The 114,995-nt window shown below is 65.5% G+C and carries 102 protein-coding genes, 3 tRNA genes and 3 rRNA genes (2 of these 108 only partly in view); 46 read left to right on the top strand and 62 right to left on the bottom strand.

Annotated features, from left to right (window positions below; translation table 11 throughout):
- Both AB3K92_RS21925 and AB3K92_RS21930 read left to right on the top strand, forming a co-directional pair.
- Positions 1-1,082, top strand: partial view of an AmpG family muropeptide MFS transporter gene (locus AB3K92_RS21925; protein WP_021156286.1) — the 3' portion only. The gene continues 340 nt to the left of window position 1, outside the view; 1,082 of the gene's 1,422 nt are visible here — the last part of the coding sequence; its start codon lies beyond the left edge, outside the window; the stop codon is at positions 1,080-1,082.
- Complete coding sequence (locus AB3K92_RS21930) at positions 1,072-2,148, top strand: M48 family metallopeptidase (protein WP_369465830.1); 1,077 nt, start codon at positions 1,072-1,074, stop codon at positions 2,146-2,148. The genes AB3K92_RS21925 and AB3K92_RS21930 overlap by 11 nt, the downstream gene beginning before the upstream one ends.
- 9 nt (positions 2,149-2,157) lie before the next feature.
- Here the strand turns inward: AB3K92_RS21930 and AB3K92_RS21935 are convergent, their stop codons facing one another.
- Positions 2,158-3,102, bottom strand: a complete 945-nt coding sequence (locus AB3K92_RS21935; RefSeq protein WP_042974133.1) for an AraC family transcriptional regulator — start codon at positions 3,100-3,102, stop codon at positions 2,158-2,160.
- A gap of 228 nt (positions 3,103-3,330) precedes the next feature.
- On the opposite strand from AB3K92_RS21935, the gene AB3K92_RS21940 reads away from it, so the two are divergent.
- A complete protein-coding gene (locus AB3K92_RS21940; RefSeq protein WP_021158563.1) occupies positions 3,331-4,383 on the top strand; it encodes an NAD(P)-dependent alcohol dehydrogenase in 1,053 nt (350 codons plus the stop codon).
- A gap of 128 nt (positions 4,384-4,511) precedes the next feature.
- Here the strand turns inward: AB3K92_RS21940 and AB3K92_RS21945 are convergent, their stop codons facing one another.
- From AB3K92_RS21945 to gatC, 5 genes are all read right to left on the bottom strand, one after another.
- A complete protein-coding gene (locus tag AB3K92_RS21945) occupies positions 4,512-5,285 on the bottom strand; it encodes an exodeoxyribonuclease III (RefSeq protein WP_021158564.1) in 774 nt (257 codons plus the stop codon).
- 39 nt (positions 5,286-5,324) lie between these two features.
- Positions 5,325-6,164, bottom strand: a complete 840-nt coding sequence (locus AB3K92_RS21950) for a polyphosphate kinase 2 family protein (protein WP_021158565.1) — start codon at positions 6,162-6,164, stop codon at positions 5,325-5,327.
- Positions 6,165-6,282: 118 nt separating this feature from the next.
- On the bottom strand, positions 6,283-7,758 hold the full coding sequence (gene gatB / locus AB3K92_RS21955) for an Asp-tRNA(Asn)/Glu-tRNA(Gln) amidotransferase subunit GatB (RefSeq protein ID WP_021158566.1): 1,476 nt from the start codon (positions 7,756-7,758) through the stop codon (positions 6,283-6,285).
- Positions 7,759-7,762: 4 nt separating this feature from the next.
- The gene (gene gatA, locus AB3K92_RS21960; RefSeq protein WP_048025627.1) at positions 7,763-9,253 is read right to left on the bottom strand and encodes an Asp-tRNA(Asn)/Glu-tRNA(Gln) amidotransferase subunit GatA; all 1,491 of its coding nucleotides are present in this window, start codon (positions 9,251-9,253) and stop codon (positions 7,763-7,765) included.
- A gap of 65 nt (positions 9,254-9,318) precedes the next feature.
- Positions 9,319-9,618, bottom strand: a complete 300-nt coding sequence (gatC, locus tag AB3K92_RS21965; protein ID WP_021158568.1) for an Asp-tRNA(Asn)/Glu-tRNA(Gln) amidotransferase subunit GatC — start codon at positions 9,616-9,618, stop codon at positions 9,319-9,321.
- Between the two features lie 367 nt (positions 9,619-9,985).
- Between gatC and AB3K92_RS21970 the strand changes: the two genes are divergently transcribed.
- The 5 genes from AB3K92_RS21970 to rodA all read left to right on the top strand — a co-directional run bounded on the left by AB3K92_RS21970 (position 9,986) and on the right by rodA (position 16,292).
- Positions 9,986-11,029, top strand: coding sequence for a rod shape-determining protein (locus AB3K92_RS21970; RefSeq protein ID WP_004189550.1), 1,044 nt, complete (start codon positions 9,986-9,988; stop codon positions 11,027-11,029).
- A gap of 126 nt (positions 11,030-11,155) precedes the next feature.
- Entirely contained in the window at positions 11,156-12,232 is a 1,077-nt protein-coding gene (gene mreC / locus AB3K92_RS21975) for a rod shape-determining protein MreC (protein ID WP_369465831.1), read from the top strand.
- Entirely contained in the window at positions 12,229-12,741 is a 513-nt protein-coding gene (gene mreD, locus AB3K92_RS21980) for a rod shape-determining protein MreD (protein WP_009687274.1), read from the top strand. The genes mreC and mreD overlap by 4 nt, the downstream gene beginning before the upstream one ends.
- A 108-nt stretch (positions 12,742-12,849) precedes the next feature.
- Positions 12,850-15,132, top strand: coding sequence for a penicillin-binding protein 2 (gene mrdA, locus AB3K92_RS21985; protein WP_124475697.1), 2,283 nt, complete (start codon positions 12,850-12,852; stop codon positions 15,130-15,132).
- A gap of 11 nt (positions 15,133-15,143) precedes the next feature.
- Positions 15,144-16,292: a rod shape-determining protein RodA gene (rodA, locus tag AB3K92_RS21990; RefSeq protein ID WP_021163972.1), complete on the top strand. Its 1,149-nt coding sequence runs from the start codon at positions 15,144-15,146 to the stop codon at positions 16,290-16,292.
- Positions 16,293-16,397: 105 nt separating this feature from the next.
- Here rodA and AB3K92_RS21995 read toward each other — a convergent pair whose 3' ends face one another.
- The 14 genes from AB3K92_RS21995 to def all read right to left on the bottom strand — a co-directional run bounded on the left by AB3K92_RS21995 (position 16,398) and on the right by def (position 29,209).
- Positions 16,398-17,201 (bottom strand): tetratricopeptide repeat protein, encoded by an 804-nt coding sequence (locus tag AB3K92_RS21995; protein WP_059710717.1) that lies wholly within the window; start codon positions 17,199-17,201, stop codon positions 16,398-16,400.
- Positions 17,198-17,983 (bottom strand): HpcH/HpaI aldolase/citrate lyase family protein, encoded by a 786-nt coding sequence (locus AB3K92_RS22000; protein ID WP_059675214.1) that lies wholly within the window; start codon positions 17,981-17,983, stop codon positions 17,198-17,200. The genes AB3K92_RS21995 and AB3K92_RS22000 overlap by 4 nt, the downstream gene beginning before the upstream one ends.
- Positions 17,984-18,268: 285 nt before the next feature.
- Positions 18,269-18,721, bottom strand: coding sequence for a 6-carboxytetrahydropterin synthase QueD (gene queD, locus AB3K92_RS22005; protein WP_021163975.1), 453 nt, complete (start codon positions 18,719-18,721; stop codon positions 18,269-18,271).
- Positions 18,722-18,739: 18 nt separating this feature from the next.
- Positions 18,740-19,372: a 7-carboxy-7-deazaguanine synthase gene (gene queE / locus AB3K92_RS22010; RefSeq protein ID WP_021163976.1), complete on the bottom strand. Its 633-nt coding sequence runs from the start codon at positions 19,370-19,372 to the stop codon at positions 18,740-18,742.
- 75 nt (positions 19,373-19,447) lie between these two features.
- The gene (queC, locus tag AB3K92_RS22015) at positions 19,448-20,182 is read right to left on the bottom strand and encodes a 7-cyano-7-deazaguanine synthase QueC (RefSeq protein WP_021163977.1); all 735 of its coding nucleotides are present in this window, start codon (positions 20,180-20,182) and stop codon (positions 19,448-19,450) included.
- A 350-nt stretch (positions 20,183-20,532) separates the two neighbouring features.
- Positions 20,533-20,608 (bottom strand) — tRNA-Phe (locus AB3K92_RS22020).
- 60 nt (positions 20,609-20,668) lie between these two features.
- Positions 20,669-21,370, bottom strand: coding sequence for a response regulator transcription factor EsaR (gene esaR / locus AB3K92_RS22025; protein WP_021163978.1), 702 nt, complete (start codon positions 21,368-21,370; stop codon positions 20,669-20,671).
- Entirely contained in the window at positions 21,371-23,785 is a 2,415-nt protein-coding gene (gene esaS, locus AB3K92_RS22030) for a sensor histidine kinase EsaS (protein ID WP_042978240.1), read from the bottom strand. It abuts the gene before it with no gap.
- Positions 23,775-24,365: a DUF4390 domain-containing protein gene (locus tag AB3K92_RS22035; protein ID WP_021163980.1), complete on the bottom strand. Its 591-nt coding sequence runs from the start codon at positions 24,363-24,365 to the stop codon at positions 23,775-23,777. Before AB3K92_RS22035 ends, esaS begins: the two co-directional genes overlap by 11 nt.
- Positions 24,362-25,753 (bottom strand): 16S rRNA (cytosine(967)-C(5))-methyltransferase RsmB, encoded by a 1,392-nt coding sequence (gene rsmB, locus AB3K92_RS22040; protein WP_369465832.1) that lies wholly within the window; start codon positions 25,751-25,753, stop codon positions 24,362-24,364. The genes AB3K92_RS22035 and rsmB overlap by 4 nt, the downstream gene beginning before the upstream one ends.
- A 220-nt stretch (positions 25,754-25,973) precedes the next feature.
- A complete protein-coding gene (gene htpX / locus AB3K92_RS22045) occupies positions 25,974-26,831 on the bottom strand; it encodes a zinc metalloprotease HtpX (protein ID WP_006485774.1) in 858 nt (285 codons plus the stop codon).
- A gap of 100 nt (positions 26,832-26,931) precedes the next feature.
- Entirely contained in the window at positions 26,932-27,567 is a 636-nt protein-coding gene (locus AB3K92_RS22050; RefSeq protein WP_021163983.1) for a LysE family translocator, read from the bottom strand.
- 120 nt (positions 27,568-27,687) lie between these two features.
- On the bottom strand, positions 27,688-28,671 hold the full coding sequence (gene fmt, locus AB3K92_RS22055) for a methionyl-tRNA formyltransferase (protein ID WP_369465833.1): 984 nt from the start codon (positions 28,669-28,671) through the stop codon (positions 27,688-27,690).
- A gap of 34 nt (positions 28,672-28,705) precedes the next feature.
- Positions 28,706-29,209: a peptide deformylase gene (gene def / locus AB3K92_RS22060; protein ID WP_011353573.1), complete on the bottom strand. Its 504-nt coding sequence runs from the start codon at positions 29,207-29,209 to the stop codon at positions 28,706-28,708.
- A gap of 185 nt (positions 29,210-29,394) precedes the next feature.
- On the opposite strand from def, the gene dprA reads away from it, so the two are divergent.
- The 3 genes from dprA (at position 29,395) to AB3K92_RS22075 (ending at position 33,958) form a co-directional block, all read left to right on the top strand.
- Positions 29,395-30,723, top strand: coding sequence for a DNA-processing protein DprA (gene dprA, locus AB3K92_RS22065; protein ID WP_369465834.1), 1,329 nt, complete (start codon positions 29,395-29,397; stop codon positions 30,721-30,723).
- Positions 30,724-30,759: 36 nt separating this feature from the next.
- Positions 30,760-31,140, top strand: coding sequence for a thioredoxin family protein (locus tag AB3K92_RS22070; RefSeq protein WP_369465835.1), 381 nt, complete (start codon positions 30,760-30,762; stop codon positions 31,138-31,140).
- 193 nt (positions 31,141-31,333) lie between these two features.
- Positions 31,334-33,958 carry a DNA topoisomerase III gene (locus AB3K92_RS22075; RefSeq protein ID WP_021159862.1) on the top strand — a complete coding sequence of 875 codons (2,625 nt, stop codon included), beginning with the start codon at positions 31,334-31,336 and terminating at the stop codon, positions 33,956-33,958.
- 160 nt (positions 33,959-34,118) lie between these two features.
- On the opposite strand, the gene AB3K92_RS22080 is transcribed toward AB3K92_RS22075, so the two are convergent.
- Positions 34,119-35,168 carry a LysR family transcriptional regulator gene (locus AB3K92_RS22080; protein ID WP_021159861.1) on the bottom strand — a complete coding sequence of 350 codons (1,050 nt, stop codon included), beginning with the start codon at positions 35,166-35,168 and terminating at the stop codon, positions 34,119-34,121.
- Positions 35,169-35,594: 426 nt separating this feature from the next.
- Here AB3K92_RS22080 and AB3K92_RS22085 point away from each other — a divergent pair, with 426 nt between their 5' ends.
- Entirely contained in the window at positions 35,595-36,608 is a 1,014-nt protein-coding gene (locus AB3K92_RS22085) for a D-2-hydroxyacid dehydrogenase family protein (RefSeq protein WP_021159860.1), read from the top strand.
- A gap of 47 nt (positions 36,609-36,655) precedes the next feature.
- Here the strand turns inward: AB3K92_RS22085 and AB3K92_RS22090 are convergent, their stop codons facing one another.
- Together AB3K92_RS22090 and AB3K92_RS22095 are read right to left on the bottom strand one after the other, a co-directional pair.
- Positions 36,656-37,522, bottom strand: coding sequence for a patatin-like phospholipase family protein (locus tag AB3K92_RS22090; RefSeq protein WP_369465836.1), 867 nt, complete (start codon positions 37,520-37,522; stop codon positions 36,656-36,658).
- 8 nt (positions 37,523-37,530) lie between these two features.
- Positions 37,531-37,935, bottom strand: a complete 405-nt coding sequence (locus tag AB3K92_RS22095; RefSeq protein ID WP_369465837.1) for a PaaI family thioesterase — start codon at positions 37,933-37,935, stop codon at positions 37,531-37,533.
- Positions 37,936-38,125: 190 nt separating this feature from the next.
- Here AB3K92_RS22095 and AB3K92_RS22100 point away from each other — a divergent pair.
- Positions 38,126-38,201 (top strand) — tRNA-Lys (locus tag AB3K92_RS22100).
- A 364-nt stretch (positions 38,202-38,565) separates the two neighbouring features.
- Positions 38,566-39,471: a DUF3592 domain-containing protein gene (locus AB3K92_RS22105; RefSeq protein ID WP_369465838.1), complete on the top strand. Its 906-nt coding sequence runs from the start codon at positions 38,566-38,568 to the stop codon at positions 39,469-39,471.
- A gap of 54 nt (positions 39,472-39,525) precedes the next feature.
- Here AB3K92_RS22105 and AB3K92_RS22110 read toward each other — a convergent pair whose 3' ends face one another.
- Entirely contained in the window at positions 39,526-40,140 is a 615-nt protein-coding gene (locus tag AB3K92_RS22110) for a CGNR zinc finger domain-containing protein (RefSeq protein ID WP_369465839.1), read from the bottom strand.
- 81 nt (positions 40,141-40,221) lie between these two features.
- Between AB3K92_RS22110 and AB3K92_RS22115 the strand changes: the two genes are divergently transcribed.
- The gene (locus AB3K92_RS22115) at positions 40,222-41,037 is read left to right on the top strand and encodes an alpha/beta fold hydrolase (protein ID WP_219707209.1); all 816 of its coding nucleotides are present in this window, start codon (positions 40,222-40,224) and stop codon (positions 41,035-41,037) included.
- A 37-nt stretch (positions 41,038-41,074) separates the two neighbouring features.
- Here AB3K92_RS22115 and AB3K92_RS22120 read toward each other — a convergent pair whose 3' ends face one another.
- The 5 genes from AB3K92_RS22120 to phnA form a co-directional block, all read right to left on the bottom strand.
- Positions 41,075-41,833 (bottom strand): amino acid ABC transporter ATP-binding protein, encoded by a 759-nt coding sequence (locus tag AB3K92_RS22120; protein ID WP_369465840.1) that lies wholly within the window; start codon positions 41,831-41,833, stop codon positions 41,075-41,077.
- Positions 41,830-42,510, bottom strand: a complete 681-nt coding sequence (locus tag AB3K92_RS22125) for an amino acid ABC transporter permease (RefSeq protein ID WP_059496608.1) — start codon at positions 42,508-42,510, stop codon at positions 41,830-41,832. The genes AB3K92_RS22120 and AB3K92_RS22125 overlap by 4 nt, the downstream gene beginning before the upstream one ends.
- Before the next feature lie 14 nt (positions 42,511-42,524).
- On the bottom strand, positions 42,525-43,307 hold the full coding sequence (locus tag AB3K92_RS22130; RefSeq protein WP_369465841.1) for an amino acid ABC transporter substrate-binding protein: 783 nt from the start codon (positions 43,305-43,307) through the stop codon (positions 42,525-42,527).
- Positions 43,308-43,510: 203 nt separating this feature from the next.
- A complete protein-coding gene (phnY, locus tag AB3K92_RS22135) occupies positions 43,511-44,965 on the bottom strand; it encodes a phosphonoacetaldehyde dehydrogenase (protein ID WP_060229586.1) in 1,455 nt (484 codons plus the stop codon).
- A 29-nt stretch (positions 44,966-44,994) separates the two neighbouring features.
- Positions 44,995-46,233 (bottom strand): phosphonoacetate hydrolase, encoded by a 1,239-nt coding sequence (phnA, locus tag AB3K92_RS22140; RefSeq protein WP_369465842.1) that lies wholly within the window; start codon positions 46,231-46,233, stop codon positions 44,995-44,997.
- 208 nt (positions 46,234-46,441) lie between these two features.
- Between phnA and AB3K92_RS22145 the strand changes: the two genes are divergently transcribed.
- From AB3K92_RS22145 to AB3K92_RS22175, 7 genes are all read left to right on the top strand, one after another.
- Positions 46,442-47,497: a putative 2-aminoethylphosphonate ABC transporter substrate-binding protein gene (locus tag AB3K92_RS22145; protein WP_021157963.1), complete on the top strand. Its 1,056-nt coding sequence runs from the start codon at positions 46,442-46,444 to the stop codon at positions 47,495-47,497.
- Positions 47,498-47,594: 97 nt separating this feature from the next.
- The gene (locus tag AB3K92_RS22150) at positions 47,595-48,686 is read left to right on the top strand and encodes a putative 2-aminoethylphosphonate ABC transporter ATP-binding protein (protein ID WP_048025652.1); all 1,092 of its coding nucleotides are present in this window, start codon (positions 47,595-47,597) and stop codon (positions 48,684-48,686) included.
- A complete protein-coding gene (locus tag AB3K92_RS22155) occupies positions 48,683-50,410 on the top strand; it encodes a putative 2-aminoethylphosphonate ABC transporter permease subunit (protein ID WP_318826315.1) in 1,728 nt (575 codons plus the stop codon). Before AB3K92_RS22150 ends, AB3K92_RS22155 begins: the two co-directional genes overlap by 4 nt.
- Positions 50,411-50,458: 48 nt before the next feature.
- Positions 50,459-51,589, top strand: coding sequence for a 2-aminoethylphosphonate--pyruvate transaminase (locus tag AB3K92_RS22160; protein ID WP_153488962.1), 1,131 nt, complete (start codon positions 50,459-50,461; stop codon positions 51,587-51,589).
- Between the two features lie 115 nt (positions 51,590-51,704).
- The gene (locus AB3K92_RS22165; RefSeq protein ID WP_124844359.1) at positions 51,705-53,093 is read left to right on the top strand and encodes an FAD-dependent oxidoreductase; all 1,389 of its coding nucleotides are present in this window, start codon (positions 51,705-51,707) and stop codon (positions 53,091-53,093) included.
- A gap of 305 nt (positions 53,094-53,398) precedes the next feature.
- Complete coding sequence (locus AB3K92_RS22170; RefSeq protein ID WP_369465843.1) at positions 53,399-53,881, top strand: DUF4105 domain-containing protein; 483 nt, start codon at positions 53,399-53,401, stop codon at positions 53,879-53,881.
- Positions 53,878-54,150, top strand: coding sequence for a hypothetical protein (locus tag AB3K92_RS22175; RefSeq protein WP_048025647.1), 273 nt, complete (start codon positions 53,878-53,880; stop codon positions 54,148-54,150). Before AB3K92_RS22170 ends, AB3K92_RS22175 begins: the two co-directional genes overlap by 4 nt.
- A gap of 174 nt (positions 54,151-54,324) precedes the next feature.
- Here AB3K92_RS22175 and AB3K92_RS22180 read toward each other — a convergent pair whose 3' ends face one another.
- Together AB3K92_RS22180 and AB3K92_RS22185 are read right to left on the bottom strand one after the other, a co-directional pair.
- Positions 54,325-55,050 (bottom strand): phosphonate utilization associated transcriptional regulator, encoded by a 726-nt coding sequence (locus tag AB3K92_RS22180; RefSeq protein WP_048025648.1) that lies wholly within the window; start codon positions 55,048-55,050, stop codon positions 54,325-54,327.
- Between the two features lie 195 nt (positions 55,051-55,245).
- Positions 55,246-57,420 carry a phosphocholine-specific phospholipase C gene (locus AB3K92_RS22185; protein ID WP_369465844.1) on the bottom strand — a complete coding sequence of 725 codons (2,175 nt, stop codon included), beginning with the start codon at positions 57,418-57,420 and terminating at the stop codon, positions 55,246-55,248.
- 229 nt (positions 57,421-57,649) lie between these two features.
- Between AB3K92_RS22185 and AB3K92_RS22190 the strand changes: the two genes are divergently transcribed.
- On the top strand, positions 57,650-58,585 hold the full coding sequence (locus AB3K92_RS22190) for a LysR family transcriptional regulator (protein ID WP_369465845.1): 936 nt from the start codon (positions 57,650-57,652) through the stop codon (positions 58,583-58,585).
- 95 nt (positions 58,586-58,680) lie between these two features.
- Here the strand turns inward: AB3K92_RS22190 and AB3K92_RS22195 are convergent, their stop codons facing one another.
- On the bottom strand, positions 58,681-60,321 hold the full coding sequence (locus tag AB3K92_RS22195; protein WP_021157971.1) for an L-lactate permease: 1,641 nt from the start codon (positions 60,319-60,321) through the stop codon (positions 58,681-58,683).
- 418 nt (positions 60,322-60,739) lie between these two features.
- Here AB3K92_RS22195 and AB3K92_RS22200 point away from each other — a divergent pair, with 418 nt between their 5' ends.
- Complete coding sequence (locus AB3K92_RS22200) at positions 60,740-61,051, top strand: DUF4148 domain-containing protein (protein WP_369465846.1); 312 nt, start codon at positions 60,740-60,742, stop codon at positions 61,049-61,051.
- 102 nt (positions 61,052-61,153) lie between these two features.
- Here the strand turns inward: AB3K92_RS22200 and gshA are convergent, their stop codons facing one another.
- Positions 61,154-62,767 carry a glutamate--cysteine ligase gene (gene gshA / locus AB3K92_RS22205; protein ID WP_060072376.1) on the bottom strand — a complete coding sequence of 538 codons (1,614 nt, stop codon included), beginning with the start codon at positions 62,765-62,767 and terminating at the stop codon, positions 61,154-61,156.
- Positions 62,768-62,781: 14 nt separating this feature from the next.
- Here gshA and AB3K92_RS22210 point away from each other — a divergent pair, with 14 nt between their 5' ends.
- On the top strand, positions 62,782-63,021 hold the full coding sequence (locus AB3K92_RS22210; RefSeq protein WP_155639778.1) for a hypothetical protein: 240 nt from the start codon (positions 62,782-62,784) through the stop codon (positions 63,019-63,021).
- Between the two features lie 222 nt (positions 63,022-63,243).
- Here the strand turns inward: AB3K92_RS22210 and AB3K92_RS22215 are convergent, their stop codons facing one another.
- Positions 63,244-64,203 (bottom strand): DNA-3-methyladenine glycosylase, encoded by a 960-nt coding sequence (locus AB3K92_RS22215; protein ID WP_175851917.1) that lies wholly within the window; start codon positions 64,201-64,203, stop codon positions 63,244-63,246.
- A complete protein-coding gene (gene ada, locus AB3K92_RS22220; protein ID WP_369465847.1) occupies positions 64,200-65,291 on the bottom strand; it encodes a bifunctional DNA-binding transcriptional regulator/O6-methylguanine-DNA methyltransferase Ada in 1,092 nt (363 codons plus the stop codon). Before ada ends, AB3K92_RS22215 begins: the two co-directional genes overlap by 4 nt.
- 431 nt (positions 65,292-65,722) lie before the next feature.
- Between ada and AB3K92_RS22225 the strand changes: the two genes are divergently transcribed.
- On the top strand, positions 65,723-66,136 hold the full coding sequence (locus AB3K92_RS22225; RefSeq protein ID WP_059487915.1) for a VOC family protein: 414 nt from the start codon (positions 65,723-65,725) through the stop codon (positions 66,134-66,136).
- A gap of 21 nt (positions 66,137-66,157) precedes the next feature.
- Here AB3K92_RS22225 and AB3K92_RS22230 read toward each other — a convergent pair whose 3' ends face one another.
- From AB3K92_RS22230 to speG, 3 genes are all read right to left on the bottom strand, one after another.
- The gene (locus AB3K92_RS22230; protein ID WP_021157976.1) at positions 66,158-66,712 is read right to left on the bottom strand and encodes a YaeQ family protein; all 555 of its coding nucleotides are present in this window, start codon (positions 66,710-66,712) and stop codon (positions 66,158-66,160) included.
- Between the two features lie 199 nt (positions 66,713-66,911).
- Positions 66,912-67,259 carry a surface attachment protein Sap1 gene (gene sap1 / locus AB3K92_RS22235; RefSeq protein WP_021157977.1) on the bottom strand — a complete coding sequence of 116 codons (348 nt, stop codon included), beginning with the start codon at positions 67,257-67,259 and terminating at the stop codon, positions 66,912-66,914.
- 487 nt (positions 67,260-67,746) lie between these two features.
- Positions 67,747-68,304, bottom strand: coding sequence for a spermidine N1-acetyltransferase (gene speG, locus AB3K92_RS22240; RefSeq protein ID WP_042973815.1), 558 nt, complete (start codon positions 68,302-68,304; stop codon positions 67,747-67,749).
- A 138-nt stretch (positions 68,305-68,442) separates the two neighbouring features.
- Between speG and AB3K92_RS22245 the strand changes: the two genes are divergently transcribed.
- The 4 genes from AB3K92_RS22245 (at position 68,443) to AB3K92_RS22260 (ending at position 70,751) form a co-directional block, all read left to right on the top strand.
- Positions 68,443-68,613: a hypothetical protein gene (locus AB3K92_RS22245; RefSeq protein ID WP_039364617.1), complete on the top strand. Its 171-nt coding sequence runs from the start codon at positions 68,443-68,445 to the stop codon at positions 68,611-68,613.
- Positions 68,614-68,760: 147 nt separating this feature from the next.
- Positions 68,761-69,009 (top strand): DUF2795 domain-containing protein, encoded by a 249-nt coding sequence (locus tag AB3K92_RS22250; RefSeq protein WP_060072382.1) that lies wholly within the window; start codon positions 68,761-68,763, stop codon positions 69,007-69,009.
- A 110-nt stretch (positions 69,010-69,119) separates the two neighbouring features.
- The gene (locus AB3K92_RS22255) at positions 69,120-70,478 is read left to right on the top strand and encodes a diguanylate cyclase (RefSeq protein WP_059675677.1); all 1,359 of its coding nucleotides are present in this window, start codon (positions 69,120-69,122) and stop codon (positions 70,476-70,478) included.
- Positions 70,479-70,628: 150 nt separating this feature from the next.
- Positions 70,629-70,751 carry a hypothetical protein gene (locus AB3K92_RS22260; RefSeq protein WP_021157980.1) on the top strand — a complete coding sequence of 41 codons (123 nt, stop codon included), beginning with the start codon at positions 70,629-70,631 and terminating at the stop codon, positions 70,749-70,751.
- A 43-nt stretch (positions 70,752-70,794) separates the two neighbouring features.
- Here the strand turns inward: AB3K92_RS22260 and AB3K92_RS22265 are convergent, their stop codons facing one another.
- The 3 genes from AB3K92_RS22265 to mnmE form a co-directional block, all read right to left on the bottom strand.
- Complete coding sequence (locus AB3K92_RS22265) at positions 70,795-71,490, bottom strand: hypothetical protein (RefSeq protein ID WP_060217980.1); 696 nt, start codon at positions 71,488-71,490, stop codon at positions 70,795-70,797.
- Positions 71,491-71,589: 99 nt separating this feature from the next.
- The gene (locus AB3K92_RS22270; RefSeq protein WP_369465848.1) at positions 71,590-72,303 is read right to left on the bottom strand and encodes a hypothetical protein; all 714 of its coding nucleotides are present in this window, start codon (positions 72,301-72,303) and stop codon (positions 71,590-71,592) included.
- A 171-nt stretch (positions 72,304-72,474) separates the two neighbouring features.
- On the bottom strand, positions 72,475-73,869 hold the full coding sequence (gene mnmE, locus AB3K92_RS22275; RefSeq protein ID WP_369465849.1) for a tRNA uridine-5-carboxymethylaminomethyl(34) synthesis GTPase MnmE: 1,395 nt from the start codon (positions 73,867-73,869) through the stop codon (positions 72,475-72,477).
- A 336-nt stretch (positions 73,870-74,205) separates the two neighbouring features.
- Between mnmE and AB3K92_RS22280 the strand changes: the two genes are divergently transcribed.
- On the top strand, positions 74,206-74,637 hold the full coding sequence (locus AB3K92_RS22280) for a helix-turn-helix domain-containing protein (protein WP_021157984.1): 432 nt from the start codon (positions 74,206-74,208) through the stop codon (positions 74,635-74,637).
- Positions 74,638-74,739: 102 nt separating this feature from the next.
- On the opposite strand, the gene yidC is transcribed toward AB3K92_RS22280, so the two are convergent.
- The 4 genes from yidC to rpmH form a co-directional block, all read right to left on the bottom strand.
- Positions 74,740-76,404, bottom strand: a complete 1,665-nt coding sequence (gene yidC / locus AB3K92_RS22285; RefSeq protein ID WP_027788804.1) for a membrane protein insertase YidC — start codon at positions 76,402-76,404, stop codon at positions 74,740-74,742.
- Between the two features lie 8 nt (positions 76,405-76,412).
- Entirely contained in the window at positions 76,413-76,679 is a 267-nt protein-coding gene (gene yidD / locus AB3K92_RS22290) for a membrane protein insertion efficiency factor YidD (RefSeq protein WP_006750110.1), read from the bottom strand.
- A 75-nt stretch (positions 76,680-76,754) separates the two neighbouring features.
- Positions 76,755-77,216: a ribonuclease P protein component gene (rnpA, locus tag AB3K92_RS22295; protein WP_021157986.1), complete on the bottom strand. Its 462-nt coding sequence runs from the start codon at positions 77,214-77,216 to the stop codon at positions 76,755-76,757.
- 15 nt (positions 77,217-77,231) lie between these two features.
- Positions 77,232-77,366 (bottom strand): 50S ribosomal protein L34, encoded by a 135-nt coding sequence (gene rpmH / locus AB3K92_RS22300; protein WP_004198824.1) that lies wholly within the window; start codon positions 77,364-77,366, stop codon positions 77,232-77,234.
- A gap of 421 nt (positions 77,367-77,787) precedes the next feature.
- Here rpmH and dnaA point away from each other — a divergent pair, with 421 nt between their 5' ends.
- From dnaA to istB, 6 genes are all read left to right on the top strand, one after another.
- The gene (dnaA, locus tag AB3K92_RS22305) at positions 77,788-79,371 is read left to right on the top strand and encodes a chromosomal replication initiator protein DnaA (protein ID WP_059487903.1); all 1,584 of its coding nucleotides are present in this window, start codon (positions 77,788-77,790) and stop codon (positions 79,369-79,371) included.
- Between the two features lie 170 nt (positions 79,372-79,541).
- On the top strand, positions 79,542-80,648 hold the full coding sequence (gene dnaN, locus AB3K92_RS22310) for a DNA polymerase III subunit beta (RefSeq protein ID WP_006756934.1): 1,107 nt from the start codon (positions 79,542-79,544) through the stop codon (positions 80,646-80,648).
- A 192-nt stretch (positions 80,649-80,840) separates the two neighbouring features.
- Positions 80,841-83,315, top strand: a complete 2,475-nt coding sequence (gyrB, locus tag AB3K92_RS22315; protein WP_059619520.1) for a DNA topoisomerase (ATP-hydrolyzing) subunit B — start codon at positions 80,841-80,843, stop codon at positions 83,313-83,315.
- A 153-nt stretch (positions 83,316-83,468) separates the two neighbouring features.
- The gene (locus AB3K92_RS22320) at positions 83,469-84,113 is read left to right on the top strand and encodes a hypothetical protein (RefSeq protein WP_124844374.1); all 645 of its coding nucleotides are present in this window, start codon (positions 83,469-83,471) and stop codon (positions 84,111-84,113) included.
- A 459-nt stretch (positions 84,114-84,572) separates the two neighbouring features.
- Positions 84,573-86,078 carry an IS21 family transposase gene (istA, locus tag AB3K92_RS22325; RefSeq protein ID WP_213309336.1) on the top strand — a complete coding sequence of 502 codons (1,506 nt, stop codon included), beginning with the start codon at positions 84,573-84,575 and terminating at the stop codon, positions 86,076-86,078.
- Positions 86,071-86,868: an IS21-like element helper ATPase IstB gene (gene istB, locus AB3K92_RS22330; RefSeq protein ID WP_175223704.1), complete on the top strand. Its 798-nt coding sequence runs from the start codon at positions 86,071-86,073 to the stop codon at positions 86,866-86,868. The genes istA and istB overlap by 8 nt, the downstream gene beginning before the upstream one ends.
- A gap of 274 nt (positions 86,869-87,142) precedes the next feature.
- On the opposite strand, the gene rrf is transcribed toward istB, so the two are convergent.
- The 5 genes from rrf to AB3K92_RS22355 all read right to left on the bottom strand — a co-directional run bounded on the left by rrf (position 87,143) and on the right by AB3K92_RS22355 (position 94,454).
- Positions 87,143-87,255, bottom strand: a 5S ribosomal RNA gene (gene rrf, locus AB3K92_RS22335).
- A 154-nt stretch (positions 87,256-87,409) separates the two neighbouring features.
- Positions 87,410-90,291: ribosomal RNA gene (locus AB3K92_RS22340) — 23S ribosomal RNA — on the bottom strand.
- Between the two features lie 430 nt (positions 90,292-90,721).
- A 16S ribosomal RNA gene (locus AB3K92_RS22345) occupies positions 90,722-92,254 on the bottom strand.
- The 16S, 23S and 5S rRNA genes sit together here, the layout of an rRNA operon.
- A gap of 575 nt (positions 92,255-92,829) precedes the next feature.
- Entirely contained in the window at positions 92,830-93,360 is a 531-nt protein-coding gene (locus AB3K92_RS22350) for a cytochrome b (RefSeq protein WP_175851508.1), read from the bottom strand.
- Positions 93,360-94,454, bottom strand: coding sequence for a catalase family peroxidase (locus tag AB3K92_RS22355; protein ID WP_369465850.1), 1,095 nt, complete (start codon positions 94,452-94,454; stop codon positions 93,360-93,362). The genes AB3K92_RS22350 and AB3K92_RS22355 overlap by 1 nt, the downstream gene beginning before the upstream one ends.
- A gap of 156 nt (positions 94,455-94,610) precedes the next feature.
- On the opposite strand from AB3K92_RS22355, the gene AB3K92_RS22360 reads away from it, so the two are divergent.
- Together AB3K92_RS22360 and AB3K92_RS22365 are read left to right on the top strand one after the other, a co-directional pair.
- Positions 94,611-95,132 carry a sigma-70 family RNA polymerase sigma factor gene (locus AB3K92_RS22360; RefSeq protein ID WP_021162275.1) on the top strand — a complete coding sequence of 174 codons (522 nt, stop codon included), beginning with the start codon at positions 94,611-94,613 and terminating at the stop codon, positions 95,130-95,132.
- Positions 95,129-95,887, top strand: a complete 759-nt coding sequence (locus AB3K92_RS22365; protein ID WP_048024041.1) for an anti-sigma factor — start codon at positions 95,129-95,131, stop codon at positions 95,885-95,887. The genes AB3K92_RS22360 and AB3K92_RS22365 overlap by 4 nt, the downstream gene beginning before the upstream one ends.
- Before the next feature lie 490 nt (positions 95,888-96,377).
- On the opposite strand, the gene AB3K92_RS22370 is transcribed toward AB3K92_RS22365, so the two are convergent.
- The 6 genes from AB3K92_RS22370 to AB3K92_RS22395 form a co-directional block, all read right to left on the bottom strand.
- A complete protein-coding gene (locus tag AB3K92_RS22370; protein WP_369465851.1) occupies positions 96,378-97,541 on the bottom strand; it encodes a hypothetical protein in 1,164 nt (387 codons plus the stop codon).
- Positions 97,542-98,031: 490 nt separating this feature from the next.
- The gene (locus tag AB3K92_RS22375; protein WP_369465852.1) at positions 98,032-98,985 is read right to left on the bottom strand and encodes an Imm72 family immunity protein; all 954 of its coding nucleotides are present in this window, start codon (positions 98,983-98,985) and stop codon (positions 98,032-98,034) included.
- The gene (locus AB3K92_RS22380; RefSeq protein ID WP_369465853.1) at positions 98,966-99,697 is read right to left on the bottom strand and encodes a hypothetical protein; all 732 of its coding nucleotides are present in this window, start codon (positions 99,695-99,697) and stop codon (positions 98,966-98,968) included. Before AB3K92_RS22380 ends, AB3K92_RS22375 begins: the two co-directional genes overlap by 20 nt.
- 3 nt (positions 99,698-99,700) lie before the next feature.
- On the bottom strand, positions 99,701-99,916 hold the full coding sequence (locus AB3K92_RS22385) for a hypothetical protein (protein ID WP_081070447.1): 216 nt from the start codon (positions 99,914-99,916) through the stop codon (positions 99,701-99,703).
- Entirely contained in the window at positions 99,913-100,224 is a 312-nt protein-coding gene (locus tag AB3K92_RS22390) for an Imm53 family immunity protein (RefSeq protein WP_034195831.1), read from the bottom strand. The genes AB3K92_RS22385 and AB3K92_RS22390 overlap by 4 nt, the downstream gene beginning before the upstream one ends.
- A 25-nt stretch (positions 100,225-100,249) precedes the next feature.
- Positions 100,250-100,504: a hypothetical protein gene (locus AB3K92_RS22395; RefSeq protein ID WP_059816927.1), complete on the bottom strand. Its 255-nt coding sequence runs from the start codon at positions 100,502-100,504 to the stop codon at positions 100,250-100,252.
- A gap of 587 nt (positions 100,505-101,091) precedes the next feature.
- Here AB3K92_RS22395 and AB3K92_RS22400 point away from each other — a divergent pair.
- Together AB3K92_RS22400 and AB3K92_RS22405 are read left to right on the top strand one after the other, a co-directional pair.
- Positions 101,092-101,168, top strand: a tRNA-Val gene (locus tag AB3K92_RS22400).
- A 322-nt stretch (positions 101,169-101,490) separates the two neighbouring features.
- Entirely contained in the window at positions 101,491-102,006 is a 516-nt protein-coding gene (locus AB3K92_RS22405) for a DUF2628 domain-containing protein (RefSeq protein WP_369465854.1), read from the top strand.
- 119 nt (positions 102,007-102,125) lie between these two features.
- Here AB3K92_RS22405 and AB3K92_RS22410 read toward each other — a convergent pair whose 3' ends face one another.
- On the bottom strand, positions 102,126-103,007 hold the full coding sequence (locus AB3K92_RS22410) for a sigma-70 family RNA polymerase sigma factor (RefSeq protein ID WP_059620903.1): 882 nt from the start codon (positions 103,005-103,007) through the stop codon (positions 102,126-102,128).
- Positions 103,007-103,483, bottom strand: a complete 477-nt coding sequence (locus AB3K92_RS22415) for a carboxymuconolactone decarboxylase family protein (protein ID WP_060307773.1) — start codon at positions 103,481-103,483, stop codon at positions 103,007-103,009. The genes AB3K92_RS22410 and AB3K92_RS22415 overlap by 1 nt, the downstream gene beginning before the upstream one ends.
- 558 nt (positions 103,484-104,041) lie before the next feature.
- Here AB3K92_RS22415 and egtB point away from each other — a divergent pair.
- The 5 genes from egtB to AB3K92_RS22440 all read left to right on the top strand — a co-directional run bounded on the left by egtB (position 104,042) and on the right by AB3K92_RS22440 (position 107,711).
- The gene (egtB, locus tag AB3K92_RS22420) at positions 104,042-105,265 is read left to right on the top strand and encodes an ergothioneine biosynthesis protein EgtB (protein WP_369465855.1); all 1,224 of its coding nucleotides are present in this window, start codon (positions 104,042-104,044) and stop codon (positions 105,263-105,265) included.
- A complete protein-coding gene (gene egtD / locus AB3K92_RS22425) occupies positions 105,249-106,262 on the top strand; it encodes an L-histidine N(alpha)-methyltransferase (RefSeq protein ID WP_021162264.1) in 1,014 nt (337 codons plus the stop codon). Before egtB ends, egtD begins: the two co-directional genes overlap by 17 nt.
- Positions 106,263-106,551: 289 nt before the next feature.
- Complete coding sequence (locus AB3K92_RS22430; RefSeq protein WP_021162263.1) at positions 106,552-106,857, top strand: hypothetical protein; 306 nt, start codon at positions 106,552-106,554, stop codon at positions 106,855-106,857.
- Between the two features lie 37 nt (positions 106,858-106,894).
- The gene (locus tag AB3K92_RS22435; protein WP_021162262.1) at positions 106,895-107,149 is read left to right on the top strand and encodes a hypothetical protein; all 255 of its coding nucleotides are present in this window, start codon (positions 106,895-106,897) and stop codon (positions 107,147-107,149) included.
- Positions 107,150-107,336: 187 nt separating this feature from the next.
- A complete protein-coding gene (locus AB3K92_RS22440) occupies positions 107,337-107,711 on the top strand; it encodes a hypothetical protein (protein ID WP_369465856.1) in 375 nt (124 codons plus the stop codon).
- Positions 107,712-107,966: 255 nt separating this feature from the next.
- On the opposite strand, the gene AB3K92_RS22445 is transcribed toward AB3K92_RS22440, so the two are convergent.
- The 4 genes from AB3K92_RS22445 to AB3K92_RS22460 all read right to left on the bottom strand — a co-directional run.
- Entirely contained in the window at positions 107,967-110,993 is a 3,027-nt protein-coding gene (locus AB3K92_RS22445) for a type III restriction-modification system endonuclease (protein ID WP_369465857.1), read from the bottom strand.
- Positions 110,993-113,011 (bottom strand): site-specific DNA-methyltransferase, encoded by a 2,019-nt coding sequence (locus AB3K92_RS22450; RefSeq protein ID WP_059490348.1) that lies wholly within the window; start codon positions 113,009-113,011, stop codon positions 110,993-110,995. Before AB3K92_RS22450 ends, AB3K92_RS22445 begins: the two co-directional genes overlap by 1 nt.
- 349 nt (positions 113,012-113,360) lie before the next feature.
- Complete coding sequence (locus AB3K92_RS22455; protein ID WP_059493831.1) at positions 113,361-114,491, bottom strand: porin; 1,131 nt, start codon at positions 114,489-114,491, stop codon at positions 113,361-113,363.
- Positions 114,492-114,772: 281 nt separating this feature from the next.
- Positions 114,773-114,995: the 3' end of a response regulator gene (locus tag AB3K92_RS22460; RefSeq protein WP_021162256.1), read on the bottom strand. It continues 455 nt past the right edge of the window; 223 of the gene's 678 nt are visible here — the last part of the coding sequence; its start codon lies beyond the right edge, outside the window — the gene reads right to left on this strand; it ends in the stop codon at positions 114,773-114,775.

Below are 114,995 nucleotides of genomic sequence, written 5' to 3' on the forward strand. Positions count from 1 at the left end.
CCGCGCTCGGCTTCGTGTCGCCGCGCGATTCGATCTGGACGGTCGCCGCGCTCACCACGCTCGTCGCGTTTTTCGGCGCGAGTTCCGACATCGTGATCGACGCATACCGCCGCGAGCTGCTGCGCGATACCGAGCAGGGCCTCGGCAACGCGGTGCACGTGAACGCGTACAAGCTCGCCGCGCTGATCCCCGGTTCGCTCGCGCTGATCCTGTCCGATCACATGCCGTGGGACGCCGTGTTCGCGCTCACCGGCGCGTTCATGCTGCCGGGCATCCTGATGACGCTGCTGGTTCGCGAGCCCGAAGTGGTCGGCGCGCCGCCGCGCAACCTGCGCGACGCGATCGTGCTGCCGTTCCGCGAATTCATCCAGCGCGACGGCTGGGCCGGCGCGCTGCTCGTCATCGCGTTCATCTTCCTGTTCAAGATCGGCGACACGATGGCCACCACGCTGTCGACGTCGTTCTTCCTCGACATCGGCTTCTCGCGCACCGAGATCGGCATCGTCGCGAAAACCACCGCGCTCGTCGCGAGCGTCGCCGGCGGCATCATCGGCGGCGTCTGGCTCGTGAAGATCGGCATCGGCCGCGGGCTGTGGGTCTTCGGCGCGCTGCAGATGGTGTCGACGCTCGGCTTCGCGTGGCTTGCGCAGGTCGGCCCCGGCTCGCCGGTGCTGGCGGCGCTCTACGACTTCACGGTCGCGGCCAGCCATGCGCTCGCGTCGTTCCTGTCGATCTTCGGCTTCGAGGTCACGCCGCATCTGAGCCCGATGACCGTCGCGCTCGCGCTCGTCTACGGCTTCGAAACCTTCACGACCGGCCTGACGATGGCCGCGTTCGTCGCGTACATCGCGAGCACGACCGACCCGCGCTATACGGCCACGCAGTTCGCGCTGTTCACGAGCCTCGCGTCGGTACCGCGCACGCTCGCGTCGGCCGCGAGCGGCTTCATCGTCGCGAAGATCGGCTGGTTCGACTACTTCATCGTGTGCACCGCGCTCGCGATTCCCGGCATGCTGCTGCTGTTCAGGATCGCGCCGTGGAACGGCGCCGCACGCAACGGCGAGGCCAGCCGTGCGCAGTAACCGCCTGCACCGCCTCGCGCGCGTTGCGGCTTCGTGGAGCGTCGGTGCCGCGGCGCTCGCCGCCGGGCTCGCCGCCCATGCGTCCGACACCGGCGCGCCCGCTGCAACCGCCGCGGGCTCCGCGCCGGCCGCCGCACCGGCTTCACCGCCGGCAACGTCGACTTCCGCCGCCCCCGCCCAGCCGGCCACCGCCGAACCCGCGCAGCCGACCGGCGGCGCCGCGTCGACGAAGGCTTATACGCCGACACCGCAGCAGGTCCGCTACGGCAATGCGATCGCATTCCGCACGTTGATCCCGTCGCCGCTGCTCGAGCAGCTCACCGCGAGCGAATACGCGCAGATCGTGCAGGCGGCCGCCGACAGCAACCGCCTGCTGCCGGCAAACCAGCCGCGCGTGAAACGCCTGCGCGCGATCGTCACGAAACTCGCGCCGTATTCGGTGAAGTGGAACGATCGCGTGAAGAACTGGGCGTGGGACGTGAACGTGATCCGCTCGCGCGACATCCGCCTGACCTGCCTGCCGGGCGGCAAGGTGCTCGTGTACGGCGGCCTGCTCGAGCGCATCCGGCTGAACGACGATGAACTCGGCGTGCTGGCCGCGCACGGCATCGCGCACGCGCTGCGCGAGCATGCGCGCAGCAACTTCAGCGCGGCATCGCAAACTTCGCTGCGCGCCGCCGCGCTGCCGCCGCTGTTCGGCGTCGGCGATCCGCTGCCGCAGGCGCTGAACCTCGGCGAGCGCCTGCAGTCGCTCCATTACGACCCGACCGACGAGACCGAAGCCGACGTGATCGGCGGCGACATCGCCGCCCGCGCGGGCTTCGATCCGCGCGCGGCGATCACGCTGTGGGACAAGCTCGCGGCCGCGACGCGCGCGAACAAGGCCACGGGTTTCATCTACACGCACCCGTACAGCACCGCGCGGCGCCAGGATCTGCTGAACCGGCTGCCGGACCTGATGCCGCTGTACGCGAAGGCGATCGGGAAGCGGGTCGACTCACTGCCCGACTACGCGGGCATCAGCGCGCAGCGGCGCAAGGTCGTGCGGCGCGGCGCCACCGGATGACGCCGGCCGTTACGCGTCCGTATCGGCCACGGCCGGGCGAATCCCGATTTCACGCATCCAGCGCACTTCGTCACCGGGGCTGCGGCCGAACAGCCGCTTGAACTCGCGGCTGAACTGCGACGCGCTCGCATAACCGACACGCGCGGCCGCCGTACCGGCACCGACGCCGTCCTGCACCATCATCAGCCGCGCCTGATGCAGGCGCGCGGCCTTCACGTACTGCATCGGCGACGTCGCCGTCACGTGCTTGAAGTGCGCGTGGAACACCGCGAGGCTCATCCCGGCCTCGCGCGCCAGGGTTTCGACATCGAGGTCGGCCTTCAGCTCAGCATGGATGCGCCGCAACGCCTTTGCGATGCGGCCGAAGTGATGCTGCTGCACGAGCGCCGCGCGGATCGCGTCGCCCTGCGCGCCCGTCAGCACGCGATACGCGATCTCGCGCATGATCGCGGGCCCCAGCACGCGCGTGTCGTGCGGCGAAGCCAGCACTTCGAGCAGCCGTACGACCGCATCGGCCAGCGGCGCGTCGAGCGGCGTCGAATAGACGCCGAGCGGCTCGCTCGCGGCCGCGCCGAGCGTCTCGTCGAGCAGGAGCGCGAGCTCGGCGATCACCGCGAGATCGACGCGGATCGAGATCGCGAGAAACGGCTCGTCCATGCTCGCGAAAGTCTCGCATTCGAACGGCAGCGGCACCGACAGCACGAGATACTGCTGCGCGTCGTAGACGAACGAGCGATCGCCGAGATAACCGAGCTTGCGCCCCTGGCACACGACGATGATGTTCGGTTCGTACAGCACGGGCATGCGCGGCGCGGGACGGCTCACGCGAATCAAACGCACGCCGTCGAGCGCCGCCAGCGTGTCGCCCTCGTTCGGCGCGAGGCGCGTGTGCAGCTCGATCATGCGGCGCTGCACGCGGTCGCCCGTGTCGGCGAAAAGGGGCTCGAAGCTCATCTGCGTCATCCTGTCCGGCAAGAGAATCTGGCTCGCAATGTAGCATCTTGAATGCGTTTTGGCGGCCGTTTGCCCGCAGTTCGAGAGGAATAGGCAAATCTTCCAGACCTTCGTGTATTTCATCGCGGCGCCGTGCTCCTTACGATGACGTCCTGCCTCGCCGCATCGCCACAGGGTGCGACGGCAGTTCGTTTCGCCGGATGTTTTCCCGGCCAAGGAGCCCCCTGCATGAGCACCACCTACGCTTACGCGGCAACCGATTCGCAGTCGCCGCTCGCCCCGTTCGAATTCCAGCGTCGCGCGCTGCGCGACCTCGACGTCCAGATCGACGTCCTCTACTGCGGCGTCTGCCACTCGGACCTGCACCAGGCGCGCAACGAATGGCGCAACACGATCTACCCGGTCGTGCCGGGCCATGAAATCGTCGGCCGCGTGACCGCGACCGGCCCGCAGGTATCGCGCTTCAAGGTCGGCGAGCTGGTCGGCGTCGGCTGTCTCGTCGATTCGTGCCGCACCTGCCCGAGCTGCGCCGAAGGGCTCGAGCAGTATTGCGAGAACGGCTTCGTCGGTACCTACAACGGCCAGGATCGCGTGACGGGCGACGTCACGTACGGCGGCTACTCGACGCAGCTCGTCGTCGACGAGGCGTTCGTGCTGCGCGTGCCCGAGACGCTCGACCCGGCCGGCGCCGCGCCGCTGCTGTGCGCGGGGATCACGACGTACTCGCCGCTGCGGCAGTGGAACGTCGGCCCCGGCAAGAAGGTCGGCATCGTCGGGCTCGGCGGCCTCGGCCACATGGGCGTGAAGCTGGCGCGTGCGATGGGCGCGCACGTCGTGCTGTTCACGACGTCGCCGTCGAAGATCGAGGACGGCAAGCGCGTCGGCGCGCACGAAGTCGTGATCTCGAAGGACGAAGCGCAGATGAACGCGCACCTGAACAGCTTCGACTTCATCCTGAACACGGTCGCCGCGCAGCACGACCTGAACCCGTTCCTGCACCTGCTGAAGCGCGACGGCACGATGACGCTCGTCGGCGCGCCGGAGCATGACCATCCGTCGCCGCAGGTATTCAACCTGATCTTCAAGCGCCGCCGCCTCGCGGGCTCGCTGATCGGCGGGATCGCGGAAACGCAGGAAATGCTCGACTTCTGCGCGGAGCACGGGATCACGTCGGATATCGAGACGATTCCGATGCAGCAGATCAACGCCGCTTACGAGCGGATGCTGAAGAGCGACGTGAAGTACCGGTTCGTGATCGACATGGCATCGATTAAGCAGTAAATGCCGCCGCCGGGCAGCCCGCACGATCGCCGCCCCAAATGAAACGGGCCGCATGTTCGACATGCGGCCCGTTCTGCATCCGGCGACCGGTGGGTTCGGGCGCTACGCGCGCGGCGCAGCGCCGGCAATCACTTCTTGTAGTCGTAGTCCACCGTCAGCGGCGCGTGGTCGCTGAACTTGATGTCCTTGAAGATCGACGTGCTTTTCGCGGTGCCGGCGACGCCCGGCGTCGCGATCTGGTAATCGATCCGCCACCCGACGTTCTTCGCATACGCCTGGCCGCGGTTGCTCCACCACGTGTACTGCTCGGCGCGCGGGTCGAGCGTGCGGAACACGTCGACGTAGCCGACATCGTCGAACAGCTTCGTGAGCCACTCGCGCTCTTCCGGCAGGCAGCCCGAGTTCTTCTGGTTGCTCTTCCAGTTCTTGATGTCGATTTCCTTGTGGACGATGTTCACGTCGCCGCACAGGATCACCTCGCGCTTCTTCTTGAGCTGGGCAAGGTGCGGCATGAACTCGTCCATGAAGCGGTACTTCGCCTGCTGGCGCTCCTCGCCGCTCGAGCCGGACGGCACGTACACCGACACGACCGACAGCTTGCCGTAGCGCGCCTCGACATAACGACCCTCGGCATCGAATTCGCTGCTGCCGAAGCCGATGATCACGTCGTCGGGCTCGCGGCGGCTGTACACGCCCGCGCCGCTGTAGCCCTTCTTCTCGGCGTGGTGGAAATAGCTCTTGAAGCCGTGCGGCTCGACGAATTCGGCCGGCAGGTCGTCGGCCGAGACCTTGATTTCCTGCACGCACACGCAATCGGCGTTCTGTTCGCCGAGCCACTCGAAGAAGCCCTTCTTCGCGGCGGAGCGGATGCCGTTCAGGTTGGCGGTAATCACTCGCATCATGTCGGATTCCGTTCAGTTCGATGTTTTACAGGGGGCAGCTTAACGGATCTTCACGCCTTCGAGCTCGGGCTTCGGCGGCGGGAATTCCAGCTTCATGTCGGTCATCGTGCGCAGCAGCAGCTCGGCGATCATCACGTTGCGGTGCGTCTTCGAGTTGGCCGGGATCACGTACCACGGCGCATGCTCGGCGGACGTCGCGGCAAGCGCGTCGCGGTACGCGGACTGGTACGCGTCCCAGTGCTTGCGCGCGTCGAGATCCGAGATGTCGAACTTCCAGTGCTTGGTCGGATCGTCGATGCGCGCCTGCAGCCGCGCGCGCTGCTCGTCCTTCGAGATATGCAGGAAGCACTTGATGATCGTCGTGCCGTTCTCGACCAGCATCGTCTCGAAATCGCGGATCTGCCGGTAGCGGCGCTCGCATTCCTTCGCGTCGATCAGGTCGAGTACGCGCGGCACGAGCACGTCTTCGTAGTGGCTGCGGTTGAAGATCGCGAGCTCGCCCGCGGCCGGCACCTGCGCATGCACGCGCCACAGGAAGTCGTGCGCGGCCTCGATCGGCGTCGGCGCCTTGAACGGCACGACGCGCAGGCCGAGCGGATCGACCTCGCGGAACACCGCGCGCACGGTGCCGTCCTTGCCGCTGGTGTCCATCCCCTGCAGCACGAGCAGCACGCGCTTCTTCTGCTGCGTGTGCAGGCGCTCCTGCTGCACGTCGAGTTCGGTCGACACGGCCGACAGCCGTTCGCGGTCGTCGTCCTTCGAGCCGGACGAAAACGGCTTCGCGGCCGGGTCGAACGCATCGAGCTTGAATGCGGCGGCTTCCTTCTCGCGCGTGAAATAAGGCACGCGGAAATCGTCGAGCGCGGGTTGTTTCGCCATTCGTTCCTCCGTTGGACGGTGTGACGCATACGATAACGCATCCGCCAAACGCAACGGGCCGCCCCGAACTGGTTCGAGGCGGCCCGTCGTCAAGCGCGGTTCAGGCGCGCGGTCATGCTCAGCCGAGCTTCTTCTTCAGCAGTTCGTTGACCTGCTGCGGGTTGGCCTTGCCCTTGGTCGCCTTCATCGCCTGGCCGATCAGCGCGTTGAACGCCTTTTCCTTGCCCGCGCGGAATTCCTCGACCGACTTCGCGTTCGCCGCGAGCACTTCATCGATGATCGCTTCCAGCGCGCCGGTGTCGGAGATCTGCTTCAGGCCCTTCGCGTCGATGATGCGGTCGGCCGCGCCTTCGTCGTCCGGCTTCTCGTCCCAGATCGTCGCGAAGATCTCCTTCGCGATCTTGTTCGAGATCGTGCCGTCGGCGATGCGCTGCAGCAGCAGCGCGAGCTGCGCGGCCGACACGGGGATCGCGTCGATCTCGATGCCGTCGCGGTTCAGTTGCGACGATACGTCGCCCATCAGCCAGTTCGCGGCGATCTTCGCGTTCGCGGCGCCGGCCTTCGCGACCACCGACTCGAAATACGCGGCCATCGCCTTGCTCGACGTCAGCACGCCCGCGTCGTACGCGGACACACCATACTGCTCGGCGAAACGCTGCTGCATCGCGGCCGGCAGCTCGGGCATCCCGGACTGCACGCGCTCGATCCAGTCCTGGCCGATCACGAGCGGCATCAGGTCGGGGTCGGGGAAGTAACGGTAGTCGTGCGCGTCTTCCTTGCTGCGCATCGAGCGCGTCTCGCGCTTGTCCGGATCGTAGAGGCGCGTTTCCTGCACGACTTCGCCGCCGTCCTCGATCAGTTCGATCTGGCGACGCACTTCATAGTTGATCGCTTCCTCGAGGAACCGGAACGAGTTCAGGTTCTTGATTTCCGCGCGCGTGCCGAACTTCTCCTGGCCGACCGGTCGCACCGACACGTTCGCGTCGCAGCGGAACGAGCCTTCCTGCATGTTGCCGTCGCAGATGCCGAGCCACACGACGAGCCCGTGCAGCGCCTTCGCATAGGCCACGGCCTCGGCCGCGCTGCGCATTTCCGGCTCGGTGACGATCTCGAGCAGCGGCGTGCCTGCGCGGTTCAGGTCGATCCCGGTCATCCCGGCGAAGTCTTCATGCAGCGACTTGCCCGCGTCTTCCTCGAGGTGCGCGCGGGTCAGGTTGACCGTCTTCTCGTACGCTTCCTTGCCGGCCTTTTCGTTGGCGGGCACCTGGATCGTGATCTGGCCGCCCTGCACGACCGGAATCTCGTACTGGCTGATCTGATAGCCCTTCGGCAGATCGGGGTAGAAATAATTCTTGCGCGCGAAGATGCTGCGCGGCGCGATGGTCGAGCCGATCGCGAGGCCGAAGCGGATTGCCCGCTCGACCGCACCGCGGTTCAACACCGGCAGCACGCCCGGCAGCGCCAGGTCGACCGGGCACGCCTGCGTGTTCGGCTCGGCGCCGAACTGCGTCGACGCGCCCGAGAAAATCTTCGAGACGGTCGACAGTTGCGCGTGCGTCTCGAGACCGATAACGACTTCCCATTGAGTAGCCATGTGCTTACACCCCTGCCGGAACTTGCTTGTGCCAGTCGGTCGCGCGCTGGAACGCGTCGGCGACCTGCAGCATCCGGGCTTCGTTGAAATAGTTGCCGATGATCTGCAGGCCGACCGGGCGCTTCGCGTTCGCGCCGGCGCCGAAGCCGCACGGCACGCTCATGCCGGGCAGGCCCGCGAGGCTCACCGACAGCGTGTAGATATCCGCGAGATACATCTGCACCGGATCGTCGCCCTTCGAACCGAGATCCCATGCGACCGTCGGCGAGGCCGGGCCCATGATCACGTCGCAGGTCCTGAACGCTTCCTGGAAATCGTTCGCGATGATGCGGCGGATCTTCTGCGCCTGCAGGTAGTACGCGTCGTAGTAGCCGTGCGACAGCACGTACGTGCCGACCAGGATCCGGCGCTTCACCTCGGGGCCGAAGCCTTCCGCGCGCGACTTCTTGTACATGTCGAGCAGGTCGCCGTATTGCGCGGCGCGGTGGCCGAAACGCACGCCGTCGAACCGCGACAGGTTCGACGACGCCTCGGCCGGCGCGATCACGTAATACACGGGGATCGACAGCTCCGTCTTCGGCAGCGACACGGGCACGAGCGTCGCGCCGAGCGCTTCATACTGCTTCAGTGCCGCGTCGATCGTCGCGCGTACGTCGTCGGCCAGGCCGTCGCCGAAATACTCGTTCGGCAGGCCGATGCGCAGGCCCGCGAGCGGCTTGCCCGCATCGTTGCCGGCCGCCCACGGCTGGCCGAGGTGGCGCGTGAAGTCTTCGTCGTCGCGGTCGAGGCTCGTCGAGTCGCGCTCGTCGAAGCCGGCCATCGCATTCAGCAGCAGCGCGCAGTCGGACGCGCTCTGCGCCATCGGGCCGCCCTGGTCGAGCGACGACGCGAACGCGATCATCCCGTAGCGCGACACGCGGCCGTAGGTCGGCTTGATGCCCGTCACGCCCGCGAACGACGCGGGCTGGCGGATCGAGCCGCCGGTGTCGGTGCCGGTTGCCGCCGGCGCGAGGCGCGCGGCGACGGCGGCCGAGCTGCCGCCCGAGCTGCCGCCCGGCACGGCGTTCGTGTCCCATGGGTTCTTCACCGCGCCGAACGCCGAGTTCTCGTTGGACGAGCCCATCGCGAACTCGTCCATGTTGGTCTTGCCGAGCGTGACCATGCCGGCCGCCTGCAGGCGGGCGACGACGGTCGCGTCGAACGGGCTCGCGTAGTTCGCGAGCATCTTCGAGCCGGCGGTCGAGTGCCAGCCGCGCGTGACGAACACATCCTTGTGCGCGATCGGCAGGCCGGTGAGCGCGCCGCCCGCGCCGCGCGCGAGTTCCGCGTCGGCAGCTTTCGCCTGCGCGAGGGTCAGGTCGGCATCGACGTGGACGAACGCGTTCAGGTCGCGCGCGGCGTCGATCCGTTTCAGGTAGAGCTGCGCGAGCTCGACGGCCGAGCATTCCTTGGCGGCGAGCGCGGCGCGCAGTTCGGTCAGGCTTTTTGCGTGCATTGAGTGGTTTTCCTGGGAATTCTGGGTGGCGCGCGGCGCTGGCCGGCGCGCTTGTCGTCGAATGCTTACTCGATCACCTTCGGCACGAGATAGAGGCCGTCCTGGACGGCCGGCGCCGGACGCTGGTTGTCGTCGCGATTGACGACTTCCGTCACGACGTCGTCGCGCAGGCGCTGCGCGACTTCCTGGATCTGTTCGATCGGGTGGGCGAGCGGCGCGATGCCGGCGGTGTCGACCGCCTGCATCTGCTCGACGAGGCCGAAGAGATCATTGAGCTGGCCGAGCATGTGCTCGGCGTCGGCGTCGGCCATTTCGAGTCGCGCCAGGTGCGCGATGCGTTTCACATCGGTCAGGGTCAGGGCCATGCGATCACCGGAAAAACAAGACTGCGCAATGCATCGAAAGCAGCACTGCGGCGGGGGGTTGGAGGGTGCGATCCCACCCTCAAAAATCGGGGCCGAAGCGGCAAAAATACCGCCCGTTTCGATTCAAATACCGTGAAATTATAAGGTATCATTACGCGTTCGACCCAAACCCGGCAGCCTTTTCCCGCACCGTTTCGCCCCGCTTCGGCAAGCCGTGCGTGCTTCGTGCGATCCCCGGTAGACATCACTCGCAGCTTCGTGCGCCGCGGCGGCCGCTTCCGCCACGCTTCCCGAGGCTGTTATTTTTTCCGCTGCCGCCCTCAGCGCTCGCTATGCAGGGCCGGCCCAGAGCGAAACAGGATTCTGAATGTTCGGTTTTTTGCGCAGCTACTTCTCCAACGATCTCGCGATCGACCTCGGCACCGCAAACACCCTGATCTACATGCGCGGCAAGGGCATCGTGCTCGATGAGCCGTCCGTCGTGTCGATCCGCCAGGAAGGCGGCCCCAACGGCAAGAAGACGATCCAGGCAGTCGGCAAGGAAGCCAAGCAGATGCTCGGCAAGGTACCGGGCAACATCGAGGCGATCCGCCCGATGAAGGACGGCGTGATCGCCGACTTCACCGTCACCGAGCAGATGATCAAGCAGTTCATCAAGACGGCCCACGAGTCGCGCATGTTCTCGCCGTCGCCGCGCATCATCATCTGCGTGCCGTGCGGCTCGACCCAGGTCGAGCGCCGCGCGATCAAGGAAGCCGCGCACGGCGCCGGCGCATCGCAGGTCTACCTGATCGAGGAGCCGATGGCGGCCGCGATCGGCGCGGGCCTGCCGGTGTCGGAAGCCACCGGCTCGATGGTCGTCGACATCGGCGGCGGCACGACGGAAGTCGGCGTGATCTCGCTCGGCGGCATCGTCTATAAAGGCTCGGTGCGCGTCGGCGGCGACAAGTTCGACGAGGCGATCGTCAACTACATCCGCCGCAACTACGGGATGCTGATCGGCGAGCAGACCGCCGAGGCGATCAAGAAGGAAATCGGCTCCGCGTTCCCGGGTTCCGAAGTCAAGGAAATGGAAGTGAAGGGCCGCAACCTGTCGGAAGGCATTCCGCGCAGCTTCACGATCTCCAGCAACGAAATCCTCGAAGCGCTGACCGATCCGCTGAACCAGATCGTGTCGTCAGTGAAGATCGCGCTCGAACAGACGCCGCCGGAACTCGGCGCCGACATCGCCGAACGCGGGATGATGCTGACGGGCGGCGGCGCGCTGCTGCGCGACCTCGATCGCCTGCTCGCGGAAGAAACCGGCCTGCCGGTGCTCGTCGCGGAAGATCCGCTCACCTGCGTCGTGCGCGGTTCGGGCATGGCGCTCGAACGCATGGACAAGCTGGGCAGCATCTTCTCGTACGAGTGATCGTCTAGGCAGTTTTCCTGACATGACGCACCCGCGGCGTGGCCGGCTCGCTCATTCAGAACGAACCGCCGCGCCGTTTGCGCGTCTGAGCTTCATTTAACCGATCGTTCGCGCCCGGCGCCGACCATGGAATACAGTCCGCCGCCCCTCTTCAAGCAAGGCCCGCCCGCGCTCGCGCGGCTCATCTTCTTCGTCGCCGTCGCGATCGCACTGCTGGTGTCGGACGCGCGCTTCAACACGCTCGAAATCGTCCGCGGCGTGCTCGGCACCGTGCTCTATCCGCTGCAGCGCGCCGCGCTCGTGCCGCGCGACCTGTTCATGGGCGCGGCCGACATCGCCGTCACCGGCGCGTCGCTGCGCCACGACAACGACGATCTCCGCAAGCGCAACCTGCAGCTGTCCACGCAGGCCAACCAGGCCGCCGTGCTCGCGCAGGAGAACGCGCACCTGCGCGCCGTGCTCGAGCTGCGCCAGCACATCGCGACGCAATCGACGCCGGCCGAGATCCAGTACGACACGAGCGATCCGTTCACGCAGAAGATCGTGATCGGCCAGGGTTCGCAGCAGGGCATCCAGAACGGCGCGCCCGTCGTCAGCGAGAACGGCGTGGTCGGCCAGGTCACGCGCGTGTTCCCGCTGCAGTCCGAAGTCACGCTGGTCACCGACCGCGATCTCGCGATTCCCGTGCAGGTGCTGCGCACCGGCCTGCGCAGCGTGATCTACGGCACGCCGAAGGGCGATTCGCTCGACCTGCGCTTCGTGCCGACGAGCGCGGATCTCGTCGTCGGCGACGAGCTCGTCACGAGCGGCCTCGACGGGGTCTATCCGCCCGGCCTGCCGGTCGCGAAGGTCGTACGCGTCGACAAGCTCGCCGATACCGCATTCGCGCGCGTGACCTGCGCGCCGATCGCCGCCGTGCGCGGCGCGCGCCAGATGCTCGTGCTGCATTACCAGAACGACATCCCGCCGCGCCCGGCCGAGCCCGATCCGGCCGCCGACAAGAACGCGAAGGGCAAGAAAGGCGCGAAAGCCGCCGCGAAAGGCGAGAAGGGCGAGAAGGCCGACAAGGCCGACGCCGGCGCGAAGCTGGCCGCCGCGGCCCAGCCCGGCGCCAGGCCGGCGCCTGCCGCGCCGGCGCCTGCGGCCAAGCCCGCCGCCGCGCCCGCGAAGCCCGCGGCCGGGCAACCAGGAGCCCAGCGATGAATCGCCCGCAATACATCCTGCAGCCGGTCAATCCGTACTTCATCGTCTTCAGCCTCGCCGCCGCGTTCCTGCTGAACCTGATGCCGTGGGGCCGCCTGCCCGGCGTGCCCGACTTCGTCGCGCTCGTGCTGCTGTTCTGGAACATCCACCAGCCGCGCAAGGTCGGGATGGGCGTCGCGTTCGCGCTCGGCATCCTGATGGACGTGCATGACGCGGGGCTGCTCGGCGAGCATGCGCTCGCCTATACGCTGCTGTCGTACGGCGCGATCACGATCCACCGTCGCGTGCTGTGGATGCCGATCGGCGTGCAGGTGCTGTACGTCACGCCGCTGCTGGTCGTCGCACAGCTCGTCCCGTTCGTGATCCGCCTCGTGATGGGCGCCGCGTTCCCGGGCTGGCGCTACCTGGTCGACGGCTTCGTCGAGGCCGCGCTGTGGCCGATCGCGAGCCACCTGCTGCTGATGCCGCAACGCCGCCCGGTCGATCCGGACGATACGCGCCCCATCTGAACCCGGGGCCTGCCTTGACTACCCGCCGCCTCCACGCCCGCCGCGCTCCGGGGCGGCCCCTCGCCCGCAGCCGCACACCGTGCTGCGGGCCAGATCGATCGTAACCGCATGACCGAATTCAACGACACCCAACAGCAGCTCTCGAAGTTCCGCCTGCGCGTCGCGGCGGCGGGCGTGTTCGTGTTCGTCTGCTTCGGGCTGCTCGCGAGCCGCTTTTTCTACCTGCAGTTGATGCAGCACGGCAAATACGCGCTGCAGGCCGAGGAAAACCGCATCTCGGTCGCGCCGATCGTGCCGAACCGCGGGATCATCACCGACCGCAACGGCGTGATCCTCGCGAAGAACTATTCGGCCTATACGCTCGAGATCACGCCGTCGAAGCTCGACGACACGCTCGAGAACACGATCGACAAGCTGTCCGAGATCATCCCGATCGACGCGCGCGACCGCCGCCGCTTCAAGAAGCTGCAGGAAGACTCGAAGAACTTCGAGAGCCTGCCGATCCGCACCCGGCTCACCGACGAGGAAGTCGCGCGCTTCACCGCGCAGCGCTTCCGCTTCCCCGGCGTCGACGTGCGCGCGCGGCTGTTCCGCCAATATCCGCTCGGCACGACGGCCGCGCACGTGATCGGCTACATCGGCCGGATCTCGAAGCGCGACCAGGATCGTATCGACGCGATGAGCGACGACAACGACAGCGACCAGGAAAACTACGATCCGCGCCGCGACGCGAACAACTACAAGGGCACCGACTACATCGGCAAGATCGGCGTCGAGCAGAGCTACGAAACCGAGCTGCACGGGCTGACGGGCTTCGAGGAAGTCGAGGTGACGGCCGGCGGCCGGCCGGTGCGCACGCTGTCGCGCACGCAGGCGACGCCCGGCAACAACCTCGTGCTGTCGCTCGACATCGGGCTGCAGCAGGTCGCCGAGCAGGCGTTCGCCGGCAAGCGCGGCGCGCTGGTCGCGATCGAGCCGAAGACGGGCGACGTGCTCGCATTCGTGTCGTCGCCGAGTTTCGACCCGAACTCGTTCGTCGACGGCATCGACCAGCAGACCTGGGACGAGCTGAACAACTCGACCGACAAGCCGCTGCTGAACCGCCCGCTGCACGGCACCTACCCGCCCGGCTCGACGTACAAGCCGTTCATGGCGCTCGCCGGCCTGACGCTCGGCAAGCGCACGCCGGGCTGGGGCTTCCAGGATCCCGGCTACTTCACGTTCGGCGGCCACACGTTCCGCAACGACGTGCGCTCGGGCCAGGGCTGGGTCGACATGAACAAGGCGATCATGGTGTCGAACGACACCTACTTCTACATGCTCGCACGCGACCTCGGCGTGAACGCGATCGCGAACTTCATGAAGCCGTTCGGCTTCGGCCAGATCACCGGGATCGACATCCAGGGCGAGGCGCGCGGGATCCTGCCGTCGACCGACTGGAAGAAGAAGGCGTTCAAGAAGGCCGCGCAGCAGAAGTGGTTCGACGGCGAGACGATCAGCCTCGGGATCGGCCAGGGCTACAACTCGTTCACGATCCTGCAGCTCGCGCACGCGACCGCGACGCTCGCGAACAACGGCGTCGTGATGAAGCCTCACCTGGTGAAGGAAATCGAGGATCCGATCACGCGCGGGCGCCGCCTGACCGTGCCGAAGGAAAGCGAAGTGATCCCGCTCAAGCAGGCCGACATCGACGTCGTGAAGCGCGGGATGGAGAACGTGATCGAGAACCCTTCCGGCACCGCGTACAAGGTGTTCCGCGGCGCGCCGTACCTCGCCGCCGGCAAGACCGGCACCGCGCAGGTGTTCTCGCTGCAAGGCTCCAACTACAAGGGCCACCTGCTCGCCGAGCACCTGCGCGACCACGCGCTGTTCATCGCGTACGCACCGGTCGACCATCCGCAGATCGCCGTCGCGCTGGTCGTCGAGAACGGCGGCTGGGGGGCGCAGGCCGCGGGCCCGATCGCGCGCCGCGTGCTCGACTTCTATCTCGTCGACCGCCAGAACCCGCAGAACGAGGCCGCGGCCGTGGCTGCCGCGGCGTCGGCGACCGAACCCGTCAACGCGCCGGTGATCGGCGACGCGAACCGACCCGCCGCCGTCGCGGCCGGCTTCACGGCGCTGCCGCAGCCGGTCGTGCCGAGCGCGGCCAGTGCGGCGGAAGCGGCATCGGCCGCCGCGGCCTCCGAAGCGTCGGCCGCCGGTGCAAGCGCCGCCTCGCCGGCGAGCGCCGGTGCCGATGCGCCGAGGGCCGCGAGCCTGCCGCCGATCCGGCGCCCGCACCGGCCGCGCCGGCCCGCCAGCGACGCGCAGCCGGTCGTCGCCACGCCGCGCGACGACAACCACCGTGCGACGGCCCCCGCGAAGGCGGCGGACGCCGGCACCGCTCATTAACGGAGAAAGGCATGCAATTCGACAAGCGCGCCTGGCTCGACAAGATCAAGCAGATGTTCGCGGGTTTCGACCGCCCGCTCGCCCTCATCGTGTTCCTGCTGCTGTGCGTCGGCATCGTCACGCTGTACAGCGCGGCGATCGACATGCCGGGCCGCGTCGAGGACCAGTTGCGCAACATCCTGCTGACGTTCGTGCTGATGTGGGTGATCGCCAACATCCCGCCCACGACGCTGATGCGCTTCGCGGTCCCGCTCTACACGTTCGGGGTCGCGCTACTGGTCGCGGTCGCGCTGTTCGGGATGACCAAGAAAGGCGCGAAGCGCTGGCTGAACGTCGGCGTCGTGATCCAGCCGTCGGAGATCCTCAAGATCGCGACACCGCTGATGCTCGCGTGGTACTACCAGCGCCGCGAAGGCGGGCTGCGCTGGTATGACTTCATCGCCGCGTTCGGGATCCTGATGGTGCCGGTCGGGCTGATCGCCAAGCAGCCCGACCTCGGCACGGGCCTGCTCGTGTTCGCGGCCGGCTTCTTCGTGATCTACCTCGCCGGCCTGTCGTTCAAGCTGATCGTGCCGGTGCTCGTCGCGGGCGTGATCGCGGTCGGCTCGATCGCCGTGTTCGAGGAGCGCATCTGCCAGCCCGAAGTGCAGTGGCCGCTGATGCACGACTACCAGAAGCACCGCGTGTGCACGCTGCTCGACCCGACTTCCGACCCGCTCGGCAAGGGCTTCCACACGATCCAGGCCGTGATCGCGATCGGCTCGGGCGGCGTGCTCGGCAAGGGCTACCTCAAAGGCACGCAGGCGCACCTCGAGTTCATTCCGGAGAAGCACACCGACTTCATCTTCGCGGTGTTCTCCGAGGAATGGGGGCTCGTCGGCGGGCTCGTGCTGCTGACGCTTTACATGGCGCTGATCGCACGCGGGCTCTATATCGCCGCGCAGGGCGCGACGCTGTTCGGCCGCCTGCTCGCGGGCTCGCTCACGCTCGCGTTCTTCGTCTATGCGTTCGTCAACATCGGGATGGTGAGCGGCGTGCTGCCGGTCGTCGGCGTGCCGCTGCCGTTCATGAGTTATGGCGGCACGGCGCTCACGACGCTCGGCATCGCGATCGGGATGATCATGAGCGTCGGGCGGCAGCGGCGGTTGATGAAGAGCTGACCGCGTAGTACGCATCGCGGAAAGAAAAACGGCGCCCCGGCGCCGTTTTTTTTCGACCGTCCTTGCCGAACGCGGCCGCGCAGCGCGGTGCGGCGCGACCTCCGTTCACGGCGCCGGCGCGCGCGGGCTGCCCGGCTCCGCGCCGGCACCCGACGCCGGCCCCTGCACCTTCAGCCGCGCACTCAGCTCCTTGAATTTCAGCCCGGCCGTCTCGTCGCCCTGCGCGGCCGCCGCCGCGTAATAGGCCCGCGCGATGTTCAGGTTCTGCGCGACACCGTCGCCACCGCGCTCGTAGAACGACGCGGTCACGTACTGCGCGGTCGGCTCGCCCGCGTCGGCGGCCTGCTTGTACCACGTGAACGCCTGCCGGTTGTCGCGCGGCGTGCCGCGCCCGTCGAGGAACTGGTTCGCGAGCGACAGCGCGGCCTGCACGTGCCCCTGCTTCGCCGCCCGCAGGAACCAGCGATGCGCTTCGGCCGGATTGCGCGCGACGAACTCGCCGTCGTCGAGCATCCGCCCGTACACGTACTGCGCATGCGACATGTTCGCGTCGGCCGCGCGCTTCAGCCAGCGCAGCCCTTCGTCGACGTTCGCCGTCACGCCTTCGCCCGTCAGCAGCATCATCGCGTAGTTGAATTGCGCGAGACGGTCGCCGCGCTCGGCCGCGTCGTGGAACTGCACCAGCGCCGCGCGATAGTCGCCGGCGTTGTAGTCGGCGACCGCCGATTGCGTCTCGCGCGACGGATCGGACTTCGCTTGCGGCGCGCCCGGTGTGCCGGCTGCCATACATACGCCATACACGCCATAGACGCCACACACGCACCACCGGCCGAGCATCGCGCCGATCCGCCTGCGCGCCCCGGCCCCACCCTGCACGCGCCCACGGCGCGCGCCGTCGCCATCGTTCATGACCGTACCTCCTGCAGCGCCTGCCGCGTGGCGCGCAACAGCCAGCTGACGTCGGCCGACAGCGTGATCATCCGGTAGCCGGCCTCGCGATACTGGCGCGCGGCCGCCGTATCGCCCGCGAAGATGCCGACCGCGACGCCGGCCTGCCGGCCGGCCGCGAGCACGCGCGCCATCGCGGTTTCGACGTCCGGGTGGCGGATGTCGCCGAGATGCCCGAGGCTCGCCGCGAGATCGGCCGGGCCGACGAACAGGCAGTCGACGCCGGGCAGCGCCGCAATCCGCTCGACTTCGTCGACGCCGCGCGCCGATTCGATCTGCACGATCACCGCGACCTGCGCGTTCGCCGTCTGCACGTAATCGCGGCGCATCCCGAACGCCGCCGCGCGCACCATGCCCGCGACACCGCGCAGCCCGTCCGGCGACTCGGGCGACGGATAGCGCGTCAGCCGCACCGCGTGCGCGGCGTCGTCGACCGTCTCGATGCATGGAAACATCAGCGTGCGCGCGCCGGCATCGAGCGCGCGCTTCACGAGCCACGGCTCGCGCGCCGGCACGCGCACGACGGGTTCGCTCGGCAGATGGGCGGCCGCGATCGCGCGCAACTGCGATGCAACATCGCGGCTGTCGTTCGGCGCGTGCTCCATGTCGATGCAGAGCCAGTCGTAGCCGGCATGCGCGAGCGCTTCCGCGGCCGAGTCGCTGCCGAGCGACAGCCACAGGCCGTACAACGGGTCGTCGCCGTCGCGCAGGCGTTGTTTGAGGGAATTGGTGAGCGTGCTCATCGATACGGCCTCCTGGACGGAACGGCAATCGAACGGGACAAGCAACGGGCAAAGCGGAGCGCGACACGCCGGGCAGCGAAGCACGGCGGCGCCAGGACCGGGCCCTGGATCGTTGGTCGGCCGTGGACGGCCGATCTGACAGCGCCGGCCGCGCGATCGCGCACGGCCGCGTTTTCCGGCGCCACGCAACGATCATAGCGCGGCGTTACGCGGAATGTGGGACGAAGCCGCGGGGTGCGGCGTCAGGCAGCCCGCGCCGGCTGGCGGGGCTGCCGGAAGGCGGGATCAGCGGCCGGGCTGGCGTTCGACGTCGGCCCAGCAGTTCGGCGTTTCGTACAGGCGCACGCGCTCGAGCCGCAGGTTCACGCCGTAGTGCGCGTCGTACACGTTCGCGAGGATGTCGAACGCGATCGCCGCGAGATTCTCGACGGTCGGGATCCGGTCGATCACGACCGTCTTGTGGTCGGCCATCTGCTCGAGGAACGAGCGCACGACCTCGTCGCGGGCGTAGACAAGGAACGCGTGGTCCCACTTGCCGACCAGGTGCTCCATCGCGAGCGCCTTCACGTCGGCGAAATCCATCACCATGCCGCGGTCGGGTGCCCCCTCGGTATCGACGAGATCGCCGCGCAGCGTGACTTCGAGCACGTAACGATGACCATGCAGGTTCCGGCACTGGCTGCGGTGATCGGGAATGCGGTGGCCCGCGTCGAATTCGAGTTTTCGGGTAATCAGCACGATGTCAAAAGCCGTGGCTCAGGGAATGTTCAGATATTTGTGAGTCTGCATCGACAGCCGCCACTGCGGATGACGCTTGCACCAGTCGATCGCGAGCTTCGTATTGAGGTCGCGCGACGGGCCGTCCATCGGCTGGACGAGGAAATACTCGAAGTCGAGCTTCGCGTAGTCGGCCAGCCGCTGGTTGTCCTGCGGGATCACGACCTTCAGTTCGTTGCCCTTCGTGACGACGAGTGGCGCGTCGGCCTTCGGGCTCACGCAGATCCAGTCGATCGATTCGAGCACCGGCAGCGAACCGTTGGTCTCGATCGCGATCTCGAAGCCGGCCGCGTGCAACGCGTCGACGAGCGGCTGGTCGAGTTGCAGCATCGGCTCGCCGCCCGTGCAGACGACGAAGCGGTGCGCCTCGCCCTCCGGCCACAGGCCGGCGATCGTCGCGACGAGTGCCTCGGCGTCCTTGAACTTGCCGCCGTTCTCGCCGTCGGTGCCGACGAAGTCGGTATCGCAGAAGCGGCACACGGCCTCCGCACGATCCTCTTCGCGGCCCGACCACAGGTTGCAGCCGGCGAACCGGCAGAACACGGCCGGCCGGCCCGCGTTCGCGCCCTCGCCCTGCAACGTGTAGAAAATTTCCTTGACCGCGTAAGTCATCGTGCTTCGTCCGGCTCGCGCCGCTCGTTGTCGATCAAAATCCGTTATTCATCCAGCGCTGCCGGCGCACCCGCGTCACAGCGGCGCTTCGGTCACCCGCTCGCCCTTCAGGTAAGCCTCGTAGCCGCGCTTGCGCAGCTTGCAGGCGGGGCATTCGCCGCAGCCGAAGCCCCATTCGTGCAATTCCGCGCGCTCGCCCACGTAGCACGTGTGCGTCTCGACGCGGATCAGTTCGACGAGCGCTTCGCCGCCGAGCTGCTCGGCGAGCTGCCACGTCTGCGCCTTGTCGAGCCACATCAGCGGCGTCTCGAGCACGATGCGCGTGTCCATCCCGAGGTTCAGCGCGACCTGCAGCGCCTTCATCGTGTCGTCGCGGCAATCGGGGTAGCCCGAGAAATCGGTCTCGCACATTCCGCCGACCAGCACACGCAACCCGCGGCGATAGGCGATCGCCGCGGCGATCGTCATGAACATCAGGTTGCGGCCCGGCACGAACGTGTTCGGCAAGCCGTTCGCCGCCGTCTCGATCTCGATCGTGCGCGTCATCGCGGTATCGCTGATCGCGCCGAGCACCGACAGGTCGATCATGTGATCGTCGCCGAGCCGGTCCGACCATGCGGGAAAATCGCGCTTCAGTGCTTCGCGCACGCCTTCGCGACATTCGAGCTCGACGCGGTGGCGCTGGCCGTAATCGAAGCCGAGCGTCTCGACCGTCTGGTAGCGTTCGAGGGCCCATGCCACGCACGTGGCCGAGTCCTGCCCGCCGGAAAACAACACGAGCGCGCCGTCTTTAGCGTCTGTCCGAATCACCGTGATACTCCGTGAATGTGTAGGCTCGCGTCGCGCTGCGCCCCGGGGCCGGCTGCCGCCGGGCGGCCCGACGCGTGCCGGCCTGGGCCGGCTCGACCAGTATAGGCAGCGCAATCGGCCGCGAACGCGGCGGAGCGCTTATACCGCCCATCGCGCGGCATCGTTGCCGCGCGCCACGGCGGCGCCACGCTGGCAGCCTGCCGTGCGCATGAAGCGATGCGCTAAGTTATTGAGCGGACACGGATTTTATCATGCCCTCACGAATACTGCCGGGCACGCGGGCCCCATCACGCCAACCCCACCACAAACGAAAAACCCCAAGAACCTTCCGATTCTTGGGGTTTTAATTCTGGTGGCCTGGGACGGAATCGAACCATCGACACGCGGATTTTCAATCCGCTGCTCTACCAACTGAGCTACCGGGCCAACGAAGAATGAAAGTATATCGAGCTATTCGTACCTGAGCAAGTGTTTTCGCAAAATATTTTATACGGCGCCTTCGGACGGTTTCTTGCCGAGCTCGACACCGAGCTGCTTGAGCTTGCGATACAGGTGCGTGCGCTCGAGGCCCGTCTTCTCCGCGACGCGCGTCATGCTGCCGTTTTCGCGCGCGAGGTGATATTCGAAGTACGCGCGCTCGAACGCATCGCGCGCCTCACGCAACGGGATGTCGAACGGGATCGCGGCCGTCTGGCCCGCGAGGCCGAGTGCCGAAGCCATGTCGTCGCCGAGCGTCGGCAGCGCGGCCGCGGATGCGACCGCCGCGGGGCCCGCCGCCTGCCCCGCACCGGCCTTCGCCGCCGCGTTCGCGGACACCGGCGCCGCACCGCGTGCGAGGCCGTGCTCGACGGACTTCAGCAGCTTCTGCAGCGCGATGGGCTTCTCGAGGAAATCGAGCGCGCCGATCTTCGTCGCCTCGACGGCCGTATCGATCGTCGCGTGCCCGGACATCATGATCACGGGCATCGTCAGCAGCCCTTGCGCCGCCCACTCCTTGAGCAACGTCACGCCGTCGGTATCGGGCATCCAGATATCGAGCAGCACGAGATCGGGCGCCTGATTCAACCGGTATTCCCGCGCGGCCTGCGCGTTCTCCGCTGCCTCGACGACATGTCCTTCATCGCTGAGGATCTCCGAGAGCAATTCCCGGATGCCCATTTCATCATCTACCACCAGGATGGTTGCCATTTACGCTGCCTTTGTCTGCTCACTTGCTTTTGTCTTGGCGGGAGCCGTCCCGTCCTGCACGCCCGATTCGGCGCCTGGCGCATCGCTCGCCATCTGCAGGAACAGAATCGACACCTGCGCACCCTCGACGGTCTCGCCGTGCATGCGATTGCGCAGATCGATCCGCGCACCGTGCTCATCGACGATTTTCTTGACCGTGGCCAACCCCAGCCCCGTGCCCTTCGCCTTCGTCGTCACATAAGGCTCGAACGCACGGGTCAGGATGCGCGCCGGAAAACCGGGCCCGTTGTCGGACACGGTAAGACGTACCGCGACGCGTGTTTTGCCCTCGGCGTCGGGATCGCCATATTCTACTGTCTTGGTTTCGATCAACACACGCGGATGCGCCGACTCCGCGACCGAATCCTGCGCATTCTGCAGCAGGTTGTGAATCACCTGGCGCAATTGCGTCGCGTCGCCGCGAATCACCGGCAGCGACGGCGCGAGCTCGGCGACGATCGCGCTCTTGCCTTCGCCCACCCCGTACAGCCCGAGCACCTCGCTCGCCAGTTCGTTCAACTGCAGGTTCGCGAGCACCGCCGGCGGCGTGCGCGCGTATTCGCGGAAATCGTCGACCATCCGCTTCATCGCGGCCACCTGGTTGACGATCATCGTCGCGCCGCGCTTGAGCACATCCGCGTCGGACGGCGAGAGCTTGTCGGACAGCTTCATCTGCAACCGCTCCGCCGACAGCTGGATCGGCGTCAGCGGATTCTTGATCTCGTGCGCGAGCCGCCGCGCGACCTCGCCCCACGCGACCGAACGCTGCGCGGAAATCACGTCGGAGATGTCGTCGAACACGACAACGTAGCCGGACGTCTGCGGATCGTCGGCCTGCCCCTCGACCGTCGACACGAGGCGCGCGCCGCGCACGAGCAGCGTCAGCGGTTCGGTTTCGCCCGGCATCTCGATCGCGAACTGCTGCTGCCAGTGGCCGCGATCGCCGCTGCCGCCGTCGGATGCCGCCTCGCGATCGGCGAACGCCTTGCGCACCATCGCGCCGAACCCGGCGGCCACGCCGATCCGGTCGAGCGTCGTGCCGATCAGCGCATTGAACGGCTGCCGGAAGATCCGCTCGGCGCCGCGATTGGCCGTCGTCAGCCGGAACTGGCGGTCGAGCACGAACACGCCGGCCGTCAGGTTCGCGAGGATGCTCTCGAGATACGTCTTCGAATGCTCGAGCGCGATGCGGTTCTTCTCGACCGCGAGCCGCGCCTCGGACAACTGGCGCGTCATCGCGTTGAACGACTGCGTGAGGAAGCCGAGCTCGTCGCGCGTCTTGATCTCGCGCTTCGGCGTGTAGTCGCCTTCCGTGATCTCCTTCGTGCCCTGTGCGAGCAGGAACAGCGGCCGCGCGAGCTGCTGGCCGAGCGCGAGCGCGAGCATCATCGCGATAAAGGTCGCGAGGAACAGCGCGAGCGTCAGCGTGCCGATGTACATCTTGCGCAGCCCCGTGCGGCCGAGCGCCTTTTCCTGGTACTCGCGATACGCGCGCTGCACGGCATCCGCGTTGTGCGCGAGCGTTGGCGGCACCGGCTGCGTGAGTTGCAGGAAACGCTCCGCCGGCTGCAGCAGCGATGTCGTCGCATCGGGAATCGGCCGCACGACGCGCAGCCGCAGCGCGCCCTTCGCGCCGTGCGCACGCGGATCGCCGTCGACTTCGCCTTCGATGGCCGCGTACGCGCCGTGTTCGCGCGCCTGGCTCAGCATCAGCGGCGTCGGCAGGTCGTCCGGAATCAGCGCCGCGAAATTGCCCGACGCCTGCGCGACGATGTGCAGGTCGGGCGCCGCACCCGAGCCGCCGCGGCTCGGCTCGACGATCGTCGCGTCCTGCACGCCGAACTGGTCGCGCAGCCGCAGCAGCGTGAGCGTCGTGCCGTTCGTGTTCGCGTCGGCGCTCGCGAGCTGGTCGGACATCAGCCGCGCCTTCGTCTGCAGATCCGACAGCGACGCATCGAGCATCCCGCGGCCGAGATTCAGGCCGGCCGTCAGCGCCGTCTCGACGTTCACGTCGAACCACGACTCGATGCTGCGCGACACGAACTGGTACGACACGATGTAGATGATCCCGCCCGGCACCACACCGACGAGCGCGAAGAACACCGCGAGCTTCGCGAGCAGCCGCGTGCCGAACTTGCCCTTCCTCAGGCGCACGACGATCATCCCGATCAGCCCGAGCACCACGAGCAGGAACACGAGCGCGACGACGATGTTCGTCGCGTACAGCCACGAGTAGTAGCGATCGAAGAATTCGGTGTTCGCGCTCGCGGCCGCGAGCAGCACGAGCAGCAGCAGCGCGGTGAGCGCGACGGTCGAGACGATCACGCGAACGAGGAGGCTCTTCCCGCTGGCCGCGCGGCGCACTTTATTTAGCACGTTCGGTCACCGTGAAGTTGAAGCGCTTCCAGTCCGACCCGAGCGTCCAGTCGCGGTTGTTCACCGCATCGACCTGGAACGGCTTCGGCATCAGCGCCGTATCGAGCTGCATCCGCACCGATGCCGTGTAGGTTTCGCCCGAGCGCACCTGGCTGCGGTCGATCACGTGCCACGACGTGATGTGCCTGACGACCGCGAGCGCATCCTTCAGCGACGGGAAACCGAGCTGCAGGCCGCCCGTCGACACGCGGTACTCGCGCGTGAGCGGCTGGAACGACAGGCGGATCGTCTGCGACACCGATACCGGCTGTTCGTCAAGCCAGTACCAGCGCGCGCGGCTCAACTCGAAATCCGTCGTGAAATACACCGGAATGCCTTTGTTGACGGCATCCTCGAGGCTCGGGTTCAGTTCGAAATCGAAGCGGGCGTCGAGGCTCCAGCCGCTTCCGTCGGCCTGGAGCGACGCGCGCTGCACGGCGATCGACTCGGCATGCGCCGGCCGCACGACAGCCAGGCACAGCGTCAACGCGACCATCAGGACGGCCGCGAGCCGAAGTGGAAAAAGGTGTTTGATCGTCACCGTTTCTGAAACCGCGCGTAGAAAAATCCGTCGTGATCGGTGTTCTGGTCGAGTGGGCCGGCGGCCGCCCCTCCCTGCACTCCGCCCGGCAGCAGTTGGCCGGGGGCGTCCAATCGTACCGCATCTTCACAGGCCGCTTCAAACCAGCGGGCCTGCAATTCGCCTTCTTCGGGGAAGACCGAACAGGTCACGTAAAGCAGTTCGCCGCCCGGCTTCACGAGCGGCCACAACGCCGACAGGATGCGACGCTGTTCCGCGACGAGCGCCGGGATGTCGGCCTCGCGGCGCAGCCAGCGGATGTCCGGGTGACGACGCACGATACCGGACGCCGAGCACGGCACGTCGGACAGGATACGATCGAACGGGCGCCCGTCGTACCACGCGCCGGGCGCACCCGCATCGCCGACGCGCACGTCCGCCGCGAGCGACAGCCGCACGAGGTTCTCGCCGATCCGCGCCGCGCGCGCGGCGTCGCTTTCCAGCGCAACGACTTCCGCATCGGCGAGTTCGAGGATATGACCGGTCTTGCCGCCGGGTGCCGCGCATGCGTCGAGCACGCGCATGCCGTCACGCGCGCCAAGCCATTCGGCTGCGAGCTGCGCACCGGCATCCTGCACCGACACGACGCCGTCGGCAAACCCCGGAATGCGATCGACCGGCAGCGCCGACGCGAGCCGCACGGCATGCTTGCCGATCGCGGTCGCTTCGATTCCGCTCGCCCGCAGCGTATCGAGATACGCGTCGACGCTCGCGCGGCGCGCATTCACGCGCAGCGTGAGCGGCCCCTGGCGCTCGCCGGCCGCGAGGACCGCCTGCCATGCGTCGGGCCACGCGCGCTTCACCGAATCGACCCACCACGCGCGGTAATTCCAGCGCGCGACGACATCGTCCTGCAGCGCCGCGACGAGCGCGTCGCGCTCGCGCAGGAAACGGCGCAACACCGCATTGACCATCCCCTTCGCGAACGCGCATTCGCGGCGGGCGCCGATCACGGTCACGGCCTGGTCGACCACCGTGAACGGCGGATACGCGGCCTCGTCCGCCGGATCGAGCAACAGCGCGAGCGCGCCGGCAAGGACTGCGTGCACGTGCGCGGGCGGCGCCTTGCTGACGAGCCGGCCGATCAGCCACTCCGCACTGCCGAGACGGCGCATCGTCCGGTAGGCCACATCCTGCGTCGCACCGCGCGCAAGGGCCTGCGTACCGGACGCCATCTGCGCGAAAACCGCCGAGAGTGCCGCCGGCAGCGCGGTGCCGCGTCGTACCGCATCGACCGCCTGCGCGGCCGCGTCGAGCGCGAAGCCGAGCGAATCGGGCGCGAGATGCAGCGCGGACAGGCGCGCCGGGCGGCCGGAAGAAGACGGAGCGGTAGAACGGGTTCGTGTCATCGGAGCAAATTCGGCAAACAAGCGCGGCAAGCCAATACGGCAAACGGCGGGATCGCGGCACTCGCGTGGCCCCGCGATCCCAAACCGGGCATTGTAGCGTGCGACGTTGCCGCCCCTTTGGCCCCTTTACGGCACGCACAAATGAAAACCCCGCAGCGCGAAGCGTGCGGGGTGGCGTAGCGGCCCCCGAGCGGCAACTGCCGCACGGGATTGCCGTGGCTCAATCGAAGCGGCCGGTACGCGCCATCTCCATCAGGCGCGCGATGCGTTCCTCGGTGGCCGGGTGCGTCGAGAACAGGTTCTGCAATCCGCCACCATGCAGCGGATTCATGATCATCATCTGCGCCGTGGCCGGATGCGCTTCCGCCGCCTGGAACGGAATGCCAGCCGCATAGCGATGGATCTTGTCGAGCGCGGTCGCGAGCGACTGCGGATCGCCGGAAATCTGCGCGCCGCCGCGGTCGGCCTCGAACTCGCGTGCCCGCGAGATCGCCATCTGGATCAGCGCGCCGGCGATCGGCGCGAGCAGCGCGACCGCGATACCCGCGATCGGATTGGCCGGCCGGCCGTTCTCGTCGCGCCCGCCGAAGAACATCGCGAAGTTCGCGAGCGCCGAAATCGCGCCCGCCATCGTCGCGGTGATCGTCGAGATCAGGATGTCGCGATGCTTCACGTGTGCAAGCTCGTGCGCCATCACGCCGCGCATCTCGCGCTCCGACAGTACGCGCAGGATGCCCGTCGTCGCGGCGACCGCCGCGTGCTCGGGGTTGCGGCCCGTCGCGAACGCGTTCGGTGCATCCTCGTTGATCAGGTAGACGCGCGGCATCGGCAGGTTCGCGCGCGTGGCCAGCTCACGCACCATCCGGTAGAACTGCGGCGCCGTGTTCTCGTCGACTTCCTGCGCGTTGTACATGCGCAGCACCATCTTGTCGGAGAACCAGTACGAGAAGAAATTCATGCCGAGCGCGAACAGCAGCGCGATCGTCATGCCGCGCGAGCCGCCGATCATCCCGCCGATCACGATGAACAGGGCCGTGATCGCGGCCATCAGCATCGCCGTTTTGACCCAATTGAACATACCCACTCCTTATCCGTCAGGGGACCCGCCGCACGTCACAAGGCACGGCGGAAAATTGTAAGCGATTTGTTAGATAAGGTCTTGCCGGAAAAATTCAATCTCAGCGTTGCGATGCCGCAAGACGAAGGCCGAGGCCGACGAAAGCGCTGCCGACCGTGCGGTCGAGCCACTTCCTGACACCCGGCTTGCCGGAAAAGCGCGCCGTGACACTGCCCGCGACCCAGGCGACGAAGCTGGTCCACACCGTGCTCATCGCGACGAACACGCCGCCGAGGGTCAGGAACGCCAATGCCTTGTGCGGGCTGTCGGCCGACACGAATTGCGGGAAGAACGACACGAAGAACAGCACCACCTTCGGGTTCAGCACGTTGGTCCAGAAACCCTGCATGAACAGCTGGCGCAGCGGCTTCGCGGCTTGCGCGGCCGCCTTGCCCGACGGCTCGGCCGCCTGCTTCGCGATGATCATCCGCACGCCGAGGTAGATCAGGTAGGCGGCACCCACCAGCTTGATCACCGTGAACGCGGCAGCCGATGCCGCGAGCAGCGCGGTCAGGCCGAATGCGCAGGCGAGCGCGTGCACGCAGCAGCCGGCCGAAATGCCCAACGCCGACATCAGCCCCGCGCCGCGGCCCTGCGCGACACTGCGGCCGACGATATAGGCTGTATCGGGGCCGGGCGTGACGTTCAGCAGGAAGACTGCCAGCACGAAGAAGCCGAAATGGGTGATGCCGAACATGAAAACCTCGAAACCGGAGAGCGCAGGGAAATTCTACGCGCGCCTGCCGTACCGTGCGACTCGGCCGTCCGGCCGATTGCGCATGCCCGGCAGGCCGTGTCGAATAGCGGTCAGGCCGCCTCAGGCAACGTCGGTCGGCGCAAAACGCTGGCCCGCGGCGAGCGGCGAACCGGCCAGGAACTCGCGGGCGGGCAGCCGCTTGCCGCCCGGCTTCTGCAACTGCGTGATGCGCAGCGCACCGCTGCCGCACGCGACGACCACGCCTTCCGGCGCGGCTTCGACGATCGTGCCGGGCAGCGCGTCGCCGCGCGCCGCCACGGGCTCGGCCGCCCACAGCTTGATCGCCGCGCCATCGAGCGTCGCGACGCCGCCCGGGAACGGATCGAACGCACGCACCTGGCGCGCGAGCACGTCGGCCGGCTTGCGCCAGTCGAGCGCCGCTTCGTGCTTGCCGATCTTTTCCGCGTAAGTCACGCCGTCGGCCGGTTGCGGCGTGGCCGGCAGCACACCGTCGCGCTCGAGCTGCACGAGCGCGTCGACGATCAGTCGCGCACCTTCGGCAGCGAGCCGGTCGTGCAGGGTCGCGGTCGTCTCGTCCGGCGCGATCGCGATGCGCGCCTCCTCGATCATCGCGCCGGTGTCGAGGCCGATGTCCATCTGCATCAGCGTGACGCCCGTCTCGGCGTCGCCGGCCTCGATCGCGCGGTGGATCGGCGCGGCGCCGCGCCAGCGCGGCAGCAGCGATGCATGAATGTTGATGCAGCCGCCACGCGGAATGTCGAGCACCTCCTGCGGCAGCAGCAGGCCATATGCGGCGACCACCATCACGTCATGCGGAGTCGAGCGCAGCAGCTCGATCGCGTCGGCCGCCTCCGCCGAGTACTTGCCCGTGCGCCGCAGCGACGGCGGCTGCGCGACGGGCATCCCGTGCTCGACGGCGTAGCGCTTCACCGCGCTTGCCTGCAGCTTCATCCCGCGCCCGGCAGGGCGATCGGGCTGGGTCAGCACGAGCGGCACCGGAAAACCGGCCTCGTGGATCGCGGCCAGGGCAGCCGCGGCAAATTCCGGCGTGCCGGCAAAAATCACGCGCAACGTATGGGTCATGACAGCTTTCGGGGTCGGGCAGGGCGAACGCGCGTCACATCGCGCGTTCGAGTTTCTTCATCTTCGTCTTGATGCGCGTCTGCTTGAGCGGCGACAGGTATTCGACGAACACGCGCCCCATCAGGTGATCCATCTCGTGCTGGACGCACACGGCCAGCAGGCCCTCGCAGTCGAGCTCGAAGGTCTCGCCCTGCTCGTTGAGCGCACGCACGCGCACATGATCGGGACGCTCGACTTCGTCGTAGATGCCGGGCACCGACAGGCAACCCTCTTCGTAGATCTGCTTCTCATCGCTCGACCACACGATCTCGGGGTTGATGAACGCGCGCAGCTCGTTCTTCTCCTCGGAGACGTCGATCACGATCACGCGCTCGTGCACGTCGACCTGCGTGGCCGCCAGGCCGATGCCGGGCGCCGCGTACATGGTTTCGGCCATGTCGGCGACGAGCTTGCGGATCCGGTCGTCGACCTTGTCGACGGGCTTTGCGACCTTGTGCAGCCGCTTGTCGGGGTAATGAAGAATATTGAGTAAAGCCATGGCGTTCGGTATTCGGTGGGGCGGCATGCCGCATCGGCCATCCGGCCAGCTGGCGGTGCCGCCGGGATGCAATGAAGATGAGGCGGACGCGCGGCGAATCAATGCCGCGGATCACGCCTCCTGCAATTGGCCGGGCGCCTGCGCGCGCGGCCCTGTCGAGTATTTCGGATGATGAAAATTTTATCATGGCGCCACGCGGTCCGCTGGCCGCCGCATTCGAGGAGCGCCTCATGTCGCCGCAAGTGCTGACCGCCTCCGCGCTGCGCGCGTGGCTGCAGCTCGCGCATGCGCCCGGCCTCGCACCCGCCGTGCTGCAGGCCCTGCTCGACGCGTTCGGCTCGCCGGATGCGCTGCTGCGCGCGTCCGGCGACGCGATCGCCGCCGCAACCAGCCCCGCCGCGGCCCAGGCCGTGCATGCGAGCGAGCGCGGCGACCTCGACGCGCGCACCGACGCCGTGCTCGCCTGGCTCGACGCGCCGGGCAACGCGCTCGTCACGCTCAACGATCCGGCCTACCCGCCGCGGCTGCGCGACCTGCACGATCCGCCGCCGCTGCTATATGTAAAGGGCCGTCTCGACCTGCTGCACGCGCGCGGCCTTGCCGTGGTCGGCAGCCGCCACGCGACGCCGCAGGGTCTCGCCGACGCGACGCGCTTCGCCCGGGAGCTGTCCGACGCCGGGCTACCGATCGTGTCGGGCCTTGCACTCGGGATCGACAGCGCCGCGCATCGCGGCGGGCTCGACGGCCGGTCAGGCACGGTCGCGGTGATCGCGACCGGCGCCGATCTCGTCTATCCGGCGCGACACCGTGCGCTCGCCCACGAAATCGCCGCTCACGGTGCGATCGTGTCGGAGTGGCCGCTCGGCACACCGGCCCGCGCCGCACACTTCCCGCAACGCAACCGGCTGATCGCCGCGCTCGCGATCGGCGTGCTCGTCGTCGAGGCCGCCCCGCGCTCCGGCTCGCTGATCACCGCGCGGCTCGCGAACGAACTGGGGCGCGATGTGTTCGCGATGCCGGGCTCGATCCACGCGCCGCTCGCGCAGGGCTGCCACGCACTGATCCACGACGGCGCGAAGCTGACGGCGGCGCCGCTCGACGTGCTCGAGGAGTACGGGCTGGGCGAACCGGCGGTTCGCGCGGCGGGCGATGCATCGTGCACCGGAAATCAGCTCGCCAGCGCCGCCAGCCTCCGCGGAACCGGGGCCGCCGGCTTCACACTGGCCGATCCGGCCGATCCGCTCGTTGCAGCCGGCCCGCCGGCGCGAGTCGAGGCATCGCCGGCGCTACCCTGCAGCCCGTCCGAACAGGCCGTACTCGCCGCGCTGGGATACGGCCCCGTCACCTACGAATGGCTCGCCGAACACAGCGGCCTGGCCGACGACGTGCTGCACGGCGCGCTGCTCGCGCTCGAGCTGGCCGGTCGCGTCGCGAGCGTCCCCGGCGGACGGTTCGCGCGCCTTGACGCAGCGCCCACCCCGGCCGCGCACGGCGTGCTACATTCCCCCGCATAGGGGCGGCCAAGCCGCCGACGATATCCAAGGAAATCCATGCCCGCGCTGAACCTCGACACCGATGCGGATCGGATCGCCGAGCGCCTCGCCGATGCCGGCACGTTGCTCGTCGCCTGCCTGTGCGCCGAGTGGTGCGGCACGTGCCGCGACTACCGGACGGCCTTCGACCAGCTCGCCGACGCGCATCCGGACGCCTGCTTCGCCTGGATCGACATCGAAACGCATGCCGACCAGCTCGACGATCTCGACGTCGAGAATTTCCCGACGATCCTGATCGAAGATACCCATACCGCACGTTTCTTCGGCACGGTGCTGCCGCATGCGGCAATCGTCGAGCGGATGCTGTCCGACCTGAGTGCGGTACCCGGTGCGCCGCACGCACCGAAATTGCGCAACGTCCTGACCGTCGAAGCCTGAATTTGCGAGCCGGCCCGGCGCTTTTGCGCCCGTTTGCGCGCGCCGCCGCGCCGGGCGCTTGCCGCCGTTGCAGGCCCCCTCTATGATGAGCCGCTTTTTGCACGCCGAGCCGCCGTCGCGTCGGCGTGTGCTATAAAGCGGTCGTTAAAGGGCCCCACAACCGGCGAACCCGGTCTACCAACACACACCTGTCATGTCCAAAGCACTGATCATTGCGGAAAAGCCTTCTGTCGCGAACGACATCGCACGCGCTTTGGGCGGCTTTACCAAGCATGACGAGTATTACGAGAGCGACGATTTCGTCCTTTCGTCCGCTGTCGGCCACTTGCTGGAAATCGCCGCCCCGGAAGAGTACGAGGTCAAGCGCGGGAAATGGAGCTTCGCGCATCTGCCCGTCATCCCCCCGCATTTCGACCTGAACCCGATCGCAAAAAGCGAGTCGCGCCTCAAGGTGCTCACGAAGCTGATGAAGCGCAAGGACGTCGACCGCCTGATCAACGCATGTGACGCGGGGCGCGAGGGCGAGCTGATTTTCCGCCTGATCGCGCAGCACGCGAAGGCGAAGCAGCCGGTTCAGCGCCTGTGGCTGCAGTCGATGACCCCGCAGGCGATCCGCGACGGCTTCGCGAACCTGCGCAGCGACACCGACATGCAACCGCTCGCCGACGCCGCACGCTGCCGCTCGGAAGCCGACTGGCTCGTCGGGATCAACGGCACCCGCGCGATGACTGCGTTCAACAGCAAGGGCGGCGGCTTCTTCCTGACGACAGTTGGCCGCGTTCAGACGCCAACGTTGTCGATCGTCGTCGAACGCGAAGAGAAAATCCGCCGCTTCATTCCGCGCGACTACTGGGAAGTGAAGGCGGAATTCGCGTGCGCGGGCGGCTTCTACGAAGGCAAGTGGTTCGACCCGAAATTCAAGCGCGACGAATTCGATCCGGAAAAGCGCGACTCCCGCCTGTGGAGCCTGCCGGCTGCCGAAACGATCGTCGCCGCGTGCCGCGACCAAGTCGGCACGGTCTCGGAGGAATCGAAGCCGTCGACACAACTGTCGCCGCTGCTGTTCGACCTGACGAGCCTGCAGCGCGAAGCGAACAGCCGCTTCGGATTCTCCGCGAAGAACACGCTCGGTCTCGCGCAGGCGCTGTATGAAAAGCACAAGGTGCTGACCTACCCGCGTACCGACGCGCGCGCGCTGCCGGAAGACTATCTGTCGACGGTCCAGTCCACGCTCGAGATGCTCAAGGAGAGCAACAACTACCTGCCGCATGCGAAGCAGGTGCTCGACAAGGGCTGGGTGAAGCCGAACAAGCGCATCTTCGACAACTCGAAGATCAGCGACCACTTCGCAATCATCCCGACGCTGCAGGCGCCGAAGTCGCTGTCCGAGCCGGAGCAGAAGTTGTACGACATGGTCGTGAAGCGCTTCCTCGCCGTGTTCTTCCCGGCCGCCGAATTCCGTGTCACGACGCGGATCACCGAAGTCGCCGGCCATCACTTCAAGACCGAGGGCAAGGTGCTCGTCGAGCCGGGCTGGCTGCAGGTGTACGGCCGCGACGCCGAAGGCGCGGACGCGAACCTCGTGCCGGTGCAGAAGGACGAGAAGGTGAAGACGGACGAAATCGCCGCCGTCGCGCTCGTCACGAAGCCACCCGCACGCTATTCGGAAGCGACGCTGCTGTCCGCGATGGAAGGCGCGGGCAAGCTCGTCGAGGACGACGAACTGCGCGAAGCCATGGCCGCGAAGGGCCTCGGCACGCCGGCCACGCGTGCGGCGATCATCGAAGGCCTGCTCGGCGAAAAGTACCTCGTGCGCGAAGGCCGCGAACTGATCCCGACCGCGAAGGCGTTCCAGCTGATGACGCTGCTGCGCGGGCTCGGCGTGAAGGAACTGACCGCGCCGGAGCTCACCGGCGAATGGGAATACAAGCTGTCGCAGATGGAGCGCGGCAACCTCGGGCGCGACGCCTTCATGCAGGAAATCGCCCGCATGACGCAGCAGATCGTCAAGCGCGCGAAGGAATACGATTCCGACACGATCCCCGGCGATTACGCGACGCTCGAGACGCCGTGCCCGAACTGCGGCGGCCAGGTGAAGGAAAACTACCGCCGCTTCGCGTGCACGAAGTGCGAGTTCTCGATCTCGAAGATCCCGGGCAGCCGGCAGTTCGAGATCGCGGAAGTCGAGGAACTGCTGCGGGAAAAGACGATCGGCCCGCTTTCCGGATTCCGCAGCAAGATGGGTCGCCCGTTCTCGGCGATCCTGAAGCTCTCGTTCGACGACGAGACGAAGAACTACAAGCTCGAGTTCGATTTCGGACAGGATACGGGCGGCGAGGAAGGCGAGGCGCCCGACTTCTCCACACAGGAACCGGTCGGCGCGTGCCCGAAGTGCAAGGGCCGCGTATTCGAGCACGGGATGAGCTACGTGTGCGAGCACTCGGTGGCCAACCCGAAGACGTGCGACTTCCGCTCGGGCAAGGTGATCCTGCAGCAGGAAATCTCGCGCGAGCAGATGGGCAAGCTGTTGGCCGACGGCCGCACGGATCTGCTGCCGAATTTCAAGTCTTCGCGCACCGGCCGCAACTTCAAGGCGTTCCTCGTGAAGCAGCCGGACGGCAAGATCGGCTTCGAGTTCGAGAAGAAGGAACCGAAAGCCGCCGCTGCGAAGAAGACTGCGAAATCGGCGACGAAGGATGCCGAAACCGTGACGGAAGGTGCAGACGAGAAACCGGCACCGGCTCGCAAGACCGCCGCGAAGACTGCCGCCACCAAGACGGCGGCTCGCAAGACGACGACCCGCAAGACGGGCTCGTAACAGCCTGGACTGGACGCCGGGCGGGCTTTCTCCCGGCGCGTCCTGCTTCGGCAGGCAGCCATAAGAAAAACGCGGATCGACTGCTCGATCCGCGTTTTTTCTTTGTGCCGGCGGTAACCGACGCGGTAACCGACGCCCGGCCGCCCGGGCTATCGCGCCGTTACAGCGGCGACGGCGCCGCGACGCGCGTGCGCGGCGAACGCGGCAGGCGCGGCGACAGGTTCGGGTCGGCCGATTCCGGTTGCTCGGCACGCGTCTCGACACCGATCGGCGCGAGCGCGGAGCTCTGCGCGGCCCATTGCTCACCCATCGTTGCGTCGGTCGAGTGGCTGAAGTGCTCGACGAGGTGGTCGATGAACGTGCGCACCTTCGCGGGCAGATGGCGCCGGCTCGGGTAAGCGATGTTGATCTCGACCTGCGGCAGCCGGAAATCCGGCAGCAACCGCACGAGCGCACCGCGCGCGATGTCGCTGCCGATCAGGTAGCTCGGCAGGATCGCGACACCCATCCCGAGCAGCGCGAACTGGCGCAGCATCGCGGTGTTGTTCGCGACGATCACGTTGGTCGGGCGCACACGCACTTCGCCGTCCGGCCCCGTGAACACACGCTCGTCGCCCCAGTATTCGGTCGGCAGGCTCAGGCTCGGATGCTCGGCGAGATGCTCCGGATGGGTCGGCACGCCGTGCTTCTCGAGATAGCTCGGCGTCGCGCACACGGTCATGCAGCCGGTGGTCAGGCGCCGCGTGACGATGCTCGCGCTGCGCATCTGGCGCGTGACGACGATGCCGACATCGAAACCTTCCTCGACCAGATCGACCTGCCGGTCGACCAGCGTGAGATCCGGCACCACTTTCGGGAAATTCTCCGTGTACGACTGCAACACGGGCGCGAGGTTATGCAGGCCGAACACGACGGGCGCGACGATGCGCAGCGTGCCGACCGGCTCGTGATTGCGCGCGACGACCATCTGCTCGACGTCTTCCAGCTCATCGAGGATCTGGCGGGCACGCTCCAGATAGACCTGGCCTGACTCGGTCAGGGAAAGGCTGCGCGTGGTGCGGTTCAGCAAACGCGTGCCGAGCCTGCCCTCCAGATCGGCGACGTGACGCGTCGCGACCGCGTTGGAGATATCCATTGCACTCGCGGCCCGCGCGAAACTGCCGAGATCTGCAACCTTGACGAACACGCGCATCGACTGCAAATGATCCATAAACGACTCCTGCCGCTGTTACAACTTCAAAAAGATGAAGCAAATGCGTAATTCTCCTACGACAGCGGAAATGATGCAGAGTTGCTCAACAAGGCCCCGGTTGACGATAAAAATAGTCAAAAATCCTCGCCCTCTGCGGATAGTTGATCCAATTATTCCGATTGGGACAACAATTGGGTGAACCTCGTCGTGTAAGCGGCCGAATCAGGAAGGACGTATTTGATGCGACACAACAGCGCACCCTTCTGCCCTGGCCGCGAGCGGCGCCGGGTCAGGCCGCCGCCAATTGCGGCGGAGCGTAACAACCTGTTAAAAAGACACCACGAAGGCGGCTGACATAGCATCATGTCGGCCCCGGCCGGGCGGGACGGGTGCGCGAGGTGCGCCGCCGCCACCGCCGCTTTCAACGCGCGACACCCGCTCATCATGAAAATTGCCATCCTCGACGACTACCAGGACGCCGTCCGCAAGCTGAACTGCTTCGAGATGCTTGCCGGCCACGACGTGAAGGTCTTCAACAATACGGTGCGCGGATTGGGACAACTCGCCAGCCGTCTGGCGGAAGTCGAGGCGCTCGTGCTGATTCGCGAACGGACCCCGATTTCGTCGCAACTGCTCGCAAAGCTGCCGAACCTGCGCATGATCAGCCAGACCGGCCGCGTGTCGAGCCACATCGATCTCGAAGCCTGTACCGACCGCGGCATCGCGGTGCTCGAAGGCACGGGCTCGCCGGTCGCTCCCGCCGAGCTGACCTGGGCGCTCGTGATGGCCGCCCAGCGCCGCATTCCTCAGTACGTCGCGAACCTGAAGCAGGGCGCCTGGCAGCAGTCGGGCCTGAAGACGTCGGCCATGCCGCCGAACTTCGGCCTCGGCCAGGTACTGCGCGGCCAGACGCTCGGCATCTGGGGCTACGGCAAGATCGGCCGGCTCGTCGCCGGCTACGGCAAGGCGTTCGGGATGAACGTGCTGATCTGGGGCCGCGAGCATTCGCTCGAGGCCGCGCGCGCCGACGGCTATACGGCCGCCGAAAGCCGCGAAGCGCTGTTCGAGCAGAGCGACGTGCTGTCGCTGCACCTGCGCATGCATGACGACACGCGCGGGATCGTGAAGCAGGAAGACCTGATGCGGATGAAGCCGACGTCGCTGCTCGTCAACACGAGCCGCGCCGAACTGCTCGAGGACAACGCACTGGTCAACGCGCTGTCGCACAACCGTCCGGGGATGGTCGCAATCGACGTGTTCGAGAGCGAGCCGATCCTGCAGGGCTACAGCCTGCTGCGAATGGAAAACGTGATCTGCACGCCGCACATCGGCTATGTCGAGCGCGAAAGCTACGAGCTCTACTTCAGCGCGGCGTTCCGCAACATCCTCGCGTTCGACGACGGCGACATGTCGAGCGTTGCCAACCCGGAAGCGCTGACGCCGATCCGCAAGCGCTGACCGCGCGGGCTGCGCACGCCGCAGCCCCGCTCCTCCATTCCCGATCGTCAGGCGGCCACGCGGCCGCCCGTCATCGCATCCACGCGCGCGAGGAAATGCTCGCCGTCGCGCCGACCGAGATCGTACGCATGCCGCATCTGCGACGGGCTCGTGTAATCCCAACTCGAAATCGGCACCTTGCTCGAAGGCTGGACGTACAGCCGACGCTGCTCGCCATGCGCGACCGTGAACATCTGCGGGCGCGGATACAGCCGCGTGACGAGCACCAGCACGTCGCCCGGCGCCGGGTCGAGCGCGTCGACCGGCACGTTGTCGACCATCCCGCCGTCGAGCACCGGCCGGCCGCCGCGGCGCAGCACCGGCGTGAACGGCGGCGTGCAGGACGACTGCAGGATCAGGTCGGCGAGTTCCTCGACTTGCGTGCAGGCCTGCGCACGCACGAATTCGGGCCGAAAGCCGAGCGTGCGCCCGAGCGTCGGGTGCAGCGTCTTGCGCACGTACTTCTCGATGTTGTACGCGACAAGACCGGCGGCGACTGCGCTGCGCGCACCGAGCCAGCGCGGCACATGCGACACGCCGATGCGGATCTCCGGCGCCGCGGCAAGCTTCGCGAACGGTTCGCCGTAGATGTCGAGCAGCGCCTGACGGTAAATCCGGTAATGCGGAAACACGGGCTCGCGCCCGAACAGGTTGCCCCAGTACGCGTTCTTCCGGTTGTGGCGCAGCGCCTCTTCGTAATAGCACATCACCCAGGCGGCGTCGCGTGTATACAGCATGCAGGCGGTTGCCGCGCCGGCCGAGATACCGGTGATCACGCGCGGGCGCAGGCCGAGCGCCGGCTGTGCGACGTCCCAGAAGCCGGCCTGCCACCAGCAGCGATTGCCGCCACCCGCAAAGACGATCTGGTCGAACATCGCGCCGCTCAGCTGACGAGCGCGTAGGTCGACGTCGCGTGAACGGCCATCTTGCCGTCTTCGTCGAACAGCTCGACTTCGCCGAATACGAGATTGCGGCCCATCCGCAGCACGCGCGCGGCGACGAGCACGTCGCCCTTGCGCACGGGACGCATGAAGTTCGTGTTCAACGACACGGTCGTCATCGGCCGGAACTCGCCGAGCGCGGCCGAGATCGCGACCACCATCGCGGTATCGGCGGCCGCCGTGAACACCTGGCCGCAGATCACACCGCCCGAATGGCGGAATTCGCCGGAAAACGGCAGGCGCAGCGTGACGCTGTCGTCGCCGATCGACACGGGGACCAGACCGAGCGAGCGGACCCAGGGGGCCAGCAGGCGATCCAGCAATTCGCGGACTGCGTTTTCGTCCATCTTCGAAAGCCCAGAAAGCGTTGCGCGACCGCCGCGCAACACGTGTGGCGTCATCATACCGGGAGCACGAAAACTGCGATCGCTCGTTATCGGGCCGGCAGCCACCGTTGTCGTGACGAAATATTCTCAGGAAATTTGCAGAAAGGACTTGCCAAGCCTGAAATGCTCGTGCATAATCTTTCTTCTGTTGGGGGCGTTAGCTCAGTTGGTAGAGCAGCGGACTCTTAATCCGTAGGTCGAGTGTTCGAGTCACTCACGCCCCACCAGGAATTTCAAAGGCCGGTCAGCGCAAGCTGACCGGCCTTTTCCGTTTACGCCTGCCGCTTTCCTGCCGTTTTTCATTCACGCCGCGTCGCTTCGCGTTGCGCGCCCCTCGCGGTACGCGAGCGCACCCATCTTCCGCATCGTTTCCGCTAGAATCGTCCGACAAATATCACACGACCGGCGCAGGCACTGTCGTTCGCCCGCCGGCACTGAGAGAGCATGGGACGTCAGACATGGAAGCATGTGAACGGGACGCGACCATTCAGAGGGCCTGGTTGCGCCGATATCGGCCGGTTCGGCGGGTCGCGCCATCCCCCCGATCAAGCCGGAATCCGCGGTGCGAAGCACGACGAAACGGATCCGGTCATGCCGGGTAGGGACGCACTCGTCGCGATGGCGCTCGGTGTCGTGCTACTCGTACTGGCCGGCATGCTCGCCGTAACGGCCGGGCAGGCGACCGGCCAGCTGGTCCGTGCACCGGGCACGGTCGTGCGCATCGTGCAGGACAGCGACGCGATGCGCGCGTACCGGCCGATCGTCGCGTACCTCGCGAACGACGGCCAGCGCCGCGAAGTCGCCGGCAATACCGCATCGACCGTCCCCGCCTACGACATCGGCGAGAACGTCGAGGTATGGCTCGACCCCGGCCACCCCGAACGCCCCGCGCTGATCGACGATTTCGCGCAACGCTGGTTTCCGGCGATCGTGCCGGCGCTGCTCGCCATCGCATCGTTCGCGATCGGCGGCCTGCTGATCGCCGGCGAGCGCCGCCGCCGGTCGTCCGCCCCGCCGCCGGTCCGCCGCGCCCGCAAGCACGTGCGCAGCCGCTGGGATATCGCGATCGTGCTGATTCCGATCGCGATCGGCACGGGCTTCATCGCCGGCGCCGGTGCGGCCGGCCTGCGCCAGTGGCAGGTCATCCACCACTATGCGCGTTCCACCGGCCATGTCGTCGAGATCGCGAAAAACACGCACTCGCCTCGCGCGCGCACGTCGCTGTATTCGGCGATCGTCGCGTTCACGACCGACAGCGGACGCCAGATCAGGTTCGCGCAGGGTTCGGCGTCGTCGCATCCGGGCCTGCACGAAGGCGAAGCGGTCAACGTGCTGTACGACCCCGTCACACCCGAGCGCGCGGTGGTCGACCGCTTCTGGGATCACTGGGGCCTCACGGCCATCCTGTTCGCGATCGGCGCGCCGTTCCTTGCGGCCGGGCTGTTCATCGCCGCGACGCTGTGGCCGGAACACCCGCCGCACGAAACCGCGCCATGACGTTCGCGTGCCGGCCGTGCACCGCGCGGCACGACGACCGGCTCGGCGCGCACGTCACCGCTCCCTGAACGCCTCCACTTTCGCGCGGTTCCCGCAGGTGCGCATGTCGCACCAGCGCCGCCCGACGCCGCGCCCGCGATCGACGAAGAACCACGTGCAACGGCCGCACTGGCGCACGCGCGCAAAATCGTCGCTGCGCAGCAGATGCTCGAACCCGAGTGCGGCCGCGTCGACCCAGCGCGACGCGACGCGCGCGTCGGGCCGCCACGCGAACCGGCCGTCGACCGCATCGAACGCGCTGCGCCCGATCGCCTCGCGGATCGCAACGGCGAGCCGGCCCGCCGCGCGCGCGCCGGCGGTGCCGCCGCCGCCGGCCGTCAGGTGCGCGATCGCGCTGTAAGCCTCCTCGCGAAAACGATGCAGCGCGATCAGCGCGTCGGCGTCGTCCTGCCGCGCATGACGCAGAAACCGCGCCAGATCGGCCGGCGCCAGCAACCCCGAGCGCTCCGCCCACGCATGCACGGCCGGCCAGTCGACGAACTTGTCCGCGTCGCGCGTCTTGCCCGTGTCGGCTACCGTGTTGAGGAAATCGAGCGCCGGATGGCCGCCGACGAAATCAGCTGCCCCCCATTCATGCGAATGTCGCACGGGTTCGTGTCGAGTAACCATTTATTTTCACCTATCGGTTTCACACCCGGACGATCCGGAGTAACCTGTTAACAACCAAAACAGGTTAGCACGGAGATGCCGATGCTCGAACTCGCCAACCGCTTCACCTTCGAAGGCCACCGGATTGCCTGGGGAACGTTCGGCGAAGGGCCGCCGCTCGTGCTCGTGCACGGCACGCCGTTTTCGTCGCAGGTGTGGCGGCGGATTGCACCGTGGCTCGCGCGCCGTCATCGCGTGTTCTTCTACGACCTGCTCGGCTACGGTCAATCCGACATGCCGGATGCGGACGTGTCGCTCGGCCGCCAGAACGCGCTGTTCGGCGCGATGCTCGACGAGTGGAACATTTCGCGACCGCGCGTGCTCGCGCACGACTACGGCGGCGCCACCGTGCTGCGCGCGCACTTCCTCGACGGCGTCGCCTATGCGGATCTCACGCTCGTGAACCCGGTCGCGATCGCGCCGCAGGGTTCGCCGTTCGTGCGCCACGTCGCGCAGCACGAAGCCGCCTTCACCGGATTGCCCGCGTATGCGCATCACGCACTCGTGTCGGCCTATCTCGGCAACGCCGTCGCCCGGCCGCTGAGCGACGACGCGCTGTCGATCTACCGCGCGCCGTGGCTCACGCCAGCCGGCCAGGCCGCGTTCTATCGCCAGATCGCGCAGATGCGCCAGCACTACATCGAGGAAGCCGAGGCCCGTTACGCGCCGCCGGACTTTCCGGTGCGCATCGTGTGGGGCGAGGACGACGCGTGGATTCCGCTCGAACAGGGGCAGGCGCTGGCCGATCGCATCGCCGGCGGCCAGCTGATCACGGTGCCGCGCGCGGGCCACCTGGTGCAGGAAGATGCGCCGGAAGCGATCGTCGCGGCGGTGCTCGACCGGCCCGGGAAAGGTTGACGCCGCCTGTACCGGGTGCCGCTTGTCGCGTGCCGCGTCAGAACACCGGCACGCCCTGCGCGAGCGTCGAGATGAACTTCGCGGTGCGCGGATCGCGCGGGCCGCCGAACAGGTCGCGCGATGCGCCGGCCTCGACCACGCGCCCTTCCGCGAGAAACACCGCGTCGTGCGCGATCGACGCGGCCAGGCGCAGGTCGTGCGTCGCCATCAGCATCGTCGTGCCTTCGCGCGCGAGCTGGCGCAGCACCTCGACGACTTCGACGGACAGCTCCGGATCGAGTGCCGACGTCGGCTCGTCGCACAGCAGCACCTGCGGCGACGGTGCAAGCGCACGTGCGATCGCGACGCGTTGCTGCTGGCCGCCCGACAGCGTGCCGGGCCACGCGTCGGCCTTGTTCGCGATACCGACCTTCTCGAGCAGCGCGAGCGCGCGTTCGCGGGCCCGTTCGCGCGACCAGCGCTGCACGGTGACGAGCCCTTCCATCACGTTCTGCACGACGCTCAGGTGCGGAAACAGCTGAAAGTTCTGGAACACCATGCCGGTCTGGCGGCGCACCTCGAACACGGCGTCACGCGCCGGCCGGTGCGCCGGCGAGAAGTCGATGCGGGCGTCGCCGACCGTCAGCGCACCTGCCTCGGGTACTTCGAGCAGGTTCACGCAACGCAGCAGCGTGCTCTTGCCGCTGCCGGACGGCCCGATCAGCGCCGTCACGCTGCCGGGCTGCAAGGCGAGGTCGATCCCGTGCAACACGCGCTGCGTGCCGAACGACTTGTCGATGCGTTCGAGCCGGATCATCGCAACTCCGCCTGGAACAGTGCGTGACGGCCGAAGCGGGTTTCGAGGCGACGCTGCAGCGTGGACAGCACCGAACTGAGCAGCAGATAGATCAGCGCGGCTTCCGTATAGAGGATCATCGGTTCGTAGGTCACGGCCGCGATCCGCTGCGCGGCCTGGAAGATCTCCGGCACGGTCAGCACGGCCGCGAGCGACGTGTCCTTCACCAGCGAAATGAACGAATTCGACAAAGCCGGCAGCGCGACGCGTGCGGCCTGCGGCAGGATCGCGCGGCGCAGCGCCTGCGGGCGCGTCATCGCCATCGAGTACGCGGCCTCCCACTGCCCCTTCGGAATCGATTCGATCACGCCACGGATCACCTCCGCGTTGTACGCGCCGACGTTCAGCGAGAAGCCGATCACGGCGGCCGTCAGCGGATCGAGCACGATGCCGACGCTCGGCAGGCCGTAGAAGATCACGAACAGTTGCACGAGCAGCGGCGAGCCGCGAAACAGCCAGATATAGAACCGCACGACGGCCTGCGCCCAGCGCGGCCCGAACAGCCGCACGAGCGCCGCGCCGAACGCGAGCAGTAGACCGATCGCGAACGACGCGAGCGTGAGCGGAACCGTGAACACGAGCCCCGCGACGAGCAGGGGCTTCAGCGATTCCGCCATCAGGTGAAGCCAGGCCGGCATCGTTCAGCCTCGCGTCACGGCTGCGACACGTCGCGGCCGAAATACTTCTGCGAGATCTTCGCGTAGGTGCCGTCGGCCTTGATGTCCGCGAGCGCCTTGTCGATCGCGGCCACCAGCGCGGGGCTGCCCTTGCGCAGCAGCACGCCCGATGCATCGCTGGCGCCGCTCGCGTCGGTCGCCGCGATCTTCAGTTTCGCGTCCGGCTTGTGCTTGCGGAAATCGAGGTACGACAGCGAATCGTTGATCGTCGCGTCGACGCGCCCGGACGTCAGCAGGTCGATCGATTCGTTGAAACCCTGCACCGGCACCACGTCCGCGCCATGCGCGGCCGCGAGCTTGCCGAAATTGCTGGTGAGCGTGTTCGCGGACTTCTTGCCCTTCAGGTCGTCGAACGAGCGGATCGTCGTGTTGTCCGCGCGCACGATCAGCACCGCGCGCGACGTGATGTACGGCGTGGAGAAATCGTATTTCGCCTTGCGCGCGTCGGTGATCGACACTTCGTTGACGACCGCGTCGTAGCGGTTCACGTCGAGGCCGGCGATCAACCCGTCCCACTTGCCTTCGACGAACTGCGGCTTCACGCCGAGACGCTGCGCGATCGCGGTCGCGATGTCGACGTCGAAGCCCGTCAGCTTGCCGCTCTCGTCGTGGTACGTGAACGGCGCGTACGTCCCTTCGGTGCCGACCCGGAACACGCCGGACGACTTGATCTGCGACAGGTCGTCGGCAGCCAGTGCGCTCGTGACCGAAACGGCCTGCAGCATGGCGACGACCAGGATGGAGCGAAGGATTTTCATGGTGCGGACCCCGAATGATTGGAGGGAATGATCCCGCGGCACGCGCGTGCCGTTCGAGAAGTCCGCGAATTCTACCGATGCGTCGAGGCACGGCAAAAACGCAAATCGGCTATCGATATGAGCCGATCGAATAACGCGTCGATCAACGCTCGGACCGACGCGCGCACCGGCCGCGAAACCGGTGCGCGCGGCTTACACACCGCTTACCACGGCAGCGAATACGTCTTCGTATTCGTGAAACTCTTCATCGCTTCCTGCACGCCTTCCTTGTACCCCAGCCCCGAATCCTTCACGCCGCCGAACGGCGTCAGTTCGAGCCGGTAGCCCGGCACTTCACGCACGTTCACGCTGCCGACTTCCAGCTCGGTGATGAAGCGCGTGATGTGGTCGAAGCGGTTCGTGCACACCGACGACGACAGCGCATAGTCGGTGCTGTTCGACATCCTGATCGCTTCGTCGATGTCGCGGAAACGCATGATCGGCGACACGGGCCCGAACGTCTCGTATTTGACGAGCGGCATGTCGGGCGTCACGCGATCGATCACCGTCGGCGAATACAGCGCGCCGTCGCGCACGTTGCCGACCAGCAGCCGCGCCCCGCGCGCGATCGCGTCGTTCACCTGTTGCTCGCAGAACTTCGCGGCCGCTTCGTCGATCACCGTGCCCATGTCCACCGACGGATCGGCCGGATTGCCGTACGACCACGCGCGCGTTTTTTCGACGACCAGCTCGGTGAAGCGATCGGCCACCGACTCGTGCACGAGCATCCGCTTGATCGCGGTGCAGCGCTGCCCCGAGTTCTTGTACGAACCCGACACCGCGAGCGTGCTCGCTTCGTCGAGATCGGCGTCTTCCATCACGATGATCGGATCGTTGCCGCCGAGTTCGAGCACCGCGCGCCGGTAGCCCATCCGCGCCGCGATCGACTTGCCGATCGATACGCCGCCCGTGAACGTGATGAGGTCGATCGCCGGGTTCGTGATCAGCTCGTCGGCGATCTCCTTCGGGTCGCCGGTGAGCACCTGCAGCATCTGCGGCGGCAGGCCCGCCTCGTACAGGATGTCCGCGAACAGGTAGCACGACAGCGGCACCTTCTCGGACGGCTTCACGACGATCCGGTTGTTGGTCGCGATCGACGGCACGATCTTGTGCGCGACCTGGTTCATCGGGTGGTTGAACGGCGTGATCGCCGAAATCACGCCGAGCAGCGGATCGCGCTGCGTGTACACGCGGCGCTTCTTGCCGTGCGGGGTCAGGTCGCACGAGAAGATCTGCCCGTCATCCTTCAGCACTTCGCCGGCACCGAACGTCAGCACGTCGGCCACGCGGCCCGCCTCGTACGTCGAATCCTTGATGCACAGCCCGGCCTCGGCCGTGATCAGCGCCGCGATCTCCGCCGTGCGCGCACGCACGATGTCGGCCGCGCGCCGCAGGATCGCCGCGCGATCGTGGCGCGTGAGCGCCGGCCGGTAGGCACGCGCGGCCGCGAACGCGCGCCGCACGTCGTCGAGTGTCGCCTTCGGCACGGTGCCGACCAGCGCGCCGTCGTACGGGTTGCGCACTTCGATCACCGCGTCGCGATGAATCCGTTCGCCGTCGATTCGCAGTGCTTCGCGACGAATCTCGCGGACGTCCGTCGATGCTGCAATGGCGTTCATGAGTGTGTCCCCTTGCGGATGCGTACGCATCACTGCAGATGGTTGAGCGCGATGTCGATGATGTCGAAGTTGCGCAGCCGCGCGCGGCCCGTGACGTCGCTGGCGACCGGTTGGCTGAAGATCAACGGCACGATCTGCTCGGAGATCCCGCCGTGCGAACGCAGCGGCACGTCGAGGCCCGACAAGTCGTGCTTGATGCGGCGCGTGCCGAGCACGACGTCCTGCTTAGAGATCACGATCAGGTCGCCCATGCGCGCGGGCGGCAGCTCGAAGCGCGCGCAGCCCTCGGCGCCCGTCAGCACGACCTCGATGCCGTCGACCGCGGCGAGCCGCGCGCGCAGCGCCTCGGCATCGGCCGACGCCGGCACGTAGACGGTCGCGAACGAGCCGAGCGCGCCGTGGTGCACGACGTACGGATCGGTGATCGGCAGGATCACGCGCGCCGCGTCGTGACCGAGCCACGCGTCGAACAGCTCCTGCAGGTAGATCACGTTCGGTTCGCCGGTTTCATCGTCGTGCTTCGCGTTCATCCCGTGGTCGGCCGTGATCGCGACGATCGCGCCGAGTTCGTCGAGGCGCTGCAGGTACGTGTCCATCATCGCGTAGAACGCGTTTGCGCCTTCCGTGCCGGGCGCGCACTTGTGCTGCACGTAGTCGGTGGTCGACAGGTACATCAGGTCGATCGGGCGCGTCTCGAGCAGGCGCACGCCGGCCGCGAACACGAATTCCGACAGGTCCGCGCTGTACACGCTCGGCACGGGCTTGCCGACCAGCTCGAGCACGTTGTCGATGCCGTTTTCCTCGACGGTCGCCTCGTCGGCCTTTTCCGACGAGAAACAGATGCCCTTCAGCCCCTTGCCGAGGAGGCGGCGCAGCTTGTCCTTCGCGGTGACGACCGCGACGCGCGCCCCCTGCTCGGCGAAGGTCGCGAGCACGGTGGGGGCGACCAGGTACTTCGGATCGTTCATCAGCACCTCGGCGCCGGTGTCGCGATCGTAGAAATAGTTGCCGCTTATCCCATGCACCGCCGGCGGCACGCCCGTCACGATCGACAGGTTGTTCGGGTTCGTGAAGCTCGGCACCACGCACTCGCCCTTGAGCGCCGTGCCCGGTTTCAGCAGCGTGCGCAGGAACGGCGCGACGCCGGCCCCGGCGGCTTCCTCCAGGTATTCGTATGCGCAACCGTCGACGCACACGACCACCACCGACCGGCGCATCCAGTTGTAGCGGCGGCCGTTCACTTCCACGGATACAGGCGTTTCAGTCATGACGTTCATTCCTTTCAGTTCGAAGGGTAGAGCCGTCGGCGCCCGCGCCGCGCCGAAGGGAGGTGTTTTCCATGCTTGACATTAAAATTGATGATTTGTAGATTGTCAACAACATGCAGAGAACAGAAAGCAAAACAACGCAGCAGCAAGAGGGCTGGTCTCCACTCATCCGCCGTGTGCCGCGGCGCCACAGTCAAGGGGTCTGAAGATGAACGAAGTGCCGGTAAACAAGCGTTTGAATGCATGGGCGGCGGGCGCGGCCCGTCTCGCGCTGGCCGCGGCGGTCGCGCTCGGCGCCGCGCAGGCGGCGCACGCAAAGACGTCGCTGCTCGTCTACACCGCGCTGGAAGACGAGGCGATGAAGCCGTACAAGGACGCGTTCGAGAAAGCGAACCCCGACATCGAGATCCGCTGGGTGCGCGACTCGACCGGCTCGGTCACCGCGAAGCTGCTCGCGGAGAAGAACAATCCGCGCGCGGACGTCGTACTCGGCCTCGCCGCGTCGAGCCTCACGCTGCTCGACCTGCAGGGCATGCTGATGCCGTACACGCCGAAGGGCTTCGACCAGCTCACGCGCAAGTACAGCGACGCGAACACGCCGCCGCACTGGGTCGGCATGGACGTGTGGGGCGCGACGATCTGCTACAACCGCGTCGCCGCGCAGGCGAAGAACATCCCGAAGCCGACGTCGTGGGAAGACCTGACGAAGCCCGTCTACAAAGGCGCGATCGTGATGCCGAGCCCGGTTTCCTCCGGCACCGGCTACCTCGACGTGACCGCGTGGCTGCAGACCTTCGGCGACGACAAAGGCTGGAAATTCATGGACGCGCTCGACAGGAACGTCGCGCAATACGTGCACTCGGGCTCGAAGCCGTGCACGCTCGCCGGCACCGGCGAATTCCCGATCGGCATCTCGTTCGAGTTCCGCGGCCACGAACTGCAGTCGCAGGGCGCACCGATCGATCTCGTGTTCCCGAAGGAAGGGCTCGGCTGGGACATGGAAGGCACGGCGATCATGAAGACGACGAAGCAGCCCGACGCCGCGAAGAAGCTGGCCGACTTCATGGCGAGCAAGGACGCGAATCAGATCACCGCGCGCTGGTGGGCGATCGTCGCGTACCCGGGTGTCGCGCGCAAGCTCGCCGGCATCCCCGACAACTACTCGGACCTGCTCGTGAAGAACGACTTCGTGTGGTCGGCGAAGAACCGCCAGTCGATCCTCGATACGTGGCAGAAGCGCTACGGGGCGAAAACGCAGCAGTAACGCCGCGACCGGCAGCGGGGCCGCGCCGCGCGCCGCCCCGCGTCACCCTTTCCATCGTCGAATCCGGCCCCCGGGCCGCCCCAGCATGGAGGCGCGCATGGCACCTTATCTGAGCGTAGAACGCATCGAGAAGCGGTACAACGACACGCAGGTCCTGACCGACATCAACCTGAGCGTGATGAAGGGCGAAATGATCTGCTTCCTGGGGCCGTCCGGCTGCGGGAAAACCACGCTGCTGCGGATCATCGCGGGGCTCGAAACGCAGAACGCCGGCCACATCATGCAGGACGGCCGCGACATCTCGCGGCTGCCGCCGCAACTGCGCGACTACGGCATCGTGTTCCAGTCGTATGCGCTGTTCCCGAACCTCACCGTGTACGACAACGTCGCGTACGGGCTCGTGAACCGGAAGATGAAGCGCGACGCGATCCACGAGCGCGTGCACACGCTGCTCGCGCTGGTGGGCCTGCCCGACAGCCATCGCAAGCACCCGGGCCAGTTGTCCGGCGGCCAGCAGCAGCGCATCGCGCTGGCGCGCGCGCTCGCGACTTCCCCTGGCCTGCTGCTACTCGACGAACCGCTGTCGGCGCTCGACGCGCGCGTGCGCGTGCGGCTGCGCCAGGAAATCCGCGCGCTGCAGCAGCGGCTCGGCGTGACGACGATCATGGTCACGCACGACCAGGAAGAAGCGCTGTCGATGGCCGACCGCATCGTCGTGATGAACCACGGCGTGATCGAGCAGATCGGCACGCCGCTCGAAATCTACCGGCAGCCGGCGTCGCCGTTCGTCGCGGATTTCATCGGCCGCGTCAACACGATTCCCGCCGAAGTCGCGCAGGACGGCACGCTGCGCGCGGGCGCGGTCGGCCTCGACTGCCGCCATGGCACGGCCCGCCCCGCGCAGGGCGCGGCGGTGTCGGTCTACGTGCGGCCGGAAGACCTGCGCATCCGCGTGCCCGGCGAAACGGCCGACAACGTGCTCGCGGGCCGCGTCGAGAAGCTCGAATTCCTCGGCGCGTTCTGCCGCGTGAGCTTCCGCATCGACGGGCTCGACGGCCAGGAAATCGTCGCCGACCTGTCGTATCACGACGTCGACCGCACCGGCGTGGCGGCCGGCGCGCGCATCGACCTCGCGCTCGATCGCGAGCATGTCCGCGTGTTCCCGTGCGCGAAGGAGCGACTGCAATGAGCACCGTCCTGACCGAGCGCCGCCGTGGCGCCTCCGCCCCCGCCGACGTGCGGCAGATCACGCACTGGCACGACCGCATCGCGCAGCTCGCGCTCGTCGCAATGGCCGCGCTGATGTCGCTGTTCCTGCTGCTGCCGCTCGCGCTCGTCGTGCAGAAATGCTTCGTCGATGCCGACGGGCGCTTCGTCGGCGCGCACAACTTCGTCGACTACCTCGAGGACAGCGGCGTGCTGCGTTCGTTGCTGCATTCGCTGACGGTCGGCGCGCTCGTCACGGCGATCGTCGTGCCGATGGGGTTCACGTTCGCGTATGCGCTGACGCGCTCGTGCATGCCGCTGAAGAACGCGGCGCGCACGATCGCGCTGTTGCCGCTGCTCGCGCCGACGCTGTTGTCCGCGGTGTCGTTCATCTACTGGTTCGGCAACGCGGGGCTGCTGAAGCCGCTGCTGCACGGCCATTCGATCTACGGGCTGCCGGGCATCGTGCTGAGCATGGTGTACGCGTCGTTCCCGCACGTGCTGATGATCCTCGTCACCGCGCTGTCGCTGGCCGACGGCCGGCTCTACGAGGCCGCCGACGCGATGGGCACGCGCCGCCTGCGCAAGTTCTTCACGATCACGCTGCCGGGCGCGAAGTACGGGCTGATCAGCGCGACGATGGTGGCGTTCACGATGTGCATCAACGACTTCGGCGTGCCGGTCGTGATCGGCGGCTCGTACAACGTGCTGTCGACCGACATCTACAAGCTGATCATCGGCCTGCAGGACTTCAACCGCAGCGCGGTCGTGAGCCTGATGCTGCTGTGCCCCGCCCTCGTCGCGTTCGGCGTCGACTTCTTCATCCGCCGCCGCCAGCAGTCGCAGCTCGGCGCACGCTCGACGCCGTACCAGCCGAAACCGTCGCGCGGCTTCGACGCGGCGATGCTCACGTACTGCACGCTCGTGTGTGCATTCTTCATCGCGGTGGTCGGCATCTCGGTGTTCGCGTCGTTCGTGAAATTCTGGCCGTACCAGATGACCCTCGGGCTGCAGCACTACGAGATGGGGCTGATCGGCGCCGGCATCTTCGACGCGTACAGGAACAGCCTGAGGATGGCCGCGACGGTGGCGATCGGCGGCACGATCGTCGTGTTCGGCGGGGCCTACCTGATCGAGAAGACGCGCGGCGCGCGCTGGCTGCGCGGCTTCATCGCGCTGTGCGCGATCCTGCCGATGGGCGTGCCGGGGCTCGTGCTCGGCATCAGCTACATCTTCCTGTTCAACGCGCCCGGCAATCCGCTGAACGGGCTGTACGGCTCGCTGTGGCTGCTCGCGATCGTCACGGTGGTGCACTACTACGCGTCGAGCCACCTGACGGCCGTCACCGCGCTCAGGCAGATCGACAGCGAGTTCGAGGCCGTGTCCGCGTCGCTGAAGGTGCCGTTCTACAAGACCTTCCTGCGCGTGACCGTGCCCGTGTGCCTGCCCGCGATCCTGCTGATCGCGCGCTACCTGTTCGTCAACGGGATGACGACCGTGTCGGCCGTCGCGTTCCTCTACTCGCCCGACACACAGCCCGCGTCGGTCGCGATCCTGAACCTCGACGACGCGGGCCAGATGGGCCCGGCCGCCGCGATGGCCACGCTCGTGCTCGCGACGTCGTCGTTCGCGTGCGTGCTGTTCGCGTGCATCTCGCATCGACTGCTGCGCCGTACGCAGGCCTGGCGCAACCCGCATCGCCACTGATTCTTTCGTCGCATTCACGTGACGTCCCGACTTCATCGAGGAGACACCATGACGCTCGCCGCCCAGCCCATCCTGCTCACCCCCGGCCCCCTGACCACCTCCGACCGCACGCGCGACGCGATGCTGCGCGACTGGGGATCGTGGGACAGCGACTTCAACACGATCACCGCGCGGCTGCGCGAACGCCTGCTGCAGATCGTGCACGGCGAAGGCACGCACGAATGCGTGCCGCTGCAAGGCAGCGGCACGTTCTCCGTCGAGGCGGCCATCGGCACGCTCGTGCCGCGCGACGGCCACGTGCTCGTGCCGAACAACGGCGCGTACTGTCAGCGCATCGCGAAGATCTGCCGCGTGCTCGGCCGCAAGCTCACGACGATCGACTACAGCGAGGATCGCCGCGTCGATCCGGCCGACGTCGAGCGCGCGCTCGCCGCCGATCCGTCCATCACGCACGTCGCGCTCGTGCATTGCGAAACGGGTGCCGGCGTGCTGAACCCGCTGCACGACATCGCGCAGGTCGTCGCGAAGCACGGCCGCGCGTTGATCGTCGATGCGATGAGCTCGTTCGGCGCGATCGACATCGACGCGCGCACGACGCCGTTCGATGCGGTGATCGCGGCGTCCGGCAAATGCCTCGAAGGCGTGCCGGGGCTCGGCTTCGTGATCGCGAAGCGCAGCACGCTCGAACGCTGCGAAGGCAACAGCCATTCGCTCGCGATGGACCTGTACGACCAGTGGGTCTACATGCAGCGCACGACGCAATGGCGCTTCACGCCGCCGACCCACGTGGTCGCGGCGCTCGACGCGGCTGTCGCGCAATACGTCGACGAAGGCGGGCTCGCCGCGCGCGGCGGCCGCTACCAGCGCAACACGCGCGCGCTGATCGACGGGATGCTCGCGCTCGGCTTCCGGCCGTTCCTCGATCCGGCGATCCAGGCGCCGATCATCGTCACGTTCCACGCGCCGGACGATCCGAACTACGACTTCAAGCGGTTCTACCAGGAGGTCAAGAAACGCGGCTACATCCTGTATCCGGGCAAGCTCACCGAGGTCGAGACGTTCCGGGTCGGCTGCATCGGCCACTTCGGCGAAGCCGGCATCCCGGGCGCCGTCGCCGCGATCGCCGACACGCTGAAAGCGATGGGCGTTCGCCGCGTATCGGCCGAAGCGGCGGCCTGACGTGACGCAATACGACGGGATGTGATGTGACGTACCCCGCCGCGTGCACGTTCGCATGCGGCGGCCGCTTTTCCCGTGCCGTGCATGGCACGGCCCCTTTTCGGCGAACCCTCCCATGCGACCCTTCTGGATCGAACAAGCGCTGTTCAACGACGGCGATCTCGCCCCCGCGCTGCAAGGTGCGACGCAGGCCGACGTCTGCATCGTCGGCGGCGGCTTCACCGGGCTCTGGACCGCGATCCAGGCGAAGCAGCAGAACCCGGCGCTCGACATCGCGATCGTCGAAGCCGACCTGTGCGGCGCCGGCGCGAGCGGCCGCAACGGCGGCTGCCTGCTCACGTGGTCCGCGAAATTCCTGACGCTGCGGCGGCTGTTCGGCGAAGCCGAGGCGATCCGGCTCGTGAAGGCCTCCGAAGCAGCCGTGCAGCACATCGCCGATTTCTGCCGCGCGCACGGCATCGATGCCGAACTGCGGCTCGACGGCACGCTGTACACCGCGACGTCGCGCGCGCAGGTCGGCACGCTCGCGCCGGTACTCGATGCGCTCGCCGCGTGCGGCATCCACAGCTACGAGCCGCTGCCGCCCGCCGAAGTCGCGCGCCGCTCGGGTTCCGCACGCAACCTCGACGGCGTCTACTCGCCGATCGCCGCGACCGTGCATCCCGGCAAGCTCGTGCGCGGGCTGCGCCGCGTCGCGCTCGCGATGGGCATCCGGATCTACGAGCGCACGCCGATGCTCGACTTCACGCCCGGCCAGCCGGCCGTCGTGCGCACGCCGTCGGGCAGCGTGAGCGCGGGCAAGCTCGTGTTCGCGATCAACGCATGGATGGCGAGCCGCTTCCCGCAGTTCGAACGCACGATCGCGGTCGTGTCGAGCGACATGGTCATCACCGAGAAATGCCCGGAACTGCTCGAGAAGACCGGGCTCGTGGACGGCGTGTCGGTGCTCGATTCGCGGATCTTCGTCTACTACTACCGCACCACCGCCGACGGGCGGCTGATGCTCGGCAAGGGTGGCAACACGTTCTCGTGGCGCAGCCGCATCGCGCCCGTGTTCGACCGGCGCTCGCCGTACGAGGCGCAGCTCACGCACAGCCTGCGCGAGTTCTTTCCGTCGCTCGCGGGCGTGCCGGTCACGGCGAGCTGGAACGGGCCGTCGGATCGATCGGTCTCCGGCTTCCCGTTCTTCGGCCGCCTGGACGATGCGCCGAACGTGTTCTACGGCTTCGGCTATTCGGGCAACGGCGTGGGGCCGACCTACATGGGTGGGCAGATTTTGTCGTCGCTGGTGCTCGGCCTCGACAACGCATGGACGCGCAGTCCGATCGTGCGCGGCCCGCTCGGCCATTTCCCGCCGGAGCCGATCCGCTATGTCGGCGCGCATGTCGTGCGCAATGCGATCCGCCGCAAGGAGCGCGCGGAGGACGAGAGCCGGCAGCCGGCGGCCGTCGATACCTGGCTCGCGAAGTTTGCGAGCGCGGCGGGGAAGGCGGACAAGGCGTGACGGGAGGGCACCATGCGCGGGGGATCAGGAAAACCCGGGCGGCACGCCAAGCGCTATCCCGCCGCCGGCTTTTTGAGCCCTCGCCTCGCCCGATTGGCGAGCTAGGAAATCCCGTCCATGGAGCAAGTCCAATCCCCAACATCGTGATTCCCGCAAAACAGGCAACCCGTCATTCAATTTACTGCGCGTCGATGAGACATGTCCCAATACAGACATAATTATCAAATGGATTTACCACCTATCGAATATTTATTTTTCGATTAAATGTCTCGATTTTACAATCAAGATCATCATGATAGGATTTCGTGAATTCGATAGATAATCAATTCACTTCATCCTTCATGCATTCGTCAGCAACCGTCGAAATCCTGATTAGCGACTCTCGATCCATCTCGAGAGGATCCCAGTTCGGACATGCCGCGATCGCAATCGACGGAATCGTATATGGCAGGGCGCATCCGGGGTGGGACATCGATAACATCCGGAGCTATCTGAATCGCCAGCAAACCAAGATGCAACGCGATACGATCGGCTATCTCCTCAACAGCTCCGAGGACGAGAAGAAGATCATTGTTTCCGAGATTAAACGCCGTCGACATGAAAACAAGCCATACTCGCTCGTCGACAACAATTGCTCGTCGAACATAGCCGAATTACTGGGCAAGGCGGGAATTCTGGCTTATGACCCAAGATGGCAACTGCCGGGTATCATAGCCCCTGCGGATTTGATGACCGGTCTGCGCCACTCGAAACGCCTGATTGGAATCCGACGATATCCCAAAAAATGATGCGCCTTCTGCTATTCGCCGCACTCACCATGACGATCGGTGCGTGCTCGAAATATAAAGACGAGAAGTGGACAGCGCTTCAGAACATGCCTGCGTTTGCCGAGCCCAACGACGATAGGACCCAGCCGATCTTTACGGTCAGGAAAGGTGAATCCTGTGTTCCATTGACGGATCGTGTTGCCAAAATTTACGCATACACAGAAGTGCACTGCGAATCCGGTACGGGCTGGGTTCTGGACGATGCCTTTGATAAACGACGCGGCAAATGATCGCCTGCCGGCGATCCTTGCATTCAGCCCGGGCGCCCTCGATTTCGACCGGGGCTACGCCTGTCCGATGCGACCAGCAAGCCAGCCGAAACTCGCAATGCAAGAACGGAAGGCGGTGAGCGCCCGGTCAACGCCCTTTCGTCATCAATGTGCGATGACGCCCGCCGCCCCCACTCACGCGCCAGCCTTCTCCCGCGCCGCCTTGCCCGTCGCGGGCAGCCCCTGCTCGTGCGTACGGCGCATCCGCGCAAGGCCATGCGAAACGTGCTCGCGCACCAGCGCGACCGCCTGCTCCTCGTCGCCCCGTGCGAGCGCCTGCACGATCTTGTCGTGCTCGGCGGCGGACACCGCGATCGCGTCTTCCTCGGCCTCGATCGCGGCCTGGCGCAGCAGCCCGAGCTGGCGCACCAGCCGGCGGTAGGTATCGGTGAGGTGCGTATTGCCGACGCCGACGACCATCGCGTCGTGGAACTGCACGTTCAGCTCCGTGTAGCGCGTGACGTCGTGGGTCTTCGCGGCGTCCTTCATCGACTGGATGATGCCCTTCAGCACCTTCAGCGTGTCGGGCGAGATGCGCTTCGCGAGCGCGCGCGCGACCGACTCGTCGAGCATCGCGCGCACTTCGTAGATCTCCTCGGCCTCGCGCAGCGGCACGACGCGCACCGTCACGCCGCGGTTCTTCTCGTTACGCAGCAGGCCGGCCTGCTCGAGCGCCCGGAACGCTTCGCGCACGGGGCCGCGCGACACGTTCAGCCGGGTCGCGATCTCGACTTCGTTGAGCTTCTCGCCGGGTGCGTATTCGCCGGAGACGATCGCGCGCTCGAGCATGTCCTGGACGATCATCGCGAGCGACTGGCTTTGCAGGAGTTCGATGGCGCTGAGCGCGTTCGGGGCTGTCATGGTCGGGCAGGCAGCAAGGCTGCGGTAGGGAACGAGGGCGCCATATCGGCGAATGATCCTTGTATACCCTCGGCCCGGCATATTGTCAACAGTTTTCAGTTTCCAAAAGCCAATCCCACGTACCGGGATGCAGCCGGCAGGCGGTGCTCGCGCGGCGGGCCGACCTCGCCCGCATCGCGCGACGCGTGACAGCCGTCAGGCCGTCGTGTGCTTCACCGGCCCCGGATCGCTGTGGCTCGGCCGGCCCGTCTCGACGTGGCCCGCGAAGCGGCGCACGACCTTGTCGTCGCCGCCGCGCAGCGTCGTCGCGGTAATCGTCAGATCGTACCAGCCGTGGCTCGACGACAGCGCGAAGTGATCCTCGACGCGTTCGCCCGGCTCCAGCGTGTAGGTGCGCGCATGCGCATGGCTGTACGCGTTGTCGACCGTCACGCGGCAGGTCGCGCGCCCGCTGTTGCGCAGTTGCAGGTACACGTGACGGTTGCGCACGTCGTAGCCGATCCGCGCTTCGGGGTTCGCGTGCCGCCCGTCGGCCGCGAGCCGCGTGTTGCCCTGGAACTCGCACAGATAGCCGTTCGGGCCGTATGCCGCGAGATGGTAATCGCCGCGCGCGGCCGACGTGTTCCACGTGTCGACGAAGCGATCGTGCGCGGACACCGCATAACGACGCGGCGGCGTTGTCGGATTGCGGCGGTCGTACACGTAGAACGCCGCACCCGCGTCGCCGGTGTTCGCGAAGTCGAGCGACACGCTGTCGTCATGGCCGCTCACGCGGCTGTGCACGAACAGCTCGTACGGCAGCGCCCGCGCCGGCCGCGTGCCGGGTTCCTGCGCCGGCATCGCCTGCTGCGCGGGCACCTGGTACGCCTGACCGGCCGTCGCGATGTGCTGCGGCACCGTGAAGCTCACCGTGCGCGTGTCGGGGCGCGCGGAGAAGTCGAACGCCGACGTGAGGTCGCCGCAGATCGAGCGGCGCCATGCGCTGATGTTCGGCTCCTTCACGCCGAAGCGCGCTTCGAGGAAACGCAGCACCGACGTATGGTCGAAGGTCTCCGAGCAGACCCAGCCGCCCTTCGTCCACGGCGAGATGATGATCAGCGGCACGCGCGGCCCGAGGCCGATCGGCTGGATGCCGCCCGGGTCCGCGCCCGGCACGAGCGGGCTCATTTCGCCCGGGTACTTGTTCAGGTCGAGCAGCTCGTCGCCGAGGTTCGACAGCAGGTTCGACGACACGATGCCCTGGCCGCCCACGCCGCTCGTGACCGGCGGCACCGGCGGCACGACGTGATCGAACAGCCCGTCGTTCTCGTCGTAGTTGAGGATGAACACCGTCTTCGCCCACACCTCCGGGTTCGACGTCAGCGCCTCGAGCGCCATGTTGATGTAGAACGCACCGTCGGTCGGCGATGCCTGCGGGTGCTCGCTGTACTTGTACGGTGCGACGATCCACGACACCTGCGGCAGCCGGTTCGCCTGCACGTCGGCCTTCAGCTCGGCGAGCGTGTGGTCCGACGCGCCCTTGTCGACCAGCGGGCCGCTCGCGCCTTCCTTCACCTGGAACTTCTTGAAGAACATCAGCGAGTTGTCGGTGTAGTTGTCGGTCGGGTCGCCCGGGATGCCCGTGCCGCCCTGGTACACCTTCCAGCTGATCTTCGCGTTCTCGAGGCGCTCGGCGTAGGTCGTCCACGTGTAGCCATTCACGTCGTCGCGCTCGCCGATGCCCGGGCCGTTCGGCGGGGTGCCGTAGATGTTGCGCGGGTCGACCGTGCCGGTCCACAGGTAGATGCGGTTCGGCGCGGTGTCGGCGTGCGCGGAGCAGAAGTACGAATCGCAGATCGTGAACGCGTCGGCCAGTGCGTAGTGGTACGTGAGGTCCTGGCGCTTCAGGTAGCCCATCGTCAGCACGTCCTGCTTCTGGTTCACCCACTGGTCCCACTGGCCGTTGTTCCAGGACAGGTGGCCGCTGCTCCAGCCGTGGTTGGTGCCCGGCTGGAATTCGGTCGTCTGCTTCGGATCGAGGTAGAACGGCAGCACGTACGGTGCCGACGGATCGAGGCCGCGCGAATGGTAGTTCTTCGTGAACACCGATGCCGGCGGCTGCTGCCACACCGGCGCGCCGCTCGGCAGCAGGTGCGGGCGCGGGTCGTTGAAGCCGCGCACGCCGCGCAGCCCGCCGAAGTAATGGTCGAACGAACGGTTTTCCTGCATGAAGATCACGACGTGCTCGACGTCGCGGATCGTGCCCGTGCGGTAGGCGGCCGGCATCGCCAGCGCATTGCGGATCGCGGGCGGGAAGCCCGCATAGGCGGCCATCGCACCGGCCGACTGCGTGGCGAGGCGCAGGAAATCGCGTCGATTGTTCGAAGACATGAAGGGAACCCTGTTGTCGGTAGGAGTGGGGCGCCGGTCGAGCGGGGCCGGCGGTCGGTGTGTTACGCGCTATTACCCCGCACCGGCATGTCCCGGCCGTGACCGGTTCCAGCAGGTTTCTTGCGCTCACCCCCAGCTTTTTTTCGAAGCGGCGCACGACGCGCCTTTCATGCGGCCGACACACGCATGCGCTACGCTGACGCGCGATGAAGAGGGGAGAAGCCGAGTCGTGTTCGATCAGCTGAAGGCGTTCCACGCGACCGTCCGGCAGGGCAGCATCACGCGCGCCGCGCGCCACCTGGGCGTGAGCCAGCCGACGATTGCCGCGCAGATCCGGCAGGTCGAGCAGCTGTACGGCGTCGAGCTGTTCTACCGCAGCGGCCGCAAGCTCGAGGTCACCGAGACGGGTATCGAGCTGCTGCCGCTCGTCGAGAAGATGATCGCGCTCGAGGCGCAGGCCGACATCATGCTGCGCAACGTCGGCGGCCTGTTCGAAGGGCACCTGCGGATCGGTGCGACGGGGCCGTACTACATCATGGACGCGGTCGGCCGCTTCTCGAACGCGCATCCGTCGATCGCGCTCACGTGCCGGATCGGCAACTCCGAGGAAATCCTGCAGGCGCTGCAGGAATTCCGCATCGATCTCGCGGTATCGTCGCAGCGCAACGACGCCGAAGGCCTCGAACGCAAGGTGATCTCGACCGACCCGCTCGTGCTCGTCGTGCATCGCACGCATCCGCTCGCGCGTTTCGACGCGATCGATCCGGCGCAGCTCGCCGACGTGCGGCTGCTGATTCGCGAGGAAGGGTCGGTGACGCGCCGCTGCACGGAGACGATCCTCGCGACGGCCGGCGTCGCGGCCGTATCGATGGCCGAGATCGGCAGCCGCGAAGCGATCCGCGAGGCGATCCTGCACGGCGTGGGCGGCAGCCTGTTTCCGCTCGGCGAGGCGGAGCGCCATCCCGACCTGCGCGTGATCGCGCTGCGCGGCGTCGACACGACGATCGACGAATACGTGTACTACCTGAAGGCGCGCCGCCAGAGCCCCGCGATCGACGCGTTTCTCGCGTGCATCCTGCCGGCCGACGGCAACACGGCTGCGGCGGCCTCGGCAGCCGGGGCGGATGAAGCAGGACGAACGGCGCGGCGGGCGAACGCGCGCTGAAGTGCCGCGCGTTCGCCGGTTCCGCACTTTGCCGGCGCTTTTCCCGCGCCTTCCCTCGTTTTTCCTCGTGCCTTCCTTCTGTCGTTGCGCTCACCTCATTTCGGCAGTGCCGGAATCATCCACGTCAGCACGTGCTGCTGCAGGAACACCAGCACGCCGAGCAGCAGCGTGAGGATCACGCTGTGCCAGAAGGTGCGCGCAAACACGACACCTTCCTGCCCTTTCAGGTCCGTCGTCGACACGCCCGTCGCGATGTTTTGCGGCGAGATCATCTTGCCCATCACGCCGCCCGACGAGTTGGTCGCGGCCATCAGCACCGGATCGAGGCCAAGCTGCCGCGCGGCCACGACCTGCAGGTTGCCGAACAGCGCGTTGCCCGACGTGTCGCTGCCGGACAGGAACACGGCGATCCAGCCGAGCGACGCGGACACCAGCGGGAACAGCGCCCCCGTCGACGCGACGCCGGTGCCGAGCGTATAGCTGATGCCCGAGTAGTTCAGCAGGTACGCGAGCCCGACGATCATCATCACCGTGACGATCGCGATCCACGTCTGCCGCCAGGTCTTGACCACGCATTCGAGGAACGCGCCGATACCGGTGCGCGTCAGCGCGGCCGTGATGATCGCCGAGAGCAGGATCGCGGTGCCCGTGCCGAGCGGCTGGAAGTCCCAGATCGCCGCATACGGCTTGTGGTACAGCGACACGAACACCGCGTTGTGCAGGCCCGGCCACTTGATCTTCACGTCGCCGATCGCCGCGACGTTCGCGTGCACCCACACGATCACGACCACCGACACGACGAGCCACGGCAGCCAGCCGCCGAAACCCGCGCGGGCGGCACCGGCCGTTGCAGGCACGCTGCGCGCGAGCGCGTATTGCGGATCGGGTTGCGGCTTCCACACCTGGAGGAAACCGATCGTGACGATCAGCGACGTGAGCGACGACAGCACGTCGGTGAGCTGGTAGCCGAGGAAGTTCGACGTGACGAACTGCGCGATCGCGAAACTGCCGCCGGACACGAGCAGCGCGGGCCACAGCTTCGAGATCGAGCGCAGCCCGCCGTACGCGCCGACCACGTAGAACGGCAACAGCAGCGCAAAAAACGGCAACTGGCGGCCGACCATCTGCGCGAGTGTCGCGGGCGGCAGCGACGTTACCGCGCCGAGCACGGTGATCGGCACGCCGAGCGCGCCGAACGCGACCGGCGCCGTGTTGAACAGCAGCGTATAGGTGAGCGCTTCGAGCGCGGGGAAGCCGAGCGCGATCAGGAGTGCGCTCGTGATCGCGACCGGCGTGCCGAATCCCGAGATTCCTTCGAGCAGGCAGCCGAACGAGAACGCGACGACGAGCAGCACGAGACGCCGATCGTCAGGCAGGTTGTCGAGCATCCACTGCCGGAACTGGTCGAAACGGCCCGACTTCACCGCGATGTTGTACAGCAGCAGCGCGTTGAAGACGATCCACATCACCGGCACGACCGCGAGCGCCATGCCCGCGCCGACCGCGTTGAACGCAAGCCCGGCCGGCATCCCCCACGCGCCGATCGCGACCGCGAGGCCGGCGACCAGGCCGGCGAGCGACGCCTGCCACGCGGGGCGGCGCAGCACGCCCAGCGCGATCAGCGCGACGGCGATCGGGATCGCGGCGACGAGGAAGGACAGCAGCAGCGAGTTGGCGACCGGCGTCAACGGCTGCGCGAAGACAATGCCGGGCGGCAGGGCGTCGGTGGGATTCATCGCGTCTCCAAAGTCGACCCGGGGCTGGCGCGGCGGCGCCCCGGATTCGGTGCAAAGCGGTCCTTCCGCAATCGCGACGACGCTCAGGCGCTTGTGCACGCAACGACGTCGCACGGCCAACCGATCGGTCGCTTAAAAGAGGTTAGGAGGCGCGGGGCGCTTCTACAAGGAGGACAAGCCCGATGCGTGCCGCCCCGGTACGGGCCCGCCGCCGCAGGCTGACAGGCAGCGGGCGGGCCGCTGTCGCGTTCGACAGGATGCCCGTCACGCGCGGCTCACCCGCGCAATGTTGCACATGCGGCAAAGGTGCCTGACGGCGGCCGGGATGTTTCGTTTGGCATCCGAAGCCTAGACTGGCTGCATCGATTCCGCCCGCGCCTGCCACGGCACGGCACCGGAACCTCACGGAGTGAATACGATGAAGACGATGAAACAAGCCGTATGCGCATGCGTGCTGATCGGCGCGGCCTTCGCCGCGCACGCGCAGGCCGCATCGACGCTGACGCGCGCCGAGGTCCGCCAGGAACTCGTGGAGCTGCAGGCCGCCGGCTACCGGACGAGCCTGGCAAGCAGTCCCGACTTTCCGGAAAAGATGCAGGAGATCATGCACCGTGCCGCGCAGGCACGCGGCGGGGACGCCGGCTACGGCCGCGACGGCGGCGCAAACGTGGAATCGGGCAAGCCGGCGCTGCCGCACGCGATCGATCGCGGCACATACGCACACCACTAACGGTGGATCGGCCCGGATCGGGGGCGCCACGGCGCACACCGACCGGCGACGGAGGACGCAGCGCGCACCGCGCCGACCGACGCGGTGCGCGTGCGCCAGGCATCACACGCTGAAGCGGTTCAGCGTATACGCGCGATAGGCCGCGACGAATGCGTCGAACGATCCGGCCTCCTTCGCTTCGAGCTCGGCCTGCTCGGCGAGCGACTTCGCGGCGAGCGCCTGCTCGGTGCGCAGCGTCTCCGCCGACGGCGGGTGCGCGCGGAAATGCGCGGCATGCGCTTCGCTTTGCGCCAGCGCGAACCCGAGGAACGACTGCCCGTGCTCGCGCATCGTGCGCAGCACGCGCGCGGACGGCGTGCGCTCCGGATCGGCGAGCTTCTCGCGCTGCGCGGCGATCGCGCGCGCATGTTCGTCGCCGCCGCGGATTTCGTCGAGACGGCGGCCGACGGTTTCGATATCGGCCATCAGCTCGTCCGCCCACGCCTGCAGCGTGATCGGTGCGCCGTCGCGCTGCAGCGTGAGCCCGGGCTTGCGCCCTTCCATCGTCACGCTGCCGAAGTTCGCGTTCGCCTCCTGGTACGCGGGGCAGTCGAGCACCGGGCTCTCGTCGAGCGCGCACGCGAGCAGGAAGGCGTCGATGAAGCGCGCGGTTTCCAGTGCGATGCCGGTCGGCTCGAACGGATCGATGTCGAGACAGCGCACCTCGATGTACTGCACACCGCGCGACGCGAGCGCATGCAACGGCCGCTCGCCCGAATACGTGACGCGCTTCGGCCGGATCGTCGAGTAGAACTCGTTTTCGATCTGCAGCACGTTCGTGTTGATCTGGATCCACTCGCCGTCGCGATGCGTGCCGATGGCTTCGTACGCCGGATACGGCTCGCTCACGGCCTTCGACAGCGCGTCGAGATAACCGGGCAGCGTGTTGTAGTCGACGTGCAGCGCGGCCTGAGCGGTCGTGTTCGAGTAGCCGAGATCGCTCATCCGCAGGCTCGTCGCATACGGCAGGTACAGCGTATCGGCGTCGAACGTGTCGAGCTTGTGCGGCTTGCCGCGCAGGAACTTCGTGTCGAGCGCGGGCGATGCGCCGAACAGGTACATCAGCAGCCAGCTGCGGCGGCGGAAGTTGCGGATCTGCGCGAGATAGCGCTCCGACTGGTAATCGACGAGCGTGGCCGTCGACCCTTCTTCCGCATGCAGGCGCCGCCACACTTCCTCGTGCAGCGAGTAGTTGTAGTGGATACCGGCGATGCACTGCATCGTGCGGCCGTAGCGATACGCGAGGCCGCGCCGGTACACCGTCTTCAGGCGGCCGATGTTCGACGTGCCGTAGTCGGCGATCGGGATCTGGTCGTCGGCCGGCAGCAGGCCCGGCATCGAGTCGTTCCACAGCATCTCGTCGCCGAGCGATGCATAGACGTAACGATGCAGATCGTCGAGGCGTTCGAGCGTGATCGCGGCGTCGCGTTCCGCGGGCGTGATCAGCTCGATCAGCGCTTCGGAATAGTCGGTCGTCAGCGCCGGATGCGTGAGCGCCGAACCGAGCGCGCGCGGATGCGGCGTGAACGCGATCATCCCGTCGCGCGTCACGCGCAGGCTTTCCTTTTCGATGCCGCGCAGGCCGTCGGGCAGATGCTGCCGCGTCGGGCCCGAGCTCAGTGCTTCGAGGCGATTCAGCAGCAGTTCGGACTGGCGGTGAGTCATGGTGTTCGACATGGAGACGCAAGTGCGTGACGGCCGCGCGCAGAACGCCGCGCGCGGCCGGCTGGATTGTTGGTCGCTTCGTTGGTAGCGGGCACTTTAACATCTCGCCGAAACCCGCGCTTGAGGTGGCGCCGGGCAGCGTGCACGGGCCGGAGCGGGCCGCCGGACGGGCCGGTCGCGGCGATCGCCGCATCTTCCACCGGTTCCGGGCGGCGGTGACGGGCACGCCGGTTGAGCGCATTCGTCCGACGGAACGTGACGCGTGAACGGGGGACGGCAGGTGCAACCGTGCCGCCGAATCGACCACGGAGAGAGGCGAATGTGTGCGTCGTGCGCCCGGCATCGGGCGGACGACGGATTCGAGAAATAGCCTTGATGGTCGAAGTCCGGCGATAGCCAACGAACACCGGCACGGCTTGCGCGACGGGTTGCATCGCGGCTTCGCCGGGTCGCACCCGGCCGCGCAACTCAGTGATCGGCAGTTGCCCTCACCCGCCGCGCGCGCCGCCCGCCCGGTCGGCCACTTCGTTCCATAAATGCAGCGCCGCGTACGCGCGCCACGGCCGCCAGCCTTCGGTGCGACGCTTCTGGGTCGCGAGCCGGTCGAGCGCCGGATCGCGCGCGGCGATCGATTGCATCAGCACGAGATCGGAGGCCGGCCACGCATCCGGATCGCGCCACGCGCGCATCGCGATGTATTCGACGGTCCACGGGCCGATGCCGGGCAGATCGAGCCACGCACCGCGCAGCGTCGCGAGATCGGCGTGCTCGCGATCGACCGGCACGTCGCCGGCTGCCACCGCGCGCGCCGTACCCGTCAGTGCCGCCACCCGCTTGCCGGGCATCCCGATCTTGTCGAGATCGCAGGCGGCCAGCGCCTCCGGTGTCGGAAAACGCCAAGCGGGCGCACCGTCGTCTTCATGAACCACGCGCTCGCCGGCCCGCTCGACGAGCCGGCCGACGATCGTCGTCGCGGCCTTCACGCTCACCTGCTGGCCGACGATCGCGCGCACGGCCAGCTCGAACCCCGACCACGCACCCGGCACGCGCAGCCCCGGTGCGGCCTCGACGAGCGGCGCGAACCACGGGTCGCGTGCCAGCCCGCTGCCGATGACGGCCGGATCGGCGCCGAGGTCGAACATCGTCGCGACGCGCGCGGCGAACGCCTCATCGACATGACGCGCGACCGCGCCTTCGACCGTCGCGACCAGGCAATGCTTGCGCGGATGTTTCGCGACCGTGAGCCGGCCGGCGTCGCCGTGCAGGTCGACGATGCGGCGATACACGCCGTCCGCCACCTGCTCGACGCCCGGAATCGCGCGCCCGCTGAAGAAGCGCAGGACGCGCGCCCAGTCGTAAGGCGCATTGAAGCGCAGTTCCATTTGCGCGGACGGCGGCACGCGGCCGCCGTTCACGATGGACGTAATCGTCGTTCTTGCGATGCTCAAGCTGCGCTGCCCTCCGCGACGGATTCGGTTTCATCGTCGTGCACGTGACGCGCCTCGGCGGCAAGCAGCGTCGCCTTGCGGCGCACGCCCCAACGATACCCGGACAGCGCGCCGCCCTTTTGTACGACGCGGTGGCACGGGATCGCGAGCGCGACCGGGTTCGACGCGCACGCGGACGCGACGGCGCGCACCGCGCGCGGCGCGCCCAGCGCCTCGGCGATCTCCGAGTAGCTGCGTGTTTCGCCGTACGGAATATGCGTCAGCGCTTCCCACACGCGCTGCTGAAAGGCGGTCGGCGCGATGTCGAGCGGCAGGTCGAACGCGTGCCGCGTGCCGTCCAGGTACGCGCGGATCTGCGCGACGAACGGCGCGAGCCGTGCCGACGCTTCGACCAGCTCGGCGCGCGCGAACGCGTCTTTCAGCTCGCCGACGAGCGCGGCCGGTTCGTCGCCGAACGCGATCCGGCAGATGCCCTGCCCGGTCGCCGCGACGAGCACCGTCCCGAGCGACGTCGAGGCGGTCGCAAAGTCGATCCGCAGGCCGGCGCCCTGGCGGCGGAACGCCGACGGTGCCATCCCGAGCTCGCGCGGCACCGACGCATAGAGTCGCGACGGCGAGTTGAAACCCGCGTCGACGGCCGCCTGCGTGACCGGCTGCCCGCTTTGCAACGCCTGCCGCAGCGCGGCGCCGCGCTGCGCGGCCTGGTACTGCCGTGGCGACACGCCGACCACGCGCTTGAAAAGCCGCTGCAGATGAAACGGGCTCACGTACACGGCATCGCTCAGTTGCTGCAGCGTGAGCCGCTCGGCATGCGCGTCGAGCACCGCGCACGCGCGGTTGACGATCTCGAGCTCGCGCGGCAGCCCTTCCGGCTGGCAGCGCTTGCAGGGCCGGAAGCCGGCCGCGCGCGCGGCGGCCGGATCGGCGAAGAAGGACACATTTTCGCGGCGCGGCAGCCGCGACGCACAGGTCGGACGGCAGAACACGCCGGTCGTGCGCACGGCGTAGAAGAACGCGCCGTCCGCATGCGGATCGCGCTCGGTCACGGCGCCCCAGCGGGCATCATCGGTCGGATAGGCGGTTTTCATCTGAACCTCGCACTCTCTAGTGTAGATGGTGCCTACTCTAGACATCGGCACGTGCCGTCGCGCCCTGAATCTTGCTCTGTGATTCGCCCCGGATAATCAGGGGCGCGTCACCCGGAAATAAGTCCGGCGCAACGCGCGCGCCGGCTGCTGCAGCGCGGTTTTCGTCATCGTCCCGTCACCATTTTGCTGCACTGCGGATGCGACAAATCGCCGTCCTGACGTTTTTTTGCATTCGGAATATTGCGTCGCACCATCACCGTGTGTATAGTTGGAACTGTCTCCTCCATGTCTCCTCCTGATATGGATTAAGCCCGTTCCGCTTTGCGTGAACGGGCTTTTTTTCGTCCGTCGATTGTGCCGCGTTCCGGCGGGCGGCGCAGGCGCGATGCGTCTACACTCGATGCTCGTCGACTGCGAAGGAGCGCCTGCCCATGAAACCCACCATCCGCGCGATCGATCACATCGTGCTGCGCGTGACCGACATGGCCACGATGACGCGCTTTTACTGCGACGCCGTCGGCTGCCATGTGGAAAAGGAACAGCCCGACCTGGGCCTCGTGCAGCTACGCGCCGGTGATGCACTGATCGACCTGCTGTCGGTCGGCGGCCCGATCGACCGCCCTGACAGCGGCCCGCCCGGCACGGGGCGCAATCTCGATCACCTGTGCCTGCGCGTCGAGCCGTTCGATCCCGACGCATTGACCGCCCATTTCGCCGCACACGGCGCACGGCCGGGCGCGCCGGCGGAACGCTACGGCGCCGGCGGCTACGGGCCGTCGATCTACCTGTTCGACCCGGAAGGCAACATGCTCGAATTCAAGGGGCCGCCGGCCGCGATCGGCTGAACGCGGCCGGCGCGCGGGCCGTCATGCGTCCGCGCGCGCCTTCAGCACCGTCCATTCGACCGCGACCGGATCGTGGTCGGCGCTCGAGATCCACGCGGTGCCGTCCTGCACCGTGCACTGCAGGCGCATCGAGCGCTCCGCGAGCCGCCCGAGCGCGGCCGCGACGCCGTCGGCCAGCGACAGCACCTGCACGTTGCGCAGCCGCTCGACCTTGCTGCGCACGCCCTGCCACCAGATATCCGACGTCTTGCCGCCGTACGCGATCACGGTGACCTGCCCGGCGCGGCCGGCCGCCTTCGAGATGCGCCGCTCGTCGGGCTGGCCGGCTTCGATCCAGACGTCGATCGCGCCCGTCAGGTCCTTCTGCCACAGATCGGGCTCGTCGACGTCCGACAGCCCCTTGCAGAATTCGAGCCGCTCGTGCGCGAACAGCGCGAACGCGACGATGCGCACCATCATCCGGTCGTCGGTTTCCGACGGATGGCGCGCCACCGTCAGCGCGTGATCGGCGTAGTAATGCCGATCCATGTCGGCGATTTGCAGTTCGGCTTTGTAGATCGTGGATTTCAGCGCCATGCGGATACGGCCCGGGCGGGCATTCGGTTCGGTCGGGCCGTGATGATACCGAATGCGCGCCGGCCGGCGCGTGTCATGCGCCACCCACAGCGCAACGGCCCGGCATGTGCCGGGCCGTGTTCGGTTCGCGCCGCCCGCTCATCGGGCCGGCGCGCTCGCGCGTCGTGCGACTGCGCGGTGGATGGGCGGTTACTGGCGGTTACTGCTTGACGAAGCGCGAATCGGTCCAGAGACCCTGCTGGTCGCTGTTGTCGGCGCTGACGAACTGCACGTCGCCCTGGTCGACCGACACGACGCGGAAACGCTGGCCTTCCGGTACCGACAGGCAGCGGTAGTCGTCGAAGTATTGCTGCTTCGCCTGCGACTTGCCGTCACGTTCGTGACTCAGTACGGAGTCCAGATTGTCTTTCGACAGGCAGCCCCATGCATTCTTCGTCAACTGGATTTCCTGCGCCGGCTTGACGGCCGAATCGCCGCCCGCCTGGGCAATCGACACCGCGCAAAATGCGCCGACGAGGGCAAAAAGGATACCGGTACGCTTCATCATGTTCTGTCTCCAGGCTTGCGGACACCAGGCTTGGGTTAGCTATGTGTTTAAAGGTGATCGTGAACCGCGTTTTTCACTTTAGAAGACCGGCAAGCGATAGCAAGCACATTTGTTGTGCGACCGCAATAGCGGCGGATTGTCGCACCCCGTGCGCAGCCTGTTTTTCGCGCGGCACGCGCGGCGGGCAACCCCCGTTGCGCGGCGGACAGGCCCGTCACGCCGGGCGGAAAGCGTTATCCGACAGGGCTTTCATCCAAGTTACATTGCAGCGATTGAACGGTTTGGATAATCCATTTTGTCATCCGGATCATTTTGATGCGCCGCACATAAAGTCATTCGAAACGAATCGACTTTACCGCAGCGCGGAATCGCAAATACCTGATACAAGAAAAATGCCAGGCATAAGCGAATCCGTATTTATCCGTAGTTCCCCGAATGTATTCGGCGCCCGCGAAAACCCTGCTGCAAGCGCCTTTCGCCAGCGCGTTTACCCTGCCTTGTTCGGACTGGATTGCTGGCGGTCGAAATAATCGCGTTGAAAGATGCACATGCGATAAGCGTTGTGATACGCGCCGTTTCCGAAAAATTCCTCCTTCAACTCGGCCTCGTGCTGGAATCCGCATTTTTCGTACACATGAATCGCCGCCGCATTCGACGTATCGACGATCAGGTACAGCTTGCGCATGTTCAGCACCTTGAACGCGTACTCGATCGCGAGGCGCGTCGCCTGGCCCGCGTAACCGCGCCCCTGGCATTGCGGCGCGATGATGATCTGGAATTCGCCGCGGCGATGGATGTAGTCGAGCTCGATCAGTTCGACGAGGCCGACCAGTTCGCCTTGCGCGTCGACCGCGACGAAACGGCGCTCGCGCTGGTCGTGCACGTGGCGGTCGTACAGTTGTGACAGTTCCGAGAAGGTTTCGTACGGCTCCTCGAACCAGTAGCGCATGATCTTTGCGTCGTTGTTCAGTTCGTGGACGAAGCGCAGGTCCTGGCGCTCCAGCGGCCGCAGCGCGAGCGTGTTGGTATCGTTCTGGAGTTGCATGTTCATGTCCTGTTTGATGCCGGCGCATGTGCGGCAAGGCCGCTTCCGGACCTGTTTCGCACTGTAAGAAGTTGAACGCGGGCGAAGTTCAGAGCCTAGAATGGGAGCAAGGGTTCCTGCCACCGCAAGGAGGCTATCGTGTTCGAGCAAGTGATACTCGGAATTTTCCTCGTGCTGCCGCTCGTGATCGTGGCGGCGCTGTTTTCCGACGAACTGTGGCAGGAACATCGGCGCCAGCATCCGCGCGACGAAAACGCACCGCACATCGACTGGAAGCATCCGTGGCGCCGCGTGCGACGCGGGCATTGAGTCGACTGGCGTTGATCCGCGGGGCGCGCCGGCCTGGCCGCCCTGGCGGGTGAACGCATGACGCACCGCGGTACGCACCCGATTACACGCCCGAATTCCGCTTCGATCCGATTCCCGCTCAACCCGCTCACTCCGCGAGACGCCGCCGTGAACGACCAGCCCGCCCAGCCTCCGCACGACATTCCCAACGAAACGATCGACCTGCAGATCGCCGACGTGCTGGCGGCCGTCCGCTACCCGGCCAACAAGGATACGATCGTCGATGCCGCGCGCGACGCGGGCGCCAGCAACGAAGTGCTGTCGATGCTCGACGGCCTGCCCGAACAGGACTACGCGGACGTCGACGCCGTCACGCACTGGGTTGCCGGCAACTTCGGTCCCGGCCTCGGGGTTTGAGCGCGCAACCATAACGCGATAGGATCAGGCCGCACCGGTCGCGCAGCGGCCGGCTTGCTGTCGCCCGGCGCAAGACCGGGCGTTTCCGCGTACGTGCCCCGGGGAACTCCATGGAAGGCATCCTGATCCAGCACACGACACGCCGTCAGCTCTGGTTCGGCGCACTGACGGCGCTCGTCATCGTGCTCGCGCTCGGGATCGCCGCGCCGCACGCGAACGTCGCGCTGCCGGCCGTCGAGCCGTTCATGCCGATGTGCGCGCTCACCGTGTTCACCACCGCGAGCATCGCGGCGTTCTTTCTCGGCGCGCAGTTCACCGTGACCCGCCAGCCGGTGCTCGGCGCGCTCGGCGGCGCCTATGCGTTCACCGCGCTCGCCGTCGCGCTGCAGCTGCTCACCTTTCCCGGCGTATTCGCGCCGCACGGGCTGTTCGGTGCGCAGCCGCAAAGCGCCGCGTGGATGTGGATCTTCTGGCATGCCGGCTTCCCGAGTTTCGTGATGGTCGCGCTGCTCGCGCGCGCGCGGCTGGCGCGCGCACCGGTCGGCGTGCGGCAGACACGGTGGTGGACGCTCGCACTGGTCGGCGGGCCGGCTGTCGTCGCGGGATTGCTGAGCCTGTTCGCGCTGAACGTGTCGCTGCCGCCCGCGTTTCATCCGCCGGGCGACGCGTCCGTGCTGCCCGTCAACGCCGTCGCGCTGGTCGTGTGGCTGCTCAATGCGCTGGCGCTCGTTGCCGTGCTGGCCACCGGCCGGCTGCGCACGACCCTCGACCTGTGGCTCGCGATCGCGGTGCTCGCGTGCGTCACCGACACGACGCTGAACCTGATGAGCACCAATCGCTTCACGGTCGGCTGGTATCTCGCGCGCGTGTTCAGCATGTTCACGCCGGGCGTGCTCGTATGCGTGCTCGCATGGGAAGTGACGATGCTCTACCAGCGGCTGTTCGAGGCACACGCGACGCTGATCCGTTCGTCCGCGCGCGACGGCCTGACGGGCGCGTTCAACCGCATGCACTTCAACGATCACTTCCACACGCTGTTCCTGCAGTCGCGACGGCAAGGCGAACCGCTGTCGCTGCTGATGGTCGACGTCGACCACTTCAAGGCGTACAACGACGCGTTCGGTCACGTGAAGGGCGACGCGTGCCTGATTGCCGTCGCGAATGCGTTGGCCGGCGCGGTGAGGCGGCCCGCGGACATGGTCGCGCGTTACGGCGGCGAGGAGTTCGCGATCGTGCTGCCGAACACGGGCGCGCGCGGCGCGCGGGTCGTCGCCGAGGAAGCGCGCGAGGCGGTATTGCGGCTCGATCTCGCGATGCCGACATCACCCGCCGGACGCGTGAGCGTGAGCGTCGGCTGCGCGACCGTGGCGGCCGACGATCTCTCCACACCCGACGCGTTGATCGAAGCCGCCGATGCCGCGCTGTATCGTGCGAAGGATACGGGGCGAAACCGGGTCGTCACTGCCTGAAAACGTCTGCTGTTTGGGGATTTGTTACGGTCATTGTGACCGGAATAATCCGCCGTTACGGATTGCGGAGCAGGGAAACGATCGCTTACAGCCGGTGTTGCGGGCGCTCGCTATGCTGGGTTTCATATTGAACCCGAGCAGGTGAACCCGATGAAGAAGACCCTTTTGCTGATTGCCGGCGTCGCCGTGCTGTTGAGCGGCTGTATCGTGGTGCCTGACGGTGGTGGGTATTACGGTGGTGGCGGGTATTACCATCACCGGCATTGGGATTGACGTGGATGACGGTCCGGCTGCTTCGATCCGGGCCTTCGCGCCATCAAGCCGGCGCAGTCAGCTCGGCATGCATCAGAAATACCTGTAGCGCAGCGAGCGTTTCGTAGTGAAGACGCTCGAGGCGCGCATCCTTCTCCGCGTCTTCGATCAGATTGCGTTCGGCATCGAACTGATAAGGCTCCCCCAGCAGTTCGGCCATGTCGATCTGGAAGTACGTGCACTCCCCATAGGGCCGCTTGCCGTCGATGTAGGACAGCGGCCAGAAGTCATCGCGCTTCAGCACCGCATCGATCGAGTAATCGTCGAGCGTTCTCCAGACGGTCCCTTGCAGTATCGCGAGATGCTCTGCGCGAAATTCGAAACGCCCCGATGCGTCAACGCCGCTTTCCGGAAAATCGAACGCCTCGCGCAGTTCCGCCGGGATCACGTATTGCCCCGGTGACAACGTGCCCGCGACCGTGACGAATTCGGGCACGACGTGGCCGAGTTCTGCCAGCGTGCGAATGGCCAGCACGTCGTCGCCCGTTTCGAGGATCGCCTTGGCGAGATCGATCGTCGTGCCGGTTCCCGTCAGTGGCGGCTCGGGAACAATGCCCGGCGCACCGGATTCGATCGGAAGCCACATGACCTGAAGCCGCCTCATCAGCGCGACATGACGCGGCGTCAGGTCGGGAGATGGCGCATCGTCGGCAAAGACGGCGCGAAGAATGGCGCGACGTTCGATCGAATGGCCAGGCATCGGAGCACTCGGTGTGACGCGCGGCAAACACCAGCAGCGTGGCGGGATTCAACTTCGGCAGAGGTTTGCGACTGGCGTCGCCGTATCCGAAACGCGAACTCAGGTCGTGCCCGTAGCCGTCATCGACGGCGGATACGCGGAAGGCGACAGGTTTCGAATGACCATGCGGTCGAGTTCGGCTTGCGCCTGCGCAATTTTCTCGTCGGCCGCGACGATTTTCCGCCGATGGCGATAACGCGCTACGAGTACCGAACCGATTATCACGAGACCGAAGACGACGTTCCCGACGGCCGGCGTATGGTCGGCAAGCTCGCCGGCCAGGGTACCCAGGATCGCACCGCCTATCACGCCGAATATGGCCGCGAATATGCCATCGACGATCCAGCTCTTCGAAGGGTATTTGAGCCGCGCAACGTTGATTGCGACAACGGCATCGACCATGCCGTCCACCTTGCCCTGTACGGCATCGAGTTGTGCCTCGATGTCATCCGTCAGGTTTCGGGCGCGCGCCTTGTCCGGTTCGGCGAGCACCCCGGCATTGGCGTAGGTCAGCAGGATGCCGTCCAGCTCTTTCCACGCGGCTTCCAGATCGGACGACACCCGGCCTTCGTCCCGCAGATGGCGCCAGCCGGTATCCACATCGTTGAGGTCGACGTATGTGCCGTGCGATGCACAGCATTCAAATACCGCAAATGCCCGACGCAGCTCGAGCTCCGTGGTGAAGTTGTCGTTCGTTCGCGACCGTTGGCTTTTCGCCATGTCGGTCGTCGAGTTGCCGGTTGATTCGCCGCGTTTTCCGAATCCGAATCCCATGCGTGCCCTCTCTTTGTTTTTTGGACCGGGGGTCGTTGTGTCGAAATGTCCCGGCCGGCCGATTTTACGGCAGGCCGCGTGACGTGCACGGGGGATCGATCGTGATCGGGGTGGCCGATCAACAGCGAATGACGAGCCGTAAAGCGCTTTCGAACGTCGAATCCGCGGGCATCACTTCCCGATACAAAACCTGCTGAAAATCACCCCCAGCAGATCATCCGAAGTGAACTCCCCGGTAATCGAATTGAGTTGCTCCTGCGCGAGCCGCAGTTCCTCGGCAAACAGATCGAGCGACTGAGCGCGTTGCTCCGCATGATCCGCCGCCTGCGCGAGATGCTCCTGCGCGGCCCGCAGCGCGATCAGATGCCGCTCCCGCGCGAGATACACGCCCTCCGCCCCGGCCTGCCACCCGGCGATCCGCAGCAGCTCCGCGCGTAGCATGTCGATCCCGTCGCCGCGCTTCGCCGACAGATGCACCTCGGTCAGGTCGCCTTCCGCCGCCGGATGCTCGACACACGCCGCCACGCCGGTCAGGTCCGTCTTGTTCAGCACGCGTACCACCGGCACGCCGCCCGGAAACCGCGCGGCAATCGTCTCGTCATCCGCCGTCATCCCGGTGCGCGAATCCAGCAGGTGCAGCACGACGTCCGCCCGCTCGATCTCGCTCCACGTGCGCGCAATGCCGATCCGCTCGACCTCGTCCTCCGTCTCGCGCAACCCGGCCGTATCGATGATGTGCAGCGGAATCCCTTCGACCTGGATCGTCTGCGCGACCTTGTCGCGCGTCGTGCCCGCGATCGGCGTGACGATCGCCAGCTCCGCGCCGGCCAGCGCGTTCAGCAGCGACGACTTGCCGACGTTCGGCTGCCCCGCGAGCACGACCGACAATCCTTCGCGCAACAACGCGCCTTGCCGCGCATCACCCAGCACGTGCGCGAGCTGCGCGCGAATCTTCGCGAGCTTGCCGCGCGCGTCGGCCGCCTCCAGGAAATCGATCTCCTCTTCCGGAAAATCGAGCGTCGCCTCGACCAGCATCCGCAGCGTGATCACGTCGTCGACGAGCGCGTGGATCTGCCGCGAGAACGCGCCGTCGAGCGAGCGCCCGGCCGAACGCGCGGCCGCCTCGGTGCTCGCCTCGATCAAGTCGGCGACGGCCTCGGCCTGCGCGAGATCGAGCTTGTCGTTCAGAAACGCGCGTCGCGTGAATTCGCCGGGCTCCGCGAGCCGCAACCCGAAACCGCGCCCCGCATCCAGGCAGCGCTGCAGCAGCAGCTGCATCACGATCGGCCCGCCGTGCCCCTGCAGCTCGAGCACGTGCTCGCCGGTGTACGAATGCGGCGCCGGGAAGTACAGCGCGATCCCGCGGTCGAGCGGCGCGCCGTGCTCGTCGAGGAACGGCACGTAACTCGCATGGCGCAGCGCGAGCTTCTGCCCGCACAACGCGTCGATCAGCGGCAACGCGGCCGCCTCGCCGGCGCGCCCGAACGATACACGGACGACCCCGATGCCACCCCGGCCGGCAGCAGTGGCAATGGCGACGATCGGATCGGAATCGGTAGCGAGCATGGGAATCGGTTGAATCGGGTGATCTGTGAATATGGTGCGCCCGCGCAACAGTTCGGGCATCGGAACGCCGGCATTGTAGCGTGCCGGCTCACACGCCATCGGTCGCCACGCTGGATTCGGACGCGCCCGAATTTATCCCGCCGGGGATAAGCCAAGTATCAGTCCGGCGCCATGTCACAACGACGGTTTCGGACGAGTATGCCTGCTGGAGCGGCCCAACACTGTGGCCCTCAATTTTTCCTCCCACTCCGATCGAGATCGGGATTCGTCTGAACGAGATATGTTTAGCCCGAATGGTTGTCTGAAACGTGGTGGTGGAATTGCACAATCTCCCCCATGCCGACATCCGAAGAAAAAGCCGCGTTCTCGGAACGCCTGAAATTCGCCCTGCGGCGCAGCCCGGAGAAGATCACCGGTGCGACCGAACTGGCGAACCGATTCAATCTGCGCCACCGCGGAGCGCAACCCGTTTCGCCGCAAACCGCGCATAAGTGGCTGACGGGTCGCACGATTCCAACGTCGGACAAACTCGCCACGCTCGCCGAATGGCTGCGCGTCGAACTCCACTGGTTGCATTACGGCCCGTCGCCGAGCGTGATCGAACATCCGACGCCGCAACCGCTGCCGCGCGACGAGCGCTATCCGCCGACGCCCGAGACGATCGAACTCGCGTCGAAGATCGAAGCGCTGTCGCCGCATCATCGCTACCTCGTGCAGGAACTGGTCGAGCAGTTCTACGGCGACTCGGGCGAATCGAAGAAAGGCTGAACCCGCACCGGCACCGCAAAAGCAAAAAGCCGCATGGCGCGAACCATGCGGCTTTTTTTGCGTGCATCGCGGGCGGCTCGCCGCCCGCGTATGCAACGGGCGTCAGGCCGGCTTCTTCTTGGCCCCGCCGAGCTTGCGCGTGATGTAGTACTGCTGCGCGATCGACAGCACGTTGTTCACGACGTAGTACAGCACGAGGCCGGCCGGGAAGAAGAAGAACATCACCGAGAACGCGATCGGCATGAACTTCATCATCTTCGCCTGGACCGGGTCCGGCGGGGTCGGGTTCAGGCTCGTCTGCACGTACATCGACACGGCCATCAGCACCGGCAGGATGAAGAACGGATCGCGCTGCGACAGGTCGTGAATCCACAGAACCCACGGCGCGCCGCGCATTTCGACCGAGGCGAGCAGCACCCAGTACAGCGAGATGAACACCGGGATCTGGATCACGACCGGCAGACAGCCGCCGAACGGATTGACCTTCTCGGTCTTGTACAGCTCCATCAGCGCGGCGTTCATCTTCTGCGGATCGCTCTTGAAGCGTTCGCGCAGCGCCTGCATGCGCGGCGTGATTTCCTTCATGCGCGCCATCGACTTGTAGCTCGCAGCCGACAGCGGGAAGAACACCGCCTTGATCAGGATCGTGAGCAGCACGATCGACCAGCCCCAGTTGCCGATGTAGCCGTGGATCTTCTCGAGCAGCCAGAACAGCGGCTTCGCGATGATCGTCACCCAGCCGTAGTCCTTCACGAGTTCCAGGCCCGGCGCGATGCCTTCGAGCATGCGCTCTTCTTCCGGACCGGCGAACAGGCGTGCCTGCACGTCGGCCGACTGGCCCGGCGCGATCGCGGCGACCGGCTGCTTCACGCCGACGCGGTACAGCGTCGGATCGATCTTTTCAGCGTAGATGTCGCGCTTCACGCCCTGCTGCGGAATCCAGGCCGACGCGAAGTAGTGCTGCACCATCGCGACCCAGCCGTTGTCGGCGGAGGTCACGTAGTCGGCCTTGTTCTTGTCGAGGTCGCTGAAGTTGATCTTCTGGAAGTGCTTCGCGTCCGTGTAGACCGCCGGCCCGAGGAACGTATGCGAGAACATCGGCGTTTCGACGGCCGTGTTGTCGCGCACCAGTTCCATGTAGACCGTCGGCGTGACAGGTGCCGTGCCGACGTTGTCGATCTTGGTGTCGACGCCGATCACGTAGCTGCCGCGCGTGAACGTGTAGGTCTTCACGACCTTCACGCCGCCCTTCACGGGCGATTCGAACGACAGCTTCAGCGCGTTCTGGTCGCCCGTCAGCGACGTCGAGCCGGGGTTCAGCTGCGTGTAGACGTCGTTGTGGTTCGGGAAATCGCCGCCGAGCAGGCCCGAACGTGCGAGATACGTATGGCCGGCCGTGTGGTCGAACAGCGTGATGTACAGGTCGGGCTGCTTGCCGTCGCCCTGCTTCTTCAGCGTCAGCTTGGCGAGCGTGCCGCCGCGCGTGTCGATTTCGCCGTCATAGACGTCGGTCGAGAACTTCACGAGCTGCGCCTGCGCGGCCGGAGCAGTGGTCGACGGGGCGGCGCCTGCTGCTGCGGCAGGCACTTCACCTGCGGTCGTCGTCGCGCCCGTGCCCGATGCACCGCCGGCAGCGGCCGCGGGGGCCGTCTGCGTGGCGCTCGGGAAGAACATCGACGGGCGTCCATGGGACCGCTGCCAGTTGTCGTACAGCATGACAGCTGACATGAAGAAGATCACCCATAGGACGGTGCGTTTGATATCCATGCGTTGTCTCAGAGTCGATGGGACCGCGCGTCGGCTTCGCCGCGAGCGCGAGTGTCGGAGTTGGGCGGCGGGACGAGGTCGATGCCGCCCGCGGAAAACGGATGGCATCGGCACACGCGCCTGACGGCGAGATACGTGCCGCGCGCGGCGCCATGATACTGGATTGCCTCGCGCGCGTAATCCGAACAGGAAGGATAAAAACGGCAACGGTTGCCGAGCATCGGGCTCACGGCAACCTTGTAGAAGCGCAGCAAGGCGATCAATACCGTTTCCATACCTTGGGCGGCGCCGTACGACGCCGCGTCAAAACCGGCCGGGCAGGCGCGAACGCCGCACCGGGCACGGATGCGTCACTCGGACGCGGGCTTCGACGCACGGCGGGCGATTTCCCGGACTGCCCTGTCGAGCAGCTCGCGGATCTCGGCCGCGCACATCGCCGCGAGCGGGGCGGAAGCCGCGCTCGGCAGCGCTTTCTTGTCGAAGCGCGTGTGCTGCCGCAGCAGCAGGTCGTAACCGGCGAACTCGGCCCGGCGCAAGCGAAACGCATCGCGCGCCAGCCGCTTCACGAGGTTACGTGTTACCGCACGCGGCGCATACTTCTTGCCGACGACGAGCCCCAGACGCGCGGGCTGACCGGTCGGCTTGCCGTAAATCACGAAGTGCGCGGAGCGCCGCCAAGGGCGCAAACGAAAAACGGATGAAAATTCATCCGTTTTCAGAAGTCGCGCAGCTTTCGGGAAGGCGGCTTTCGTCTGCGACGGATTCGCACCCGGCTCGACGGCACCTTCCGCAGGACTGCGGACGGCGGACACAGCGCGCAACCTGCCTTAGATGGCGAGGCGCTTGCGGCCCTTCGCGCGGCGAGCGTTGATGACCTTGCGGCCACCTGCCGTCTTCATGCGGACACGGAAGCCATGGGTGCGCTTGCGGCGCGTCACGGACGGTTGGTAAGTACGTTTCATGATGTTCTCACTTGTTCGAGAATGTCGAAATTCAGGGGACCGCGTGCCCTTAACCGGAGGCATTCGGGCGAACGCAATCGCCGGGAATACAGGATTGGTTTTCGCGGAACCCGCTATTTAAACCGTTTTTCTCTTGACGGTCAATACTTTAGGAGTCGCTCGCCTGTGCCGGCCCACGCCGATCCGGCCCCGCGACCCACCATTCCGGCCTGTGGATAACTCGCGCTGTGGTCGCGTTTGGCGGTAGAATCTCGCCTTATCTCCAAGAATCCCGCACGCCGCCTCGGCCCGCGCCTGCCCCTCCAGCACTGTGACGCAGGCGTCCGAGGCACGCTCGCACGACCGCTTCGGGCCTTGTTGCGCAACCGCGACAAGGGCGCCGGCGAGCCGCGCTGTGCACGCAAAAAACGACAGTTACTTGATGAACGATTTCTGGCAACACTGTTCCGCACTGCTGGAGCGCGAGCTGACGCCCCAGCAGTACGTGACGTGGATCAAACCCTTGGCCCCGGTGGCCTTCGATGCGTCGGCGAACACGCTGTCCATCGCCGCGCCGAACCGCTTCAAGTTGGACTGGGTCAAGAGCCAGTTTTCGGGACGGATCTCCGATCTGGCCCGCGAATTCTGGAACACGCCGATCGAAGTCCAGTTCGTCCTCGATCCCAAGGCAGGCATGCGCAGTGCCGCGGCCGGCGCCGCATCGGGCGCAGCCGCCCCGCGCGCGCCGCTCGCACCGAGCGGCCCGGCCGCCACGGTGGCCGCGATCGCCGCCAACCTGGCCGCGAACGCCGGCGCTGCGCCCACAGCGCCGGCCGACGTGCCGATGACGCCGTCGGCAGCCGCCGCGCACCACCTGAACGCCGACGACGCCGACATCGACCTGCCGAGCCTGCCCGCGCACGAAGCCGCCGCCGGCCGCCGCACGTGGCGGCCGGGCCCGGGTGCCGCACCCGCGAACGGCGGCGAAGCCGATTCGATGTACGAGCGTTCGAAGCTGAACCCCGTGCTCACGTTCGACAACTTCGTGACCGGCAAGGCGAACCAGCTCGCGCGCGCCGCCGCGATCCAGGTCGCGGACAACCCAGGCATCTCGTACAACCCGCTGTTCCTGTACGGCGGCGTCGGCCTCGGCAAGACCCACCTGATCCACGCGATCGGCAACCAGCTGCTGCTCGACAAGGCCGGCGCGCGGATCCGCTACATCCACGCGGAACAGTACGTGTCCGACGTGGTGAAGGCGTACCAGCGCAAGGCGTTCGACGACTTCAAGCGCTACTACCACTCGCTCGACCTGCTGCTGATCGACGATATTCAATTCTTCTCGGGCAAGTCGCGCACGCAAGAGGAATTCTTCTACGCGTTCGAGGCGCTGGTCGCGAACAAGGCGCAGGTGATCATCACCAGCGACACGTATCCGAAGGAGATCTCGGGCATCGACGATCGCCTGATCTCGCGCTTCGACTCGGGCCTCACCGTCGCGATCGAGCCGCCCGAGCTGGAAATGCGCGTCGCGATCCTGATGCGCAAGGCGCAGTCGGAAGGCGTGAATCTCTCGGAAGACGTCGCGTTCTTCGTCGCGAAGCATCTACGCTCGAACGTGCGCGAACTCGAAGGCGCGCTGCGCAAGATCCTCGCGTATTCGAAGTTCCACGGCCGCGAGATCTCGATCGAGCTGACCAAGGAAGCGCTGAAGGACCTGCTGACCGTGCAGAACCGGCAGATTTCGGTCGAGAACATCCAGAAGACCGTCGCCGACTTCTACAACATCAAGGTCGCCGACATGTATTCGAAGAAGCGCCCCGCGAACATCGCGCGGCCGCGACAGATTGCGATGTATCTCGCGAAGGAACTCACGCAGAAGAGCCTGCCGGAAATCGGCGAGCTGTTCGGCGGGCGCGATCACACCACCGTGCTGCACGCGGTGCGCAAGATCGCCGACGAGCGCAGCAAGGACGCGCAGCTCAACCACGAGCTGCACGTGCTGGAACAGACGCTGAAGGGTTGAGCGCGCGCACCGCGCTTGATAATTCGGCCTCCGCCCCAATTTAAGGGGGGCGGTTCGGTTTTGAGGCACAATACTGGTTTGACCGCCCCGGTGGTGGCGGGCCAAGAGCCCGGCCGGCGGGGCGCTGCGAGGCTGCTGCGCTGCAGGCCGTTACTCAACGAAGGAACTCTATGCAACTGGTCAAGACCGAACGAGACACCCTCCTCAGGCCGCTGCAAACGGTCAGCGGCATCGTCGAACGCCGCCATACGTTGCCGATCCTCGCCAACCTGCTGATCACCAAGAACGGCCCGGACGTTTCATTCCTGTCGACCGACCTGGAGCTGCAGATCACCACGCGCGCCGATTTCGGCGTCGGCGGCGACCAGGTCGCGACCACCGTCGCGGCCCGCAAGCTGCTCGACATCCTGCGCGCGATGCCTGACGGCCAGGTCACGCTGTCGCTCGCCGACAAGCGCCTCACCGTTCAATCGGGCAAGAGCCGCTTCGCACTGCAGACGCTGGCGGCCGACGAGTTCCCGACCGTCGCGCAGGCGAAGGATTTCGGCGCCACGCTCACCGTCCCGCAGAAGTCGTTCCGCCAGCTGCTCGGCATGGTCCACTTCGCGATGGCGCAGCAGGACATCCGCTACTACCTGAACGGCATGCTGCTCGTCGTCGACGGCGACCAGCTGATGGCCGTGGCCACCGACGGCCACCGCCTCGCGTTCTCGTCGATGAAGCTCGAAGGCGGCACGTTCGGCCGCCAGGAAGTCATCGTGCCGCGCAAGACGATTCTCGAGCTGCAACGCCTGCTCGAAGACATCGACGACACCGTCACCATCGACATCGCGCAAACCCAGGCCAAGTTCACGTTCGGCCAGGTCGAGCTCGTGTCGAAACTCGTCGAGGGCAAGTTCCCCGACTTCCAGCGCGTGATCCCGAAGGCGCACAAGAACACGTTCGAGATCGGCCGTGAAGAACTGCAGCGTTCGCTGCAGCGCGCGGCGATCCTGACCTCGGACAAGTTCAAGGGCGTGCGCTGCATCATCGCGCCGGGCCAGCTGAAGATCATGTCGACCAACGCCGATCAGGAAGAGGCGCAGGAAGAACTCGAAATCGCCTACCAGGGCGATACCGTCGACATCGGCTTCAACGTCACGTATCTGCTCGACGTGCTCGCGAACCTGAAGGTCGACACCGTGCAGGTGAGCCTCGGCGACGCCAGCTCGAGCGCGCTGATTACCGTGCCCGAGAACGACGAGTTCAAGTATGTCGTGATGCCGATGCGCATCTGACGCGCACGACATCAAGACACACACCAGGGGGCGGCAAGCCCCTTTGGCGTTTTTATGGCGAACCGACAACCCGCCCTTTTAGTGCCTTTTCGGCACTTGGGCGGGCCAGGAAACTGGAGCGGCCCGGCGATTTCCTTCGCTGAAACGCACCGCGCCGCCACCTGAGTGGCCTCGCAGAACCGGAAGATATCCATGAGTGAACAGCACAATTCGCAACCCGATAACAGCAGCTACGGCGCCTCGTCGATCCAGATCCTCGAAGGTCTGGAAGCGGTGCGCAAGCGCCCCGGGATGTACATCGGCGACACGTCGGACGGCACCGGTCTGCACCACCTCGTGTTCGAGGTGCTCGACAACTCGATCGACGAAGCGTTGGCCGGGTACTGCAACGACATCCACGTGACGATTCACGCCGACAACTCGATTTCCGTGACCGACAACGGCCGCGGGATCCCGACCGACGTGAAGATGAACGACAAGCACGAGCCGAAGCGCAGTGCCGCCGAAATCGTGATGACCGAGCTGCACGCCGGCGGCAAGTTCGACCAGAACAGCTACAAGGTGTCCGGTGGCCTGCACGGCGTGGGCGTGTCGTGCGTGAACGCGCTGTCGAGCTGGCTGCGCCTCACCGTGCGCCGCGACGGCAAGAAGCGGTTCATGGAGTTCCACCGCGGCGTCGCGCAGGATCGCGTGCTCGAGGTGGTGGACGGCGTGGAAGTGTCGCCGATGCTCGTGACGGGTGACACCGAGAACCGCGGCACCGAAGTGCACTTCATGGCCGATCCGACCATTTTCGGCACGGTCGAGTATCACTACGACATCCTCGCGAAGCGGATGCGTGAACTCTCGTTCCTGAACAACGGCGTGCGGATTCGTTTGACCGACCTGCGTTCGGGCAAGGAAGACGATTTCGCGTTCGCCGGCGGGGTGAAGGGCTTCGTCGAGTTCATCAACAAGACGAAGACCAACCTGCACCCGACGGTGTTCTTCGCCAACGGCGAGAAGGACGGCGTGGGCGTGGAAGTCGCGATGCAGTGGAACGACAGCTACAACGAAAACGTGCTGTGCTTCACGAACAACATTCCGCAGCGCGACGGCGGCACGCACCTGACCGGCCTGCGGGCCGCGATGACGCGCGTCATCAACAAGTACATCACCGACAACGAAATCGCGAAGAAGGCGAAGGTCGAGACGACCGGCGACGACATGCGCGAAGGGCTGTCATGCGTGCTGTCCGTGAAGGTGCCGGAGCCGAAGTTCAGCTCGCAGACGAAGGACAAGCTGGTTTCGTCCGAGGTTCGTGCGCCGGTTGAGGAAGTTGTGGCGAAGGCGCTGGAAGAATTCCTTTTGGAAACGCCGATCGACGCGAAGATCATTTGCGGGAAGATCGTCGAAGCCGCGCGGGCGCGCGATGCGGCGCGGAAGGCGCGTGAGATGACGCGCCGCAAGGGCGTGCTCGATGGCGTCGGCCTGCCGGGCAAGCTCGCGGACTGTCAAGAGAAAGACCCGGCTAAGTGCGAAATCTACATCGTCGAGGGTGACTCGGCAGGTGGGTCGGCCAAGCAAGGGCGTGATCGCAAGTTCCAGGCGATCCTGCCGCTGCGCGGCAAGGTGCTGAACGTCGAAAAGGCGCGCTACGACAAGCTGCTGTCGTCGGAACAGATCGTCACGCTCGTGACCGCGCTTGGGTGCGGGATCGGCAAGGAAGACTACAACCTCGACAAGCTGCGCTATCACCGCATCATCATCATGACCGACGCGGACGTCGACGGTGCGCACATCCGGACGCTGCTGCTCACGTTCCTGTATCGCCAGATGCCGGACATGATCGAGCGCGGGTACGTGTATATCGCGCAGCCGCCGCTTTACAAGATCAAGGCGGGCAAGGACGAGCGGTATCTGAAGGACGACGTGGAGCTCAACGCGCACATGCTGCGGTTGGCGCTGCAAGGGTCGGAGCTGGTGCCGGGTGAGAATGCGGCTGCGATTTCGGGTGATGCGCTTGGGGAGCTGGCACGGTCGTATCTGCTGTCGCAGAGCGTGATCGAGCGGTTGAGCCGGTTGTATGACCCGGCGGCGCTGGAAGCCGTTATGGACGGGGTGGTGATCGATCTCTCTAATGAGGAGTCGACCGAGGCTTCGGCTAAAGCTCTGCACGCTGCGTTGCATGATGAAGCGCTGAAGAACGAAGTGCGGGTTGTGCCTTCGTATGACGCGGTTCGCGAACAGCGGGCGCTGCATGTCGAGCGCACGCATCACGGCAACGTGCGGGTTTCGGTCATCGACCAGGAATTCCAGCACACGGCGGATTATCAGCAGCTCGTGACCACCGCGAATACGTTCAAGGGGCTTATTGGGGAAGGGGCGGTTATCAAGCGTGGCGAGCGCAGCATGGCTGTCGCGGACTTCAAGAGCGCGATGAAGTGGCTGCTGGCGGATGCTGAACGCAACGTCTCCAAACAACGCTACAAGGGGCTCGGCGAGATGAACCCCGAGCAGCTGTGGGAAACGACGATGGACCCGGCAGTGCGGCGACTGCTGCGTGTGCAGATCGAAGACGCGATCGCGGCGGATGGGATCTTTACTACCCTCATGGGGGATGATGTCGAGCCGCGGCGGGCGTTTATCGAGTCGAATGCGTTGCGGGCGGGGAATATTGACGTCTAACACGGCCGGAACATAGCCGTACAATGCAGGAAAGTAAGGCCCATACGTTGAAAAACTTATGGGTCTTTTCTATTGAGTAAAACATTTCGCATTAAGGCTATTCTTACGGGAGTTGAAGGCGCGCTATACACATGAGTTCAGGAGAAGCCACAAATGGCTATTATCGTAAAGCGAGGTATCACCGAAGAGTACTGGGGCCTCATGAGCGAGGACCGCAAGCTCGGTTGGGAGCTTTTTACGAAAGGGTTGGCCATCGTCGTTGCATTGTTCGTCACAAAGACCGGTGTAACCATCATCGATTGGAGCATCGGGGCGTTTGCTGGATTTACACCACTCATCATCATCCGGAGCCAACGCTCGTTCCGGAAGTACAGCAAGGATCTTCGAAAACGTCTGCTCTGTGCAGTTGTTTTTCTCGGCAGCACGGGCACTGCCGTCCTCGGGTTACTCTACTTTGGCCTCGCGTTCCTAAACGGGATATTGCAGACTTACGCATCGGAAGTCGCTCCGCTGCGTCATCACTCCGACCCGATCTTTTCCGGCATCGCGCTGGGAGTGCTCCTTATCGTTGCCCCGGTCGTGGGGGTAAAGATTTGGCGTGATCTTAAGCTTAGCGAGCTCATCTTTCACTTGCCGAAGCGAGCGCTTAAACGACTAGTGCTCCAACGGAAATACGTAGCCGATAACTTCATTGCCTTTGCACACTTCGAACTAGGCGTCCAGGGTGTCGGATTCTTGTATGCATCGGTATGTGCTGAGATCGTCAAGGTCTATCTAGGCCTCTTCCTATCAAGGTAGAGCCATCGACACTGCCGGGCACATCAGCTTCATCGCCCTGACGAGCCCACTATAAGGCTATGATTGCCGTATCTCCGTCCCCAAACGAGTCACATGCCCTTCTTGCTCAAGTCCGCGCTCCAGGTTCGCAACGTCAAATGCGAAACCGTCCAGATCGACCACAGGCATGTGTCGTCTACAGTCGCGGCGACGCTGCACATCTAGGGAAATCGGCATGGAGCAATCAGAGCTGAGGACCCTACTTGGACAGTTGGTCACGGCATGGGAAAGCGAGGTCGCGGAGTTCAAACAGGCAGGCAACGATTACGATACGGACAGGATCGGAGAGTATTTCTCTGCGTTGTGTGTTGATGTCCACGCAGAACTGACCCACCTGAGGCAGTAATTTTCATCGAATTTTGACCCACGTGATTGAATGCCCTGCTCAATCTTTGAGCAGGGGATACAGAGGTGATCACGGTGGGCATATTGGCCAAGATCAGGCGGATGTATTTCCGCGAGAAGGTCCCGCTGCGCGAGATTGCCAGGCGCACGGGCCTGTCCCGGAACACGGTGCGCAGCTGGCTTCGGCAAACGGATGCCGTTGAGCCGAAGTACCCGAAGCGCGTCAGCCCGAGCGTCGTCGACGAGTGGGCCGCGCAGCTGACGGGCTGGCTGCGGGCGGACAGCCATCGCCCGAAGCGTGACCGGCGCACGGCCCGGTTCATGTTCGAGGCCATCCGCGGCGAGGGCTACGCCGGCAGCTACGGCCGCGTCAGCGCCTTCGTGAGACGCTGGCACGAGGAGCAGGCTGAAGCCCCGCGCAGGAAGGCCTATGTACCGCTGGCCTTCGAACCCGGTGAAGCATTTCAGTTTGACTGGAGCTGCGAATACGCCTTCATCGGCGGGTTGCGGCGACGCCTGGAGGTCGCCCACGTCAAGCTCAATGCCAGCCGGGCGTTCTGGCTGGTCGCCTATCCGACCCAGAGTCACGAGATGCTGTTCGATGCGCACGCCCGCGCATTCGCCGCGTTTGACGGCGTTCCGCGCCGCGGCATCTACGACAACATGAAGACCGCCGTGGACAAGGTCGGCCGCGGCAAGGAGCGCGCGGTTAACGCCCGCTTCGAGGCAATGTGCGGCCATTACCTGTTCGAGCCGGAATTCTGCAACCGTGCCGCCGGCTGGGAGAAGGGCATCGTTGAGAAGAACGTGCAGGACCGGCGCCGCCAGATCTGGCACGAGGCTGCGCTACGACGCTGGGAAACGCTGGAGCTTCTGAACGAATGGGTCGCGGGCCAGTGTCGTCAGGCCTGGCAGATGCGGCACCCGCAGTGGCCCGAGCTGACGGTCGAGGACGTGCTGCAGGACGAGCGCACCAGGCTGATGCCCAATCCACGCCCGTTTGACGGCTATGTCGAGCAGACGCTGCGGGTGTCGTCGACCAGCCTCATCCACTTCCAGCGCAACCGCTACAGCGTGCCCACCGAGTACACGAACCAGCTGGTGAGCGTGCGCTGCTATCCGGCATATCTCAGCGTCGTCGCCGACGCCCAGGAGATCGCACGCCACGAACGCAGCTTCGAGCGGCACATGACCTTCTACGACTGGCGCCATTACATCACGCTGGTCGAGCGCAAACCCGGCGCGTTGCGCAACGGTGCTCCGTTCGTCACGATGCCACAGCCGCTGCAGCAGTTGCAGCGGCACCTACTGAAGCACCCGGGAGGTGATCGCATCATGACGCAGGTGCTCGCCGCGGTGCGCGAACACGGACTCGATGCCGTGCTGCTTGCCGTGCAGGCAGCGCTGGACTCGGGACGCCCCAGTGGGGAGCACGTTCTGAACGTGCTGAGCCGGTTGAAGGCACCCACCACGAGCACCAACCTCGCGACGACGAAACTCCAGCTTACCGAAGAGCCGGCCGCCGACGTGAGCCGCTACGAAACCCTGCGCGCCAACCCACCGGAGGACCGTCATGTCTAACGACATCGCCGCCCAGCTCAAGGGGCTCAAACTGCATGGCATGGCGAGCACCTGGCCAGAGCTGCTGGCGCAGTCGCGTCACACGGAGTTCGACCCGGAGCGCTTCATGAAGCAGCTGCTGATGGCTGAGACGGCGGAGCGACAGGTGCGCTCGATCGCCTATCAGATGACCGCCGCTCGCTTCCCGGCTCACCGCGACCTGAAGGGCTTCGACTTCGCGCAGGCGCACGTCGACGAAGCGCTGGTTCGAGAACTCAGTGACCTGTCGTTCCTCGCAAGCGCACACAACGTCGTGTTCATCGGTGGCCCCGGCACCGGCAAAACGCACCTCGCCTCAGCGATCGGAATTGAGGCCGTGCAGCGCCACGGCAAGCGAGTGCGCTACTTCTCGACCGTCGAGCTGACCAACGCACTGGAGCAGGAGAAGTCCATCGGCAAACAAGGCCAGATCGCCCATAAGCTGATGTACGTCGACCTGGTGATCCTCGACGAACTGGGCTACCTGCCGTTCAGCCAGACCGGTGGCGCATTGCTGTTCCACTTGCTCTCGAAGCTGTATGAACACACGAGTGTCGCGATCACCACCAACCTCAGCTTCGGCGAGTGGGCGACCGTGTTCGGGGACGCAAAGATGACGACGGCGCTGCTGGACCGCGTTACCCATCACTGCCACATCGTCGAAACGGGCAATGAATCCTGGCGCTTCAAGTCCAGTTCTGCCAAGGCGAAGGCAACCAGAAAGAGAGCAGCAAAAGCAGCAGGCAGTGAGGAGTTATCCACACCGGAATAGATGTACTACGCTGTCTCGGGGTGGGTCAGATTTAGATGAAAACGGTGGGTCAAGATTCGGTGGAAATCAACAGCCTAGAAATGCATGAAGACGAAGTCCACGCACTCGAGGATAACTCCGCCGCCAAAACTGATGAACTTCTGTCGCTAGCCAGCTGAATCAGACGCTATTGCAGCGCCCAACATCGGAGAATATTCAACTAAGGGCAGCGCACATTTCCGTCGCGCCAATGCAAAAACCCCCGCCTTTCGGGCGGGGGTTTCTGGCTTAGGAAGCCTGACGATTACCTACTTTCACACGGGAATCCGCACTATCATCGGCGTAGAGTCGTTTCACGGTCCTGTTCGGGATGGGAAGGGGTGGGACCGACTCGCTATGGTCATCAGGCAAAGAGGGTTGTTGCGCTGGCTTCGCAGCACAACCAATCTTGGAAGAAGCAGTAATTTTGAGTTGTGTGTATCACACACGAGAATCCAACTTGTCGCTCTGGATCGCGGCCAGTGCTTTCACACGGCGCCGATCTACAAGGCAGACTTGTTATAGGATCAAGCCTTACGGGCAATTAGTATCAGTTAGCTGAACGCATTACTGCGCTTACACACCTGACCTATCAACGTCCTGGTCTCGAACGACCCTTCAAGGGGATCTAGTCCCCAGGGATATCTCATCTTAAGGCGAGTTTCCCGCTTAGATGCTTTCAGCGGTTATCTCTTCCGAACATAGCTACCCGGCGATGCCACTGGCGTGACAACCGGTACACCAGAGGTTCGTCCACTCCGGTCCTCTCGTACTAGGAGCAGCCCCCTTCAAATATCCAACGCCCACGGCAGATAGGGACCAAACTGTCTCACGACGTTTTAAACCCAGCTCACGTACCTCTTTAAATGGCGAACAGCCATACCCTTGGGACCGGCTACAGCCCCAGGATGAGATGAGCCGACATCGAGGTGCCAAACACCGCCGTCGATATGAACTCTTGGGCGGTATCAGCCTGTTATCCCCAGAGTACCTTTTATCCGTTGAGCGATGGCCCTTCCATACAGAACCACCGGATCACTATGACCTGCTTTCGCACCTGCTCGACTTGTCGGTCTCGCAGTTAAGCACGCTTATGCCATTGCACTATCAGCACGATTTCCGACCGTACCTAGCGTACCTTCGTACTCCTCCGTTACGCTTTGGGAGGAGACCGCCCCAGTCAAACTGCCTACCATGCACTGTCCCCGACCCGGATCACGGGCCAAGGTTAGAACCTCAAACAAACCAGGGTGGTATTTCAAGGACGGCTCCACCGAAACTAGCGTTCCGGTTTCATAGCCTCCCACCTATCCTACACAGATCGGTTCAAAGTCCAATGCAAAGCTACAGTAAAGGTTCATGGGGTCTTTCCGTCTAGCCGCGGGTAGATTGCATCATCACAAACACTTCAACTTCGCTGAGTCTCGGGAGGAGACAGTGTGGCCATCGTTACGCCATTCGTGCAGGTCGGAACTTACCCGACAAGGAATTTCGCTACCTTAGGACCGTTATAGTTACGGCCGCCGTTTACCGGGACTTCAATCAAGAGCTTGCACCCCATCATTTAATCTTCCGGCACCGGGCAGGCGTCACACCCTATACGTCCACTTTCGTGTTTGCAGAGTGCTGTGTTTTTATTAAACAGTCGCAGCCACCAGTTTATTGCAACCCCTTCACCCTCCTGGCGCAGGCCAGTCAAGCTACAAGGGCGTACCTTATCCCGAAGTTACGGTACCAATTTGCCGAGTTCCTTCTCCCGAGTTCTCTCAAGCGCCTTAGAATACTCATCTCGCCCACCTGTGTCGGTTTGCGGTACGGTCATCGTTAGACTGAAGCTTAGAGGCTTTTCTTGGAACCACTTCCAATTGCTTCGCTCCCGAAGGAGCTCGCGCCACACCCTTGAATTGCGCGCCCGGATTTGCCTAAGCGCCTTCTCCAATGCAGCGACCGGGACTTCCAACACCCGGACAACCTTCCGCGATCCGTCCCCCCATCGCATCTAACAATGGTGCAGGAATATTGACCTGCTTCCCATCAGCTACGCATTTCTGCCTCGCCTTAGGGGCCGACTCACCCTACGCCGATGAACGTTGCGTAGGAAACCTTGGGCTTACGGCGAGGGGGCCTTTCACCCCCTTTATCGCTACTCATGTCAGCATTCGCACTTCCGATACCTCCAGCACCCTTTACAAGGCACCTTCGCAGGCTTACGGAACGCTCTCCTACCATGCGTGCTAAGCACGCATCCGCAGCTTCGGTATATAGCTTAGCCCCGTTACATCTTCCGCGCAGGACGACTCGATCAGTGAGCTATTACGCTTTCTTTAAAGGGTGGCTGCTTCTAAGCCAACCTCCTGACTGTTTTAGCCTTCCCACTTCGTTTCCCACTTAGCTATATTTGGGGACCTTAGCTGGCGGTCTGGGTTGTTTCCCTCTTGACACCGGACGTTAGCACCCGATGTCTGTCTCCCGTGATTGCACTCTTCGGTATTCGGAGTTTGCTATGGCGGGGTAATCTGCAATAGACCCCCCAACCATGACAGTGCTCTACCCCCGAAGGTGAGACACGAGGCACTACCTAAATAGTTTTCGGAGAGAACCAGCTATTTCCAGGTTTGTTTAGCCTTTCACCCCTATCCACAGCTCATCCCCTAACTTTTCAACGTTAGTGGGTTCGGACCTCCAGTACGTGTTACCGCACCTTCATCCTGGCCATGGATAGATCACCTGGTTTCGGGTCTACGCCCAGCAACTGAACGCCCTATTCGGACTCGCTTTCGCTACGCCTGCCCTATACGGTTAAGCTTGCTACTGAACGTAAGTCGCTGACCCATTATACAAAAGGTACGCCGTCACCCCTTACGAGGCTCCGACTGTTTGTATGCATGCGGTTTCAGGATCTATTTCACTCCCCTCCCGGGGTTCTTTTCGCCTTTCCCTCACGGTACTGGTTCACTATCGGTCGATCACGAGTATTTAGCCTTGGAGGATGGTCCCCCCATCTTCAGACAGGATTTCACGTGTCCCGCCCTACTTGTCGCACACCTAGTTCTTTCATACTGTTTTCGCCTACAGGGCTATCACCTGCTATGGCCGCACTTTCCAGAGCGTTCGGCTAACAATACAAATAAAGAGTGCAAGGCTCATCCCATTTCGCTCGCCACTACTTTGGGAATCTCGGTTGATTTCTTTTCCTGCGGTTACTTAGATGTTTCAGTTCACCGCGTTCGCTTCACATGGCCTATGTATTCAGCCATGGATACTCCAAAAGGAGTGGGTTTCCCCATTCGGACATCTACGGATCAAAGCTTGTTTGCCAGCTCCCCGTAGCTTTTCGCAGGCTACCGCGTCCTTCATCGCCTGTGATCGCCAAGGCATCCACCACATGCACTTGTTCGCTTGACCCTATAACGAGTCTGTCTCTCGGCCATCGTTAGCGCTTTAGCGCTTACGAGGGCCCGATGCAGAGCGCGTTACAGGTTGAGTTCTCGCGTTGTGCCGTATTCCAATTGAGTCGAACATAGAGTTCGAATCATCTTGAGATACATCGATACAATCACAACCCGGATAGTTTCCACGTCCATCTCGAGACGCTTCCGCTATCCAAATTACTTACTTCTTCCAGATTGTTAAAGAACGACAGCCGATACTTTCGTACCGCTCTGACTGGCTCAATCGCCAATGAGAAAAACTCGAACCAAACTTCATTCGAATGTTTGTCATTGAAGATTATTGAAAGCGGCCGGCATTATAACCGGTTTACACCGCAGACAGCTAGTCTGTCTTAATCAACAGCCGATAAGCGTGAGCGCTCAACTTTGCGAGATAGCTCTGGAAAGGAGGTGATCCAGCCGCACCTTCCGATACGGCTACCTTGTTACGACTTCACCCCAGTCATGAATCCTACCGTGGTGACCGTCCTCCTTGCGGTTAGACTAGCCACTTCTGGTAAAACCCACTCCCATGGTGTGACGGGCGGTGTGTACAAGACCCGGGAACGTATTCACCGCGGCATGCTGATCCGCGATTACTAGCGATTCCAGCTTCATGCACTCGAGTTGCAGAGTGCAATCCGGACTACGATCGGTTTTCTGGGATTAGCTCCCCCTCGCGGGTTGGCAACCCTCTGTTCCGACCATTGTATGACGTGTGAAGCCCTACCCATAAGGGCCATGAGGACTTGACGTCATCCCCACCTTCCTCCGGTTTGTCACCGGCAGTCTCCTTAGAGTGCTCTTGCGTAGCAACTAAGGACAAGGGTTGCGCTCGTTGCGGGACTTAACCCAACATCTCACGACACGAGCTGACGACAGCCATGCAGCACCTGTGCGCCGGTTCTCTTTCGAGCACTCCCACCTCTCAGCAGGATTCCGACCATGTCAAGGGTAGGTAAGGTTTTTCGCGTTGCATCGAATTAATCCACATCATCCACCGCTTGTGCGGGTCCCCGTCAATTCCTTTGAGTTTTAATCTTGCGACCGTACTCCCCAGGCGGTCAACTTCACGCGTTAGCTACGTTACTAAGGAAATGAATCCCCAACAACTAGTTGACATCGTTTAGGGCGTGGACTACCAGGGTATCTAATCCTGTTTGCTCCCCACGCTTTCGTGCATGAGCGTCAGTATTGGCCCAGGGGGCTGCCTTCGCCATCGGTATTCCTCCACATCTCTACGCATTTCACTGCTACACGTGGAATTCTACCCCCCTCTGCCATACTCTAGCCTGCCAGTCACCAATGCAGTTCCCAGGTTGAGCCCGGGGATTTCACATCGGTCTTAGCAAACCGCCTGCGCACGCTTTACGCCCAGTAATTCCGATTAACGCTTGCACCCTACGTATTACCGCGGCTGCTGGCACGTAGTTAGCCGGTGCTTATTCTTCCGGTACCGTCATCCCCCGACTGTATTAGAGCCAAGGATTTCTTTCCGGACAAAAGTGCTTTACAACCCGAAGGCCTTCTTCACACACGCGGCATTGCTGGATCAGGCTTTCGCCCATTGTCCAAAATTCCCCACTGCTGCCTCCCGTAGGAGTCTGGGCCGTGTCTCAGTCCCAGTGTGGCTGGTCGTCCTCTCAGACCAGCTACTGATCGTCGCCTTGGTAGGCCTTTACCCCACCAACTAGCTAATCAGCCATCGGCCAACCCTATAGCGCGAGGCCCGAAGGTCCCCCGCTTTCATCCGTAGATCGTATGCGGTATTAATCCGGCTTTCGCCGGGCTATCCCCCACTACAGGACATGTTCCGATGTATTACTCACCCGTTCGCCACTCGCCACCAGGTGCAAGCACCCGTGCTGCCGTTCGACTTGCATGTGTAAGGCATGCCGCCAGCGTTCAATCTGAGCCAGGATCAAACTCTTCAGTTTAAACCTGTTACTGTTTTCGGTTCAGTTAAGAACCGGTCGCTCACTCAAAGCTGACAGGAATATGAATTGCTTCATAAACCTGACTTACTTTAGTGTGAGACTCTTGATACTTTTGCTATCTGATCCGAAGATCAGCTCGCTTCCATCAAGCGCCCACACTTATCGGCTGTTAATTTTTAAAGAGCAATCTGCGAGGAACTTCGTGTTTCCCGGCAGCGCTGCGTTTTCAGCAGCAGAGAAGCGGGATTATTAACCGTTTTTTAAAACTCGTCAACAACTTTTTTAACTACTTCGTTGCGACGACTGCGGTTTAATTTCGTATGTGCTGGAGTTGCTAAAACCAACTTCAACAGCACCGCTTCCCTTCTTCCTCCGCGCTGCGTTTCCGTTAGCGCGAAAGAGGCGTGATTCTAAGCACCTGCCCCCGTCTCCGCAACCCCTTTCGTGAAATATTTTTGACATGCTATGCCGGGAGCAGCCGAGCCTGCCCAGTGGTCATATATAAGCGGCACGGCAAGAGCTGCCCCGGTCGCCCGTATACAGCCCCGCCGCCGCGAACTCGACCTTCCCGTCGGTTACCGCCCGACCATCGCCCTCACCACGCCGTCCCGCCGGATCAGTCCGTGATACAGCGCCGCCGCAAAGTGCGCGAGGAACGTCAAGAAGAACAGATACGCCAGCACACGATGCGCGACCCTCAGCCAGGCGAACGTCACCGGATCAGCCGACACCAGCGCCGGCAGCTGCACGCCGCCGCCCAACGTCACCGGATACCCGCCCGCCGACAGCATCGCCCACCCGATCAGCGGCATCGCGACCATCAGCGCATACAGCACGAGATGCGATCCGTGCGCGGCCGCCTTCTGCCACCACGGCAGATCCTCGGGTAACGCCGGCGGCTTCGACAACACCCGCACCACGATCCGCACGCACACCAGCACCAGCACGGCCACACCCAGCGGCTTGTGAATCGCCACCAGAACCTCGTGCCGCCCGGAAACGGACGCCACCATCCCCACCCCGATGAACAGCATCGCGACGATCATCGCGGCCATCACCCAGTGCAGCACCCTCGCGGGCAAACCAAACGTCGCAGAAGTCTTCATCACCGTCCCTCCGAACTCAACCTGGCCACGCCCGCCACGCCGGCCTCTTCACTCGTCCTGCGCAGATACGAATCCGCATAGGCAGCCGAGCGCGCCGCCAGCAACGGATCCCCCGACACCTGGATCCCCTGCGGCAGCACCGTCGGGTCGTAATTCACATCCCGGCACGGCCCGCTGTCCTGCGCCTCCACGCGGTCGAGCACGAGCGTGCCCGCGTCGATCGTCGTGCGCTGCGCGGGCCAGACCTTCGTCGCGTCGTCCACCGGATCGCCGGGCTCCGCCAACGTGACCAGCAGCTTCCACTTCTGCGCACCCGCCGCGATGCGCTGCGTCACGTCCTGCTGCAACACGTTCGGGTCCGCCGCCGTCGCGACGTCGCCGGCGCCGGCCGTCTGCTCCGGCACGACGCGCCATCGCACCGCCTGGCGCTTGCCGGCCGCGTCGACGAAGTAGAACGCGTTCAATCCGTAATAGCTTTCGGTGACGTAGCTCGCGCTCGGCTTCGCACCCTTAGCCCATTGCAGGAACGCGCCCGCCTCCGGGTGCGCGCCGAAAAACGCCTTTACCTTCGCCGGGTCGGGCTTGCCCGTCTTCGGATCGGGCCGGGTCGCCATCAATTGCGCGTAGAACGCCTGCGGCGTCGCCACCGGAAACACGGGCATCGCGTTCATCCCGGTTCGCCATTGCTCGCCATCGGGCGCGGTGAGCTTCAGCGCGAGGCTGCGGATCGGCACGCTGCTGTCGGGCGCGTACGGGTTCCCACCCGGCAACGCGAAGCGCCCGACCACCGGCGTGCGCACCGCCTTGAAGAACGGCGCGACCGAATACGCGCTCGCGGCGCCGTTGCCTTCGAAGTAACCGGTCACGCACACGCCCTTCGCGTGATTGCGCCGGAAGCCCGGGTGAATGCCGCCGCCGGCCGTCTGCAATGCGTCGACGATCCGGTGCGGGGTCAGACGCGCCGGCGCAAGCCAGCCGCCCGCGTAGCCGAACGCCACGGCCACGCCGGCCACCGCGCCGCCGATCGCGGCCCAGCGCCACCACCCGCGCCCAGGCTCGCGCTGCGGCGAAGAAGAGGAAGAAGATCGCTCCATGAATGTGCTCCCGACCATCAGGTCATTGTCGAACCCGCGTAGGACGCCACCCGCGCCGCTTTATTCCACGAAAATTTTTTTCCTATGCTGGTGGAATAAGCGGCGCCCACCAGCGTCTTACGCGGCATCTCTACCCATTCGGCAACCGGCCCGGCCATGCCCTCCACCGCCCTCGACGACGACGCATTGCGCGAACTCATCCCCAGGCTGCGACGCTTCGCGCTCTGGCTCGCGCGTGACGTCCACGCGGCCGACGATCTCGTCCAGTCGACGCTCGAGCGCGCACTGTCGCGCTGGACGAGCCGCCGCGACGACGCGTCGCTGCGCAGCTGGCTCTTCACGATCCTGTACCGGCAGTTTCTCGACGGCAAACGCAGCGCGAAGCGCTACGCGTGGCTGCTCGGCCGCATCCGCGACGACGACGAAGCGCACTGGCCGTCCGCTGAACGCGAATTCGCGGCGCGCGCGACGCTCGAAGCGTTCGGCCGGCTCTCCGACGAACAGCGCAGCCTGCTGCTGCTCGTCGCGGTCGAGGGCTTCACCTATCAGGAAGTCGCCGACCTGCTCGAGGTGCCGATCGGCACCGTGATGTCGCGGCTCTCCCGCGCGCGCCAGGCGCTGCGCCAGCTCAGCGACGGCGAGCTTCCTGCTCCTTCTTTGCGATTGATGAAAAAATGAACACGCCTCCGAACGAACACGACCTCCAGGCCTACGTCGACGGCCAGCTCGACGACGATGCGCGCGCCGCGGTCGAGCGTTATCTCGCGCTGCATCCGGAGCGCGCGGAACAGGTGAAGCAATGGCAGCAGGATGCGCAGCGGTTGCGGGCCGCGCTGGAAAGCGTGCGGATGCCGGCGGATAACCTTGCGCTGGATCCTGCCGCCATTCGAGGCAGGCAGGCGGAGCGCTCGCGGATGCGGTTCGCGATCGCGGCTTCGTTCGTGTTCTGCGTCGGGCTGGGGACATTCGGCGGATGGCAGGCGCGTGGATGGAACGCGGCGCCGCCCATCGCGCCGATGAGCGATGCAGTCGAGGCCTACCGGATGATGGTGGTCGATCAGACGGCCAAGGTCGATTACCGGCCGACGGGTGCGGGCGATTTGCAGGGGTGGCTCACCCGGCGAGTGGGGGCATCGGCAAGGCTGCCGGATCTGAGCGCGGCGGGGTTCAGGCCGGTCGGCGGACGGCTGTTCACGACCGACAGCGGAGCTACTGCTGCGATGGTGCTCTACGAGGACGAGGCCGGGCGGACGCTCAGCTTCTATCTCCGGCCGGCGGAATCGAAACATCGCCTGCTGCCGGCCGGGCAACGTGTGGATGGCGCGTTGCTCGCGCGGTACGGGTCGGTGAACGGGCTCAACTATGCGGTGGTCGGGCCGGCCGGGAGTCTCGCCGAGAAAGCGGTCGCGCAGGCGCTCGATCAGCAGACTTGAAGTAGCAGGATACGCGCCCGGTTGGCGGTCGGGGGTGGCCGCCAGTGCCCGGCAGGATGCGGCTTTGATAGTTAGGCGCGCTCACGCTCACCACTCGCTTGCACAGCGTTTCGACTGACTTCTCTGGGCGGTTGTCCACACCGGAACAACGCCGGCACTCTCACCCTTTGGAATCACAGGGTTTCCAGTCGCCTCGGAACGAGATATCCACATCGATCCCGGCGGTCGCCATGCGCTGTCATCGCCCGAATCGCTCACCGCGGTCGGGCACAGCGTTGCGAGTCGTTTGAGCGCCGGATATCCACAAGCCGTCATGCAGGCCTCGCTCGAACAACAGTCGGACTGGCGCATGCACGCGAATCCGCTTACGCAAACGACCAGCCGCCCCTGCACACAGCATTTTCATCACGATGCCCAGTGCTTTCCTGCGCCGTTCGAAGTTCGACCCACACATCGTCGCGCCTTCGATCCTGTCGGCTGATGTCGACACTCATGGAGCGCACTGAATGTCGGAATCCTTCACCTTCGCCGTATTGCCGTGCGGTGCCAGCATCTCCGGAAACAGTCGCGCGACCGGCTTTTGCGAAGCCACCCAGTCGGGATAATCGGCCTGCATGTCATGCAACAGCCGGGCGCGGTTGTCTTCGCTATAAGACGCCTGGATCAACGCAAGCGTCGAATAAGGTGCCTTCATCGGCATCTCGAAAGCAGGCGGCTCGCCGAACGCATCCAGCCGGCTCCCGACCACCGACACGGCGTTCAACGGCGGCAACCCGGACGATCTGGCCGTCATGCGCCGCCAGCTACATACCTGTTCGACACGCGTCGGGTGTTCCGACAGCGGCACCTCATCGGCCGGCGCCGCCTCCGCTTGTGGCAATTCGACCGCGTAAACGTACGTGGGCTGCGCCTTCCAGGGGCGGGGTCTCTCGGACCACATCCGCCAGTCCCAAAGCGGAAGGGAATCCTCCGGCCAGGTATAGAGAAGTCCCATCCGATCGCCCCACTTCACCGCCACACCAACGTTTCCCGGATAGTCGACACCGAGTACACGCGGCCTGGCTTCGTCATTGCTCACGATCAGATAGAGAACGCCATGCCGGATGAGGATGACAGGAATCTGAAAATGCGGACCCGAATACCAGCCACCTATCGAGTATTTGAGCGGCGGCAGTATCACGTCGCGCTGGAGAAAGTGCCGGCCGCCGTCCTGCGAAAGAAATACATCGACACGCGGACAGGGAATGTTGCTGGAGTACTCGCCATTACATCGGCGAGTACGGTCCACCCCGCCGAGCAATACGATCGTCTCGGGATCGTCCGTCCGAAAAGTGGTGTACTGCAAGCGGCTTTCTTCGGGAAAAAAAGTCGAAATGTGGCGCGCATCATCGACAAAGCGCCACTCGGCACGCTCGGAGAAGCTGCTGCGTGGAATCAGGATCGGCGCAAGCTCCAACGAGCGATTCGCATCGAACTGCACCCACGGATAGTAAGGGCCGACGATGATTCTGGGGTCGTTCGTGACAGCCTGCGCACCGGTGCCGATCGTGGCCGCCAGCAGCAGCGCCGACAACCGCATTGAAAACGACTTGCACTTCGCACTCAGGAACGGCAATGTCGTCGCGCCCCGCAATCGCGCAAGTAATCCGTGCATGGTCTTCCCGCCTCTATGGTTGGTGTTATCTGGCTATGAACCGGCCTCTGAGGCTGCCATCGTATCAGCAGACCGGTGCAGCCCTTCCGGGTCGGCACGCTGCAGCCCGGTATCGGAACCGCCGTGCATTTCGCCGGAGACGCGCCCCCCTCACCACTGGGCTGCACAGCATTTCGAGTCGTGCGAGAGCGGGATGTCCACACGCGACTGCCGCACCCCATTCCCGTCATGCCGATCTCGCTCACCCGTTGATTGCACAGCGTTTCGAGTGTGCTGCGGGGTGGTTGTCCACAATCGAACACCTTTTTGCATCGATGGTTTGCGAGGACTCGGCGTTCCACGCGGATGCCCACCAACGCATCCCACCGCGTTCACGCTGTTTGCGGATCGGTTATTCACATGCCAGGCCGAGCAGCATCGCGGTATTGAGCCGGACGGAACATCGATCGACCTCGCCGAAATTCAGCTTGCTCATGGCGTTCTCCGGATATCACGGGTTCGGGTTCGTCTGCGGCGCTTGCCGTGGCTCGAGGAAATACTGCGATTCGTTGGGAACGACACCGTTCACGTAACGCCGGTCTTCCCACAGCAATCGCCAGCACGTCGGGATGAACAATCCCGGGAAATCGTCCGTGATGTTCGGCGCACGCGTGCCCCGAACGAAATAATTGAAGCAACCTCCATTACGCAAGCCGGGCACGACGATCGGCACGAGGCCCGGCCGCCTCGACCACTTGACGACGACAGGCTCCCAGATGCCGTCGCAAGGCACTTTCCGGCCGGTCCAGATGATCGGGCCCACCGCTTCTGGAACCGCAGGCAGCTCCTCCGGAAACACGGGGTACGAAACCGTGTGGAAGTTGCGCTCATAGGCATTCGGGGACAACAGCTGTCTCGCCGAGCGCAGACGTGCGAGGTTGCCGAATCGATCGTCCGGATCGAACGGCGCAGACTCCATCTGGTATTCCGATGCGTGCAGCAGCCGGGCCAGCGCGTCAATCTTCGGCGGGTACGGGGCAACCTGCCCACCGCGATCCCAGTAATCGGGATTCGGGTAGAAATACGCGTCCAGAAGGTGGTATTGCCGGTACACGTGCTTGAACGGCCCACCGCTCCGCCAGCCAATCCGGTTCCCTCGGGCCAGCTCGGTCAGCCCTCGATCGTAAGCCGCGAGAATGTCGGCGATGATCGGAAAGTGGGTGCGCTGGATGGCCTCCGGATCACCGTCGGGCCACGTGTTCACTGCATGCTCGTACACGTTCGCGAAGCGCTCGAATGCCTCGCGCTTGCGCGTCCAGAGCGACAGGCTCGTCAGGCGTTGCAGCAGCCAGAAAATCTTGCGCCGGGTAGCGTCGTCCGTCATGTCGTCCTGCTCGATCGCAAACGGCGCCGGTTGCCTGCCCGTCATGCCCTCTCCTTTGCGTTCACGCCGGCGCAGCGTCATCGCCCAGGCCGCTGCGTTTCAACACCTCCCGCAGGCACACCGGACACACATACTCACCGGCGTCCCGCAGCCGCACGAACATGGCCGGGTCGTCGATCCGGAACGTCGAATCGACGATGTCGATATCCGGCCCGAGCACCTTGCGCAAAAACGCTTCGTCGAACCAATACTTGGGCTCGTGCTTCACACGGGCATCGATCACCCGCACGACATGACAATCACGGATCACATCGATCGTGAGAATCGCCGTTTCGATATCCGGCGACGACCGCGTCGGCCGGATCAGCCCGTGAAGTTCGCATCGCGCGAAATCGCTCGGCCACTTTGCATTCGCCGCGACGACGGACGTATCGAACGCCTGCTCTTTCGTCGTCGGTTGATGAGGCACCTCGCCGGAACGCACGAGCAGTTCGTCCAGACACGCCAGACAGACATACGCGCGCAAGCGCTCCAATGCCGCGATCTTCGGAAATGCCTTCACGTGCGCGACCTGGTCCACGAAGATCGCATCGACCTCGTGCTCGTCGAGCTCGTGCTCGTCGAGCTCGGCGCGCAACATCCACATCTCCCGGCTGTATCTCGGCCGGTCGAGCGAGACCTTCACGAGTTCACCGGGCATACACTGTGCGCGCAGCCTGATGCGTGCGTCCACACCCTTCGACGTTGTCGCCGTGGAAGCGCGTCCGTGTCGATGGCAAACGATCGGTCCCATTCCTCACTCCAGTTGCGAGCGCCGCTTGCGTCGCCCTGTTCTTTCTTCGGTTTCGTCGCGCCGTGAAAGACATCGAGCGATCGCACATTCCCCGCGACCGGATTGCCGAGCGAAGCCCAACCGTGCCAGCCCATCGGCGACGGCGACCACCTCGGTCACGACAACCGCAACACGGCCGGCAATCTCCGTCACCAGCATTTCATCGACAGGTGCCTTCATCGATCGCTTTGTCCTTCGTCGTTCGTCGCGCGCCAGTCGATCCACTCGACCGCGAGCGCGAGGAGCTCCGGCAAATTGCCCGGGCCGCCGTAGCCGGCGAATTCAGCGCTGGTCGCACGCACGGATATCCAGTCCGACTCGTTGCGCTCGATCGACAGATCGATCACCTTGCCAGACGTCGCGCCGTCGAGCTTCACCTTCCATCCCGGATTGTCCAGCGTGACGACTTCGATGCCGTGCGCGTGTTCCCAGACGCCATCGCAACGCGATTCGTACCAGCGCTGCAGCGCAGTCAAGGAATCAATCATGTGCCTGTGCCTCTCGTCATCCGGTTCACACCGTTACGAGCCATCTGATGATGTCTTCGATGTCTTGGCGAGACAGCTTTCCGACGCGATCGACAAATACCCCGTAGCCGAGATCGAACTTCACGTTGAATCGCTCACCTTTGTAGCGGCAGCACAGGACGTCGGCTTCCGGGATCGACACGCGTTGCTCGAACACGATGTCGCCCGGATGTTGCTGCATTCGATGCACGACTGTGTCGATATCGAGCGTGTCGAGCCTGGGCAACGAAGAATCGGTCATGTGTCGTGAGCCTGTTCGACGGGCCTTTGCATCCTGGATGCCGGCGATTCTACAGACATAAGGGTCCGCACATCACCCACGCGCTTCACAGCTTCCCGATTCGTTCTTCTGTTCGCCGCACGCAGTGCATATCCCGGGCGGATCACAGTCGACGGACTGTGCTTATCCAAAGGTGTTAACAGGGTTCGTATATATACGTAGTGATAGTTAACAAGCGCTGTGCCTCACAGTGGATAACCTCCGTAACGCACTGAATTTTCAGCACGAAGCGGGATGCATAACCATGGGTGTCGCACGTGAACAGCTCCGCGCAGCACAGAACAACTTTTCGCCGATTCACAGACTCGCCGACATATCCTCAATCGTTCCACTGTGAATCCAGAGGCTTGCCGGACGGTTATCCAGAGGGCAATGTGGATAACACCACCGCGCATCGACGCGTTTTGCTGTGATGCGAAGCGGTGAGGGCGACGTGCCCGGCATCGCCATGCACCATCGATCGTTTGCCCACGCACGCGCCGATTCAAAAAATTTTCACGAAAGGGCTTGTGCTCCTCAAAAACCCTCTCTATAATTCGCGGCTTCTTAGGCTCGTAGCTCAGTTGGTTAGAGCACCACCTTGACATGGTGGGGGTCGTTGGTTCGAATCCAATCGAGCCTACCAACGAACAAAATGAAGGGGTCCGGCAGCGCAAATTGCCTACAGGCAACGCGGCTCGCCAAACATACAAACGCCACGCGGCAACCTCGCGTGGCGTTTTTCTTTTTCCGGCCGAAACAACGCGAAACGACGCATATCGCCCCGATGCGTTGCGCGATCCACGGCATCGCATCTCCACCGACATCCTGGCCCGTGACGCTGCGACCGTGCGCTGCACGGCAGGTAGAATCGTGTGCGACCGAAGCGGCTGCGCCGTTCGACTTTCACCGCATCCGACCACATCAAAACAACAACGCGCGACCCGCGCGACTGAGAGCACCCGACCATGTCCGACGTCACGACCGCCGCATCGTCCGCGAGCAACGACGAAATCGCCGCTTATGTCGGCAAGAAGGCTGCCTGGTTCGAGCGGAAATGGACGATCGCCGCGTCGCGCAAGAACCGGCAGTCGTGGAACTGGGCAGCCTGTTTCCTGGGCCCGGTCTGGATGGCGTATCGATGCATGTACTGGCAGGCGGCGGCCGTCCTTGGCGCGTCGCTCGCGATCACGCTGGTCGAGCTGCTGTTCCTCCCGACATACTTCGAATCGAGCACGCTCGACCCGGTCACGATCGGGATCGCGGTTGCGCTCGGCTGGTACGGGAACGGCCTCTACAAGGCGCACGTCGAGCGCCGGATCGACAAGCTGCGCCCGAACGCGACGTCGCGCGAATCGTTTCTCGCGTTGCTGGAAGCGCAGGGCGGCACGAACTGGCTCGCGGCAACCGGTTTCGCGATCGCGACGCCGTTGCTCGGCTTCCTGATGATCGTGATCCGCAACCTCGTGGTCGGCACGTATTGATTGCACGAGCACGAGTACGAGCACGAACCGGCGGCCGGTAAAGCAGGGCGGCAGGACGGTGAACAGCGCGCATCGCGGCCGTGCCTGCACACGGCACCCGGCGCGCGATCCCGCCGCCTTCAGTGCAGATGCTTCAACTTGTCGGGATTGCGCACGACATAGATCGCGACGATCTTGCCGTCCTCGATCTCGAGCGCCGTGGTCTGCAGTTCGCCATCGGATTCCAGCGTGACGAAACCCGGCAGCCCGTTGATGAACCCGGCACGCACGAGCTTCGATGCATGTGTCGCAAACAGCTCGGCCAGATACTCGTGCACCTTCATCACGCGTTCGAAGCCGAACACCGGCTTGCCCGCCGCCGAGCGCTTGCCGCCACCGTCCGAATGCAGGCTCACGTCCTCGGCGAGCATCGCGCCGAGCGTGCGCATGTCGCCGCTGCGTGACGCGGCAAAAAACGCTTCCGCCAATTCGATCCCGCGCTGTTTCTCGACATGAAAGCGCGGCCGCGCCTCGCGCACATGCGTACGCGCCCGCGCGGCGAGCTGCCGGCACGCGGCCGGGTCGCGCTGGATCGTCGCGGCTACTTCGTCGAACTCGAGGCCGAACACGTCGTGCAGCAGGAACGCCGCGCGTTCGAGCGGCGAGAGCCGTTCGAGCGCGAGCAGCAGCGGCAGCGTGACGTCTTCCTGTTCGTCTTCCTCGACCACCGGCTCGGGCAGCCACGGGCCGATATAGGTCTCGCGCTGGTGCCGCGCGGACTTCAGCTGGTCGAGGCACATGCGCATCACCATGCGGCGCAGGAACGCCTCGGGCACGCGCACCTCGGTACGGTCGACGTCCATCCAGCGGATGAACGCTTCCTGCACCATGTCCTCGGCATCCGCGACGGAACCGAGCATCCGGTACGCGACGCGGATCAGCGTGCGGCGCAGCGGGTCGAAGCTCGCCGCCGCGTCGGCCCGTTCTTCGGCGCTGCCCCTGGCCGGGTCGAGAGGCGGCATCAGGCCACCATCTTCGCGGCGGCGGCCTTCGCGTCGGCCGGGTCGATCCACAGCCCGAAGCCGACGGCGAGCCGGTTCCAGCCGTTGATCACGTTGATCATCAGCGTGAGCTTCACCTGTTCCTCCTGGCTGAAGTGGTCGTTCAGCGCCGCGTAGGCTGCCTCGTGTGCGGCGTGGCCCTCCGACAGCCGCGTGAGCGCTTCGGTCCACGCGAGCGCCGCGCGTTCGCGGTCGGTGTAGCAGGGCGCTTCGCGCCACGCGGCAAGCAGATGGATGCGCTGCTCGGTCTCGCCTTGCTCGCGGGCCTCGGCGGTGTGCATGTTAATGCAGTTCGCGCACGCGTTGATTTGCGATGCGCGGATCTTGACGAGCTCGATCAGCGTCGGCTCGAGGCTCCCGGCAGCGGCGACCGACACGGTCATCCAGTTCTTCATCAGTGCGGGTGCGGCGGCAAACGGATTGAGTTTCGCAGTCATGGTCCTTCTCCTTTCGTGTGGGTTCCGGTGACATGACGAGCGAGCCCCCCGCGTGTGTGACATCGGCTGAAAATTTTTTCGAAGCGCGTTTGGCCGCGGACCCGGACGAAGGGCGGGGCGGTTCATCGCCGTGCCGGTCGCGGCGCACGCACACGTTCGTCAGACAAATCCGGGCATCCCGGGGCATGCACTCACGATCGCCGCGCGGATGTCATGGGATGTCAGCAGCCCGCCTGCGCGGCCCAGCGCGTCGTGCACGGCGTTCACGCCCGAACCGGCAGGCCTGCCCGGCGTGTCACGCGTACGACACGCGCGCGGCCGACACTTTCATTTCTCTTTCGTTCGCGTTTCACCGGCATCCCGATTCGCAGCATTCACATTTCTGGACCATACTGTTCTGCACGGGCAGATGAAGTGACGCCGCATTCGCGGCCCGGCGCGCGCGCCGGCTGCCCGTCGACGCAGCAGCAGGTCGCACGTCAGCCGCGCGCATCACGCGCAAGGCTTTCCCTTTTCCGGCAACGCAACGCAGCGAATCGCGACGTGGACGGTAAACCGATGAGCCTCCTTGCATCAAAGCTTCAGCGCCGTTACCAGGACGTGCGCACTCATAGCGTCGCGTTGACTGCGACGTTGTCCGCCGAAGACCAGGCCGTGCAGTCGATGCCCGACGCGAGTCCGACGAAATGGCATCTCGCGCATACGACCTGGTTCTTCGAAACCGTCGTGCTGATGCGCCGCGTGCCCGGCTACGCGCCGTTCGACGACGCATTCCAGTTCCTCTTCAATTCCTATTACGAAGCGCTCGGCCCGCGCCATCCGCGGCCGCAGCGCGGGCTGCTCACGCGCCCGTCGCTCGACGAGGTGCATGCGTACCGGCAATACGTCGACGACGCGATGCTGCGCGCGCTGGCCGGCACCGATGCGGCGCTGCTCGACGCAATCGCGCCCGAGGTCGTGCTCGGCCTGCATCACGAGCAGCAGCACCAGGAATTGATCGTGACCGACATGCTGCACGCGTTCTCGTGCAACCCGCTGAAGCCGGCGTTCCGGCCGCGCAACGGGATGGACGGCGATGCGATGGCCGCGGGCGATGCGGGCGCGCTGCACTGGCTTCACCAGCCGGGCGGGCTCGTCGAGATCGGCCACGACGGCGATGCGTTCTCGTTCGACAACGAACGGCCGCGCCACACGGCGCTCGTGCGGCCGTACGAGATCGCGAACCGTCTCGTGACGAATGCGGAATATGCGGCGTTCGTCGCAGACGGCGGCTACACACGCCCCGAGTTCTGGCTGTCCGACGGCTGGGCCACGGTGCAGCGGGAAGGGTGGCAAGGGCCCGCGTACTGGATGCCCGACGACGACGATGCGGCCGCCACGCGCGTACGTCGCACGTTCGGCCTGCACGGCGTCGAGCCGCTCGCGCCCGACGCACCGGTGTGCCACGTGAGCTTCTACGAAGCGGCCGCGTACGCGGAATGGGCCGGCGCCCGCCTGCCGACCGAATTCGAATGGGAAGCCGCGTTCCCTTCCGAAGGCATCCGGCAGATGCTCGGGCACGTGTGGCAATGGACGCGCTCGTCCTACGAGCCGTACCCGGGCTTTCGGCCGCTCGCGGGTGTCGCGGCCGAATACAACGGCAAGTTCATGGTCGGCCAGCAGGTCCTGCGCGGCAGCAGCATCGCGACGCCGCCGGGGCACGAACGGCCGACGTACCGCAATTTCTTTCCGCCGGCGGCACGCTGGCAATTCACGGGAGTGCGACTTGCGCGAGACGTCTGACCAGACGGCCACGAGCGGTGGCCAGCAACCCGCCCGCGATTCGCGGCCGAGCGCGTTCGAGCGCGACCTGATCGACGGACTGTCGCGCACGCCGCGCAGCATTCCGCCGAAATACTTCTACGATGCGGCCGGCTCCGCGCTGTTCGATCGCATCTGCGAGCTGCCCGAGTATTACCCGACCCGCACCGAGCTCGGCATCCTGCGCGATCGCGCGGCCGAGATCGTGCGGCGCGTCGGCCCGCATGCGGAACTCGTCGAATTCGGCGCCGGCTCGCTCGAGAAGATCCGCGTGCTGCTCGACGCGTTCGCGGGCAACTATGCGAACGCGCCGGCGCGCTACGTGCCGGTCGACATCTCGGCGGACTACCTGCACGGCGCGGCCGCGCGACTGCGTTCGGCCTATCCGTGGCTCGACGTCGCGCCGCTCGCGGCCGACTACACGAAGGCCGAGCAACTGGCCGCGCTGACCGCGACACCGGCACGGCGCATCGGTTTCTTTCCCGGCTCGACGATCGGCAATTTCTCGCGGGAAGAGGCCGACGCATTCCTGCGCGATGCCGCACGGCTGCTGCGCGGCGGCGGCCTGCTGGTCGGTGCCGACCTCGTGAAGGACGCGCGCACGCTGCACGACGCGTACAACGATGCACAGGGCGTGACCGCGCGGTTCAACCTGAACCTGCTGGTGCGCGCGAACGCGGAGCTCGGCGCGGATTTCGACGTCGACGCGTTCTCGCATTGCGCGTTCTACGACAGCGAGCGGCAGCGCATCGAGATGCATCTCGTCAGCGATGTCGCGCAGACGGTGCACGTGCGCGGCCACGCGTTCCGCTTCGAAGCCGGCGAGCGCATCCACACGGAGAACTCGCACAAGTTCACGATCGACGGCTTCCATGCGATCGCGCGCCGCGCGGGATTCGAGCCCGATACCGTGTGGACCGACGCGGACAACCTGTTCAGCGTGCACTGGCTGCGCAGCGTCGACGATATCCGCGCGTAACGCCCGCTGTTGCGAACCGCTCGCGCCCCGCGTGGGCGGTTCGCTTCCCGCGCACGCCGGCGAGCGCGATCGAATCGCCCGGTTTCGTGCCGAAACGCCCTTTTTACCGGCCCGATGCATCGCCGCAACGGCGTTTCGAGCACGGCCTCTCCCTTGTCCCGCAAGGCTTTGCGGGCATCCGTAAACGTCCGTTACCGGTCTCGCATACCCGTTTCACCTGTGTCTGTGTCCGGTGCCTAGACTCCGAACCGTATTCACATGACGCACGACACGTGCAGGGAGTCGCGAGATGAGCAAGAAACTTATTCTCGGTGCAGTTCTCGGTGTAGCGGCGCTGGCAGCTTCGGGCGTCGCGTCGGCCCACGTCGACCTGTCGGTCGGCATCGGTGTGCCGGGCGTCTATGCGGCGCCCGCACCGGTCTACGTCGCGCCGCCGCCGCCCGTCATGTACGCGCCGGTGGGCTACCGCGATGACGGCTGGCGTGGCGATGGCTGGCGTCAGCGCGAATGGCGCGAACACGAGTGGCGCCGCCGTGAATGGCGCGAGCACGAGTGGCGCGACCGCGGCGGCTGGCGCGGCGGCCGCTGGGACTAAGCGGCCCGGCTGATCACCACGAGAGGAGAGTGACAACATGATGCCCATTCGTCACATCAGGCTGTGCGCCGCCGCCGCTGTCGTCGCGCTCGCAACGATCGGCAGCGCGCATGCGGCGGGCTGCATGAAGGGTGCGGTGGTCGGCGGGGTCGCCGGCCACTACGCGGGGCACCACGCGGTCGTCGGTGCGGTCGGCGGCTGTATCGTCGGCCACCACATGGCGAAGAAGCAGGCGCAGGAGCAGGCCGCTCAACACAAGGCCGCCGCGCAGGGCATGCAGCCGGCGCAGTAAGCACTTCATCACCGGGGCGGCGCCAACGCGCCGCCGCCGCCTGCTTCGCTCCCCGTTCATGCAACACCCGGATCGATCCGACGAATGCGCGCCGCGCGCATCGTTACGATCATTTACAACGTCGCGTGGCGCGAATTTTGTGCGTTCATAGAATGCAGTCACACGAACGCGCTCCAGGGAGCACAAGATGAAACAGCAACGATATCTGTCCGTATTGACGGCCGCGCTGCTCGCGCTCGGCTCGGTGTCCGCGTACGCGGCGGCCGGCGGCAATGGCGGTGGCAACGGTGGCGGTCATGGCGCAGGAGGCTCGGGCGGCAACGCGGGCGGCATGTCCGGCGGCCACATGAGCGGCCAGGCGCTGAGCAACTCGAACGGCATGCACGCGGGGGACCGCGACAAGGGCCTGTCGCGCGCTGCCGACCGCTCGGATACGATCGCCGATCGCGCCGGCGTGCAGCCGGGTCATGGTCACGCGCACGGGCATGCGCATGGCCATACCACGCATGCGTCGACGTCCACGCATCGTTCGCATCACAACGCATTCGGCCGCACGCTGTAAACGCGACGCACGCATGCGGGAGAAGGGCGCTTCGGCGCCCTTTTTTCATCGAGGCAACGCATTGCCGCCGTCGCGAGGAAACGTCGTGCCGACCCGATTTGCAACCAGCCGTAACCGCACTGCGCCCGGGCAAGAATACGGATCGCTTTCACGCGGACGGTACGAGCGGAATCGATACGCGACGTGAGCGTCGCAACGGTATCCGGCGCGATCGATCGACGCAGAAAAAAAGGCGGCTCATCGCCGCCCTTCGTATCACCGCCCGGCGCCTGCCAGCGGCACCGCAGGTTCGAACAACGCATCGGCCTGCCTGACGCGCACGAAGCGCGCCGCGCCGTCGCCGTCCACCAGTGCACGGAAATGCGCTTCGCCGCACGCGAGCTTCGCACGCTCGTGCTCGCTCGGCACATGGCCGTCGGTATTCGGCGTATCGACGACGAAGTACAGCCGCTCGCCGCCGTCCTGCTCCGCGAGCACGGCCCAGTCGGGGTGATAGCTGCCGAGCGGTGTCTGCACGCGGAACCACGCGGGCAGCTTCGCGTACAGCTTCACGCCGTCGTGCGCCTCGAGCGCATCGGCGAACGCGCGCTCCGCGTCCGTCTCGCACACGACCGCTTCGTGGATCGACTTCCGCGCGTCGGGCCGCAGGTTGCGCAGGTAACCCGTCAGCGCCTCGCTTTCGAACGATTCGAGCGCATGCACATGGCGCTCGCCGAGCTTGCGATACGCGATGCCCGCGACGAGCGCGAGCCGCTTGCAGCGGTTGATCGCATCGGCCGCGACCGCGATGAACTGCTGCGGATTCACGCGAAAATCGTCGAGCCGGCCGCTGTCGGCCAGGATCGTCGCGAGCGAACGGCGCGTGAGCTGCGTGCGGTCCTGCAGCTCGGTGAGCAGGTCGGGCAGCGGCAGCTCGCCTTCGTCGAGCAGCACCGTGCCGGCGCCGCCCACCTCGATCGCCTCGATGCCGGCCTTGCCGATATCGATCTCGGCCTTGCGCCACTGCAGCCGTGCGCGCGCGATGTCCGGCGCGTCGTGCAGCGCGGCCGCGCAGTCGCGCACGAGCTTCGCGTTGTCGAACTCGACGCGGTACACGGTGCGATGGCGGATGCGGTCCCACAACGCGCGGAAATCCTCGCCGAACACGACGGCCTTGCCCGACTCATCGCGCCGCAGCGCGATCGCACGGCGCTCGTCCGCGTTGCGCACGGCAAAACGGCCCGACAGCTTGCGCAGCGTCGCGACGATCGGCGCGCGCAGCATCTCGAACGCCTCGGGCAGCACCAGCGCGCTCCGGCGCAGCGCATCCTTCAGCCGGTCGAGCACCTTGCCCTGCGCATCGACGTAACCCTGCTCGTGCAGATGATTCCACAGCACGCGCGACAGCTCGATGCCGAGCGCATGCGCGGGCGCGTCGCCTTCCTGTACGGGCAGCGCTGCGAACTGGTGTTCCTCGACGATCCCGAAACGAATGCCCGTATCGGCCTCGATTTCCTTCTGCAGGTTCTCCGCGAACGACTCGTAGCGCTCGGTCGCGATCACGGTGAGCGTGTTCACGCCCGGGTCGCGCACGCGTTCGCCGTCCTGGTCGACGGCGAGGCGCAACCCGCGGCCGAGCGTCTGGCGGCGCTCGCGCTCGGTCTGGATGTCGCGCAGCGTGCAGATCTGGAACACGTTCGGGTTGTCCCAGCCTTCCTTGAGCGCCGAGTGCGAGAAGATGAACTTCAGCGGCGTGTCGAACGACAGCAGCGCTTCCTTCTCGCGCATGATCAGGCCGTACGCGCGTTCGGCGTTTTCGCGGGCCGCCGCGCTGCTTTCGCTCGTGTCGGTCCAGCCGCCCTTGCGGTCGATCGAGAAGTAGCCGTTGTGCGCGCGCCCGACTTCGAGCGCCACGTCGACGCCGTCGAACAGCGCACGGTAGGCCGGCACGCGTGCCGCACGCGCATATTCCTCTTCGAAGATCAGCGCGTAATCGCCCTTCACGGGCATACCGTTCTCGTCGTAGCGGCGATAACGCTCGACCGAATCGACGAAGAACAGCGACAGCACCTTCACGCCGCGCTCGGCCAGGCGCAGTTCCTTGTCGAGATGCTCGCGGATCGTGCGGCGGATCATCTCGCGCTGCACGGCGAGCGTGTCGATGTCGCCGAACGCCTCGCCGAGCGACAGGAACGCCTCGCCTTCCGGATGGCGCAGCTCGACGTATTCGGCGCCCTTCACCGCATGCACTTCGCCGATCCGCAGCCCCGCGTACAGCGCACGCTTGGTCAGGCGTTCGAGATCGTCGCCGTCGGTGGCCGTCACGATCTGGCGCTTCACGCCAGCCGCCGTCGCGACGTCGAGCTCGACACGCGCGCTGATCGCGCCGCGCCGGTTCGACACGCCGACGAGCCGCACGTACGGCTTGTTGTGCGCATCCTCGACGATCGCCGACGCGATCTCGATCTGCTTCACGAGCTTGCGCTCGTACGCGTCGACCGCGTCGAGCCGGTACACCATGTGGTGACGGTCGACGTGCGTGGCCGAATAGCGCAGCGTGCAGAGCGGCGCCATCGCGGCGAGCGCTTCGCGCCCGCGCCCCTCGAGGCCGCCGTCGACGCTTTGCGGCTCGTCGACGATCACGATCGGCCGCGTCGCGCGGATCAGGTCGATCGGCTTCTCGCCGCCGGTCTTCTCGCTGTCCTTGTAGAGGTTGTTGATCTCTTTCTTGTTGATCGCGGCGACCGTCATCACCATGATCTGGATCGCCGCGCTCGCCGCGAAGTGGCGCACCTGGCCGAGCTTCGCGGAGTCGTACAGGAAGTAGTCGTACGGCACGCCCGCGTACAGCGCGCGGAAGTGATCCTCGGTGATGGAAAGCGTCTTGTGCACGCCTTCCTTGATCGCGATCGACGGCACGACGATCACGAACTTCGTGAAGCCGTAACGGCGGTTCAGCTCGAAGATCGTGCGCAGGTACACGTAGGTCTTGCCGGTGCCGGTCTCCATCTCGACGGTGAAGTCGCGCGAGCCGGGCAGGCCGGACGGCGGGAGCCCGCCGCGCAGCTGCACGTCGGCGAGATTGCGCGCGAGCGCGTCGTCGGTCAGCGACAGCCGGTTACCGACGCCCTGTTCCGACACCGCGAAGCCAAGCGAGCCTTGCGCGGCGGCCGTCGTGCCGGGCGCGGCGTTCGCGAGCACGCTGAAGTCGCCGCGATACGATTCCTGCCCGCGAAACAGGTCGCAGACGGCGTCGATCGCCTCGCGCTGGTAGTCGAGATCCGCTTCGAAATGCAGCCGCATCACAGGCTCCGCACGCGCTTCACGCCGTGCTGTTCGAGCAGCGCGGCGAGATTGAGCTTCGCGACGTCGTCGACGAAACCGCTGTCGCGGAACAGGCACGTGACGTCGTGCGTCGTGCCGGTCGCATCGAGCAGGTCGACGATGCCGTCGGCGAGCGGGCCCGCGTCGTCGCGCGAGATGCGCGCATCGAAGCACGCGACGATCGCGCGGCCGATCAGGTGCACGGTCTTGCCGGCCACCTGGTGATGCTCGACCGGCGTGCACAGGTCGAGGCCGAGCTTCAGCGTCAGTTCGGCGAGCAGGTCGTCTTCCGTGCGGCCGGTCTTCACGTGCTCGACGGATGCGAACAGCGCATGGTCGAAGTCGTCGCGGCGCGGGTCCCACTCGATCACGTTGGTCGTGTCGAGCCGGTACACGCGGAAACCGAGGTCGCCATAGCTTTCCGGGTAATCGCGCGCGACCTGCTGCGCGGCGCGGCGCAGGCGTTCCTTGGTGATTTCGGCGAGCGTCAGCGGCTTTTTCAGCTTCGCGCAGAAATCGGCGGCCGCCAGCTGCGTCTTGTCGCGGCGGTCGAGCGCCTCGGGCAGCTGCACGAGCACGTAGCGGCGCGCGCCGCCGTCGGTCGCGTTCACCTGCATCACCGCGTGGCCGGTCGAGCCGGAGCCCGCGAAGCAGTCGAGCACGATGTCGTCGCCGCGCGTGCACCAGCCGATCACGGCCGCCGCGAAATCGACCGGCTTCGGCAGGTCGAACGGGATGCCGAGCGTCTTCAGCAGCGCGTCGTCGGAGCCGGCGAACGGCAGCACCGACGGCACGTTCTCGTACATGTTCTCGTCGAGGTAGTAGATCCGCTGCGGCTGCGTGGTTTCATCCGCGCCGAACTCGATCTGGCCGCGCTCGATCAGCGCCTGCATTGTCGCAGGCGGGTTGCGCCAGCCGCGCGCCGGCATCGCGCACGGCTTGCCGGTGACCGGGTGGATCAGCGGCGTGAAATACTCTTCCGGCGCCTTTTTCTTGTTCGGCCAGGCCATCGACACGAGGCGGTACACGCGCCCGTCGGCCGACAGCCGGTCGTACATCGCCTCGCCGCCCGACAGGTTGGTCTGCGCCTTCATCCACGCGCGGTACGCCTTCTGCGCGTCCTTCGCGTTGCCGCTGCGGTACACGGCGTCGTGCGCGGCATCGAGCATGCGCTGCGCATTGCGCTTCGGGCGCTTGAGCGGCGCCCGTTCGAGCAGCGTCTCGGCGTTGCGCGCGAACAGCACCAGCGATTCGTGCTGGTACGCGACGCCGCGTGCGTCGCCCTTCGGGTTGCGCTTGTCCCACACGGCGACGCCGAGCTCGTTCTCCTCGCCGAAGATCTCGCGCAGCATCAGCACCAGCGCGTGCACTTCATGCTCGTCGATGTGCACGGCGATCAGCCCTTCGTCGGACAGCAGCGCGTGCGCGAGCTTCAGGCGCGGATACATCATGTTCAGCCAGTCGGTGTGGAACCGGCCGTTCGCCTCGGTGTTGGTGCTGCGCTTCACGCCGCCCTGGGTCTGCCCGGTCATCGCCAGGTAGTGGCGGATACTGTCGCTGAAGTCGTCCGGATAGACGAAATCGCTGCCGGTGTTGTACGGCGGATCGATGTAGACGAGCTTCACCTTGCCCGCGTAACTCTTGTGCAGCAGCTTCATCACGTCGAGGTTGTCGCCCTCGATCACGAGATGGCGGGTGTCGTCCCACGCGACGCTGTCGTCGGGGCAGGGCCGCAGCGTGCCGGTCGACGGCGTGAGCGCGGCCTGGCGCGCGCTGCGCTTGCCATGCCAGTGGAAGCCGTAGCGTTCTTCGGCGTCGCCGACCGTGCGATCGCCGACCAGCGCCTTCAGCACGTCGATGTCGACCGACGCGCCGCCGGGGCCTTCGGTCACGAGTTCGGGGAACAGCGCCTTCAGGCGCGCGACGTTGTCGGCGGTGAAATCGGTCGACATCGCCTGCGGGCTGGCCGCATCGAGTTTCTGCATCGTCTTTTCCATCGGAGCCCGGCCGCGCGCGCCAGGACGTCGGGCGCGCTCACGGCACCGGCGGCAATGGCCACCCGGGCAAACCCGAAACGCTATCGAGTCGACCGGCCGAGGTCAAGCGCCGATGTGGGCCGAGCGTGCGCGCATCGGCCGCGATCGCCCGCCCCACGGGCCGCAAGCGGCTTCGGGCCGGTTGTCGCACGGGCGGCTGGCGGCCGTTGTCCGGGCACCCCGGAGCGCCGCGGAAAGGACGAAAAAAAGGGCACGGTCGGCGCAAAGCGCCGCCGTGCCCGCATCGAGAAATCCTGGAGGCAGGGAAAGGCGGGGTACCGCAGCCCCGCCCGGATGGCCGGCCCGCAGGTCAGAAACGCGTGCGGATGCCCGACGTCAGTTCGAGCTGGTTCTTCGCGCCGAACGTCGACGCAGCCGTGTAGCCGCCGTGCAGCTTCATGTAGTCGCCGGCGAGGTACACCTCGGTGCGCTTGCTCAGGTGATAGAACACCGACCCGTAGATCGTCTCCTTGAAGCCGTTGGCGACGCCGTTGGTCAGGCTGAACGCGCCGAGGTTCGCGTTCGGCGTGAAGCCGTCGGAGTTGTTCGCGGCGTTCTTGATGCGCATCTGCTGGTAGCCGAGCTCGTAGTCGAGCGCGCCCTTCGGGGCGATCTTCATCGACACCGTCCACGAATCGTCGTGACGCTGGCCGAGCGGGCCCTGGTCGCCGTTGTAGCGGAAGTAGCCGGCATTCAGGCGCACGATGTCGAACGTGTAGTTGCCGCCGACCGAGAACGTCTGGTTCCTGAAGCCGTTGTGGTTCACGTGGTTGTAGAAGCCCGACACGTTGAACGGCCCGCCGTTGTAGCCGAGCGCGGCCTGGTAGGCGGAGCCGGTCGCGAACGACGTCGAGTTGCTGAACTGGTAGCCGGCGCTCGCGAAGATGCCGTTGCTGAACAGCTTCTTCCACGCGATGCCGTTGTTGTAGCGCGTGCCGGTCGGGCCGGCCGCGTAGAAGATCATCTGCTTGAAGTTGTTCGAGTTGGTCCAGCCGCCTTCCTCGGTCGACAGCCTCGCGGAACCGTACGCGTCGCCGTAGATCGCCGATGCGTCACGCGCGATCGTGTTCTGGAAGCCGGCCGTCAGCTTGCCGAAGCGCTCGTCCTCGACGCCGACCCACGCGTCGCGGTCGAAGATCTGGCCTTCGTCTTCCATCTGGCCGTTCGCGACCACGAATTCGCTTTCGAGGCGGAAGATGATCTTCGTGCCGCCGCCGATGTCTTCTGCGCCGCGCAGGCCCCAGCGGCTGCCGCTGAACCACGGCTCGCCTTCGTTGCCCATCCCGATCACGTGATTGCCGTTCGCGTCGGCGTGGGTCCGGTAGGTCGGAAAGCTCAGGTCCATCAGGCCGTAGAGCTGCACGCTCGACTGCGCTTGCGCGTGCGTACCGGCGCACAGGCCGGCCGCCGCGATGGAAAGGGCAAGGGTTTTTCGTTTCAAGATCGTCTCCTCCGAGCTGCCGCATTGAAATCTTGTCGTTTGCAGTACGTAATGTATGCCGACTCGTGCCGGCCACAGCGAGAGGGCCGACGCGTAGCATCGTAGAGCGTGCAATCCTTCACGACGCTTTCCCGGACGCAGGAATCGGATCGGTGAAAACACCGAACGCGCAACGATCACGGATCAGGCAGGCGTGCGCAAGCGGGCCTGCCGGGCATCCGGCTGGTCTGGTCAACCTTTCGTGCTACGAATCGATGTTCCGTGCGGCGGGTGCGTGCCCGTCAGTCCTGCGCGCTTTTCATGCGCAGGATGTACCCCAGCCCGCGCAGCGTGATGATTTCGGCCGTGCTGCCCGCGAGATGCTTGCGCAGCCGGTGAATATAGATGTCGATCGCGTCGGCGCTGGGCTCGTCGTCGAGCGCGAACACGCTGTCCATCAGCCGCGCCTTCGACACCGTCTTGTTCTGCTGCAGCATCAGCGTCTCGAGGATCGCGTGCTCGCGG

Source organism: Burkholderia sp. Bmkn7, assembly GCF_041103175.1.
Lineage (GTDB): Bacteria > Pseudomonadota > Gammaproteobacteria > Burkholderiales > Burkholderiaceae > Burkholderia > Burkholderia cepacia.

Bases quoted from the DNA above. Each gene is read 5' to 3' on its own strand.
- AB3K92_RS21935 (WP_042974133.1), bottom strand. From the start codon at position 3,102: ATGAGCTTCGAGCCCCTTTTCGCCGACACGGGCGACCGCGTGCAGCGC.
- AB3K92_RS21940 (WP_021158563.1), top strand. From the start codon at position 3,331: ATGAGCACCACCTACGCTTACGCGGCAACCGATTCGCAGTCGCCGCTC.
- AB3K92_RS21945 (WP_021158564.1), bottom strand. From the start codon at position 5,285: ATGATGCGAGTGATTACCGCCAACCTGAACGGCATCCGCTCCGCCGCG.
- AB3K92_RS21950 (WP_021158565.1), bottom strand. From the start codon at position 6,164: ATGGCGAAACAACCCGCGCTCGACGATTTCCGCGTGCCTTATTTCACG.
- gatB (WP_021158566.1), bottom strand. From the start codon at position 7,758: ATGGCTACTCAATGGGAAGTCGTTATCGGTCTCGAGACGCACGCGCAA.
- gatA (WP_048025627.1), bottom strand. From the start codon at position 9,253: ATGCACGCAAAAAGCCTGACCGAACTGCGCGCCGCGCTCGCCGCCAAG.
- gatC (WP_021158568.1), bottom strand. From the start codon at position 9,618: ATGGCCCTGACCCTGACCGATGTGAAACGCATCGCGCACCTGGCGCGA.
- AB3K92_RS21970 (WP_004189550.1), top strand. From the start codon at position 9,986: ATGTTCGGTTTTTTGCGCAGCTACTTCTCCAACGATCTCGCGATCGAC.
- mreC (WP_369465831.1), top strand. From the start codon at position 11,156: ATGGAATACAGTCCGCCGCCCCTCTTCAAGCAAGGCCCGCCCGCGCTC.
- mreD (WP_009687274.1), top strand. From the start codon at position 12,229: ATGAATCGCCCGCAATACATCCTGCAGCCGGTCAATCCGTACTTCATC.
- mrdA (WP_124475697.1), top strand. From the start codon at position 12,850: ATGACCGAATTCAACGACACCCAACAGCAGCTCTCGAAGTTCCGCCTG.
- rodA (WP_021163972.1), top strand. From the start codon at position 15,144: ATGCAATTCGACAAGCGCGCCTGGCTCGACAAGATCAAGCAGATGTTC.
- AB3K92_RS21995 (WP_059710717.1), bottom strand. From the start codon at position 17,201: ATGAACGATGGCGACGGCGCGCGCCGTGGGCGCGTGCAGGGTGGGGCC.
- AB3K92_RS22000 (WP_059675214.1), bottom strand. From the start codon at position 17,983: ATGAGCACGCTCACCAATTCCCTCAAACAACGCCTGCGCGACGGCGAC.
- queE (WP_021163976.1), bottom strand. From the start codon at position 19,372: ATGACTTACGCGGTCAAGGAAATTTTCTACACGTTGCAGGGCGAGGGC.
- esaR (WP_021163978.1), bottom strand. From the start codon at position 21,370: ATGGCAACCATCCTGGTGGTAGATGATGAAATGGGCATCCGGGAATTG.
- rsmB (WP_369465832.1), bottom strand. From the start codon at position 25,753: ATGACACGAACCCGTTCTACCGCTCCGTCTTCTTCCGGCCGCCCGGCG.
- htpX (WP_006485774.1), bottom strand. From the start codon at position 26,831: ATGTTCAATTGGGTCAAAACGGCGATGCTGATGGCCGCGATCACGGCC.
- AB3K92_RS22050 (WP_021163983.1), bottom strand. From the start codon at position 27,567: ATGTTCGGCATCACCCATTTCGGCTTCTTCGTGCTGGCAGTCTTCCTG.
- fmt (WP_369465833.1), bottom strand. From the start codon at position 28,671: ATGACCCATACGTTGCGCGTGATTTTTGCCGGCACGCCGGAATTTGCC.
- def (WP_011353573.1), bottom strand. From the start codon at position 29,209: ATGGCTTTACTCAATATTCTTCATTACCCCGACAAGCGGCTGCACAAG.
- dprA (WP_369465834.1), top strand. From the start codon at position 29,395: ATGGCGCCACGCGGTCCGCTGGCCGCCGCATTCGAGGAGCGCCTCATG.
- AB3K92_RS22070 (WP_369465835.1), top strand. From the start codon at position 30,760: ATGCCCGCGCTGAACCTCGACACCGATGCGGATCGGATCGCCGAGCGC.
- AB3K92_RS22075 (WP_021159862.1), top strand. From the start codon at position 31,334: ATGTCCAAAGCACTGATCATTGCGGAAAAGCCTTCTGTCGCGAACGAC.
- AB3K92_RS22080 (WP_021159861.1), bottom strand. From the start codon at position 35,168: ATGGATCATTTGCAGTCGATGCGCGTGTTCGTCAAGGTTGCAGATCTC.
- AB3K92_RS22085 (WP_021159860.1), top strand. From the start codon at position 35,595: ATGAAAATTGCCATCCTCGACGACTACCAGGACGCCGTCCGCAAGCTG.
- AB3K92_RS22090 (WP_369465836.1), bottom strand. From the start codon at position 37,522: ATGTTCGACCAGATCGTCTTTGCGGGTGGCGGCAATCGCTGCTGGTGG.
- AB3K92_RS22095 (WP_369465837.1), bottom strand. From the start codon at position 37,935: ATGGACGAAAACGCAGTCCGCGAATTGCTGGATCGCCTGCTGGCCCCC.
- AB3K92_RS22105 (WP_369465838.1), top strand. From the start codon at position 38,566: ATGCCGGGTAGGGACGCACTCGTCGCGATGGCGCTCGGTGTCGTGCTA.
- AB3K92_RS22110 (WP_369465839.1), bottom strand. From the start codon at position 40,140: ATGGTTACTCGACACGAACCCGTGCGACATTCGCATGAATGGGGGGCA.
- AB3K92_RS22115 (WP_219707209.1), top strand. From the start codon at position 40,222: ATGCTCGAACTCGCCAACCGCTTCACCTTCGAAGGCCACCGGATTGCC.
- AB3K92_RS22120 (WP_369465840.1), bottom strand. From the start codon at position 41,833: ATGATCCGGCTCGAACGCATCGACAAGTCGTTCGGCACGCAGCGCGTG.
- AB3K92_RS22125 (WP_059496608.1), bottom strand. From the start codon at position 42,510: ATGCCGGCCTGGCTTCACCTGATGGCGGAATCGCTGAAGCCCCTGCTC.
- AB3K92_RS22130 (WP_369465841.1), bottom strand. From the start codon at position 43,307: ATGAAAATCCTTCGCTCCATCCTGGTCGTCGCCATGCTGCAGGCCGTT.
- phnY (WP_060229586.1), bottom strand. From the start codon at position 44,965: ATGAACGCCATTGCAGCATCGACGGACGTCCGCGAGATTCGTCGCGAA.
- phnA (WP_369465842.1), bottom strand. From the start codon at position 46,233: ATGACTGAAACGCCTGTATCCGTGGAAGTGAACGGCCGCCGCTACAAC.
- AB3K92_RS22145 (WP_021157963.1), top strand. From the start codon at position 46,442: ATGAACGAAGTGCCGGTAAACAAGCGTTTGAATGCATGGGCGGCGGGC.
- AB3K92_RS22150 (WP_048025652.1), top strand. From the start codon at position 47,595: ATGGCACCTTATCTGAGCGTAGAACGCATCGAGAAGCGGTACAACGAC.
- AB3K92_RS22155 (WP_318826315.1), top strand. From the start codon at position 48,683: ATGAGCACCGTCCTGACCGAGCGCCGCCGTGGCGCCTCCGCCCCCGCC.
- AB3K92_RS22160 (WP_153488962.1), top strand. From the start codon at position 50,459: ATGACGCTCGCCGCCCAGCCCATCCTGCTCACCCCCGGCCCCCTGACC.
- AB3K92_RS22165 (WP_124844359.1), top strand. From the start codon at position 51,705: ATGCGACCCTTCTGGATCGAACAAGCGCTGTTCAACGACGGCGATCTC.
- AB3K92_RS22175 (WP_048025647.1), top strand. From the start codon at position 53,878: ATGATGCGCCTTCTGCTATTCGCCGCACTCACCATGACGATCGGTGCG.
- AB3K92_RS22180 (WP_048025648.1), bottom strand. From the start codon at position 55,050: ATGACAGCCCCGAACGCGCTCAGCGCCATCGAACTCCTGCAAAGCCAG.
- AB3K92_RS22185 (WP_369465844.1), bottom strand. From the start codon at position 57,420: ATGTCTTCGAACAATCGACGCGATTTCCTGCGCCTCGCCACGCAGTCG.
- AB3K92_RS22195 (WP_021157971.1), bottom strand. From the start codon at position 60,321: ATGAATCCCACCGACGCCCTGCCGCCCGGCATTGTCTTCGCGCAGCCG.
- AB3K92_RS22200 (WP_369465846.1), top strand. From the start codon at position 60,740: ATGAAGACGATGAAACAAGCCGTATGCGCATGCGTGCTGATCGGCGCG.
- gshA (WP_060072376.1), bottom strand. From the start codon at position 62,767: ATGTCGAACACCATGACTCACCGCCAGTCCGAACTGCTGCTGAATCGC.
- ada (WP_369465847.1), bottom strand. From the start codon at position 65,291: ATGAAAACCGCCTATCCGACCGATGATGCCCGCTGGGGCGCCGTGACC.
- AB3K92_RS22225 (WP_059487915.1), top strand. From the start codon at position 65,723: ATGAAACCCACCATCCGCGCGATCGATCACATCGTGCTGCGCGTGACC.
- AB3K92_RS22230 (WP_021157976.1), bottom strand. From the start codon at position 66,712: ATGGCGCTGAAATCCACGATCTACAAAGCCGAACTGCAAATCGCCGAC.
- sap1 (WP_021157977.1), bottom strand. From the start codon at position 67,259: ATGATGAAGCGTACCGGTATCCTTTTTGCCCTCGTCGGCGCATTTTGC.
- speG (WP_042973815.1), bottom strand. From the start codon at position 68,304: ATGCAACTCCAGAACGATACCAACACGCTCGCGCTGCGGCCGCTGGAG.
- AB3K92_RS22255 (WP_059675677.1), top strand. From the start codon at position 69,120: ATGGAAGGCATCCTGATCCAGCACACGACACGCCGTCAGCTCTGGTTC.
- AB3K92_RS22260 (WP_021157980.1), top strand. From the start codon at position 70,629: ATGAAGAAGACCCTTTTGCTGATTGCCGGCGTCGCCGTGCTGTTGAGC.
- AB3K92_RS22265 (WP_060217980.1), bottom strand. From the start codon at position 71,490: ATGCCTGGCCATTCGATCGAACGTCGCGCCATTCTTCGCGCCGTCTTT.
- AB3K92_RS22270 (WP_369465848.1), bottom strand. From the start codon at position 72,303: ATGGGATTCGGATTCGGAAAACGCGGCGAATCAACCGGCAACTCGACG.
- mnmE (WP_369465849.1), bottom strand. From the start codon at position 73,869: ATGCTCGCTACCGATTCCGATCCGATCGTCGCCATTGCCACTGCTGCC.
- AB3K92_RS22280 (WP_021157984.1), top strand. From the start codon at position 74,206: ATGCCGACATCCGAAGAAAAAGCCGCGTTCTCGGAACGCCTGAAATTC.
- yidC (WP_027788804.1), bottom strand. From the start codon at position 76,404: ATGGATATCAAACGCACCGTCCTATGGGTGATCTTCTTCATGTCAGCT.
- yidD (WP_006750110.1), bottom strand. From the start codon at position 76,679: ATGGAAACGGTATTGATCGCCTTGCTGCGCTTCTACAAGGTTGCCGTG.
- rpmH (WP_004198824.1), bottom strand. From the start codon at position 77,366: ATGAAACGTACTTACCAACCGTCCGTGACGCGCCGCAAGCGCACCCAT.
- dnaA (WP_059487903.1), top strand. From the start codon at position 77,788: ATGAACGATTTCTGGCAACACTGTTCCGCACTGCTGGAGCGCGAGCTG.
- dnaN (WP_006756934.1), top strand. From the start codon at position 79,542: ATGCAACTGGTCAAGACCGAACGAGACACCCTCCTCAGGCCGCTGCAA.
- gyrB (WP_059619520.1), top strand. From the start codon at position 80,841: ATGAGTGAACAGCACAATTCGCAACCCGATAACAGCAGCTACGGCGCC.
- AB3K92_RS22320 (WP_124844374.1), top strand. From the start codon at position 83,469: ATGGCTATTATCGTAAAGCGAGGTATCACCGAAGAGTACTGGGGCCTC.
- istB (WP_175223704.1), top strand. From the start codon at position 86,071: ATGTCTAACGACATCGCCGCCCAGCTCAAGGGGCTCAAACTGCATGGC.
- AB3K92_RS22350 (WP_175851508.1), bottom strand. From the start codon at position 93,360: ATGAAGACTTCTGCGACGTTTGGTTTGCCCGCGAGGGTGCTGCACTGG.
- AB3K92_RS22355 (WP_369465850.1), bottom strand. From the start codon at position 94,454: ATGGAGCGATCTTCTTCCTCTTCTTCGCCGCAGCGCGAGCCTGGGCGC.
- AB3K92_RS22360 (WP_021162275.1), top strand. From the start codon at position 94,611: ATGCCCTCCACCGCCCTCGACGACGACGCATTGCGCGAACTCATCCCC.
- AB3K92_RS22365 (WP_048024041.1), top strand. From the start codon at position 95,129: ATGAACACGCCTCCGAACGAACACGACCTCCAGGCCTACGTCGACGGC.
- AB3K92_RS22370 (WP_369465851.1), bottom strand. From the start codon at position 97,541: ATGCACGGATTACTTGCGCGATTGCGGGGCGCGACGACATTGCCGTTC.
- AB3K92_RS22375 (WP_369465852.1), bottom strand. From the start codon at position 98,985: ATGACGCTGCGCCGGCGTGAACGCAAAGGAGAGGGCATGACGGGCAGG.
- AB3K92_RS22380 (WP_369465853.1), bottom strand. From the start codon at position 99,697: ATGGGACCGATCGTTTGCCATCGACACGGACGCGCTTCCACGGCGACA.
- AB3K92_RS22385 (WP_081070447.1), bottom strand. From the start codon at position 99,916: ATGAAGGCACCTGTCGATGAAATGCTGGTGACGGAGATTGCCGGCCGT.
- AB3K92_RS22390 (WP_034195831.1), bottom strand. From the start codon at position 100,224: ATGATTGATTCCTTGACTGCGCTGCAGCGCTGGTACGAATCGCGTTGC.
- AB3K92_RS22395 (WP_059816927.1), bottom strand. From the start codon at position 100,504: ATGACCGATTCTTCGTTGCCCAGGCTCGACACGCTCGATATCGACACA.
- AB3K92_RS22405 (WP_369465854.1), top strand. From the start codon at position 101,491: ATGTCCGACGTCACGACCGCCGCATCGTCCGCGAGCAACGACGAAATC.
- AB3K92_RS22410 (WP_059620903.1), bottom strand. From the start codon at position 103,007: ATGCCGCCTCTCGACCCGGCCAGGGGCAGCGCCGAAGAACGGGCCGAC.
- AB3K92_RS22415 (WP_060307773.1), bottom strand. From the start codon at position 103,483: ATGACTGCGAAACTCAATCCGTTTGCCGCCGCACCCGCACTGATGAAG.
- egtB (WP_369465855.1), top strand. From the start codon at position 104,042: ATGAGCCTCCTTGCATCAAAGCTTCAGCGCCGTTACCAGGACGTGCGC.
- AB3K92_RS22430 (WP_021162263.1), top strand. From the start codon at position 106,552: ATGAGCAAGAAACTTATTCTCGGTGCAGTTCTCGGTGTAGCGGCGCTG.
- AB3K92_RS22435 (WP_021162262.1), top strand. From the start codon at position 106,895: ATGATGCCCATTCGTCACATCAGGCTGTGCGCCGCCGCCGCTGTCGTC.
- AB3K92_RS22440 (WP_369465856.1), top strand. From the start codon at position 107,337: ATGAAACAGCAACGATATCTGTCCGTATTGACGGCCGCGCTGCTCGCG.
- AB3K92_RS22445 (WP_369465857.1), bottom strand. From the start codon at position 110,993: ATGCGGCTGCATTTCGAAGCGGATCTCGACTACCAGCGCGAGGCGATC.
- AB3K92_RS22450 (WP_059490348.1), bottom strand. From the start codon at position 113,011: ATGGAAAAGACGATGCAGAAACTCGATGCGGCCAGCCCGCAGGCGATG.